The sequence below is a fragment of the Mycobacterium noviomagense genome (assembly GCF_010731635.1).
GTDB classification, from domain to species: Bacteria; Actinomycetota; Actinomycetes; order Mycobacteriales; family Mycobacteriaceae; genus Mycobacterium; species Mycobacterium noviomagense.
Genome location: NZ_AP022583.1, coordinates 4,330,569 through 4,442,001, shown reverse-complemented (window position 1 = coordinate 4,442,001; position 111,433 = coordinate 4,330,569). Strand labels below are relative to the sequence as shown.

The following is a 111,433-nucleotide window of genomic DNA, read 5'->3' as shown; positions in this document are numbered from 1 at the left end:
GCCGCGCCGCGCATTGGAGGACGAATGATGCCGGAAATCAGCCGCCGGGAGCGCTACCGGCCCGATGGGCTCTTGAGCAAGGGTACTTCGATCAAGCCGGTTTCGATCGGGTCGTTCTGCAGCCCTACACCGATGCCAACGACATGTCTCCCCTGCTGGATGGCCAAGCTGACTTCCTCGTGGCCGGATGGTCAACGGCAGCGGAGACCGTACAGCAGAAACGAGTCAAGCTCCTGGCTGTGACAGGGTTCGCGGTCGCCCGCTCGGGCTGGTGCAATTTGCTTGTCCTACCCGACTCAAACTTTAGGGAGCCCAATGATCTCATCGATGTGCGCATCGGTGTGCCCGGTCTGGGGTCAACCGCCCATGAGTTGGTGTGGGACATCCTCGGTCAGCTGAAAGTCGACCGCAGCCGCGTTGAGTTCCTGCCGATACCAATCTTTTCGCTCGGATCGGCATTGGCAAGCAAGCAGGCGGATGCGATTTGCCTTCCCGACCCCTATTGCACGACGTTTCGACTTCAGTTAAACGCGAGGGTGTTGATCAATCTCTTTGACGAGCGTTGGGGCTGGCAGGATCAGCCGCAGAGCGCAGTGTGGACCACGCGCGACTACGCGCAAAAGAACCCCGCTACCGTGTCGGCATTCCGCACGGCCCTAAAACAGGGCACCACGTATGTGAACAGCCACCCAGACGACGCCCAGGCAGCGGTCAGAGCGATGATCACCCGTCTGCCGGGTATCGACCCCGATGGACACTACGTGTTCAACGGCTTCGACATGGTGATTGATGAGCGCTATGTCCAGCGCAAACTTGATATCCACTATGCGTGCTGGGCCGAACATACGGCCGAACAGGACAGAATTACCGCGGCTCAACTCATCGAGTGCTAGCTGTGCGCCCGCCAATCAACCACGGGCGCAATGCAATACGGGAGGAGTCAGTTTGAAGCTGTATGCCAGAATGGTGAAGTCGCGCTGCCCAGTCTACCCGGCGGATATTCGTGACATGCTCGCGATGCTGGAAGAAGAGATGTGCCGTACACCCAGCGCGAGCAAGGTTTTCGGCATATCTGCTTTTTCCACCTCCTCGACCGTGCCGCCACGGGCGGAAAAGTCTTCTCGATCACCATCCACGACATCCAAGAGGATCTCGACACTGCTGGCGTGAATCTGCCCGAGTCGTGCGCGTAAATCGCACTGCCGCCGATCGGCCATGTGACAGAAAGCGAGGGTAACCAGGGTGGCAACCTATGTGCTCGTCCACGGCGGATTTGACAGCGGTCGCAGATGGATTCCCGTCGCGACCCTATTGCGTCAGGTCGGCCATCGCGTCTATACACCCACACTGTTGGGCATCGGCGAGCGGGCTCATCTCGCCAGCTCCGAGACCGGCCTGTACGCACAGGTGCAAGATGTCATCGAGCTATTCCACACCAACGATCTTCGAGACGTCATCCTTGTCGGTCACAGCTACGGCGGCATGGTTATCACCGCCATAGCCGGAGAAATCCCTGACCGGATCGCCCACCTGATCTATCTCGACGCGATGGCGCCGCACGATGGCGAAGCCGTCGCCGATATCATCCCCCGCCTCGTCAACAGGATGCGCAAGCAAGCCGTGGCCCACGGAGACGGATGGTGGTTACCGGCCGGGGCGTGGCTACCCCATCTCGGCAAGATCGTGAGCCGCGTCATCGGCTTTTTTGAAGGCCACCACGAGGATCCGGCCGACCAGAACGTAACTGGAGCACCGTTGAGGATGTTCGAGGAACCCATCCATATGACCCACCCTGACCTGATGAGCAGCATCCCGCGGACCTACATCGTTTGCACCGGCGGGACCTTAGTCGGCCAGCTGCTGATGACCGGCTTCCGCTCCGCATTGCACCCCAGGCTGCGACCGCCTCGCGGCCCAAACTGGCGCCACCGCCGACTACCCACCACGCACCGCGCCATGATCACCATGCCGCACGAGGTCGCGCGGCTTCTGCTGGAACCAGCGACGGGCGAACCGCAACTCCGGTGAGCACGCCCCCAGGCGATACGTAATAGCTCGGACACCGCAACCGTCGACACCAGAAGGGATCACGTATGAACCGTGACGTCTTGCGCCTTGTATATCAGGCGTTGTCCCGCATCGGATCGAACGAGTCGCTGATGGCCTCCGACGTCCCAGACCGATGGCTGGTGGAGCACATCGAAGGCCAACACCGACTCCCACCGGGCCGCGCGCTTGACCTCGGCTGCGGGGCGGGACGCAACACTGTTTACCTTGCCCGCCAAGGCTGGGACGCGTTAGGCATCGACGTGATCGGCCGCGCCATCGACATCGCGCGATCCCGAGCGATCGGCGACGCAGCGAACGCACGATTCCTCCAAGGTGATGTGACCCGACTCGATGACCTGAGCGTCGGCGACGGCTACACGCTGATCAACGACAGCGGCTGCTACTACGGCCTGGCCAAGAACCGGCGAGACGCCTACGCCGAGGGTGTCACCCGCGTCGCGGCCCCCGGGGCACTGCTCCTCATGGCCGGCTGCACCAAAATCCCCGGCATCGTTGCCGGCATCTCCGAGCAGGATCTGCGCCGCCGCCTCCCCGCGTGGGAACTGCAGACCAGTGCCGTGGTGCCCGTCAGCGAGATCCAGCGCCACACCCGCATCCCGCTCCCGCTCAAAGTCGGCCTGCAAAGTGGCCGCCTGCAGATCCGCCGCTTCGAACTATCGCGCCGACGCCCTGGCTTATCTGCTTAAGGAAGGAATTATGTCTCATCGTGCGGTAAATCCGTGGCCCCGCAAGGTGAAAACGACACACGACCGCGCCGGCCACCAACATGCCGCTGTCAACGACCATGTTGCCGGAGCCTCCACCGCTCACCGACCAGCAGCGCTACGCCGATCGGAATGGCGTCGCCAGTGCCTGCACCTGTGGTCATGACCGACCAAACGCGCGTGCTGGTGCGCCCGCCGGGGGTCAACACACGACAGGAGACATTGCGAGCCCCTGGACAGAAGTGCCAGTTACATTGAGACGCTTCACTGTCCGCGCCGCGTCAAATTTCTGGCATAACGCCCGCTCACCAGTGTCAGATTGATTGAGACTGGACACCTGCAATAGCCGCCAACGGCCTGTGAGCAGCCAGTCATTCGAAACGATCGGCACACAAGCGACGACCAGCTGTGCCGGCCTATTCCCCTATCGCTGACGTGGATTCGTAACCGGGCAGACTTCCAGCCTCGGTATTCCCGTGAAGTCGTCTGGATTGCATGTGTATAGCGGCACCTTATGCGCGATCGCACTCGCTGCGATGAGCGCATCGTAGGCGCGCGCAGCCGGCTTACGCCCTGATGCGCGCAACGCTGCGGCGACGCCGCCAAACGACCGCGCGCAATCGTCATCGAATGGAACTACATCGAAGTCGGCTTCAGCCTGCTGTAGATGATGCTGACGGGCACTGCGCTCAGCATCGTCGTGCGCGACATGTGGACCCACAGACAACTCCGCCAGTGTTATCGCGCTTATCACCGCTTCGTCAGGAAGCTCGGTTGGGTCGGCGATCTCGCCGAGAAGGATCACTGTAGAGGTGTCCAGCATTCCCTCGCGCGGCGCCTCCGTCATAGCGACGGATCGATTAGGTTGTCGACATCGCGCCGAAGGGCGTATGGGTTCACCCGCGGAAGATTCTTGCGCCGACGAATCAGTTCAGCCGGGCCGACCCTCGTACGAGGGAGCGGGCGAAGTTCGGCCACGGCGGTGCCATCGCGTGTAATCACTATGCGTTCGCCGTGTTCAACGCGGCGAAGCACCTCTCCGCCCTTATTCCGCAGATCGCGCACGGTAACAGTGCTCATGACCGCCAGTGTATCACCGGTGAGACAGCAGTGGAGATCGTAGCTCAAGAGCCGTTAGGGATCCTCTGCTCGCCGACCAAGCCGCAGACGTCCCCATGAGACGGCCCGGCCCCTACGAGCTCGCCGCAGCAGCACTCTTCCTCGCCTCGGGCGACGCTAGCTTCATTACCGGCATCGAATTGTCCGCGGACTCGGCCGGACAACTCTAAACCAGTAACCAGGCCCGATGACCCGCTAGCGGCGGACGGGTAGCCGCCGCGACTCTGGCCACTAGCAGAATACGCGGGAATCGAATATGCCGACTGACCGGTAACCCACTGCATAGCGCATCTGACGAATCAGCACCCTTGACCCTCCCGACCGCCGACACATCCACCGATTTCGTTTGCCGCCCAAGGCCTTCCGTTGCGGTTCTACGAAAATGACCTTTCGCGAAGACGCTCAAGTACCTGCGTGATCGCGTCGTGCATCAAATCCACGATATTTGCGGTTTGATGAACGCCTGATTCGGGCTACAGCCCGGATGGTACGACCTTGCCGTTTACCGTCACATCGACCTGGCCGGTCTTCGGGTTGTACTCGATCCTGCCGTGCTCGAAATTCGACACGAGCAGATCGCCGACGGTGTTCTCGTCGCTGATGGGCAAGCCCAGAGGGCCTGCCGAACCGTTATTGCCGGTGATCGCAGGCGCGCCGTCCCGGTCGCGCGGGATATTCCAGGCCTCCCGGATCTTGCCCAGGGTGATATATGCGGGCGTGCCAGCCTCGTCGTTCTTGGCGGTGATGACGCCGCCTTGGAACTGCTGGAACACCACGCCGCTCTCGCGTTTTCCCGCGTTGCGGTCACCCGTCAGTGGCTTGCCGAGAGCCGCCCTCTGATTCTCGGTTGCCGACGAGTACTTCGCAGCGATCGGGCCGGTCAGGGTCACCTCGACGTCGCTCTCCCCTATGAGCTTCACCTCGGTGGGCTGCGCTGGGGTTTTAGCCGTGGAGCTGGCGTTCACCCCAACCTGAGGCGGTGCCGACGCTTCGACGCTCTTGCCATTGCTGCAGCCCACGGTGATCAGCGCGACGGCGGCCAGGCCGACGACTCCCGCGTGGCGGTAGGCGATCGTTCTCATCGGCTTCCTCTCGCGTCTTCTTGAGTGGCGCAGGCAGTCGCGGTCTTCGTAGCTCCGAAAAACTTATAACGCGGTCAGAGACGGCAAGTCAGAGCACCCGAATAAGGTCCAGCGGTGCTCGATGAAATCCACCATGGGCTCGGCGGGCGAGTTCCATGAGATCCATTGATGTCTGGCACTGAACAATACGCGGGAGTTGAAGATGCAGAGCTGCCAGTAAAGTCATCCATATTGCCAAATATGCGGCGCTGCACCGTATTTCGACACGATCGTTCTGTAGTTGTATCGTGTTGTTGTGCAATATAAGTCGCTTGTCGGAGCGCTCACCTACCGTTAGCCGGATGCAAAACCCAGACACCGTCGACGACGGCGATGCAGCCGACAAGAACTGCTGGCCAGTGTCGCCGAACACGTCCACGACCCCACCAAGAAAGCGCTCGTTGCCGATTTTCTGCTCACAATGAGGCCACTGGCAGAATGGTCCTCCGCCGACCTCGACATGCTCACCCAAACCTGCGCTACGTGATCATCTGGTTCGGACGAGCCGCGAACTCGACAAGCGCAACGGTGGCGCGCCATGACAAAGATGGGGCCGGCTCAGACGCTCCGCGGGTGTATCTGCCTCCCTGCTTGAGCTCACCCTATTTGTGAGCGACGTCGACGTCGACGAGCCGGGCCATCCGCACATGGTCGACGGCGGGATCGGGCGCAGCGCTGCGTTCCAGCTTTTCTGATATCGAGTTAATCAACGGGCCCCAGGATCGACAAGCGCGCTAGCAAACATCAGGTTTGAAATTCCGCGCTTCGGATAAACCTCACTTGCGAATCAGCTGCCGCTCTTGGACAGCCGGCACATCACGAAGGGAGCCTGACGTGGCATTCTCACACATTGCATCGAAAACAACGGCAGCAACAGCTGTATTGGCGGCGGCCGGAATCTTCGCGGCGACACCCGCATTCGCCGATCCGCAGGTGCTGCAATTCGGCCAGATGGCAGAGATTTCCAGTATGGGCGGCACCATCGACTACACCGTGAGCAACCTGCAGCCCAGCGGCCACAACGACGGCGTGTGGTACTCCGACGTCACGGCCAAAGGTGTGAGCGGTAACGCAACACCGAACATTGCCGACTTCAACGCTCGGGCGGTCAACAGCTCCACGTACGCGGTGATGAAGGGTAACCAGATTGACGGCCTTCCTGAAGGGCCACTCCCCTTAGGCAGCCCTGTTACAGGGCGGCTTTACTTTGACGTTCGCAACGGTACGAACCCCGACAGTGTGGTCTACCGGGACGCCGGAGGCGCGGACAAGGTCGTCTGGAAAGGCTAGCAACTCGACTCGCGTGCCCCCGCCTCATAGGGCAATACGCACAAATCGAATATGCAGCATTACCGGTAAGTCTCCGCATATTGCATCATGTTGTCAGACGCGAACCCGCCTGAGGCCCAAGCGGTTTGGATTTGGTTCCGGTGCTCGATGGCGTTAGAGATCCAACACGATGCGCAGCGCTGCATCTATTCGTCGCATCTCTTCCAGGCTGAGATAACCAACACTCTTGCCTAGTCGGCTAGGGTCGACGGTCGCGGCCTGGTCGGCTCGCACGCGCGTGAGGCGGCCATCGAGTCTGCCCGACCACCGAATAGACGGCCGCAGACTCGAATCCATTAAGGAGCTTGCTACTGGTCTGACCACTTGACGTCTAGCCAGTTTCACGGCATGTTTAGGCCTATGGCTCTGCGGCCGGTGACTCGACGATCGATACCCGAATACGTCTTCGAGCAGATCATGTCTAATGTGCTCAGCGGCGAGATGGCGCCCGGAGAGACGCTGCCCAATGAGCGCAAGCTCGCCGAAGTGCTCGGCGTGTCCCGGCCGACGGTTCGTGAGGCGCTCAAGCGCCTCAGCGCCGCCGGCCTGGTCGAAGTTCGGCACGGGGACGCCACCACCGTGCGGGATTACCGCCGCCACGCAGGCCTGGACCTGCTGCCCCGCTTGTTGCTCCGCGGGGGCGATCGGGCTGATGAGCTGAACGTGGCAGTCGTGCGCAGCATCTTGGAGGCCCGGCTGCACAACGGGCCCAAAGTTGCCGAGCTGGCTGCAGAACGCGGCGGCCCGCAGGCGGCCGGCCTGCTCGCTGGCGCCGTGGATGCACTTGCCGCCGAGAAGGACCCGGTGGAGCATCAGCGCGCCGCGTTGACGTTCTGGGATCACGTCGTCGACGCCGCCGACTCCATCGTCTTCCGGCTGATGTTCAACACCTTGCGTGCTACCTACGAACCCGCACTATCGGCCCTTGCCACAGTGATGGCCGCCGAGGTCAGTCGCACAGAGCTGTATCGGCAGCTGGCACAGGCGATCAGCGCAGGCGACCCGGCGGCCGCCAAACGCGCCGCGACCGAACTGCTCGAGCCGGCCACCCACGACCTGCTCGCCGCTCTTTCTGGCTTGGATGAACGGCGGTGACAACACGCGCACGCAGCAACTTCGCCCTGGCCGAGGCGGGCCGGGAGTTTTGGCGCCACCCTTCCCCCTGGGCTCTCTCACTGACGTTCGCAGGGGCGCTGACGACCCGGATCGTCGTCGGCGACTGGCAGCTCACCGATGCCGTGCTGCCGGCACTGATGGTGGCCACGTTTCCGGTTTTGGAGTGGATCATCCATGTCGGCATCCTGCACTGGCGGCCGCGCAGTGTCGGCCGCTTCGTCGTGGATCCGCTACTGGCACGCAAACATCGCGAGCATCACTGCGACCCGCGGAAAGTCGAGCTCATCTTCATGCCGTGGCAGAGCCTGCTCTGGGTGCTCCCGACGGCGGTCGCCATAGCGTTGGTGGCCTTCCCGAGACTCGGTCTCGGGCTGACGTACCTGGTCTGCTTGACGGCCCTCGGGCTGGCCTACGAGTGGACGCACTACCTAATCCACACCGACTACAAGCCTAAAACCAGTCTGTACCGGTCGATTTGGCGTAACCACCGACGGCACCACTTCAAAAACGAACACTACTGGTTCACCGTCACCACCACCGGAACTGCCGATCGACTGCTCGGCACGTATCCGGATCAATCGACGGTACCGACGTCTGCGACAGCCAAGGATCTTCACGGCGCTACGCGCTGAGGCGCGCTAGAACGGCACCTCGGTCGCGCCCCGCTGGTTCACCTGCCCAGCGCCCAGACAATCTTTTTCGCAGTAGCCTTGGCAGATCCCGGATTCTGGCCTGTTACCAGCCGCCCGTCGACAACGACGTGGGAAGCAAAAGGAATCAGACCCTTTTCGTACCGGGCGCCGCGCTTCTTGATTTCCGCTTCGGCGTTGTAGGGCACCAACTTGTGGACCCGGGCCAGGACCTCCTCGGACCAGGCGAACCCGGTGAGCTTGCGCCCCGCAACCAAGAGCGATCCGTCCGAGAGCCTCGTGTTGAGCAGGCCGCAGTAGCCGTGGCAGACCGAGGACACGACTCCCCCGCGCTCGAAGATCTCGCGCGTGATACGTTGCAGGCCTTCGCTGTCCGGGAAGTCGTACATGACCGCGTGACCGCCGGTGAAGTAAATCGCGTCATAATCCGCCGAGTCAATCTCATCGGGTGAGGCGGTGTTGGCCAGCAACGCCATCTTCGTATCGTCGGCCTTCCACGCCTTGGCGCTCTTGCCGAAATTGGGGAACTTCAACGAACGCGGCTCCAGCGGTGAAGGGCCGCCCTTCGGGCTGACGATCGTCTGCTCGTAACCCGCTTCGGCGAAGACGTCATAGGCGTGGCTCAGCTCCGAGAGCCACAGCCCGGTTGGCTCGGCGGGGTCGTCGTAGTGGGCGACGTTGGAGACGACGTTGAGGATGCGCTTGGTCATCCTCCCAGGATTCCACCGACAGCCCGGGGCGTCACCGGGCTTTCCCCTCGGCCGGCCACAACCCAGCCATCCGCGGATCCCCGATGACTCGGCCTCAGTGTGCAGTCGTCGTTAGGTGCAAGGATATTGCCTGTTGAGCAGACAATTCGACGGTGGCGAGTAGGAACCGGTCAACACGCCCCGGAAACCGCCGGTGGCTGAACCACCGGGTGCAATGACGCGATTCCAATTCGCGGGGGCGAGAACATAGTGCGTGCCAGATTGTGCAATGGTGCTATTCCACGTGTGCGAGACGGATTCTCCGACCGGCAAGTCGAAGTCAATCCTCCAATCGCTTAGCGGCGCTGTGCTCAAGTTGGTGATTGCGAAGCGGGCGATGAAACCGGTCTGCCATGTATGTTCCACCCTCAATGTCGCCGTGGCCGCAGCCGCATGAGCTACGGGGGTGATCGCGAGTCCGAGGATGGCAACTATCAATGCCGAGACGGTTGCATGAAGCGCTGTGCGCCAGCACTTCACGTAATTGCCCGCTCCGGCCATAGCAGCCAACGCTAAAGCCAACCAGGCGATATCGGCCCTTGCATCGCGGGGGGCTGCAGTACCTTTGCGCAACTGAGACCGTCACGAGATTTGAGCCTCGATCCACCGAACTGCATCGGGACGCGGAGTCGTTCGGCCGCCAACAATCCAGCGGCCAGATGGACTACGCGACTATGGCCGCTGTCCAGACCGGATCTGGGTGTTCTGGCGGATCACCGACCGCGTCTTACGCATGTGCTTGGCCGCCCACCGTTGATATGTTCGTCGCGTCCACGACATCCGCTCGTGGGTGCGCTGGGCGTCGCGCATCCGCTCGAGTTTGACCTGCTGGGGTTCCTCTACACCGATTTCGGTGATGCCCTACATCGATGAATTTGAACAACAGTGAATCGGGGTCGAGCAGTTCGCGCTCCCAAGCCGCATGATCGTTGACATCCTCGATGCCGATCGTGTCCGCGGCGTTGCGGATCACCTCGCCGAGTTCCGCGCCTAGCAATTGGCGAAACGCATCGGCGCCCTGCCGCGGATTGGCGATCATCCAGGAGTGGTACGCATCGGGCACCTTGTATAGCGTGCCGTCGCATTCGTCGGCGATTTCGCGTGCGCAGGCAAACGGCACGATCATGTCTTTTTCGCCATGCACCACAATCGTGGGCATCCCCTCGGTGCGCATGGTGCGCAGCATCGGCGTGTAATCACCAGACTCGATGATGGCCTTGATTGTCCGGATGGCTCCCAACGGATTAAGCAAGTTAGGTGTCGCTACCGACGTGAGCAAGCGCAAGTATCCGACCTGCTCGCCGGTTCCTAGCCGCATCGGGTCTTCCAGCGTGTCGCGGATCGCGGTGAAAGCCGCACCCAATGCCCTGTTTGGAGACTTCACCAGGTTCGGGATGGAGTTGTCGAACCGAGCCCCGGCCGCCGGGTCGAACAGCACGGCGGCAAGCACTCGTTCGGGGGCGCGTGCAGCCAGTTGGATGGTCATCCGTCCACCCATTGAGTGGCCGACGAACACCGCTTGCCCGACGCCGAGCGCGTCCAATGTGTGCAGCACTGAGTCGGCGCGATCGCTGAAGCCACAGGCATCTTTCGGCAGTCGCCAGGTGTCGCCGTGACCGGCGGCATCGACGGCGACGACCAGGAATCCCAGACCGGCGATCCGGCTGAGCATGCGTAGATATGCGCGACGACTCAGCAGGATCCCGTGCATGAAGACCAACGGCACTCCCCGGCCGCCGATGGAAAGTCCAACTTGGCGACCGTCGTCGAGATCCACGATGTGATGGGTCAGACGGATCCGGCTTTGTGATGTCTTAGTCATCGCCACATGGCAGCGTCTGTTGATGTCGTGGGTGACCGCTCCGGCGCGTTCGGTGGACAGGTACCGGTGCTCGACGCGCCAGTCCTCCCGTCGTCGACTCGATACCGCTTCCTCGCACCCAAACTGACTACCCCCATACACGCGGGGCACACCCGTAGCTGCGCGGCGATGACCGAATTATCTCCAGTCGTGCGTTGCGCAGAGCCTCCCAGCGTTACTCTTTGCCGATGATCGCCGGGGAGAAGGCGCCCGACTTCACTCTTTTGGATCACACCGGCCGGCCTCGGACACTGTCCGCGTTCCTTTCCAAAGGGCCGGTTGTGCTGTTCTTCTTCCCACTAGCGTCCTCCCCGATCTGTACCGCCCAGGCCTGTCATTTTCGAGACCTGAGCAGCGAATTCGCTGCGGCGGGCGCCCAGCGGGTAGGCATCAGCACCGACACCGTCGACAAACAGGCCCACTTCGCCCAACAGCGCTCGTTCGACTATCCCCTGCTCTCGGACGCGGACGGCGTGGTGTCCGAGCTGTTCGGGGTGCGCCGAGGCAGGCTCGCCAAGCTGCGTAAATCCGTCGTCGCGCGTGAGACGGGCCGGCGTGGCCGGCACGCTCGGCGCCGTGGCCTGCTGGCCGGACTGCTGCCGGTCAGACGGACCACATTCGTCATCGACACCGACCGCACCATCCTCAAAGTCGTCTCCAGCGAGGTGCGCGCATCGGTGCACGCCGATGAGGCCTTGAGGTTCTTGCAGAACCACGACGTCCGAGAGAGGCACACCGACACGCATCAGCAGTCGGACGGTAAGGACAACGCGATCGGTGACTGGTTCACAGAACCGGAAACGGCGGACGAACCGAGCCTGGTCCGGCCATACGCGCTGACGGCAGGCCGTACTGACCCTGATGCCAACCTGGCACCCGAGGCTCCGGTCGAAGCGCTCAGGACAGCTAAGCCGCCGCACTGGCGGAGAAATGATGTGCGGAATCAGATCCTGACGTCGTGCGCGCACAGCCCCTCGGTCGCAGAGATCGCCGCTCGTCTGTCCTTGCCGCTCGGTGCGACGCGGTTTCTGGTCGACGACCTGGCGACACAAGGTTATTTGCGGGTGCACGCACCGCTCGGTGACTCGATGACACTCGACGAACGGCGCGAACTGATACGAAGAACCCTGCGCGGCCTACGCGCACTCTGAGGCGCGGGCGCCGCCGGGGTGCACACTTGCGGTATGCAGGTATGCCATCTCACCGCCATCCCGCCGAGCCCAGCGCCCGCGCCGCGATTCTTGCGCCGGACTCAGGCGCCGACATCAACTCGGCCGGCATGATCGCCAACGCCGGCGGCCCCGAGCCCGAGCCGCGCCGCCAGCTGAACGGACTCTCGGAGGTACGCGCGTTCTTTCACACCAACACCGTGCCGCTGTACTTCATCTCCCCCACCCCGTTCAACCTGCTCGGCGTCGACCGCTGGATACGAAACTTCTTCTACCTGACCTACTTCGACTCGTTCGAGGGCACACACTCGCGCGTATTCGTTCCCCGGCGGCGCGACCGCATTGATTTCGGGTCCATGGGTGATGTGTGCAACCACCTGCTGCGTGACCCGGAGACACTCGAGTTCATCGCAGGTCGAGGCCCCGGTGGTAAGGCCTGCTTCGTGATGATGGAAGAGGAGACGCAGGCCCTCGCGCGCGAAGCGGGTTTGGAGGTCATGCATCCTCCGGTGGAGTTGCGCCATCGCTTGGGCTCCAAGCTCGTCATGACCCGTCTGGCCGACGAGGCGGGCGTGCCGAGCGTGCCTCACGTTATCGGCCGGGCCGGCTCCTACGACGAGCTGCAGGCGCTCGCGCAACAGGCAGGGCTGGGCGATGACCTCGTCGTCGTGGCCGCCTATGGCGACGCCGGCAGCGCGGTGTTCTTTGTGCGCGGCCAGCGTGACTGGGACGATCACGCCGCTGACCTGGCCGGCCAGGAAGTCAAAGTCATGAAGCGCATCCGCAATGTCGAGGTGTGCATCGAGGGCACCGTGACCCGCCACGGCACCGTGATCGGTCCCGCGATGACGAGCCTCGTCGGGTATCCGGAGCTGACTCCGCGCAAAGGCGGCTGGTGCGGCAATGACATCTGGCGCGAGGTGCTGCCGCCGGCACAGACTCACGCCGCGCGAGAAATGGTCGGAAAGCTGGGCGACATCCTCAGCCGCGAGGGATACCGCGGCTACTTCGAGGTGGACCTGTTGCACGACCTGGACTCTCGCGAGCTCTACCTCGGCGAGGTGAACCCGCGCCTGTCCGGCGCCAGCCCGATGACGAACCTGACCACCGAGGCCTACGCCGACATGCCGCTGTTCCTCTTCCATCTGCTCGAGTACATGGACGTGGATTACGAGCTCGACATCGACGAAATCAATGCGCGCTGGGAGCGCGGCTACGGCGAGGACGAGGTCTGGGGTCAGCTGATAATCAGTGAGACCTCCCAAGACGTCGAGATTTTCACCGCGACGCCACGCACCGGTGTGTGGCGTATCGACGACGACGGGCGCGTCTCCTTTGCACGCCCCGCCAACGACTGGGCCACGCTGCTCGACGGGTCCGAAGCCTTCTACATGCGTGTCGCCGCGCCGGGCGATTTACGCTGCGAGGGCGCACAACTCGGAGTGCTCGTCACCCGCGGGCATCTGCAGACCGATGACTACCAGCTCACCGAGCGCTGCCGGCGCTGGATCAAGGGCATCAAGGCGAAGTTCGCCTCAACACCACTGGCGCCGGCAACGCCGATCGTCTCGCGCCTCGTCGCACGCGCGTGAGCAGCGGGGTCCCGGCCGGCATCTCACTGGACAACTGGCTGTTGCCGCCCTATGCGCATTGGTCCTTCCAGCACGTCGAAGAATTCGTGTCGACCGCGATAATCTCGCGCGGGACTGGGCCATCCGTGGCGATTGCCCCGGCCCCAACTGCCCTGGCCGAGATCCCAGTGACCAATACCAACGGCGCGGCCACCACCGTGGGCGCAGTGATGGCCAACACCGCCACCGACGGGTGGGCCGTTTGCCACCGCGGGTCGATGATGGCTGAGGAATATTTCGACGGCCTGCAGGCCCATACCCGTCACCTTCTGTTCTCGGTGAGCAAGTCGATGGTGGCAACCGTCGTCGGGGCGCTGCATGGGGCCGGTGCGATTGAGCTCGACGCGCCGGTCACGACTTTCGTTCCGGTCCTGGCGAACTGCGGCTACGCCGGCGCGACGGTGCGTCACCTGCTGGACATGAGGTCTGGTATTGCCTTCTCCGAGAACTACGACGACCCGGGCGCGGAAATACACCTGCTCGACCAGGCGATGGGATGGGCGCCCAAGAGCAGTCCGGGCGTCCCCTGCACGCTGCAAGACTTCCTGCTGACGTTGCGGCAGAAGTCGGCCCATGGCGGCCCGTTCGAATATCGCTCGTGTGAAACCGATGTGCTCGGCTGGATCTGCGAGGTCGCCGGCGGCCAACGGATGCCGGAACTGATGTCAGAGCTGCTGTGGAGCCGCATCGGCGCGCAGTGCGACGCCACCATCGGTGTCGACGCGGTCGGGACCGGATTCTTCGACGGCGGCATCAACGCCTGTCTTACCGACATGATCCGGTTCGGCTCGCTGCTCTTGCGCGACGGTGTCTCATTGACCGGTGAACAAGTGGTGCCGGCGGCGTGGATCGACGACACCCTCGAAGGCGCCCCCGACTCGCGTCAGGCGTTCGCCGCCAGTCCCGACGACAACCAAATGCCCGGCGGGATGTACCGCAACCAAATGTGGTTCCCCTACCCCGGCAGCAACGTCGTGTTGTGCTTGGGCATGTGCGGCCAGATGATCTACGTCAACCGCGCCGCGCAGATGGTCGCCGCCAAGTTATCCACCCAGCCGCATTCTCATGAGCCGCACATGGAAGACACACTGCGAGTATTCGATGCGGTGGCAGACGAACTTGCTGGAATCACCAGTTAGGCAAAGCCCCGCCTCGACGGTTCCGGGGATCATCGCAGTTTCTGGGCGAACTCGATAACGTTGCCGTCCGGGTCGGCGATGTGCAGCGTTCTTTCACGCCATGGCCGGTCCACCGGCCCGCTGAGGATCTCGACCCCGAGCCCTTTCAACCGCTCGGCTTCCATGGCCACGTCCTCGATGAGGAAGCCGATCTCGCCGCACGGCGGTCGGCCGCCTCCGCGGCCGATGAGCCCCGGCAGCTTCGACCGTTCGAAGAGCGAGAATTTGGTGTTCTCCATCTCGAACTCCACGTAGCCGTCGCCCTCGATCCGCACCTTGAGCCCGATCACGTCGCGGTAGAACGCGACAGACCGCCCGAGCGACTCGACATACTGGATGACGTAATCCACGCGAGGCACGAAATACACCGTATCGGCTCCCGCTGTCATCGCACCCGAACCGTGTCCGACCACGCGGCTGGCGCCAAATAGCGTCAATGTTTCAGCTCGCCGCCTTGTGTGAAACCTGCCCACATGGACACCAGTGCTTTCATCGAACGGCTCAACGAAGATCTAGGTACCGAGTATCAATCGATCGTTCAGTACGTCCAGCACATCGCGACGGTCAAGGGACCCGAATACCACTCGATCACCGAAGAACTGGACAAGCACCTCACCCAAGAGCTGCAGCACGCCAAGATTCTCGCTCAGCAGATCGACTTTCTCGGCGGTACGCCGACTGTGAAAGTCCCTGACGTGCCCGACGCTGCGGACGGCGCGTCGGCCCTGAAGGCCGATGTGGAACTTGAAAGGCGTCAGTTGGATCGCTACCGCCAACGCGTGATGGAAGCCACCGACTTGGGACTTCCGGACGTTGCCGAGGCATTACGGCCGCTGTTGCAGCAAACGCAGGATCATGTGCGGGAACTGGAAGATGCGCTCGAGGGCTGAAAAGCCAAGATAGCCCGTCTACTACCGTCAACGCTATGTCTGACCTATCCGATAACGACCGAATCGACGATGTCGCCCCAGGCGACACAATCGCCGTCGACCGGGGCTCGGGCGAACGGTTTTACAAAGTGGTGTTCAAGGACTCCGCTGACGGCGGCTACGTCGTCACCCTCGAGGACGACGACGGCGAAACCTTCGAGCTCGAACTAGCGGCCGGCACTGTGGTGCGAACGCATCTGGAGTCGAAGTGGGAATCGCCGCAAAGTCCTACACCGCACACCGAGCGTTAGCTCCGTGCTGAGCAGGAATTGACCCAGCGGTCGTTACTGCGAATCGCTAGCATCGCTTGAGTGTTCGCCGGTAAATCGTTTGGAGTTGCCCTAGCGGCGGTCCTGACGGCAGTCGCGCTGCCGTTCGGTTTTGCGGTGGTGCCGTCCGCGACGCCCGCGGCCGCCGCAGCGAATTGTCCTGATGTGGAGGTCGTCTTCGCCCGCGGCCGACTGGAATCACCGGGTCCAGGCGTACTCGGCAACGCGTTCATCAACTCGCTCGAATCCAAGGCCGCCGGTAAGAACATCGGCGTATACGCCGTGAAGTACCCCGCCGACACCGAGGTCGACGTGGGCGCCAACGACATGAGCCGCCACATCCAGTACATGGTCAACAACTGCCCGAACACCCGGCTGGTGTTGGGCGGCTACTCGCTTGGCGCGGCGGTCACCGACGTGGTGCTCGCGGTGCCCATGTCGGCGTTCGGTTTCGACAGCCCCCTGCCGGACGGCACCGACCAGCACATCGCGGCCGTCGCGCTGTTCGGCAACGGCAGCCAGTGGGTGGGCCCCATCACAAACTTCAACCCGATTTACAGCGACAGGACCATCGAGCTGTGCCACGGCGCCGATCCGGTCTGCAACCCAGCCGACCCGAACACCTGGCAAAACAACTGGCCGCAACATCTCGCTAGCGCCTACATCCAGGCCGGGATGGCCGATCAAGCTGCGGACTTCGTCGCAGGCAGGCTTTAGTCGATAACGCCCACATCGCTTGTGACAGCGACGAATCCGGCCACGGTCCGGACGTTGTCTATGGCACACGTTCAAATGCGCCGTCGGTGGGTCAGGCGGAGTGGTAGTCGGGCTCGTTCCCCGGTTTCCACTTGATATTGCAGCCGATGCTGGGAATCTGGTCGCCCGGGACCGGTTGCTTGGCCAGCACAGCCGCAACGGCGCGGTCGAGGTCGTCGCCAGTGACGGGTTGGTTGTTGCCCGGCCGGCTCGCGTCGAACTGGCCCCGGTAGGCGAGCTTGCGGTCGCTGTCGAAGAGGAAGAAATCCGGAGTACAGGCGGCCCGGAACGTGCGAGCGACTTCCTGGGTCTCATCCAGCAGGTACGGGAAGTTCCACCCGTTCTGCTTGGCGAAGGCGGGCATATGGTCGGGGCCGTCTTGGGGATAGGCGTCGATGTCGTTGGCGTTGATCGCCAGTACGGCCAGCCCCTGGTCGATCCACTGGCTGGCCCGCTGCCCCAGCGTCGGTCCGATGTGGATGACGAATGGGCAGTGGTTGCAGACAAACGCCACTAGCAGGCCCGCAGCCCCAGCCGCATCGGCTGGGCCGTGCAGTTTTCCATCAGGATCGGGAAGCCGGAAGTCGGGCACCGGAGTGCCCAGTGGAAGCATCGTCGACGGAACAGCAACCATGGCCCCAGCATGCCATCACCGCCGCATCTTGAAACCCCGGATTGACTGCCTTACTCTCCTGCATGAGAATGCCATTCTCGAAAAAAGTTAGTCCGTTATCAGGTGTCCTATCGAAGGAAGCGATGAACAAGCTGCGCGTCATTCAGTGGACCACCGGCAAAGTCGGCAAGCTCAGCATGCGAGGGATCCTCGACGATCCCCGTCTTGAACTCGTTGGCGTATATGCTTTCTCAGCTGACAAGGCAGGTGTCGACGCTGGACCGCTGTGCGGCAGACCCGATACCGGCGTACGTGCCACCACCGACATCGACGCGCTGCTCGCGTTGGACGCCGACACCGTCATCTACACGCCGTTCATGGCCGATCTCGACCACGCCGTCCGGTTGCTCGAAAGCGGCCTCGACGTCATCAGCACGAACTTGTTCCTCAACGTGGGCGGAATCCAGGGAGAAACAAAGGAGAAGCTCGCAGCCGCATGCGAACGCGGTGACAGCTCGCTCTACATCACCGGTATCAATCCAGGCTGGATCAACACGATGGTGACGGCGATGACCGCCGTCTGCCGTGACGTCCAGCAGGTGTCGATCGTCGAGTCGGCCGATGTCTCCGTCTACGAGTCCGCCGAAACATGGCAGGCACTGGGCATCGGGCTGCCCGAGGCGACGCCCGAAGTCGCCGAACTGGCCAAGTTCGGGTTCGGCACCTTCGCCGATTCCGTTCAACGCATGGCCGAGGCGTTGGTCCTCGAACTCGACGACATGGAATTCGTCATCGACCACCAAACCGCCTCGGAGAGAATCGATCTCGGTTGGCTCTGCATCGAAAAGGACTCAATCGCCGCAATTCGTGGGGGCTGGAACGCCAAGGTGGAGGGAAAAACCGTGATTCAGTCGCGCGTCTCCTGGTATCTCACGAAGAAACTCAACGGAGACTGGGTGTTTGACGACGATCACTACCAGGTCGTCATCACGGGTGAGCCTGACGTGCACACTCGCATCCGCTTCATTCCGGCGAAGCACTGGGGCAACCACGAATGGGACACCATGACCGCCATGCCAGCGGTCAACGCGGTCCTCGACGTCGCCGCGGCACCCGCCGGCATCCTGACCCTCAAGGACGTGGGGCTGCCCTGCGCGCCGGCAGGAATCTGGCTGAGAGAACGGAGCGACTCGCCCTCGGTATGATCCGAGTGCCACCTGGCTAGGGTGCAGCCATGGCTCTCGTCACCTATGACCTCGAAGACCACGTTGCCACCATCACCCTGAACCGTCCGGAGGCTCGCAATGCCATCAACGGCGCCCTCCGCCGCGAGCTGAACGCCGCTTGGGACCGGTTCCGCGACGAGGAGGACGCCTGGGTCGGGGTCCTGACGGCCAACGGCCCCGTGTTCTGCGCCGGGGCCGACCTCAACGACGGCGAGGGAGCGGTCGGCACCTTCGGCGGCACCTTCTGGGAAAAGCCGACCATCAATTCGTTCGAGAGTGGGATGGAGCTCTTCAAACCGACAATCGCCGCTGTGCACGGTCCGTGTATCGGCTACGGGCTAACCGGTCTGCTGTTCTGCGACTTCGTCATCGCCAGTACCGAGGCCGTGTTCTGCTTTCCGGAGGTGTCCATCGGGGTGCCGACCATCGTTGGGGCCATTCGGCTCCCCCAGCGTGTGGGCTGGGCCAACGCCATGGAGTTGCTGCTGACCGGGAAGCCGATGAGCGCCGAGCGGGCCAAGGAAATCGGTCTGGTGTGGAAGCTGGTCAAGCCCGACGAACTGCAGGCGGAGGCTCACGCATGGGCCCGCACGCTCACCCAAGCCGCGCCGCTCGCCCAGCGGGCAACCAAGGAGGTGGCCTGGCGAACCGCGGATATGGGCTGGATTGAGTCTGTCCGCTTCGGCGAGACCATGCGCAAGGTTGCCGGGGCAACCGAGGACGCGGTCGAAGGCGTTCGAGCATGGCGCGAAAAACGCAAGCCCGACTGGCGAGGCCGCTGACGTCGACGATGCGGATACAGTCCCCGTCACAAGGCGAGTAGGGAGCCAGATTCAGCATCGCGGTTGCAGCGATGAATACCGGGCGCGCCACCAGTCATACCTATGAGATCGGACAGCTCGGAAATGGAGGTGGATTCAATGTCCAATGCCTTGCCGCCAATCGTCGACCACCAAACCTGGCGCGCCGCGCTCGACGAATTGCGCAAGCGCGAAAAGGCCGCCACCCGCGAACTGGATGCGATCGCCGCTCAGCGGCGCCGTCTACCGATGGTCGAGCTGCCTGACTACACCCTGATCGGTGCCGAGGGGCCCATCCGCCTGGTCGATGTGTTCGACGGCCGTTCTCAGCTCATCGTTTACCACCACATGTGGACGGATGCTGCTGAATGGCAGTGCGGCGGGTGCACCGGCTTCACATCCCAGTTCACCCGGCTGGAGTTCCTCGACAACTACGACGCCCGCTTCGTCATCATCACGAACGGCCCTATCGACGAGGCGCTCGCCTACAAGCGCAAAGTCGGTAACCGCATGGAGTGGTACTCGTCATCGGCGAGCTCGTTCGGCGCCGACATGGACGCACCGCCCGGCGGGGGCTTCGCGGTCAACGTCTTTCTGCGCGACGGCGAGACCGTGTACCGCACGTGGCATACGAACGGGCGAGGCACCGAGCAGCTCAGCTACACATTCGGGCTGATCGACATCCTGCCGTGGGGCCGGCAGGAGGAATGGCAGGACTCGCCTCCGGGTTGGCCCTCGCACCCGACCTACTCGGGATGGGCGGATTCGCCGGAGATCGCCCGCGCCTACGGAGCCAAGGACAACGCATGACCCTCGAGCGCGCCGCCACGGGCTGATCCCCCATTCGCCGAACACGCCGAGCGTTAGGCTCCTCGATGTCACAGTCTCATCGCGCGTCAGGAGCCCGAGATGAACTCAGAGGCGCAAGGAATCGGGAAAGACGCCGCTCGGCTACGCGAATTCAGCGAATTCGACAAATTCTCTGATGATGAGCTGGAGCGTCTCGTCCGAGCAGCACACCACACTTCGCGGTCAAAGCCGTGGCCGCTGATTCGCGAGCAGACTCCATCGGATGAGTGCTACATCCTGCTCAGCGGTGAGGTAGGAGTCTACGTCGGTGATGACCGCATCGCCGTGTTGGGGCCGGGCGAGGTGATCGGCGAATCCGCGCTGCGTCGTGGGAAACTGCGTTCTGCGACTGTGACGACGATGGGGCCGGCCGAGGTGCTGCGTATCGAGCGCGATGATCTCGCCCGCCTGCTCGACGAGATACCCGCCCTGCGGGAAACCATGGACGCTACGGCCGCCCGACACACACCTGTTGCCCGCCCGCCGAAGCCAAAACCGACACGTTTGAAGCTAAGTGCCTCCGTCCCGACGGACCTCGTCGAGCGGTTCGAGCAGACCGCCGATATCGCCGGTGTGGGTGTAGCGGCCGCGCTCGAAGATGCACTCACCCAGTGGATCGAGCGGAACAGTACGGCCGAGCAGGGCAGGAAATGATTCACGGCGCTGGCCCCATCGATCACAGGAGAAGGTGGCATGAAGGTTGAAGCAGCCGTGCTTTTCGGCACGCATCAGCCGTACAAGGTCGTCGAGATCGAGCTGGACAAGCCCAAAGAACGTGAGGTGCTGGTCGAGCTGACGGCATCGGGACTCTGTCACACCGACGATCACCTCCTTACCGGCGATATGCCCGTGCCACTGCCGATGGTCGCCGGCCACGAAGGCGCGGGTGTCGTGGTCGAGCTCGGACCGGAAGTGACCCGAATCAAGGAAGGCGACCACGTCATCCTGCATGCACCGCCGAACTGTGGCCAATGTCGTTGGTGCGTAACGGGTCGCGCCTATATCTGTGATCGAAGTGCGTTCGCGCTCACCGGATATGGGGCGGACGGCACGTATCGCCGCCATTTCGACGGCGCCGACATAGGCGCGTTTTGTCAACTCGGCACGTTTTCGCCGTACACAACCGTCTCGGAGACTCAAGTTGTGCCCGTCGACTCCGATGTGCCGCTCAACGTAGCGGCACTGATCGGCTGCGGTGTCACCACCGGCTTCGGCGCCGCCACCAAAGTCGGTCAGGTACGCGAAGGCGACGTGGTTGTCGTCATTGGCGCCGGCGGCGTCGGCACCAGCGCGATCCAAGGGGCCCGGGTCGCCGGCGCTGCCACCATCGTCGCGGTCGAGCCGTTGAAGTTCCGACGTCAGCAAGCTACGAAGTTCGGTGCTACCCACACAGCGTCCGATATCGCGGCCGCGGAGGGTCTGGTACGGGATATCACCCGCGGAGTGATGGCAGACGTCGTGATCATCACTGTCGGCGTCATGCACGGTGACTTGCTCGCACCGGCAATGCAACTGGTCTCCAAGGGCGGAGCATGTGTCGTGACCTCAGTAGCCCCGGCATCGGAAATGCAAGTCAACTTTTCGCTGACTGAGTTGGTGTTCTACAACAAGCGCCTGCTTGGCCACGTCTATGGCGAAGCGAACCCGATCGACGATTTCCGTCGGATGGTCAACCTGTACAAATCAGGGGCGTTGCTTCTCGACGAGATGATTACCCGCGAATACACCCTCGCCGAGATCAATGACGGGTACGCAGCAATGCACGACGGCAGCAACATCCGAGGCGTGATCAGATACCGATAACGCGCCAGGATGCTCGTCGCGATGGATGTTCAGTATGCGGCGCCCGCAGTGGTCACCGCTGCCGTGGGCTTCGCCGATTGGTCCGACCTCAGCTCGACGCTCGAATGCGTCCGCCGCGCGGCGGTGACGCCGGCACCATATGAATCGGGGGCGTTCTACAAGCGGGAACTGCCCTTCCTCCTCGAGGCGGTCACCGTGGTGCAGCGGCACCAACCTGTCGAGGTGGTGGTCATCGATGGTCACGTGTGGCTGCGAGAGGGTCAACCTGGTCTGGGGGCGCGACTGCACGAAGCGCTCGGCCGAACGGCGGTCATCGGTGTAGCGAAGGCCGCGTTCGCCGAAGGCAGCGCGGTCTCTGTGCTGCGCGGCTCCAGCAACCGGCCGCTATTCGTCAGTGCGGCAGGAATTAACACGCACGAGGCGGCCGAGCTCATCCGTCGCATGCATGGCCCGCACCGATTGCCCACTCTCCTTAAGCGGGCCGACCGCCTCGCGCGCGAGCATGAGGCGCCGGACCCCGCGAAGGCACTCTCGGACGATGAAGCAAGCTCGAAAAAGTGAGTCAATTCAAGATGATATCGACGCCCTGACCATGACTGCAGACAGATTTGTTGTCGACGACCTGGCCCGGTTTGTGTTGGCCGCTACTCCCGCCGACATGCCCGGCGACGTACCAACGCTGATGCGGCGCAACATCTGTGACAGTGTGGGCTGCGCGATCGCCGCGCTGGATGGTGATGTGCTTCGTGCGGTACGCGATCAGATCGAGGCCATCGCATCAGCGCCGTCGGCGTCGATGATCGGCGGCGGGCAAACCAGCGTCGCGCAGGCTACGTTGTTCAACTCTGTCGCCGTCCGATACGTCGATCAACTGGACACCTACCTGACGCCCGGCGGATTGTGCCACCCGGCGGACCATTTCGGCGCGTTACTGGCAGTAGCCGAAAACGTGGGTGTGACCGGCGCGGAGTTCGTGCTCGCTCTGGCCGTCGCCTACGAGGTGCAGTGCCGCTTCTCTGCGTCCGTACCGGTGATGGCTCACGGCTTGAATCATGCACTGCAGCTTGCTATCTCGGCTGCAGCGGGAGCGGCGAAGCTTATGCGGCTGAGCGCCGAACAGACGGCCAACGCGATGGCTATCGCGGTTGCCGACAACGTGTCGCTGTCCGCGGTCCACTCGGAGCCGGTGTCGAACTGGAAAGGTGTCTCGCCCGGCATCACAGCGCAGCGCGCCGTCTACACCACGGCACTGGCTCAGCGGGGCGTCACCGGCCCACGAGCAATCTTCGAGGGGCCCAACGGACTTGAGCGACTGTTCGGCCAGCAGATTGACCTTCGGCTCGACGACCCGACGCTAGCAGTCGTCCGCGAAACCCACTTGAAGAAGTATTGCGCTCTGATCCATGGGCAGGCGCCAATCGAAACCGCACTCAAGTTGGCGGAAGAACACAATATCGATTACCGCGACATCGAATCGATTGAACTGGAAACCTTTCAGAGCGCATACGACATCGCCGGCGGAGGAAGCTTCGGCACGAAGGACATCCCGCAGACAAAGGAGCAGGCCGACTACAACCTTAAGTACCTACTGGCAGCAGCGTTCATCGATAGACAAGTCGGACCCCAACAACTGCGAACCGAGCGGATCCGACGAGCCGACGTTCACGCACTGCTGCAGAGGGTGGCGGTAAGGCCCAACCCGGCGATGACGTCAACCTACCCCCGGATGACACCCGCGCGGGTTAGCGTGATGCTCCGCGACGGGCGCAGCGTGACCCGTGAGCAACACGACTTCGAGGGCGCACCTAGCCGACCACTGACATGGTCGCGCACCGTGGAGAAATTCCATTGGCTTGCTGAACAATACGCCGACGACCACCTGCGCGACGCGATCGTTGACACTGTCAGTCACCTCGGCGACGAGCCGGTGTCAACGCTTACCGCACTGCTCACCAAGGTCAGCAGATATCCATGGCTGCCAAAGACTCGCCAGGCCATTTGAGCGGAGGATTGTGATCGCCGTCATCTGCGCCATGCCCATGGAGCTTCGTCCGCTGCGACGGTGCGACTCCTGGACGCCGTCGACGTCGAGCGGGTGATTGTCGTCGGCATCGCCGGCGCTATCGACGACGAGACTCCGATCGGGACACTGGTGTTGCCTGAGCTGGTGGTCAACGGCGCCGACCGCTCGCAGTACCTGCCGAAGCCACTCCCGCTCGGCGACGGCCACGGAACGATGTGGACCACCGATGACGTGCTTGTCGATCCGGCGGTACACGCGCGGCTGCGGGCGCGAGGCGTCGTGGCGCTTGACATGGAGACGGCCGCGATCGCGAAGGTGTGCGACGAGCGCGGCATGCCGTGGTCGGTGGTGCGCGCGATCAGCGACCGGGCCACCGACGCGACCGTGGACGCCGACGTTGTCGGCCTGTGCCATCCGGACGGTAGGGTGAACTACTCCGCCGTCGCCCGCTACGTGATCGGCCGCCCGGGCGCGCTGCCCCGCCTGGTCCGCCTCGCCAGAGGGTCCAGGCTGGCCATCGAGCGGGCAACCGACGCCGCGATCAGGGGGCTCGCAACATCGTTGCGCCAGTGACCTATTCGTCGCCGCGGGCTATCGCGCGCTCCGGGTCGGAAATCCACTCCGACCACGAGCCCGGAAACAGCGCTGCCTGATAACCCACGGTGGCGAGCGCGGCGACGGTAACGGTCGCACTGACGCCTGATCCGCAGTAGACGCCCAGCTGACGCCCAGGCTCGAAGTCATGTGCTGAAAGCTGTTCGGCCAGCGCACTATCCGTCCGAAACGTCCCGTCGCTAGTAAGGACGTCGGTACTCGGCAGATTCTTCGCGGTGGGAATGTGACCGGCGACCGGGTCGACGGGCTCGGTGTCGCCACGAAATCGCTCAGGTGTCCTTGCATCAAACAGAGCCACGTCGGCCGAGCCCGCCTGCTGCGCGGTCAAGGTGGGCAGGGCTCCGCCATACAAATCACTGTGCGCCACAGTGACATTCCCAGGCCGCGGAGTGACAGGTCCGGTGTGGACAGCGCCGCCGACCGACCGCCACGCCGCCAGGCCGCCGTCCAAAATCCGCACATCTGGCAACCCAGCCGCGGTCAGCACCCACCATGCCCGTGACGAGCCGACCCGATTCCAATCGTCATACACGACAACCGGCACATCCTGGCGGATGCCCCATCGCCGCGCCGCCGCCTCGAGGCGAGGCCCTGAGGGCAGCGGATGACGTCCCCGCCCAGAGATCGTGTGATCGCTGAGCTCTTCTTCCAGCGAGACATACACCGCCCCTGGCAGATGACCCTGTAAGTAGGCCGCATGCCCATCGGGCTCGTTCAGCCGCCAACGCACGTCAAGAATCGTCAGCGCAGCGTCGGCTTCGATCAGGCGCGCCAACTCGCCGGCAGTGATCAGGACCTGAGCACGCGTGCTCACCGATTCAGAATCCTTACGAGTGAATACTCCCCTCACCTTCAACATATAGCGGACCGGGGGGCTTGCGGCAAGACCGGGGGCATGCCGCAAAATCGCTGCCCAGAGCTAAAACTCAGTGGAGGGGGGTTTCGACGTGGGTCGTTCATGGGCGCCGGCCGAGTCGCCTCGACAGGTCGAATCGGACCATGCCGTGGTGATTGCCGGAGGAGGCCCGACAGGGCTGATGTTGGCAGGTGAGTTGGCGTTGGCCGGAGTCGACGTTGCCATTGTCGAGCGGCGCGCCAGCCAAGACCTGATTGGCGCGCGCGCCGGAGGCCTGCATTCACGTTCCATCGAGGTTCTCGATCAACGGGGACTTGCAGAGCGGTTCATTTCGCAAGGGCAGGTAGCACAGGTCGCGGGGTTCTCCCAGATTTGTCTGGACATCAGCGACTTCCCCACCCGGCACCCCTACGGGCTTGCGCTGTGGCAGAACGAGATCGAGCGCATATTGGCCGGCTGGGTCGATGAGCTGGCCATGCCGATCTATCGCGGACGTGAGGTGACGGGTCTCGCCCAAGACGACACTGGCGTCGACGTCGAGCTATCGAACGGCCATATTATGCGGACGAAATATCTCGTCGGCTGCGACGGCGGCCGCAGTCTGGTTCGTAAAGCGGCCGGCATCGACTTCCCCGGCTGGGATCCGACCACCAGCTATCTGCTCGCCGAGGTCGAAATGGCTTTCGAGAGAGGCCCAGAGCCGGAATGGGGCATCCGCCACGATGCTCTCGGCGTCCATGCACTCTCGAGGCCGGAAGACGCAGGCCCGGTGCGGGTCATGGTGACCGAGCAGCACCTCGGCTCCAGCAGCGAACCCATGTTGCGGGATCTCAGCGAAGCGCTGATCGCCGTATACGGAACCGATTACGGAATCCACAGCCCGGCTTGGATTTCCCGATTCACCGATGCAGCGCGGCAGGCCGCAGCCTATCGCGACAGGCGGATCCTGCTGGCCGGCGATGCCGCACACGTGCATCACCCGGTGGGCGGCCAGGGCCTCAACACCGGTGTCCAGGATGCGGTCAATCTGGGATGGAAGCTGGGCCAGGTGGTCAACCAGACCTCGCCGGAAACCCTTGTGGATACCTACCATGCCGAACGGCACCCGGTGGCTGCGCGCGTCCTGCGCAACGCGATGGCCCAGATGGCGCTTCTTCTCCGTCTGGACGACGACCGCACCAAGGCCTTGCGCGAGACCGTTTCTGAGCTTCTCGGCATGGACGAGCCGCGTAGGCGATTCGGTGCGATGATGTCCGGTCTGGACATTCATTACGACCTCGGTGACGGCCATCCGCTGCTTGGGCGCCGCATGCCCGACATCGACCTGGACACACCCAACGGTCCGATGCGGGTATTCACCCTCCTGCACGAGGCCCGTCCCGTGCTACTCAACGTCGGTGAGCCGGGCTCGTTCGATATCGGACCATGGGCAAGCAGGGTCAAGTCGATCGATGCCAAATATGCTGGCGCATGGGAGCTTCCGGTACTTGGCGCGGTCACTGCTCCTGCTGCCGTGTTGATTCGGCCCGACGGATACGTCGCGTGGGTGGGAGGCGGCACAGCTACCGGATTGCGCGACGCGCTGACTACGTGGTGCGGAAGCGCATGACCGGTACCCGTTGCCCGTTCGGCAATGATCGGCGACCGGCCTGCCCTCACTGACCGCGATATGCGCATAGACTCGGACGGGCCCGGTAGCTCGAGAAAGAATCGCTGGTCTCTTGCTGAGCCGAACCACTGATCACCCACACCGACGTCTCCCGATCGGGACACGCTGATGGACGATACGGACCCCGCGCGACCGGGCCGCGATCGTGCCGTCGACTTCTACCGGGTATCAGGCGTACTCCTGATCGTGCTGGGGCATTGGCTGGCCGCATGTGTGACCTATGACGACGGGCAGTTCGGTCGCCAAAACCCGCTCGTGGACCTGCCCTGGACACAGTGGCTGACGTGGCTTTTTCAGGCGGTCCCGGTGTTCTTTCTGGTAGCCGGATACGCCGGCGCGGTGTCGTGGACGCATTGGCGTGACGGCGGTATGTCACGCCAGGCTTGGCTTCGACGTCGACTGGCCCGAGTACTCGGGCCTACAGCGGTGTACGTCACGCTGGTCTCGGTAGTGGTGGCGGTTTTGGATATCTGCGGCGTGGCTCGTGGCGCGCTGGAGTACGCGGGCTGGGCAGTGGCGATGCACCTGTGGTTCCTCGCCGTGTATCTGTTGGTGGTATCTCTGACGCCTATATCGATTGCTGCACAACAGCATTGGGGTCTGCTAGTGCCGGCGGTGTTGATGGTGGCGGTCGCGTTGGTGGACGCCGTCTCAATCGGTGCCCACGTCCCCTACCTCGGCTGGCTGAATTACCTGCTGTGCTGGGCGACGCTCTACCAGCTCGGAATAGCTTGGCGTCAAGGGCTGTTAGTCGGTCGCAGGGCTGTGCTGCTCGCCACGGGATCGGCGGTTGCGCTGGCATCGCTGATCTGGCTGGCGCACTATCCAGTCAGCATGATCGGGGTGCCGGGGCAAAAGGTGGACAACTCGGCGCCGCCCACGGTGGCGATGCTGGCCTTCGCCTGCGCACAGGCTGGAGTGGCCATAACGGTGGGGCCCTTGCTCAACCGCGTGTTGCGTCCCAGGCGCGTGCAGCGAGTACTCCACACTGCGAACAGCAATGTGATGGCCCTGTACCTGTGGCACATGGTGCCGGTCATCATTGTGGCGCTGGTCGGTTACCCATCCGGATTGTTGCCGCAACCGGTCGAAGGAACTACGGCGTGGTGGCTGGCTCGACTGGAATGGGTGGTCATCCTTTGCCTGGTGACAGCGGCCGAGCTCGCGCTGTTGTGGTGGCAGCGAAGCATTTTCGCGGCCCCGCTCCCTGCGCTCGGAACGCCGCTCAGGAGTCAATGCGCGCTACCAGTCATGCTGGCCGGCACCGCATCGGCGACGTATGGTCTCGCATACTTCGCCTATGCGGGCTTCGCCCCCGCAGGGCACTTTTCGTGGCTCACCGCGACGGTTTTCGCCGCCGGGGTGATCCTGGCGACGTTTCGTCCCGCGGAGGTCAGCTCGCGATCGATTGCCGGATCCGGCTCGCGTTAGCCTCCGGCAGCGCGCCGCTCACTCAGCCAACGCACGACCCACGATCAACGGATCCGGCTCTCCCACAACCTCTCTGTCTTTCTCGTCGTAGTCGGTCTTGGCGAGAACGTGCCGCATGGCGTTGATGCGGGCTCGCTTCTTGTCGTTGCTTTTGACAACGATCCACGGAGCGATGTCGCTGTCGGTGGCGCTGAACATTTCCTCCTTCGCCGCGGTGTAGTCGTCCCACCTGTCCAGCGACTCGAGGTCCATCTCCGAAAACTTCCACTGTTTAACCGGGTCGACCAGCCGGATGGCGAACCTGGTCCGCTGTTCGGCCGGGGAAACGGAGAACCACAGCTTGGTCAGGCTTATCCCGTCGTTGACCAGCATTTCTTCGAATAGCGGTGCCTGTTCGAGGAATTCGGCGTGTTGAGCCGAAGTACAGAATCCCATCACCTTCTCGACGACCGCGCGGTTGTACCACGACCGGTCGAACAACACTATCTCGCCACCGGCAGGCAGGTGGCTCACGTAACGCTGGAAATACCACTGCGTTCGCTCGCGTTCGCCGGGCTTGTCGAGCGCCACCACCCGTGCCGCCCGCGGGTCGAGGTGCTCCATGAATCGCTGAATGGTGCCGCCCTTGCCGGCGGCGTCACGACCCTCGAACAGGATCACGTGCCGGGCGCCAGTGCGTTGGCTGTGCCTTTGCAGCTTCAGCAGCTCGATTTGCAGCCGCCGCTTGGTTCGCTCGTATTCGTCGCGGCGCATCAGTTGGTCGTACGGATATCCCTCGCGCCATGTGTCGACAGGACTGCCATCGCGATTGAGCAGGACAGGATCGTCGGGATCCTCGTCGTCGACGGTGTATCCGTGTTCGGGAGTCGAAAGGTCGTTCAGATCAATCTGTGTCATGGTCAGACGTCGCCGCTCGCAGTAGTGTCCGGGCACTGCGGAAGCCGGTGCAACCTGCCGGGGTCGTTGCCCTCGAGCTTGAGATAGCGTCGCCCGTCCGCAGTTGTGGCAACACTGATCGGCAGCTCCCTGCCGTCGGCGCTATCCAGTTCCACGAAAAGCTGTAGTTCTCCGGATTCGACGTACAACATCGCGTCATCGTTGGACAGCTTCCAGGGCTGACCGTCGCCGGGCCATCGGCCACCGACGAGCCGGATGTTGCCGCCGCCATCCTCGGGGCCATGATCATCGCCAGCATGGTCATCGTCAGCGCTGACGCAGCTGACCCATAGCTTCCCCGGCAGCGGACGAAAGTACACGGCGAGGCGTTGGCGGTTGAGATTCACGTCGACCGGTATTCCGATCGGCGGCAGCGATGTGCCCTCCGGATGGTCGTTCAGTGATTTCTTGACTTGACGTGACCCGATGCCCGTGCCGAACCAGTCAATCGTCAGCACGGTGGTGATGTACTGCGCAATCGCGAGTGACAGCAGACCGCCGGCACCACCAGCACCCACTCCCGCAGCCCCAACCGCCCACGTGACCGGCAGCGCAAGCAGACCGACAATAGCCGCGGCGCCGGCGGCTGCGGCGGTCTTGCCGGCCGTCGACAGTGTGAAGTTTGGATTCACTTCTGGCTCAGGAGGATTCTGTGTCGGCCGCACTCCCACGGTCCTCGGAAGCGCATCGAACCGTTCGCTGACCCGCTTGACTTCTGCCTCGTAGTCCTGGTCGCTGAGCTCACCGGCGCGCTTCTTTTCGCCCGCCATCTTCAACGCCTGTTCGAGACTCTCGATGTTTTCCACGTCGGCTCCCAGGGTCTCCTTGCCCTTCGGGTCGCGCGGGATGTCGTCAAGGCGCATCTCGTAGGTCACCTTGAAGGTGGCGTTGAAGTCGTAGAGCTTGGTTTCGGCGCTCACCGTGCCGTCGATGACCAACCGGCCGTCCCCGGTGCGCGGCAAGATATCGGCGTCCAAAGCGTCCAGACTGCGCTCCTGGCCGCCGACCTTGATGGGCTTCGGCCCCTCCAGCAGGCAGGGCACATCGGCGGCGAAGTCGCTCTCGTCGAGATCAAAGCTTTTCATCACGGTGTCGCGGACCTGCCGCAGGACGCTCCATCCGGTGACCGCCAGTCCGGTTTTCTCGTGCGGATTTTCGGCAAGGATGGACGCGGGCAGCTCCTCGCCGGACGGCAGAGTGCGCAGCGTTTTCAGCTGGACCACCAACGATTCGTGGATGTCCTCCCCCACGTCGAAGCGCTGCACGATGGCGTCGAGGTCCTTGAAAGTGCTGTCGTCCTGTGCTTCCGGGTCGACGTCCACCGGCGACGGCAATAGGTTCAAGATGCCGTCGTCGCCGAACTTGCCCACTTCCGGACGGACCGCGTCGGCAATCTGGGCGGCCAGTGAGTCGAGCACCCGGGTTCTCGCCTCGTCGTCGGAGATGCTGGGATGCCGCAGCTTTTCCAGGTTCACCATCAGTTCCCCGGCGATGCTGTGGGTTATCCAGTAGGCCTCGGCATAGTCGAGTTCCCACGTGATCCGCGGATCTTGTCCGGTAAAAACGGTGTCGCCTTGGGGGCGCCGCTCGATGTGCGGGCCGAACAGCCGCGCGGCGTACTCGTCGCGTAACGAGGTGGCCACCAGCACAGGAGCATCCTGGGCATCGAAGTTCAGCGCGATGGTCTGCTTGCCCGGCTCTGTTTGGTGCGGCTCGAGCTGATCATGAATTGTCAACCGCCCGAACAGCGGAATCTCGTTGTATGGAATCTCGCGTGACTCGCCGGCGCGCGGACCGTCCGGGACGGTGATAGTCAGCGGCGGCAGCGACACCAGCGGAATACAGGTCACCGAATCCAGGACGATTTTCGAATCGAAGATCACCAGGTCGATCGCGAAATGCCGCAAGGGATCATGGGCCTCACCGTCGGTCTCCTCCTGCCACAACCGCTGATGCGAATCGAGGACGAACCAGACGCGATCCAGCGTGAGGTCAAGAGTGGCCGTCGCGGAGTAGCCGGTTCCGTCGACCGACTGGGTGTACTTGTCGCCGCTGAACATGTCGACCGTCTGGTCCTGGACGCGTTGACGGTGAATTTCGATGATCGTGTCTGGACGATCCATGTCAAACTCCAGTGCTCGAGGCGGCGCATCAAGTGAGCGGTTGTGCTTGCCGATGCAGTACCCGCTTTTTGGCGGCGGCCGACAGATAGCCCCTTAACCCGAGTCGAACTTCGACAACGGACGGCGCCGAACCCTGCGTCCAGTGATGACCTTTGCCGTGATCGCACCCAGCTGGATCATCCCCCAATACGTCGACGGGTTCAGCAATGTCGGCCAGGTGGTCCGCGTCAGGTGCTCGGTCAGCGGTCGGCCGGCGAACCGGTCCCGCAGCCACCGCAGTGCCATCGGGGCAGACAACGCATGCAGCGAGAGGTGCTCGCTGAAACAGTCGCGGTGATAGGTGACGGAGGCTCCGCCCGCGCGGTAGGCGGCGGCGAGCGCGTCGATGTCGGCGACGTTGATGATTTTGTCGTTGGCCGCCTGGATGATCAACACCGGAGCCGTCGGTGCGGCGGTGCCCAGCTTGATGGCATCCATGATGTGCTGCACTTCCGGCAGATCCCAGAGTTCGTCCAGCGTCAGGTCCATGTAGTCGTTGATGTCTTTGTTCTTCAGCCCCAGCACCGCGGCCGCCGTGGTCATCTTTTGCAGTTTGGCCAGGATGGCTTTGCCTTCGTCGGTGGCATGTTCCTGGACGAGCCGCTCGACGTCGGGATAGATCTGGGCCAGCGCACCGATCACCATCGCTGGCAGACCGGCCCAAAACGTGGCGTTGAGTCGGCGCCCGACGCTGCCGGGGTCGCCGACTGGCGAACCCAGCACGGCGCCGACAATGTTGAGTTCGGGCGCGTAGCCGGCGCACACTTCGGCTGCCCATGCCGAGGCGAAACCGCCGCCTGAATACCCCCATAGACCTACCGGCGCCGACGGCGAGAGCCCTAAGCGCTGGCAGTTGAGTGCGGCCCGCACGCCGTCGAGAATCCGGTAGCCAGGCTCATACGGCGCCCCCCACATGCCATGACAGCCCTCGTGGTCGGGCACCGACACCGCCCAACCCTCGGCGAGCACCGCCGCGATCAACAAGAATTCGATCTGCGCCAGCGCGCCGACCGCCTTGGAGCCGCGACGTAGCGCATAGGACGGAAAACACCGTTCGGCCACGGCGTCGATCGCACATTGATACGACACCATCGGGCAGACCAATTCGGGATCACGCTTTGCCGGGACTACCACGGTGGTCACCGCGGCCTCCGGTTCGCCGTTCAAGTCCGTACTTCGGTACAGCAGCTGCGTGGCCCTGAATCGCTGCGGTATCAGACCGAGAAACGCCAGCTCGACGCCGCGGGAACGCAGCACCGTGCCTGGTAGGGCCTGCTCGTATCCGCTCGGCGGGGTGTAGAAGGGATCCCTGCTCGGCAGCAGCGGATGTTCACCGCGGCGCGCATCCTGGTGGGGAGCGCGTCCAAGCCATTGAACATCGGCCGTCAGACCGCCAGGGTCCATCGGCGACTCCCCTCCTGCGACAATGCGCATTGTCTCTCAGAAGTCGTGTGACCGTGGGTGTTCTTTCTCAAACGTCCACACCATCCAGCTGGTGCCGCCTGGGTGACCCATGTGCCAGCGCCCGGCGGGGCGGCACCCGATCAGATAGGCCAGGCCTCGCGCCGCCAGGCGGCGTCCCAGAACATCCACTCGTAGCGGGCAGTCGTGGCGAAATGCGCCCGGGCGCGAGCTTCGTCGGCCGCGGAGAGGGTCTGGCCGACATCGTCGCCCAGTGCCAGCACCTCAGCAACGATGGCTTGATACTCGTCGCCGGCATAGGTGTCGATCCAACTCTGATAGCGCGGATCGGGCGAGCCGCGCTCGACCAGCTCGGCGCCCACCTCGGCATAGATCCAGTAGCACGGCAGTACCGCCGCGAACCCGTCGGCGAAGGTGCCGCTGTACGCGGTGGCCAGCAGGTAGCTCGTGTATGCGCGGGTCGTCGGTGCGACCGGCATCGCGTCGGTGTGCTGAATGCCCAGTTGGGTCAGCAGCGAGGCGTGCAGCGCGAGTTCGACGTCGACGATCCCGGCGGCGTGCCGCGCGAACATGCCGACGCCGGCCGGGCTGGGCGCCTTGCTGCCCACGACGGTCAGCGCGCGGCCGAAATCCTGCAGGTAGTACGCGTCTTGGATCAGGTAATGGGCGAAAGTGTCTGGGTCCAGGCTGCCGTCGGCTAGGCCGGTCAGGAACGGGTGCTGCAGGATCGCCCCGTAGATGCCGGCCACCTCGGCCCACAACCGTGCGGTCCAACCGCCTCGCCTCACGCCTGCGATGATCCCAGCCCGATACCAGCTTGTTGTGTCGCCTCGACTGACAAACGCCGACGGCAATGGTTGAGTCGCAGTGTGCGATCCACCGACGTTGGGGTTATCGGCGCCGGGATTGTGGGTTTAGCGACCGCCTACGCCCTAACCGAGCGGGGGGCCTCGGTGACGGTCTATGAGCGCGGCGTGCCCGGGCATGGTCAGTCGGGCGGGGAGTCACGCATCTTTCGGCACGGCCATGACGACCCTCGCATGGTGGAGTTCGCTAAGCGGAGCCGGCTCATCTGGGATGAGTGGGCGCAGCGTCTCGGAATCGAATTGGTCTCTGGCGATGGCGTTGTCGCGCTCGGGGCTTCCGCCGAGCGTCGGCTTAGTGTGCTGCAAGAGGTCGGCGGTATTGCCGCCCGGCGCATCGATGCCGAGGAGCTGCACCAGCGGTTGCCTATTCTCGCCGACTTCGACGGCGTCGCGGTGCTCGACGAACGCGGCGGCTCGATTCGGACCACCGCGGCGATTTCGACGCTCTCCGCCGAGCTTTCTGACCGGCTGGTTGCCGACGAGGTGCTAGTGGTGCGCTCCACGCCCGCAGGCACAGTCGAGGTCCGCGCCGGCGGTGTTACCGCTGAGCACCGCAGCCTGGTGGTGTGCGCCGGCCGCGGCACTGCTGCGCTTGCTCGTGGGATGGGTCTTGCCCTACCGGTCCGCCACGGGGCCCATGTGCGCCTCACCTACCGCGTCTGCGGAGAACCGCCGCAGATCCTGGCATGCCTACAGGACGGCAGTGGCGCATTCGGCGAAACCGGCGTCTATGCCGCGGCTGAACCGGGCAACGGTCGATACGCGGTCGGGCTCAGCGACCATGTCGATGCCCCTGAAGGCGGACTGCTGGATCCCCCGGCCCTCGCCCAGCTCGCTGAGCGGGCCAGCGCCTACGTCTCGCGCGCATTGCCCGGTCTTGATCCCGATCCCGTGGATGTCCGCCACTGCTGGGTCACCGAGCTGCCGTGGGGTTCGGACGGTCTGGGCGTTTGGTCGGTCGACGGTGTGTTTTTTGTCGCGGGCCACAACCTCTTCAAGCACGCGCCGGCGCTTGGCCGGGCGTTGGCAGCCGCAGCTGCTGGTGACGGGCTGGCTGAACAGCTGCGGCCGGGCGCGCAGCTGGGCGCGCCGCCGAGCTAGCGACTGCTGGCGCACGAACGTGCCAGATCCACAGTCTTTCAGGGTATCTCGTTCTGCTACCGACTCTTACGCGTCACGACGACGGTGGCGTCGATAACGCTGGTCCGATGTCTCTGTGCAGCAAGAGGTTTGGTTCACGGCGTGAAGCAGGTAACCCTCGGATTGCCTATTCCTATGTGCGCCCGGGTTCTTCCTTATATCGTGCACCTGTGCCCGAGATGAACCGTCGCAGCATGATCTTGATGCTGGGGATCGGCGCTATGGCAGCCGCAACTCCTTTCCCCAAAGCCGGTGCCCACCCGTCGTCACCACGCGCACCAGGGATGCCGGCGCCCACCGCACCGCCTGGTGCGACGGCCGGCGGCTACCTTTTCCACGACGAGTTCGACGGACCGGCCGGTTCAGCGCCCAATCCGGCGAACTGGACTGTGGCCACACACCGGACTCCGATCAAGAACCCGGTGGGCTGGGACCGACCAGAGTTCTTCTACCAGTACCGGGATGATCGCCGAAACGTCTTCGTCGACGGCAATTCGAACCTCGTTCTGCGCGCCACAAAAGAAGGCGACACCTATTACGGCGGTCTGGTCAGCGCCAACTGGCGCGGACCCATCGGCACTACGTGGGAAGCCCGGATCAAACTCAACTGTTTGACTGCGGGATGCTGGCCGGCGTGGTGGTTGTCCAACGACGATCCGGGCCGCAGTAGCGAAGTCGACCTGCTCGAGTGGTACGGCAACGGGGAGTGGCCCTCGGGAACCACTGTGCACGCCAACCCAGAGGGCACAGCATTCGAGACTCACCCGATCGGGATGGACGGCGGATGGCACACCTGGCGATGCCGATGGGACCAGAACGGGTTTTACTTCTGGGAAGACTACGTCGACGGCGCGGATCCCTACTTCACCGTTCCGGCGACCGGCATCGAACATCTTGAGTTGCCGAACCGCGAGTGGCCCTTCAACGAACCTGGATACACGATGTTTCCCGTGTTGAACCTGGCGGTTGGTGGCTCGGGCGGCGGCGATGCCAGGCAGGGCAGCTATCCCGCCGACATGCTCATCGACTGGGTGCGGGTCTGGTAACGCTACGGGTTATCCACGAGTCGGTCAGAACGGCGGCTCGTGCAGGACCAGGCTGATGAATACGTAGGCCATGCACAACAGCAGATTCAGTGCTGCGAGGATCAGGCCCGCCACCAAGAGACATTGGATGCCGCGACGTCGGGTGCGGTGGAATTTGGCGACGCGCTCCTCGCGCTGTATCTGGCTGGCGGCGAGCGCAAACTGCACGTCCACCAACTCGCTGGACGCGGCGGGGGCACCCGCCGCTATCGCCTGAAGCCGCACTGCGGGGATCCCGACGCCGACGTCGGCGAAGCGTCGGCTCATTTGTCGTGCCCGTCTACGGCTGAGTACTTGATCCCGCCCCGGCAGCCGATGCCGTCTCCTACCCCGTTCGTCAGTCCATAGGTTCGCCGGGATCGTCATAGACGATCACTTTAACGCGACTGAGCCGCAACGGCCCGATAACATCCCCACCACCTTCCGAAAGTCCTTTATTTCGGCCCGACTTCGTCTTGGTACTTCTTGGTCATGTGATCGATGGCCTGCAGTTGGGTCTGCGCGAGGTCTTCGCGTACTTCGCTGGCTCGCGCAGCGGCGTCGAGCGTCGGTTGCGCCTGGCCCTGGAAGTGCGGCATCACCTCGGCGGCGAACAGCTCCGCTGATCGCTTGGTCGCCGCCGGGTTGGCCCATTCGTGGGCCATCTGCAGCATGCAGCCGAATCCGCCCGACTGATCCCACAGCCGCTGCACCTGTGCGCGCGCCCGCTCCGTCGTGCCGATCACACCGGCGCCAGCGTTGTTGATGATGTCGATCATCTCGTCGAGCTGATCCCCTGGCATGGTCATCTGCGGGAATGCGGCCACCTTCTGAAAGTAGTGAAACCACGGCTCGATGCCGAATTTCACGTCGGCGCGGGCCTGCTCGTCGGTTTCAGCGATGTGGAAGGGTCCGACCAGCCGCCAGTCGCTGCGGTCGACCTGCTTGCCGAAGGCCGCCGCACGCTCCTCGACGATGCCCCAGTGGTAGGCCAGGGCGTCGAAACCCTCGATGCTCAGTGTCGCGCCGATGGACAGCAGGCCAATGCCGTGCTTGCCGGCCAGCCTGGCGCCCGTCGGCGAGGCGACCGCCGCCACCGCCAGGGGAATCCCGCCCTCGGAATACGGGCCGAGCTGCAGCCTCGCGCCGAACAGCTCGTGAGTGGCGGTCTTGGCGGTCACGCTCTCACCGGCCAACAGGCGGACCAGAATGTCGAGGTTGGTTTCCAGCAGCTCGCGGGTGTCGGTCGGGTTCAACCCGATCATCGCTGAATCGGTGGGCAGCGAACCCGGTCCTACGCCCCCGATCACCCGACCGTGCGTCAGGTGATCGAGCAGCATCAGCCGATCGGCAACCCACAGCGGGTTGTGGTAGGCGAGCGAGATGACCCCGGTGCCCAAGCGGATCCGCTTGGTTCGTTGCGCAGCCGCGGCGATAAAGATCTCCGGTGAGCTGATGATCTCGCTGCCCGCGGAGTGATGTTCACCGATCCACACTTCGTCGAAGCCCAGCGCGTCGATGTGTTCGACGAAGTCCAGATCCCGCTGCAAGGCCAGTGTCGGATTCGTGCCCGGACGGTGGAACGGTGCCATGAAATATCCGAACCTGAGCTTGCCCATCAGGGTCCCCTTTGACATTGAGTTGCCCGAACCTTAAACCTTGCGGCGCGTCGTAGTACATGAAAGAGGCGCACCGCCGCCGCGGAGATATGGTTGGTTAGTTTCGGATCTTCGACTTGGGGCGGTGACTGCTGATGCGCTACAACCCTCCCCCGAATTGGCCCAAGCCACCTGAAGGTTGGGTGCCGCCACCTGACTGGTCGCCGGACCCGTCATGGCCGCCGCCTCCCCCGGGGTGGAAGCTCTGGGTGGACGACGGGCCTTCCCCGGAGAGGACCAAGTCGGTGCATCGAGTCGAGCGCAGCAGCGACGACGTCGAGTACTTCGGCGACGACGTGGCGTGGTCGGCGGATTCTGGCCGAGTGCCAACCCATGCGCAGATGGATGCCGGGCCGTCGCCGTCGTCCTCGCAGCCGACCGAAGTGGCGCCCGAGGATCTTTCTGCGCACCACCTCGGGCAGCGCGCCACCATCAAGTGGGACGGCGAACAGAGATACGACATCGGCACGATCGTCGCCGTCTCCGCCGATTCATCGGCGATCACCGTCAGGCTCGCCGGATTTGATACACCGGTTTCCTTTCCGCGAGATGCACCGCGGCGCGGTCCGGCCAACCCGCGCTTGTACGTGTGGGTTTGAGGGTGACGGTGGCATCCTCGCCATATGGGCTTACTGTTCCGGCTTGCGGAGCTGCTGCTGGTGCTGGTGCCGCTGGCCGGCGTGATCATCGCCGGAGTCAAGGCATTCTTGGCCGGCCAGCGTCGACGTATGGAGGCCAGCGAGCCTGACCGAGCGAGCCGGGCGGAGTCGGTGGACCTCGGACGTGCCGGCGGTAGCCAAGTCGCCCAGTGGAGCTCGATCAAACGCGTCCTCGAGGAGCACAGCCGGACGGACGCACGGTGGCTGGAATACGAACTCGACGTAGCCAAACTGCTGGACTTTCCGCTCATGACCGACATGCGTGAGCCGCTCACCGTCGCCTTCCACAAGGCCAAGCTCAGAGCAGAGTTCCTGCGCCCGGCAAAGGCTGAAGATCTCGTCGACGATCGCGAGGCTGCAGCGCAGTATCTCGCCGCTGTCGAGGACTATGTAACCGCATTCAAAGCGGCTGAGGCCGAAGCCATCCGGAGACGCTGCAACGACTTCTCCCAAGAAGGACAGCAGCGGATCGCGCGCGCTCGCAATCTGCTGCGCGTGGCATCAGACCCAGCAGCCACCGCACCCGAACGTCAGCGGGCGTACGACCTTGCCCGCAAAGAACTTGACGGTCTGATTGTGTTGCCGCCCGCGACGCAGGCAAGCATCGAGCGTGGGATTTCCGGGGCGATCGACGGATAGCAGCACTCACGCCGACGTGGGTTCGCCGACTTTGACGAGCATCTTGCCGATGTTGGCCCCGGTGAACAGCCCGTTGAGCGCGTCGACGCACGACTCTAAGCCGTCGAAGACGGTCTCGCGGTGCACGAGTTTGCCTTCCTGCTCCCAGCGGCGGAGATCGGCGAAGGCTTCGTCGAAGCGATCCCACATTTCCAGGGCGTTAAACCCTTGCATGAGAGCAGTTTTGGCCAGCAGGTTGACGTAATTCGCCGGCCCCGGATGCTCGCCGGTCAGGTAGCTGGAGATGACGCCGCAGAGTACGACCCGAGCCTTGTGCGCGAGCCGGCCCAGCACCGCGTCGAGGATCGGCCCGCCGACGTTGTCGAAGTACACGTCGACGCCGCGCGGGCAGTGCTGCTTGAGCGCGGCCGCCAGGTTGCCCTGCTTGTAGTCGATGCACGCGTCAAAGCCGAACTCTTCCACCACGACTCGGCACTTCTCCGGTCCGCCCGCGATGCCCACCACTCGGGCGCCGGCGATCTTGGCGATCTGGCCCGCCACCGACCCCGTCGCGCCTGCAGCGGCTGACACCACCACCGTCTCACCAGGCGTCGGCTTGCCGATGTTGGTCATGCCGAAGTAGGCGGTAGCGCCGGTCGGGCCGTACACCGACATCACCGCCAGCTGGTCCTTCGCGTCGGGGATCGGCGTGCTGAACACGTCGTCACGAATGATCACGTACTCCTGAAATCCCGACAGCGTGGTGACGACGTCACCGATCGTGTAGGCGTCACAGCGCGACGCCACCACCTCACCGATCCCCGCCGCCCGGATCACCTCGCCCAGCTGCACCGGCGGCAGGTAGCCGGGCTGGTCGTTGAGCCAGGTGCGCACGGCGGCGTCGATGCCGATATAGGTGTTGCGAAGCAGCGCCTCGCCTTCGGCCGGCTCGGGTGCGGGCGCGGTGATCAGTTCGGTGTCACCGGGCTGGACGAGTCCGCTGGGGCGGCGACGCAGCACGATCTGACGATTCATGAGCTCGGGCACGACGCGAAACTACCGCGCCATCAGACTCGTCAGTGGCGAGCGCGGTCAAATTGGCGGCCGCGGACTGGTGGCCTGCCGAGACCTACTAGCGGGTAGCAAAAAGTCGGCATCAATGGCCAAAGGGATAGACTCGCATCGTATCGTCGGGGAAACCGCGCTGGACAGGAGCGTAAACCCATGGCCACCACCATCGAAGCGGACGCAGAGGCCCGCTCACCGTTCGAACAGCAAGTCGCCGCCACCCAGCGGTACTTCGACAACCCCCGGTTCGACGGAATACTTCGCCTCTACTCGGCCCGCCAGGTCGTAGAGCAACGCGGCACCATCCCCACCGACTACACCGTGGCACGAGAAGCAGCGACGGCGTTTTACGCCCGCCTGCGCGAGCTGTTCGCCCAAGGCAAAAGCATCACGACATTCGGCCCCTACTCCCCTGGCCAGGCCGTAACCATGAAGCGGATGGGCATCGAGGGCATCTACCTCGGCGGTTGGGCGACGTCTGCCAAGGGCTCCACCAGCGAGGATCCCGGGCCCGACCTGGCGAGCTACCCCCTGAGCCAAGTGCCGGATGAGGCCGCCGGGCTGGTCCGCGCGCTGCTGACCGCCGACCGCAATCAGCAGTTCCAGCGCCTTCGCATGAGCGAAGCCGAACGCGCCGCGACACCGGCTATCGACTTCCGTCCGTTCATCATCGCCGACGCCGACACCGGCCACGGCGGTGACCCGCACGTGCGTAACCTGATTCGGCGCTTCGTCGAGGCCGGCGTGCCGGGATACCACATCGAGGACCAACGCCCGGGTACCAAGAAGTGCGGCCATCAGGGCGGCAAGGTTCTGGTGCCATCGGACGAGCAGATCAAGCGACTCAACGCCGCTCGCTTCCAGCTCGACGTCATGGGCGTACCGGGCATCATTGTGGCACGCACGGATGCCGAGGCGGGCAACCTGATCGACAGCCGCGCCGACGAGCGCGACCAGCCCTTCCTGCTCGGCGCCACCAACCTTAAGATCCCGTCGTACAAGTCCTGTTGGCTGGCACTGATGCGACGCTTCTATGACCTGGGAGTCAAAGAGCTCAACGGTCACTTCCTCTACGCCCTTCCCGAAGGCGAGTACGCCGCCGCTGACGCCTGGCTTGAGCGCCAAGGCATCCTGCAGCTGGTCAACGAGGCCGCCACGGGTTGGCAGAAGAACGGGCAGCAGTCGGTTGATGCCTTGTTCGACAAAGTCGAGGCCCGGTTTGTCGAAGCCTGGGAGGACGACGCCGGGCTGGAGACCTACGGCGAAGCCGTCGCGGATCTGCTCGAATTCCGCGAGAGCGAGGGCGAACCGGCCGAGATGAGCGCGGCCGAGTGGCGGGAGTTCGCCAAAACAGCTTCGCTCTACGAAGCACGCGAGAAGGCGCGAGAGCTCGGCGCCGACGCCGGATGGGACTGCGAGCGCGCGAAGACGCCCGAAGGCTACTACCAGGTCCGCGGCGGCATACCGTATGCGATCGCCAAGTCGCTGGCCGCGGCGCCATTCGCCGACCTGCTGTGGATGGAGACCAAGACCGCTGATCTCGCCGACGCCAAGCAATTCGCTGACGCGATCCATGCCCAGTTCCCGGACAAGATGCTGGCCTACAACCTCTCCCCGTCATTCAACTGGGACACCACCGGCATGACCGACGAGCAGATGCGGGCCTTCCCCGAGGAACTCGGCAAGATGGGCTTCGTCTTCAACTTCATCACCTACGGCGGACACCAGATCGACGGACTTGCCGCCGAGGAGTTCGCCACGGCGCTGCGGCAGGACGGCATGCTGGCGTTGGCCCGCCTGCAGCGCCAGCTGCGCCTGGTCGAGTCGCCTTACCGCACACCGCAAACCCTGGCGGGCGGCCCGCGCGCCGACGCTGCGCTGCTGGCCACCTCTGGGCGCACCGCGACCACCAAGGCCATGGGCAAGGGTTCGACCCAGCACCAACACCTCGTGCAGACCGAGGTGCCCAAGAAGTTGCTGGAGGAATGGCTGGCGATGTGGAGCGAGCACTACAAGCTCGACGAGAAGCTCCGCGTACAGCTGCGACCGCACCGCGCTGGTTCAGAGCTGCTCGAGCTCGGTATCTTCGGCGAAGGCGAGGAAGAACTGGCCAACGTCATCTTCGCGCCCTTCCAAGACCGGCGCGCGAGCACGATTCTCACGGTGCGCGACCAGAACACCTTCGAAGAGAAGTTGCGTCAAAAGCGCCTGATGACCTTGATCCACCTTTGGTTGGTGCACCGCTTCAAGGCCACCGCCGTGCACTACGTCACGCCGACCGAGGACAACCTCTATCAGACCGAGAAGATGAAGTCCCACGGCATCTTCCGTGACGTTCACCAAGAGGTTGGCGAGATCATCGTCGCCGACGTGAATCAACCCCGCATCGAGGAGCTGTTGGCGCCCGACCGCAAGGCGCTGTGGCGGTTGATCCGCAAGGAAGGCTAGCGGCGATCACTAATCGTCGGACGCTGTTGGCGGGTGCTGCGATCACGGCGGGTGCCGCCGCGGTCGGAGTCGGTGGTTATGGGTTTTTGCACAAGCCAGGCCGGAGCGATTCGGCCCTAGGTGGGGGTAACAAGCCCAACATCTTGGTGATCGTTGTCGATCAGATGCGTGCGCCCCAGTGGTTTCCGGAGCCTCACAAACTCGACGCGATACTGCCCAATATCGGTCGATTGAGAAGCAGCAGCGTCTCTTTCGAGTCGCACTACACGGCTTCGAATATGTGCACGCCGTCGCGTGGCGTGATGACTACCGGTTTGTATTCGCATCAAACCGGGTGTCTGTTCACCGGAGAAGGGCCTACCGAGTCGAGCCTGGCGCCGAAGTTCCCCACCTGGGGAACGATGCTGCGGCAGCAAGGCTATCACACATGGTGGTGGGGCAAGTGGCATCTCGGCCACTCGGGTGACGTGACGTCGGAAGGCCTTGAGGCACACGGTTTTTCCGGTGGAACCTTTCCGTCACCCAACGGCTCGCCCAATCAGGGGCTGCAGAAGGATCCCAGCATCGTGGACCAATTCTGCGGATGGTTGGACGCAAACGCCGGCAACGGGCCGTGGTGCACCACTGTGTCACTGGTCAATCCGCACGACATTTGCTGGTGGCCGAAAAACCCGTTGCCCGAAAGTGTTCCGCACTGGTTTGACGCCGGCCCGGTCAACTTCGAGACACCTGATGACCTACGTCGGCGCGGTAAGCCGCAGCTGCAGATCGACTTCATGAACTTCATGTCTCCGCTGTTGACGGGCATGCTGACGTATTCGGGACCCGATGTCGCAACCCAGTGGGCCCGCTGCCTGGACATGTATCTGTGGCTACAACAGCAGGTGGACGCCCAAATCGGGCGGGTGCTCGACAAACTCGCCGCACACCCGGCGATTGACCGCAACACCGTCGTCGTGTTCACCTCGGATCACGGTGAGTACGCGGGCTCACACGGTCTGCGCGGCAAGGGGGCGGCGGCTTATGAAGAGGCAATCCGGGTGCCGCTGTTCATTCGGGACCCGCATGGGCATCTCACTCCCAAACCAGGAGAAACGCGTGCCCAGCTCACCTCCAGCGTCGATCTGGCCCCGCTATTGCTGACCATCGCTCACGGCGGCAACGGGTGGCGCGCCGAACCCCGCTACTCTTACCTGGCCGGCCGCGCCGACCTCGCGGGCATCGCCGAAAACCCAGCGGCGCACGGCCGGCCGTGGATCGCGCATGTCACCGACGACATGTCGGTGGAGGAGATGGCCACGTTGTTGAAGTCCCCCAACACCCGTGCCGTGTTCGGGTCAGATTTGCCGACAAAAATCCCCACCTCGTCACCGAGTCACATCGCGGCGGTGCGGACCCGTGATGCCAAGCTCGCCCAGTACTCGTATTGGAAGCCCGGCGGCATGGACATCGACACGTCGCGCCCAATCGAGCGCGAATTTTACGACTATTCAACGTCTTTGGGAGCACAAGAGGTCGACAACCAGGCTGGCCGCAGCGGCAAAGAGGCGGCGCTGCAGGCGCTCCTGGAGCACGAGGTGCTACCCGAAGTGCGAGCACCTCTGCCGAGCTTTCTGGGCGACGCTCAGGAACAGGGCCTCGCCGACATGCGACAGCTTGTCGCGCTGCGCGAGGGCTGACGGGCCCCGCTCAGCCGCCGGGTGGTGACCAGTGCACCACCTTCATCGCGGTCATCTCGTCGAGCAGCTCCGGGCCGAATCCGAATCCGCTCCCGCTGGCCCGCCGCGGTTCTGACGCCCCGCCCGGGGCGCCGCCGAACACCGCGTTGATCTTCACCGTGCCCACCGGTAAGGTCCGCCAGGCGTCCTGCGCATGCGCCATGTCGGGGGTCAGCACGGTAGCGGCAAGGCCGTAGCGGTCGTCGGCGGCTTCTGTCAGGGCGGTATCGAAGTCGGGCACAACTCGCAGTGGGGCAACCGGGCCGAACGTCTCCTCGCAGAACACCAGCATGTCCGGGGTGCAATTGCCCAGCACCGTCGGCGGGTAAAAGCAATCGGGGCCGGGCGATGGCTCACCGCCGGCCAGCACCTTCGCTCCCCGTGCCAGCGCGTCGCTCACGTGTCGGTGGACATGCTCACGGTGCCGCTCGTCCACCAGCGGACCGATTCGGTCGGCCCACGTGCGGGCTTCGGCGATCAGTGCGTCGATGATCGCATCTGCCGCCGACTCCACCACGTAGACGCGTTCCACGGAAACGCAAATCTGCCCGGCGTTGGCGAACGCCCCGAGCGCGGCCTGCTCGGCCGCCCAGCGGGGCTCGACGCCGGCATCGACGATCAACGCGTCATTGCCGCCGTTCTCCAGCAGTGCTTTAGCGCCGCGCTCGGCGCACACGCGGGCGATCGCTCGACCGGTGGCAGTGCTTCCGACGTGGGCCGCGACATCGACCTGCTCGGCTGCGGTCAGCCGCGCACCGACGTCGCCATCGCCGTCGAGAATCTCGAGCACACCATCGGGTAGGTGGGCTGCCAGCAGTTCGGCGAACCGCCGGCCTGTGCGGGGACAGCGTTCACTTGGCTTGTGCACCACGGTGTTTCCGGTGACCACGGCGGCACCCAGAAGCCCGGCGGCCACCGCGACCGGGTCGTTCCAGGGAGTCAGCACCGCCACGACACCGCGCGGCTCGGCAACCATCAGATCTGTTGCCCTCCAGCTGCCCTGCAGGCTACGACCGCGGTGCAACGGCCCAAGCTCGGCGTACTGCGCGAGCGTATCGGCGCCGGCCTGCACGCCGCCCAGCGCGTCCTCCCGGAGCTTGCCGGTTTCGCGTTCGTTCAGCTCGGCGAGCTCGTCGGCCGCTGCCCGGACGTCGGACGCTGCCGCTCTCACCGCGGCAGCCCGCTCGGCGGCCGATGTCTGAGCCCATGCAGCACGCGCCGCGCGGGCCCGCGCGACGGCGTGATCACAGTTAGCGGCACTGGCGACCGGCACCCGGCTCACGGTCTCGCCGGTGCGGGGGTCGAGAACCGTCAACTCCATGGTCTGCAGCACGGATTAGGTGTTACCCGGCTCCCTGTCAATCGACACCAGCAGTGAGCAACAGATAGCAGTGGGTTTCGGAGCAGCCGCACTTGGCTAATGTCGTGCCATGGCTGTCACCGAGTCCCGCGAAGTGGTCATCGAGGCAACACCCGAAGAGATCATGGACGTGCTGTTCGACCTCGAGTCGCTCAGCCAGTGGTCCTCCGTTCATGAACGAGTGGAGATCCTCGAGCGCGACGACCAGGGTCACCCGAGCAAGTCACGGCAGGTTGTCAAGCTGGTGGGTATCAGCGATGAACAGGTGTTGGCCTATTCCGTTCACGATGACGGGGTGAGCTGGACACTGGTGAGCTCGAAACAACAACGGGCACAGGACGGCCGCTACACATTGGTTCCGGAAGGCAATTCCACCCGGGTCCGTTTCGAGCTCACTGTCGACCTCAACGTTCCGGTGCCCGGATTTTTGATCAAGCGAGGAGCCAAAGGCCTGATGGAGACAGCCACGGACGGCCTGCGTAAGCGAGTCCTCGAGGTCAAAAAGGGCGGCAACTAGCCAGTCAGTCAATATGACTGCAGCTGAGCTTGCCCGGCCTGAGAGAAATCAGACCGGGATAAGCCCAACTGATCCTTTTACCTGTGGCCGCAGCGCGCGATCACGGCCACCCGGCGCATCCGACGCCGTTGATGCATCCGCCACCACCGCCGGGGCCGCCGCCGCCACCGCCTACGCCGGGGATCTGACCGCCGCCGCCACCGGGGCCACCGCCGCCGCTGGGACCGCCGGGAACGCCGCCACCCCCACCGCCGGGGCCACCACCACCAGTGGGACCGCCGGGAATGCCGCCGCCTCCGCCGCCCGGTCCACCGCCACCGGTGGGACCTCCTGGAACACCGCCACCGCCGCCGGGCCCGCCGGGCGCCGGCGCTGATGGCGCCGGGCTGACGCTCGTCGTCGTGGTAGTAGTGGTGGTCGTGGTGGTCGTGCTTGTGTGTCCACCCTTACCGCCGCCGCCACATCCGACCGCCAAAGAAAGCACGGCCGCACCGCTGCACAGCGCGATCGCAATTCTCGGCTGCGTTTTCATGAGACCCTCACTCTCATCGGGAGCTCGCACTGTTTCAAGCCCGCTCGTCTGTACCCGGATTGCACCAACATAAAACGTAATGACAGTCGCGGTCAGCGATTACGGCATCACGGCTACGTCAGTGGGTGCGCCGTTGGAGACCGTATCGGCGTACTACATCGTCCAGCCAGTCCGGCACTCCGTAGGTTAGGCCGTATTTCTTTGCCAGTTCAGCGAATTCGGGCAACTCATGCAGCATGGGAGCAGACGGATCATCTGCATGGGACATCAGCAGTTCACTCAGTTCTCGGAAGTAGTTTTCGAACCCGCCGGGAGTGATGACTTCGATAATGCGGCCCGGCTCCCTGCCGGCGTTCCACATCGCATGCATTTGCCCACGCGGTTTGGTGATGTAGCCGCCCGGGCCCAGGACCACCTCGCTGTCGTCGGACCGGAAGCCGATTTCGCCGGCTAGCACGATCGAGTGCTCGTCTTCACGGGTGTGCATATGCGGCGCGGTGATCGATCCGACTTCGAATGGGTGCTCGACTATCGCCACCTCGCCCCCGTTCGTGCGGCTAGACAGCTTGAACACGGCCCCAAAACCCGGGAGCGCCACGGTGTCGCCCTCGCCCGGCTGCACGACCCTGACCTGGGTTGGGTTTGCATCGGTCATCTGACTTACCTCCTTGCTGTCCAACCGGATTGGGTGACCGTGGCATTGCTTCGACGATCATCCCGCCCAGGACGTGCCTACAAGTCGGAACGGAGCAAGTGTCCGTCGCACGATTTAATCGTCGAAGCTGTGCGATTTTCGTGAGTGGTGCAACGCCGCCGTAAGGCCATTCGCGCGCGGCCTTAAACACGCACTGGCGACCGGCCTTTCGGGACGCCGCTCAGCGCCGCCGAGGCAACTGTGCGCCGATGATCGGGGCGATCTTGTCGGCCAGGTATGCGTGTCCCGCGTCGTTTGGGTGCACGCCGTCAGGTCCGATCAGATCAGGCCGGTCAACAAACCAGCGGTCGGCGATCGGGTCGACGAACGATGCGCCAACGCCGTGCGCGGCACCGTTGAGGACGTCACGAATCTGCAGCACGGATCCGGGCACGTCGGCGGTTGGCCACGGCGGCCCAATCACCAGGAGCCTGGCGGACGGCGTGATGCGGCGTGCCAGATCGAAAGCGTTGCGGGCCGTGTCGGCTAGCTGATTCGGATCGACGCCTTGGTCATTGCGGGAGCCGAAAAACACCACCAACACGTCGTCGGGCTTGACAGCCCGCGCTGTGAGATCCTCGAAAATGCTGCCGTGATCGCCGGGAACCGCATAGCCGGCCCGACCCTCGGCTGCCACGTCGGCGACAATTTGCACCCCCTGGTGGGACAGCGTCTGCCAGGCCAGAGCCGTCCATGCTTTCGGCCCCTGGCCGCCTTCGTCTGTGCCGGTGGTATAAGAGTCGCCGATTACCGCGATGTGGTTTGGCGGTGAGCTGCGGCTCACCATCTGGTAGCGCGTCACCGGCGCTGCATGGTCGACGGCAATCACGACCAATACGGTGAGGCAGATGACGAACGTGGCCACCCGACTCACTGTTACCTCCACTGCCAATGCGATCGCGTTGTCACGCACCGCTACTACAGCCACCCTAGGGGCATAGCGAATAACGCGTTAGAACTCTAGCTGAGAGACTGCCTGGCACAGCATAATTGGCGTGCTCAGGCAAGCGTCACACGGCGCGCACCGAAACCGCCGTCGGCTGAGCCGCCAGGACACCGTCGATAGCTTCGAGTTCGGTATTCACCGGGTCCCACAGGTGGTCGATCGACGTCGTCCGCCTCGCATCCTTGACGTCGACCATCCTGCGCATCCACCGACGGGCGGGCTCTTCGACCAAGTGATACAGCAGGATTGACACGGCCAGCGCGATTGCGAGCAGGCCGATCACGTTCCATTTCCATGGGCTGCTTTGCAGCGTGAGCTCGAATTGTTGCACCGCCCAGCCCCATGCGGTGTGCACCAGCTCGTGCACCATGTACAGGCAAAACGAGATTTGGCCCCCGTAAACCATTACCCGGGTTGACAACACCCTCGGCAGGCTGCCGACGCCGATCGCCAGCGTTATCACCAGCGGAACGAACAGCACGTCGACCACCCCGCCGCTGTCGTTCTCCACGACGCCGGATATCGGATGCGCGTCGAACCAGTAGAGGACGCCCACCATGAGAACTAGGAGAAGCAGCGAAAGGTACCCGGACACGCGGCGCGCATGATCGGTGAGCCGCAATCTGCGCACTGCGGCACAGGCCAGCGCACCCGCGGTGAACTGCGTCACGATCCGGGGCAACCAGCTCCATGGCGTGTAGAACTGGCCGCTGGTCAACAACAGAACCACCGGCGGCAGCGACGCGGCGACGGCCAGCCAAATCAGTGTCCGCGCCCGCGTAGCGTGCTTCATCCGGAAGATCACCAGAACCAGCAGACCGAACAGCAGGTAGGCCAGCCATTCGGCGCTGATCGACCAGGCCGGTCCGTCCCAACTCGAGCCGTCGAAGTACGGCTGAAACCACAGCTGCACGAGCAGGATCTGGCGCACATAGCTGACTGCCGTGAGCTGACTTGCATCGGGCGATGGCACATGACCGACATGGAGAGTGAAGATCACCCACAGCGCCGCTAGGTGCAATGTGACCAGATACACCGGCCACACTCTGGCCAGCCGCAGCCACAAAAAGTGTGCGGTGGCGCGCGCCGACCAGCTGCGGCCCATGCGTTCCAGGTAGTTCCAGGTCAATACGAAGCCGCTGAGGATGAAAAAGAGGTCGACGCCCTGCGCACCGCAGTTGAGCACAGGCGCCAGCGCGTCCCGGAAGTCGGGCGACGCATCGCCCAGCATCGGCCGGAAGTGAAACAGCACCACCCATACTGCGGCGACGATGCGCAGTCCGGTAAGAGCTTTGATTTCTCCGCTGCGCACGATGCTCATTCCATGTGGACTCTGCTGTTCGTTCGCCTTCAGTTCGGCTGACCGGGCGCTTCGCCGACCCGCGACGTGGCACCGGCAGCCTAAGCAGAGTAACAGCGCGACCGCGGCATTGCCGTGCAAGGGATCCGGTGTGGCTTATCGGGCAAAGTGGGCCCCGAAAGCGGATCAGTTACTGCTGCCGGCCATTATCCGAGCGGCTGCTTCTCCGGAGCTGGCGTGGATTACTTTGCGCGGGCACGTATTTCGCTGATCTGTCCCGGCTGCGAATTGTGGTGGCGCATACTCGGTCTGCTCTCAGGGCGCTCGGCCGATGCACTTCAGGGTCGACCCGCGGGCCGTCGGCCCTGCATCCCCGCGACCAACCAGACAAAGTCTTGACTGAGTCCAGAAAAGGGGTCATATTTTTCTTGTGCCCTCCTGGCCGGAGTACGCGAAACAGCTGCGTATGGCTGATTTGCGGGTAACGCGCCCCCGAGTTGCGGTGCTCGAGGCCGTCGAGGCGCATCCACATGCGGACACGGAGACGATTTACGAAGCCGTGCGCTCCGGCTTGCCTAGGGTGTCCCGCCAGGCCGTGTACGACGTCCTGCACGCGCTGACCCGGGTGGGCTTGGTGCGGCGCATCCAGCCGTCCGGCTTCGTTGCCCGCTACGAATCGCGCGTCGCCGACAACCACCACCACCTCGTCTGCCGGTCCTGCGGGGCCATCGCAGACGTCGACTGCGCCGTCGGCGAAGCGCCCTGCCTGACCCCGTCTGGCGACAACGGCTTCGACCTCGACGAGGCAGAGGTCATCTACTGGGGCATTTGCCCCGACTGTTCGACGTCCTGATCACCGATTCACCTAACCCCGAAAGGAAGACCCAGTGTCCGAAAGCGAAAACCCAGCCATCGAGGCTCCCACCCCGACGGCGCATCGGCCGATGACGAACCGGGACTGGTGGCCGAACCAGCCGGATCTCTCGGTTCTGAAGAAGCACGCGCCCCAGGCCAGCCCGATGGGCGAGGCGTTCAACTACGCGGAGGAGTTCAAGAAGCTCGACGTCGAGGCGCTCAAGCGCGACATCTTCGACGTGATGACCACGTCGCAGGACTGGTGGCCCGCCGACTACGGCCACTACGGGCCGCTTTTCATCCGGATGAGCTGGCACGCCGCGGGCACATACCGCATCCACGACGGGCGCGGTGGCGGCGGCGAAGGCGCTCAGCGCTTCGCTCCGCTCAACAGTTGGCCCGACAACGCCAGCCTCGACAAGGCGCGCCGGTTGCTCTGGCCGGTCAAAAAGAAGTACGGCAAGAAAATCTCCTGGGCCGACCTGATCATCTTCGCCGGCAACTGTGCCTATGAGTCCATGGGGTTCAAGACATTCGGCTTCGCCTTCGGGCGCGAGGACATCTACGAACCCGAGGAGATGTTCTGGGGCCCCGAGGACACCTGGCTCGGCGACGAGCGTTACAGCGGCGAACGGCAACTTGCAGAGCCGCTGGCCAATGTCCAGATGGGCCTCATCTACGTCAACCCCGAAGGACCCAACGGCAAGCCGGATCCGCTGGCCGCGGCGATCGACATCCGGGAGACCTTCGGCCGGATGGCGATGAACGACGTCGAAACCGCTGCGCTGATCGTCGGCGGCCACACAGTGGGCAAGACCCACGGCGCCGGCGACGCCGACCTCGTCGGTCCCGAACCCGAGGCCGCTCCGATAGAACAGCAAGGCCTGGGCTGGAAGAGCGCCTACGGAACCGGCGTGGGCAAGGACGCGATCACCAGCGGCCTTGAGGTGGTATGGACACCCACGCCGACGAAGTGGGACAACAGCTACCTGGAGACGCTGTACAAGTACGAGTGGGAGCTGACCAAGAGTCCTGCGGGTGCCTGGCAATGGACCGCCAAGGACGCCGAACCGGTTATCCCCGACCCGTTCGACTCGTCGACGAAGCGTAAGCCGACCATGCTGACGACCGACCTGTCGCTTCGGATGGATCCGATCTACGGGAAGATCACCCGTCGCTGGCTCGACCACCCGGAGGAACTCGAGGAGGAGTTCGCCAAGGCCTGGTACAAGCTGCTGCACCGCGACATGGGGCCCGTTACCCGCTACCTGGGTCCCTGGGTTCCGGAGCCGCAGCTGTGGCAAGACCCCGTGCCTGAGGTCGATCACGCACTCATCAACGAGGCGGACATCGCCGCGCTCAAAGGCAAGCTCTTGGAATCGGGACTGTCGATCTCCCAGCTGGTCACCACCGCGTGGGCGTCGGCGGCGAGCTTCCGTGGCACCGACAAGCGAGGCGGGGCCAACGGCGCTCGGATTCGCCTTGCGCCGCAAAAGGATTGGGAGGTCAACAACCCGCCCGAACTCGCCAAGGTGCTGCCCGTGCTTGAGCGGGTGCAGCAGGACTTCAATAGCTCGCTCTCCGGCGGCAAGAAGGTCTCGCTGGCGGATGTCATCGTGCTGGGTGGTTGTGCAGCGGTCGAGCAGGCGGCGAAGAAGGCCGGATTCGACATCACCGTCCCGTTTGCGCCTGGGCGCACCGACGCCTCGCAGGAGCAGACGGACGTGGAGTCGTTCGCGGTACTGGAGCCGAAGGCAGACGGCTTCCGCAATTATGTGCGGGCCGGCGAGAAGGTGTCGCCGGAGCATTTCCTGGTGGACCGGGCTTACATGTTGAACCTGACCGCCCCGGAGATGACGGTGCTGATCGGCGGCATGCGGGCGTTGGGCACGAACCATGGCCAAACCAAGCATGGTGTGTTCACCGACCGGCCCGAGACGTTGACCAACGACTTCTTCGTGAACCTGCTCGACATGGACAAGGAGTGGAAGGTTTCCGAATCGACGGAAAACGTCTACGAGGTTCGCGACCGGGCAACCGGCGAGCTCAGGTGGACCGCGACCGCTGTCGACCTGATTTTCGGCTCTAATTCGGTGCTGCGTGGTTTGTCGGAGGTCTACGGCGCCGACGACGCGCAGGAGAAGTTCGTGCGCGACTTCGTCGCTGCCTGGGACAAGGTGATGAACCTCGACCGATTCGACCTGCACTGATCAATAACCGCTGAACGACACCCCGCGAGTCCTCACGGCTCGCGGGGTGTCGTGCATTCTGCGCGATCAGGGCCGCTCGAAATGCTGGTAGTCGATCGGTGACTTCCAATAACCGCCCCACCGCCAGCCCCGATCGGTGAAGACATGCGTGGCTGGATCGCCATCGTGCAGCATCCCCGGATCGGTGCGGCTGCGGTCCAGGTATGCCACCGCGTTCGTGGGTTCGAATGTGCCGCTGGGGTCGACGGACGGGTTGAGAAGCGGGTTGAGGTCAATGGCTCGCCCGTACGCGTGCAGAGACCAGTCGACGCTGCCCCGGATGCGCCTGCAGTTGAACGCCGACGTGTTGTTGTCCTCCATCGATAGTTCGTCAGCTGCAGCCGGGTAGTGGTCGACGGTACGGATCTTCTCGATGGGAAACCGCTGTTGGTAGAGCTGGTCGAAGACTGCGATGACTTCTGCCACCAGCTCTTCGTTCACGATCAGCTCGCCGCGGTGCGTCTGCCCGTCCATCCCGATGTGGTTCACCGCCACCCGCCGCAACTGTCCCGGTTCGACGGGGCAATCCGGCCGCCAGCTCGCGCCCAGCTCGGCTGCGGTGACGGGGCGAACCGTCGTAGCGGGCGGTGCCGGCGGCGCGGTAGCAGATGTCGCTCGAGAGGTTGGCGGTTGTGCAGGAGGCGACGGTGCTGTCGGGGGTGACGGCGCGGCGGTGCACTGCGGGGCCAGCGCGCCGGCTGCAATCACCATCGCCAGTGCGGCAACTCTCCGCCTCGCCACCATGCGCCAATCGCTACCCTGGATCATTCATGAGCGTATCTGCACCGGCAACCGAGCGACGACCTGCCGTCGAACCATCCCGAATGGTGTCGCCGTGGGTTCGCTGGGGCGGTCCCTTGGTGTTGGCGGTCGCATTACTGCTCTACGCCGTGGTGTACGTGCACTGGCCTCGGCAGGCCGTGCAAGTCGACCTGCAGGTATACCGCTTTGGTGCAATGCGCGTTCGAGACGGGCTGGACCTCTACTCGATCGGATTGACCGGCAATCCGAGAGAGTTGCTCTTCATTTACCCACCGTTTGCCGCGCTCTGCTTTTTCCCACTGGCCCTCATGGTCGAAGTCTCGGCCCAGGCGTTGTGGTTGCTGGTCATGTGCGTCCTGGTGATCTACGTGGTATGGCGCATGCTCAAGTCGCTGGACGTCACCCCGGCGAACGGATTGTGGAGCATCACCGCGCTGTTGGTGGGCCTGGTCGCATGGCTGGAACCGTTTCGGCTTTCGCTGCAGCTCGGACAGATCAATATCGCCATCCTCGCGATCGTCGTCGCCGATCTGCTCGGGCCTGCGCAGCGCAAGTGGGCGGGAATTGGAATCGGGCTGGCGGCCGGGATCAAGTTGACCCCGGCCTTGTTCATCATCTACTTGGCCGCGATCGGGCGGCTGCGTGCTGCAATGGTGGCCACCGCGACATTCGTCGCCACCGTCGTCGTCGGATTCGCTGTGCTGCCAAGGGAATCCAATTATTACTGGCTGCGGCGGGGTTTTCGCGACGTCCGCCGGATTTCACACGATCCGTTTTCCAATACCACTGTTGAGGGCTTGCTGCATCGTCTTCACTGTCCCGCTGTGCTGGCCACTGGGGCATCCGTTGCGCTGGCTGTTATTGCCGTGGCGCTGGCTGCGATCGCATACCGGCGTGGCCATGCCGTACTGGGGATCGCGCTGGTGGGAATGGCTTCGGCAGCCGTTTCGCCATTCAGTTGGAGCCATCACTGGGTGTGGTTCGCACCGCTGATGGTGCACCTGGGGTATCGGGCGTACATCCTGCGCAGCAGGTATGCGGCGTGGACCTTGTGGCTGTTGGCCGCCCTCCTCGCGGGCTGGTTCACCTCTGCGCCGGGCGGCGACATCCGCGAGGCGAGCGTGCTTTCCCTGCGGCCTGGCGGAGTTTGGAACGCTATCGTTCCCGGCACCTACGTCTTCGTCTTCCTCGCGGTGCTGATGTGCACCGCGGCATGGCTGTGGCGCGCGCCGGCTGTTCCCGAGGCGACGCCCGATCGTGAGCCGCAACTTGCGCTGTAGGCGCGAAGCTCGGCCTGGCTCAACGGATTAGCCGACGCCGTCCGTCGACTTCATCGCCCGCTAGAACTTACTGGCCCAACGCACGTGCAGAAGCGGCGGTTTGCGAAACACCAAGCCGCGCGGCGAATTCGGCTGTTCATCGGCGAGGCGCAGGCCGGGAAGGCGATCCAGGAGTCGGGCGACCGCGATGGTGGTTTCGGTTCTGGCGAGCTGAGCGCCTAGGCAGAAGTGCGCTCCCTGAGCGAAAGCCAGATTCAGCCGCGCATTGGCCCGGTAGACGTCGAACCGGTCGGGCTCGGCGAAGACGCTCGGATCGCGGTTGGCCCCGGCAAGCGATACGACCACCAGATCACCGCGCTGAATGTGTGCATCTTCCAGCTCGACGTCGCAGGTGGCGTATCGGTCGACAGAGGCGGCGGCAGGCTCGAGGCGGATCGACTCCTCGATCCCGTTGGGCAAGAGGTCGCTTTGCGCGCGGACGGCAGCCAGCGCCTCGCTGTCAGCAAGTAAATGCCGGACCGCGTTGAGGATCATCCCTTCGGTGGTGTCGACACCGCCGAACATCAGCACCACCGCGTTGGACGCCACCTCGTCGGGACCGAGGCCGTCGGGTGTCCGTGCCGCCTCGGCCAACAGTGACCGCGGGTCGTCAAACGACGTCAGCACGACGGACCGCAGCCGGCCGAACGCTTCCGCGCCTGCCGCATTGACCGGCCGGCCGCCCGTCGCATCCGACACCGCCGCCACGATCGCCGCATACCAGCTCAACACCGCATCAGTGTCGACGCCTGGCAGTCCCAGCGCTTCCGTGACGACTGCAACCGCGAGCGGACCGGCGAACTGCCGGCGCAACTCCGCGCGGCCAGTCGGTTCCATCGCGGCGATCAGCCGGTCCGTCTGCGCCTCGATGAACGGGGTGAACCGCTCGCGGACGCGCGCCGGGTGAAAGGGTCGCGCAAAAGCGTCACGGTGACGTCCGTGGGCGGCGCCGTCGAACGAGAGCATGCTGGGCCCGACCACCCTCGCGGTGGAGAAGCGGGGATCGTCGACGGTGAACGTGGCGGGATCGCGCAATACCCGCACCGCAAGGTCGTACCTCGTGATCAACCATCCGCCCACTGCCTCGAGCCACGTCACGGGCTCGGCTGCCCGCAGCCGTGCCAGCAGCGGGTGCGGATCTTCCTCCAGCTCGCGCAGCGTCGCGGCCAGCCCGATCGGAAACTTCTCGATGGCGATACCCGCGCTCAGTACAGCGGCGACCACGCAGAAGTCCGCAGCAGCCGGCTCTCCCACTGGTCGCGATACTTCAAGGCCTCGAACATGTAGCTGCCCGGCCCGCGCCGTTCGGACGGCAGGTCGGTGGTCAGCAGGTGCACGAGCGCCGCATAGTCGTCAGACGGATCGATTTTCTGCCACAGCATGGCCTCCCGTCGCTTGTAGGTGCCGTGCGCCACCTGGAAGCACGCTTGAATGTCGAGCAACCGCATACCCGGCGGCGCCTGGGACAGCGGCCGGTAGTAGATCTCATCCCAGGAGCGGATGTAGTCGTCCAGCGGGGCGTAGGGCCAGCCGGTGTCCTCCATGAACAAGCTCAGCGGGTGTGTGGCACCGTCGGTGGGGACACTCGCCAGATCGACCTCCTGCAGCGGTGACCACTCGACCGGCAGCAAGATTTTGCCGGTCACCTCGTGGCGCAGGTTGTCCAGCTCGCGCATCCATGGCGCCAGGTCCCCGGAGTCGGTGCGGCGGGCCAGTTTCTCCCACGCCGCGCCGTCGGTGACGGCGGTGATGGTGACGACGTTGTAGGACACCCCGGAGCCGTGGGCGTGGTTGGTGTACCAAAGCAGCCGAGCATCGTCGCCCTTGGCCAACGTGGGCATCCAGCCGTCTCGGTAGGCCGCCTCGAAATCGTCTTCACGCGCGCCGATCACCCGGTGGGTTTCGTGAAGGAACAGCACGACGACTCCTCTTGGCTCAGGCTTTGTCCGCGATCAACGCGGCGAGCTGACGGCGGTTGACCTTGCCGGTTTCGCTGTAGGGAATGTGGTCGACGATCACCAGCCGTTCGGGCAGCTTGAAATAGGCGATCCGCTCACGGCAGTGCGAGCGCAATTCGTTGAGCGTCACGGACGTTCGCACCACCACAGCGGCACCCACCCGCTGGCCCATCTCGTCGTCGGCGATCCCCGCGACGGCCACATCGCGGACCGCGGGGTGGGTGCGGATGGCGTCCTCGACCTCGATCGGCCCGAACTTCTCTCCCCCGCGGTTGATCGTATCGGTCAGCCGGCCGGCGGGATAGATGTAGCCGTCGCGGTCCTGGCGGGCGAGGTCACCGGTATGCAGCCAGCCGCCCGTCACGTTCTGGCTGGTGTTGACCCAGAGTTCGCCGACATTTCCCGGTTCGACGTCCATGCCCGTATCGGGGTCGACCACCCGCACGTCAACCCCGGGCAGTGGCCGGCCTACCGATCCCACCCGATTGGGATCGCGGTGATCGTCGGGCGACAGCGTGGTGTAGGCACCCAGGGTCTCCGTCTGCCCAAAGACGTTGGCAAAAGCCACATTCGGCAACGCCTCCATGGCTCTGTGCACCAGTGCGACGGGCGCAGCAGCCGCCCCGTACGCGATCGCGACGAGTGAGCTGAGGTCGGTGCGGGCGAAGTCGGGATGGTCGAGGATCCGCTGCAGCATCGTTGGCACCAGAAACGCGGTGCTCACCCGATGCTCTTGCACCAGGCGCAACCACTCTCCTGGGTCGAACCGGTCTTGCACCACCGACGTATTGCCCGAGTACAGGCTGCCGAGCATGCCCAGTGCGCCACCGACATGGAAGAACGGCACGCACATGATGCTGACCGCCGCTTCCGCGTCGGGCCGAAAACCCGTACTGAAACCGGTGATCCGTGCACTCAACTGCGCGTGGGTAATGCCGACCGCCTTCGGCAGCCCCGTGGTGCCGCTGGTGAATAACACTAAAGCCTCACGATCGTCGACGTTTTCGGCGGTCAGCCTGCCAATATTGTTGCGAGCCAACAGGTCTGATGCGGTCAGTGCCTTGGCCGCACCCGCTTGGCGCAGCCGATCCGCGTACGCCTCCCCCGCGACACCGACATCGGCGCACCCAGCGTGTTCCAGCAGCGCCCGCAGCTCCGACGGTGTCAGGGCGGGGTTCATCAGCGCAGCGGCAGCGCCGACCCGCGCCGCACCCACCACTGCCGCAATCGACAACAGGCTTCCGGTGTCGACTACCGCAACGCGTTTGCCGGCCAGCCGGCTCGCGGCCAGGCCGGCGGCGCATCGGTCCACTGCGGTTGCCAGCTCGCGGTAGCTGACGATGCGACCGCCGATGATCAGTGCAGCGCGGTCGGGATCGCGGGCTGCGGGGGCGTCGACGATTGTGCCGATGTTCATGCGCTCAGTACAGGGGCGACCATGACGAGGTCCGCAGCAGCCGGCTGGTCCATTGATCGCGAAGGTCGAGTGCGTCGTGCATCCAGGTTCCCGGAGCGCGCCGCTCGGGCGGAATCTCGGTGCGGAGCAGGTGAAACAAAGCCTCGGGTTGGTTGATGCGCTGCATCAGCGTTACCTCTCGGCGCAGCCGGCTCCCCAGCGCCGGCCGGAACGCAGCTTCGATGGTGAGCATGGCAGCCGGTCGGTCGAGACTCTTGGCGTACACCTCACCGCAGCGGTCGATGTATTCGGTGAACTTGTTTGCGAAGGGCCACATGGTGTCTTCCATGTAGAGCGTCAGCTCGTGCTCGCGGCCATCGACCGGAACCTGCTCGAACAGCACGTCTTGCAGCGGCGACCACGGCAGCGACATCAGCAGTTTGGCTTCGACGTCGTAGCGCAGTTCGTCGAGCTCGCGCATCCATTGCCGCAGATCGCCTTTCTGCACCCGCAGTGCCAGGCGTTCCCAGGCCGTTCCGTCGCGAACGGCGGTGACGGTGACGACGGTGTAGGAGGGGCCGCTGCCGTGGGCGTGGTTGGCGTACCACAACAGCCGCGCCTCGTCGCCGGCGCCCAGCAGTGGCATCCAGCCTTCGCGGAAGGTGGCCTCGAAGTCGTCTTCGGCACGGCCACGCACCTTGTGCACCTCGTGCATGAACAGCATGCCGAGACCTCCCAAAGCAGGCTGCGCTGCGCGCCCGCGCTTCCCGCACGTTATTCCGCATGACCTGCCGTGTCCACGGCCGTCGTCGGCATCTAGACAGCTGCGCCCAGAATTTGGTTTGCTCAGGCATGGCGCGGATTGAGGTCCCCGACGGTCCCGGTGGCGAGGCCGCGATGGTCTGGACATTGCGACCAGAGCTCAGCGGCATGGTGCAGCGGATGATCGAAGGCGCCTACCAGCAGAGCATCCTCCCGCCGGAAGAACGCGAACTGGCCCGAATGCGCATCGCGCAGATCAACGACTGCATCGCGTGCTCGGACTTTCGTGCCCCGTCGGTGCTGCAGGCTGGCATCGCGCCAGAGCTGTACGAGAACGTCGCCGCTTACGACACCTACCCCGGCTATACGCCGCGGCAACGACTAGCCATCGAGTACGCCGAGCGCTTTGCCACTGACCATGCGGCGATTGAGGACGCGTTCATCGCGCGGATGCGCGAGCTGTTCACCGACGCAGAAATTCTCGACCTCACGCTGTGCATTGCGGTGTTCCTCGGTCTGGGCCGCACGCTGACGGTGCTCGGCATCGACCAGTCCTGCGCGATCGACGTCTGAGCTTCCGTGGACATTGCCTCGGTCGACGAATTGCTCACCACCACCCGGGCGGTGCGCAAACGCCTCGACATCACCAGGCCGGTCGCGCGTGAGGTGATCCTGGAATGCGTGCGGCTGGCCATGCAGGCGCCGACGGCGAGCAATGCCCAGGACTGGCGTTGGCTGGTGATCACCGACGCCGACAAGCGCGCCGCCATCGCCGACATCTACCGAAGCATCGGCGCCCAGTACCTCGCCCACGCCGCGGCCACCGAAACCGATCCCCAGACCAAACGCGTGTATCGCAGCGCCCATGCCCTCACCGAGACACTGGCCCAAGTGCCTGTCCACGTCATTCCGTGCCTGCAGCGTCGCTTTGACGAAAGCGACCGGCTGGTTGCCGCATCGGCGTGGGCATCGATCATCCCGGCCGCCTGGAGCTTCTTGCTGGCCCTTCGCTCCCGCGGCTTGGGATCCGTTTGGACCACAATGCATTTGGCCAAGGAGCAGCAAGTAGCCGAGCTGCTCGGGATACCCGCGACAGTGACGCAGGCTGCGCTGTTCCCTGTCGCGTACACGATCGGCAGCCACTTTCGACCCGCATCTCGGCCACCCGCGGAGACCGTCACCTTCTGGAATACCTGGGGAGAACACTGATGCGCTCATACACAGTGCGATTCCATGTCGATGCGCCGCCGGGAAAAGTGTGGCGAGTGCTGCACCCACCGGCGCCGCCGAACTCTCCACGGCCACGGGTCCTCAAGTGGCCCACCGGCAGCATGGAGATTCTGCATGAAGGCGACGAAGCCGGTCAGGGTTTGGTCCGCACATGTGTGTTCGCCGTGCCCAAGTACTTAATGTCAGGCGGCAAGGGACGGTCGTTCGAGACCGTGACAGAGGCGAAGCTCAACAAACTTTCGCGCTATGTCGCAATCGGGAAGCCGCTGTGGTCGCGCGCGGAGGGTTACCACGAACTCGAAGAACAACCCGACGGCACCACGGTGCTTACTTTTCATGAGGACTATCACGCCTATAACCCAGTGCTGCGCTTTCTTTTCGAGCGCCCAGTGCACGCCAAAATCTCGCGCGACAACCTCGAAACCTACGAGCACGCACTTAGCTACGCCGGTGCAGTTCGGCGGCTTCCCTAACACCGCGGCGTCGAGACCCGAAAGTTCTTTCTTAGCAAAGTATTAAGCACTGCTGCCGGTGACCTTAGATTCGCCGCATAACGTTCGAATCAGGTTGAGGTCGCACTCAACCGAGCGTTTCAGCAACACCGTTGAGAAGTGAGGTAGTCGCATGACCGTTTCGACTAATGCGGTGGCAGACCTCACGCCTCGCCACCGCAACCCCGTCTTCGACTGCGGTGCGGCCCGGATTCGGACGCAGTGTCGTCATCTGGCCACCGTGGTGACGATCAGCGGTGCCATCGACGCCGGAAACCTCGATCACGTCAGCGAGTACAGCAGGCGCTTCATCCTCCCGGACAATCCCTTTGTCTTCGACCTCAGCGGTGTGGATTGCTTCTCTGCTCAAGCCGTGTCCTTATTGCACCTCGTCGATGACGAATGTTTCCGCGCTGGAGTCGAGTGGGTGCTGGTCCCAAGTCGCGCGGTATTGCAAATCCTGCGGATCACCGACGAGGACGGCGCTTTTCCAGTCGTCGACTCGGTGCACGAGGCGCTCCGGCACTTCGCTGACGTCATCGCGATGCGCCGTCGCGTGCTCCTTCCCCTGCTCACAAGGACCGCATAAGCAGCAGCCTCCGCTACGGCGTACGCTGCTGTTTCATGGTGCTGAAGAAAGCAGCGATCGTCGCCGTCGGCGCTGTCATCCTCGCCTGCGCCGGGTCCGCCGGCGTCGTCAGCGCCGACCCTTCGACGCCGACGCCGGCACCGCATGACCCCTCGGGATCGCCCGCATTACCGGGACCGCCCGCACAGGCAGCGCCGCCCGGACAAGCGGCAACGTCTGGCCCCAAGACGACCATCGACCATGACGGCACCTTCGCGGTGGGAACCGACATCATGCCGGGCGTCTACACGTCAGCCGGACCGGCGCAGGGCCATACCTGCTACTGGAAGCGGACCAACGGCAGCGACATCGTCGACAACGCTATGAGCAAGAAGCCTCAGGTCGTGCAAATCGACCCCACCGACAAGACGTTCAAGACAGACGGCTGCCAGCCGTGGCAAAAGAACGACGCGGCAAGCGTCGACCCCGGCAAGTCCCCGGCAGAAGTCAAAACACAGATGGACATCCTCAACGCGATCGTCGGGTCGCACGGCGCGGCACCACCGCCGAAGCCCTGACTAGGGCTAGACACCGCGGACCGACTTGGGGCATGGAGACCGTCGAGTACGCCCCCGGCCGTTCGGTCGATCTTTTCGGCGATTCGGGACAGACCACCGTCTTGATGTGGCATGGCCAGCAGACCAACGCTCGCGCTGCCATGCGCCCACTTGCTGACCTAGTTGCCGGGCACGACCTTCGCGTGGTGGTCCCCGACTGGAACTCGCACGCCGAAGACGGTGGACGAAGCGATCTGCTGCAGTCGCTGCGGTTCGCCCGAAACTCTGCCGGCGACGCCAACGGCCTCGTGCTCGTCGGCTGGTCAATGGGAGCGGTCGCAGCGGCAGCGTTGACCATTCACGCGCGAGACCTCGGTATGCGGCTGGCGCACACCGTATGCCTTGCCGGCGCCTTCATGGTTCCCGACCCGATCTTCGGTGAAGACCTCGACCCCGCGCTGGCCGGCTCCGACCGTCCGCCGTTCACGCTGCTACACGGTGTTGACGACGCCGTGGTCCCGGTGACGGCGAGCCGAGCCTTCGCCGCGCTGCTCGAGCAACACCAATGGCCGGTCGAGGTGGTCGAGCTCACCGCCGACCATGGGTCGATTGCCGGTGCGACCTACGACCCGACCGCCGATCGCTACTCGGCCGCTCAAGACCCCCGCACCTTGGCCGTCGCAACCGACGTGGCGGACCGGATCGCGACCGCTGCCGGGCGCACGGGCAACTTATAGGAGTGCCGCGATAAATGCCAGGACAGCGACGCCCAACGCGACAATGCCGATCAGCACCAGCAGCGAACCGGAGGCCGCCAACTTCTCAGAGCGTTCTGCCTGCTTATTGATCATGACGTTGACACTGCCGGGAACGCGTCGGAAAAGATCTCCCCACGAGACCCGCGACGCGGCCCGCTTGACTCCGGTGGGATCACCTTGGGTGCGGTTGTGCGGCGCCACTCCAACGCCGTTGGTGAAGAGCACGAACCCGGCGGTGAAGACCACCACGCCGGTGATGAGGAGCGCTACCGCAACCCACAGCATGCTGTCCTCCTCCACGTGGCGGGCGGCTACTCGACTCTGCGTTGCACTGATGCGCACTCTTTAAACGTCCCCTGCGCACCCGGCTTTGGTGCAGCGTCCGCGTACGAAAGTTCGACAGCGGGTACACAGCGCCGAGATCACCGAAAGGCGACTAGCGGATGCGAGTGGTCGTTGTCGGCGCCACCGGCAACATCGGCACCAGCCTCGTGGAGGTGCTTGCGGCCGATGAACAGATCGACACCATCGTCGGCGTCGCCCGTCGCCGGCCGCAATGGCAGCCGCCAAAGACGACCTGGATTCAGGCTGACGTTTGTCACGACGACCTCGAGACACATTTCCGCGGCGCTGACGCCGTCGTGCAACTGGCCTGGATATTCCAGCCAACCCACGACGAGCTGGCGACCTGGCGCAACAACGTCCTGGGCAGCATCCGCGTCTTCGACGCCGTGGCTCGTGCCGGTGTGGGCACGCTGGTCTACGCCTCGTCGGTGGGCGCGTACTCCCCTGGGCCCCAAGATCATCCGGTCGACGAGTCCTGGCCTACGCACGGGCTCCCGACCGCAGCGTACGGGCGCGAGAAGTCATATCTGGAGCGCGTGCTCGACACTTTCGAACGCGAGTATCCGGACATGCGGGTCGTGCGGCTTCGGCCCGGATTCATCTTCAAGCGCGAGTCGGCGTCCGAGCAGCGCCGCCTGTTCGCGGGTCCGCTGTTGCCCACCACGCTGGTGCGGCCGTCGCTGCTGCCGATCGTCCCCGACCTGCCAGGCCTGCGCCTACAGGCTCTGCACTCCGTCGATGCCGCTCATGCCTTCCGTCTGGCAGTGCTCCGTCCGGTACACGGTGCGTTCAACGTCGCGGCCGATCCGGTGCTCGATCCCCATACCCTTGGCGAGCTTCTCGGCGCACGGCCGGTCAAGCTGCCGTTGCGTCCTCTCCGGGCAGTTGTCGCCACCGCGTGGCGGCTGCATCTGCTGCCGGCCAGCCCCACACTCGTCGACCTCGCCTTGAGCCTGCCGATCATGGATACCGCGCGGGCCCGCAGCGAACTGCAGTGGGATCCGTCGCAGACGTCGCTGGATGCCATTCGCGAGTTCCTCGACGGGCTGCGGCATCGCGGCGGGATGAACACGCCGCCACTGGAGCCGTCGGCTGGCGGCAGGATCCGGGAAAAAGAAGTGGCCACCGGCGTGGGTCAGCGCGCGACGCCCTAGCGCTGCACCCGCTGCACCCGAGCTTTGGCTTCCTTAACCAATTTCGCGGCGTCGCGGCTGGCTTGCTTGGCCTTCGTAGGCGTTCTCGGCGGCGCTGAGCTCACGCTCGGCCTCACGGAGTCGGCTGAGGGCGTGATCATGACGCAGCCGCGCCGCGGCCAGCTCGGCTTGCCGCTCGGACAACGCATCGTCGGCTTCAGTCCTGGCCCGCTCTGCTGCGGTGACCGCCGCACGCAGTTTGTCTCGCTCGGCATCGGGGCCCCGGCGGCGCACCTCCTCCGTGGCAGGCGATGCCGACTGCTGCTGTGCTTTCTTGTCGCGCCGGTCGACCGCGACCAGTGGCGCTGCCTCTCCGAAAGCGCCGAAGCCAGACCAGCTTTCCGCCTTGGCCAGCCGGCCCAGTTTCTCCGTCACGTCAGGGTCGGCGACAGCCGCCTGCAGCGTCGCGGTGACGTCGTCGCGCATTGCCGCCGACGGGTTCTTTAGCCCGGCGGCGTCAAAGGCCCTCCGGGCGAGCCCGTCGACGAGCTTGCGCTGCTCCGCCGACAACTCACGGATCAGATCGCCGTCCATCGCGGCATGTGCTGCGCGCAGGCGGTCGCCGAGATCGGCGAGGCGCTCTTTGGCTTCCGGGTGGCGAAGCGCGAGCCGATTGACTACCCACGCCGCCGTTGTCGGTCTGCGAGCATGCGAAAACTGCTTCGCGGCTGTGGTGTCGCCACGCTGCTTGGCCGCCGAGGACAACTTGGTGCGCAAGGCCGTGAACCGATCCGGTTCCACCCAGTAGAGTTGGTCGAGCTCGTCGCGAGCCATAACGCCATGATCCGCTGCCACCAAACCGATTGTTAGAAGGATGCGCCGATCGACGGCGCCCGAGCTCAGGTGGCTGCTGCTTCGGCCTCTTGGTCGGCGCCGTTGATCGCCAGCGATTCGTCCCAGCCGTTTACCTGCGCCTCGCTCGGCTGGGGCTGCTCGAAGTCGTCGGGGCCGGTTATTGCGCGCAGTGTCGCGATAAGTTCCCGAATCTTCTCCGCCTCGGAGTCGGTTGGCGTTGCGCCGGCCTCCAGGGCGTCGGGAAGATCCGCCCGAAGCCCGGCGCCGTTCGCTACCTCCGAAGCGGACAAGTTGGCGCGAAGGCGTGCGGCATAGAGCTGTTGACCCAAACTCGATCCCGGTGCTGCCGCAGCGCGAGCCATCAGGTCGTCGTAGCGTCGCCGGACTTCGCTGAGCGCCACGATAACCGCCGATGTCGACCTGCTGTGGCTTGCTGCGTCGGTTAATGCCGCGCGCAGTTTGCGAAGACCGGACAAAACGATGTCGGCCCGCTTCTGGAACTTCTTGTCCTCCGGGAAGAACAAAGAATCGATTGCGGCCCGGTACATGTGCATCGCCGCTTCGGCGACATCGACAATCACTTGCGCTTCGCCATTGATCGGATCGAATTCACCCATGGATCCTCGATTCTGTGGTGGTGTCGCTCAGCCGCCCGACCCCGAAGTCCCGCTAATCACTGTGATGTTGAGACCTTCGGATAATCGGTGCGATGCAGATTACATCGACGCAGTCGGATCCAGCGCAGCGGTCCTCGCCAGCCCGGGCTACGTGGGTCGGCCGCCTTTCGCTCGTCGAGGCGTTTTCTGCACAAAGTGCGACACAATGGTTCGGTGGCCGATACCGGTGGCACACCTCGCGTCATGGTGATCGTCGTCTTCGATGGTGTGACGCTGTTGGACGTCGCCGGCCCAGCCGAGGTTTTCGTCGAGGCCAACCGGTTCGGTGCCAACTACCGGATCGAGATCGCCTCGGTCGACGGCCATGATGTGACGACGTCTATTGGAACAGGTTTGGTTGTAACACAACGTGTTTCGTCGGTCCAGTCCGCCGACACGGTTTTGGTCGGCGGTGGCGACAATTTGGTCGGCCGGCCGATCGATCCGGAGCTGATCGAAGCGGTCAAGTCCGTGCCGGCCCGAACCCGGCGCCTGGCCTCCATCTGCACGGGCTCATTCATCCTCGCCCAGGCCGGGCTGCTCAGCGGCAAGCGCGCCACCACCACTGGCGAGATGCCCGGTTAATCGCCCGGGCCTTCCCGGATATCGCCGTCGAGCCGGACGCGCTTTTCGTGCGCGACGGCAATGTCTTCACCGATGTGATCGCGGCCAACCCGGGAGCAAACCATAGCGTGAAAAGCCTTGCTGCCCAGGCATCTCTGAGTACGCGGCAGCTGACCCGGCTGTTTCAGGCCGAACTCGGGACCACCCCGGCCCGCTACGTCGAAATGGTATGCATTGACGCTGCGCGGGCCGCACTCGACGCCGGCCGCAGCGTCGCCGACACCGCACGGCTGGCCGGCTTCGGCAGCCCAGGAACGCTCAGGCGGGTATTCATCGCCCACCTGGGTGTCTCACCCAAGACCTACCGCGACAGGTTCCGCACCGCGGCAAGGTGAGCTGCAGCGAAAATTGCCGCCTGCTCTCGCATTTCGCGCTAACCGCGCGTCACGCTGCGTACCTCGACCTGGCCGCCGGCGTCGCGGGCATCCAGCGCAGGCTGGCTGACTGTCGCCGGCCCGCGAAGAAGCGTGCCATCACGAATGTCGAACTGGGAGCCGTGGCACGGGCAGGTGATGACGTGGCCGTCGAGCTCACCGTCGCTCAGCAAGCACCCGCGGTGCCCACAACGGTCGTGGATTGCATAGATACGGCCGTCGTGCCGGGCCAGCATCACCGGTGTGCCGTCCGCGTCGGCGGACCGCACGTCGCCGTCCGCCAGGTCGGCTCCCGTTCCCACGGCGGTCCAGTCCTGCGGCCCGGTGTCGAACGCGGTTTGGTTGACGCCGACACCACGCACGTAGGCCATGTGCCCGCCCAAGTAGCCACTTCCCCCCAGCACGCCGGCGCCGGCCAGAGCAAGCAGCCGACCCCTCGCGCGCGCACCGCGCCGCCGGGCGATGAGCGATGCAGAGTAGAGCAGCAACGCGGAGACGTTCGCTTGGGCGTGTACCAAACCAACGCGGCGCACGCCTTCGTCGGACAGCTCGGTGTCGGCCCAGTCGCTGAACCCGGTAACCGCGGTGGGCACCGCTGCTGCGATGCCCAACATGATCAGTCGCTGCGCGGCGCGGGCTCCGGCGCGCGGCGCGATGATGTCCAAGACCGAGGCGGACAGAAATGAACCGATCACGAGGTCTGTCAGCGGGGGGTGCACGGGGTGGCCGAGCCAGGTTCCGCTGATCGCGTCTTTGAGCTTTTCGGCCGCGAGCAGTTCGCGCACCCTTTTGGCGAGTGACTGTGCTGGTGTATCGAGGACGTCGGCGCGCTCGAGCGCGTCGATCACCGGCCGACCTGGCGTAGAAACGGGCACGCTTGCAGCTGTACCCGTACCGCGCGCCGTCCACACTCGTTGTCTGCTGGGGTTCAGGGATCAGTCGGAGAAGTCGGTGGACCGGCTCAACTCCGCCCATCGTTCCGCTTCGGCGATTTGGTCGCGCGACTTCCGTATCGCCGCGTCGAGCGCATCGGAGCCAAGCAGCAGTCGCCGCGGCGGATTGTCGGTGGTGACCACCTCGATGATCGCCCGCGCAGCTCGGACAGGGTCGCCCGGTGCGCTGCGGTGAAATCCTGCGCGGCGGCGGTTCATTGCTCCGACTGTGGCGTCGTAGTCCGGCCCGACCGCTGCGATTGCCATGGACGATCCGGCCCGATCGGTGCGCAAGGCGCCGGGTTCGACGATGGTCACCTTGATGCCGAGCGGCGCGACCTCAGCGGCAAGTGCCTCCGAGAAGCCGGCCACCGCGAACTTCGATGCCTGGTACGCCGCGATGCCCGGCGACCCGCCGACGCGTCCGCCGACCGGGGAGATCTGCACAATGTGTCCCGTGCGTTGGCAGTGCAGAAGGGGAAGAGCGGCCCTCGTGACGTTCACGACACCGAAGAAGTTTGCCTCTACCTGGGCCCGGAAATCTTCCTCGGAAGTCTCTTCGACCGGTGCGGAATTCGCATATCCGGGATTGTTGACCACAACATCGACTCGCCCGAAAGTGGTGCGCCCGAATTCAACTGCGCTCCGTGCGGCGGCTGCATCTGTGACATCGAGTCGACACGTGGTTACGCGATCGCCGTACTGGTTGACCAGATCGTCGAGCTGCTCGGGCCGGCGGGCGGTCGCGAAACGTCGGGTCGTAGCGTTCCAGCACGTCGGCGTTCATGGTGCCGAATGTGGTTCGCGGGCGATGCTTCATGCCATCGGTGAAGGCCTGCAGGATGCGTCGTTTGAAGTCGGGTCGCGGGTGCGCGGCGGTGACAGCAGCAAGGTCCTCCGGCGAAAGCTCGTCACGGCCGATACCGACCACATCGGTTTCGACACCGGCTGTCACCAAAGCGATTTCGGGCTCGAGGAATTGCGGCACTCCTGGAGCGGTGTGTAGCGCGATAGCGAGCCACACCTTGCGGGCGTCGGCTTCATCGGCACCCTGTGCAAGCAGGAAGTCGCGTGCCGCATTGGCGCCGTCGACCTCGAAGCGCAGCATCGACGTCCGGTAGCGCGGGGTCAAGCCGAGATCGTGGAACATCGCTGCGGTGTAGAGCAGCTCCAAATCGGGCTCGAGCCCCAGGCGCCGGCCCTGCAGTGCGCCGAAAAGAAAAACGCGGCGGGAATGGTCGAACAACAAGTCGTCCTCGGCTTCGCGGATGAAATCGGTGACTTGACGCACCAGCGGGGTGTCGGGAAGCACGACACCGGCGATGTTGTCGGTTGTTGAGATGCTCACGCGTGGCTCCTTCGTTGACCGGGCTCTGTGTCGCCAGTCTGCGCCGGCCCGAGCCTTGTCCGGCTGCGTCCGATGAGCCATCTTCCCCACAAATGCGACACAATGATTCGCGCAACGATCGCGACGGCGGAGCTGAGGGACGCAGTGAGTATCGACTACGCGCGGGACGCCCATATCGTCACCATCACGATCAACCGTCCCGAGACCCGTAACTCGCTCGACATGGAGCATTTCCGGGACCTGGCCCGCGCCTGGGCGGCTTTTCGTGACGACCCCGACGCATGGGTGGCCGTTATCACCGGCGTCGGCCGCGACTTCTGCACCGGAGCCGACCTGAAGAAGTTCATCCCGGAATTGACCGGTGACCTACCGCAACCCGACGGATGGGATAAAACCGACGCGATCCATGCCGTCTTGCACAGGTTCCCGGTGCACAAGCCAATCGTCGCAGCGGTGAACGGGACGTGCGTCGCGGGCGGCTTGGAGATGTTGGGCGGCACGGACATTCGCGTCGCGGTGCCCGATGCACGGTTCGGCGTGCTAGAACCCAAGCGCGGACTGTTCGCCGGCGGCGGCAGCACGGTGCGGCTGCCGCGGCAGATGCCCTATGCATTCGCGATGGAGCTGCTGCTGACCGCTGACATGGTGGACGCCGACCGTGCGCTGGCGATGGGACTGATCAACAAGGTCGTGGCAAACGATCAATTGATGGACACCGCCTACGACTACGCCGGGCGCATCGCGGCCAATGCGCCGCTCGCCGTGTCTGCGACCAAACAGTCCGCCGTCGAGGGGCTGGCGCTCGACTTGGAATCCGCGTACGACAACGAAACTCGGCACAGTGACCGTGTTTTCGCGAGCGAGGACGCCAAGGAAGGTCCGCGCGCCTTCGCGCAGAAGCGACCACCGCAATGGCGGGCACGCTGAGTTCAGTTGAGGCCGTAAAAGCGCTGAGCGTTCAACCCGCCGATTTTTGCGCGCGCATCCTCACTGATGTCGGTGCGGGTACGAAGGTGTTTGGTGCTTTCCGGCCACTCGCCGTCCCAGTGCGGATAGTCGCTGGCGAACATGATGAAGTCCGCACCGAGCACGTCGATGACCCCCGGCAGGATCGGCTCCTCCGGTTCACATGTCACCCAAATATTGCCGGCCTGCACGTATTCCTGCGGATCGCGCTGCCACCCATGCTCGATCCAGTTCCCCCTTTTCTCGTAATGCTCGTGCAGCCGGTCGATGAAGAACGGAACCCAGCCCACGCCGGCCTCCAAAAACGCCACCCGAAGCCGGGGATGGCGATCGAATACGCCTCCGGAAACCAGCGCGGTCATCGCCGTCATCTGATCGAACGGGAAGCTGATGCAGTGCACCTGGATGTAGTTGGTGAAGCGGTCGACGCCGATCTTCGGCAGATGAATGCCGGGTGCGCCGTGAATGCCCAGCGGCATCTCCAGGTCTTCGGCCGCAGCGTAGAACGGGTCGAGGTCGGGATGGTCGAGGTTGCGGGTTTTGAGCGCGGGCGGCACGAGGGTCGCGACCAAGCCGAGCTCCTTCGCCTCCCGCATGACCTCGATCGCCACTTGCCCGTGTTCAATTGGGGTCACGGCGACGCCGCGCAGGCGGCCATTCGACGGCGCGCAGTAGTCGGCGATCCACTGGTTGTACAGTCGCGCGAACCCGGCGGCGAACTCCGGATCTTCCAGGCTCGGCGCGCACAGGCCCAGGCTGGGATACAGCACCATGGTGTCGATGTGATCGCGATCGGCGTCGGTCAACACACCCTTCGTGGACCGGCAGTGGATGCCAGCGGCCTTGCTGATCCCATGCTCGGGTGGGCAGCCGGCGCCAGGACCACGGTCTTCGGGGTATCTGCGGCCTTCGATCACCAACCGCGGCGTCCCGTCGTCGCTGGGATGCACATATTGCGGCCAGCGCTTGATCGCTTCTACCGCAAGGGAGGGATTTTCGGCGACGTGTCCGTCGGCATCGATGATTCGCATCGTGAGCCCCGTCGAGTTTTCAGACATACGAGTATCTGCCAGTCGAAACACTAACGGGGTGATAAGCAGAAATCACCGAGCACGGTGAAATCGGCTAGCGGCGACCCAAAGGACCCAAGGCAGGATGCCGAACCAGCAGCGACCCGGGTCAGGGAACCCGTGAGTTCCCGCGTCCTGGCATTACTGGCGGTTTTGGCCGTGCTGGCCGCGGGCTGCACGGGCGGACCGGGATCGATCGGTGCACCGGCACTGTCGAGCACCGCAGGAAAGAACACGCCGGCGCTTGCGCCGCCGGCAACACCCCATCAACGACCGGCCCAAGCCGACCGGCGCAACGTATACGCCGGCGCGACGCCCGGTACCTTCGCGCCCGGCGTCGCTTCCGATCGCCCGCTGGTGTATGTCCCGCACAACCGCTCCGGCGACGTATGGGAGATCGACCCGGCAACCTACGAAGTAGTGGGCAAATACCCGGTGGGCCGGGAGATCCAGCACGTGGTGCCCGCCCACGACATGCGCACCGTGTATGCCACCGACGACGTCGGGAACCAGATGTTGGCGCTCGACCCGCACACCGGGCAGGCCGGTCGCACCATCCCGATCATCGACCCTTACAACCTGTACTTCACCCCCGACGGCCGCTTCGCGATCTCGGTGGCCGAGCGGCTGCGCTCGCTGGTCTGGTACGACCCGACAACCTGGCAGCTGCTCGACAAGACACCCATCCCCGACTGCGCGGGCATCAACCACGCCGACTTCTCCGTCGACGGACACACCGCGGTGTTCAGCTGCGAATTTGCGGGGCGGGTTGCGGTGGTCGACGTCACTGCGCACAGGATGGTGCGCACGGTGGACATGCCGACCCGCCACACCCACATGGGACCGCAGGACATCCGGCTGGCGCCCGACGCCTCGGTCTACTACATCGCCGACTGCGACGCCGGTGGCGTGTGGGTACTCGACGGCGCTGCCACTCACGTCCTGCGGTTCATACCGACCGGCAAGGGTGCCCACGGGCTGTTTTTCTCCCGCGACGCCACCCGGCTTTTCGTGACCAACCGGTCCGACGGATCGATCTCGGTGCTCGACGCCTACACCGGTGACCCGATCGCGTTGTGGCGCCTGCCCGGCGGCGGCAGCCCCGATATGGGCAACCTCACCGCCGACGGCACCCAGTTCTGGGTGTCCGGGCGCTACAACAACGTCGTCTACGTCGTGTCCACGACTGATGGAACACTGCTGCACACGATCAAGGTCGGCAACGAGCCACACGGGTTGACGGTTTGGCCGCAGCCGGGCCACTATTCGCTCGGGCACACCGGAATTACTCGCTGACAGCCATCCCTGCTGCCACCGACCACAGCAAAGTCGGCTCGAACGGCGCCTCCTGCATGAAAGGCTCTGGTCATGGTTGTCGCAATCGCACGCCCGAAGCTGGAAGGCAATATCGCCGTCGGCGATGACCGTCAACTCGGATTCGCCGAGTTCGGCGACCCGCAGGGACGCGCCGTCTTCTGGCTGCACGGCACGCCGGGCGCGCGCCGTCAGATTCCGACCGAGGCGCGGGTCTACGCCGAGGACAACGGCATCCGGCTGATCGGCGTCGACCGACCCGGAATCGGCTCGTCGACGCCCTACCAGTACGACACCGTCGTCGCCTTCGCCGACGACCTGCGAACGATGGCCGATACGCTCGGGATCGACAAGATGGCGGTTGTCGGGCTGTCCGGCGGTGGACCTTACGCGCTCGGCTGCGGGGCGGCGATGCCGGAGCGTGTCGTCGCCGTCGGTGTGCTCGGTGGTGTCGCGCCGACACGGGGGGTCGACGCGGTCCGCGGCGGAGTGATGACGCTGGGGACGCTGGTCGCACCGCTGCTCGAACGGGTGGGGCTGCCAATCCGGTTGGCCGCCATCGCTTTCATCTATTTGATCCGGCCGGTCGCCGAGCCCGCGCTGTATCTGTATGCGCGGATCTCGCCCGAAGCCGATCGACGCCTACTGGTCCGCCCCGAGTTCAAAGCGATGTTCCTCGACGATCTGCTCAACGGCAGCCGCAAGCAGCTTGCCGCGCCATTCGCCGACGTCGTGGTGTTCGCCCATGATTGGGGATTCCGGCTCGAGCAGGTCAAGGTGCCGGTGCGGTGGTGGCACGGCGACCGCGACCACATCGTCCCGTTCGCGCATGGTCAACACGTCGTCAGCAGCCTGCCCGACGCCGAGTTGTACCACCTGCCCGGCGAAAGCCATCTCGCCGGTTTGGGCCGCGCCGAGGAAATCCTGCGCACGATGATGGAGGTCTGGGACCGTGCCGAACGAAAGTGATTCACGGCGCTCGATCCTGAGTACACGTCGGCTTGCCACCATCGCAGCCGCTGTGCCGATCGCCTTCGCCGTCGGCGGCGGTCTGGCCCAAGCCCAGGCACCCTCGCCGGGCGACCCCTGCCCCACCCTGCACGCGACCACCCAAGACGACAACGGGCGAACCATGTGGTGCAATCCGACGATGACCGGTAACCACAGCTTGGTGTGGCAGTACGGCGGGGCAGCCTAGACCTTGACAGCCTCGTCTCACGTCGGCCGAAGCCAAAGGCTTACCGCCGATCAGCGAAATTCGTTCATCGCCGCCCTGCTGGGCTGGACCATGGACGCTTTCGACTACTTCGTCGTCGTGCTGGTATACGCCGACATCGCCAAGACCTTTCACCACAGCAAGACCGAAGTCGCGTTCATCACCACCGCCACACTGATGATGCGCCCGGTGGGCGCCTTGCTGTTCGGGCTGTGGGCAGATCGGGTGGGCCGGCGAGTGCCGCTGATGGTGGACGTGACGTTGTACTCGGTGATCGGGTTCCTGTGCGCGTTCGCCCCGAATTTCACTGTCCTGGTGATCCTGCGGCTGCTCTACGGCATCGGGATGGGCGGTGAATGGGGGCTGGGCGCCGCGCTGGCGATGGAGAAGATTCCCGCCGAGCGTCGCGGCTTCTTCTCTGGTGTGCTGCAGGAGGGCTACCTCTACGGTTACCTGCTGGCGACTCTGGCGTCGCTGCTGGTGATGAATGTGCTGGGCCTCTCGTGGCGCTGGCTGTTCGGCCTGAGCATCATCCCCGCATTGATCAGCCTCGTCATCCGCTACCGGGTGACCGAATCCGAGGTGTGGGAGACCGCGCAGGATCGAATGAGACTGAGCCAAACGAAGGTTCGCGACGTGCTGCGGGACGTCAAGATGGTTCGGCTGTTCATCTATTTGGTGCTGCTGATGACCGCGTTCAATTGGATGAGCCACGGCACCCAAGACGTCTACCCGACCTTCCTGTCGGCCACGTCCAACGGCGGAGCCGGGCTGGGCAGCGCGACGACCAAGTGGATCGTCGTGATCTACAGCGTCGGCGGCATTCTCGGCGGGATGGCCTTCGGTACGCTCTCCCAGCGGCTCGGCCGCTGCCGCACCATCGTCTGGTGCGCGCTTCTTGGGCTGCCTATCGTGCCGCTGTTCGCCTACTCGCGCACCGCCGCGCTGTTGTGCCTGGGCTCGTTTTTGATGCAAGTCGTCGTACAAGGGGCATGGGGCGTCATTCCCGCGCACCTGACCGAGATGTCGCCGGACGCCATCCGGGGCCTCTATCCCGGTGTGACGTACCAGCTGGGCAATCTGCTGGCCGCGTTCAATCTGCCTATCCAGGAACGCCTGGCCAGCTCCCACGGCTACCCGTTCGCGCTGGCCGTGACGATTGTGCCGGTGCTGAGCGCGGTCGCATTGTTGTCGCTCATCGGCCGGGACGCCACCGGTATCCGTTTCGGGGGTACGCAAACAGCTTGCCCCACAGAGGTTTTCAGATAGCAGTAACGAGCGCTCGGCGCAGCAGATGCAACGCGACCGTAGTCGAGCGCTCGCGGATATCGGCCCGGTTGCCGGGCAGCCGGAGCGTGCGGGTAATTGTCGGGCCGTCGGCCAGCTTCACGCTGAAGCACACCGTCCCGACCGGCTTTTCGTCGGTGCCGCCGCCGGGCCCGGCGATTCCGGTGGTCGCGATCGCGGTGTCAGCGTCGAACTTTCGCAGTGCGCCTTCGGCCATCGCCTCGGCTACCGGCTCGGACACCGCCCCGTGGGCCTCGATCAGGCTCGAATCCACGCCCAGTAGTGCGACTTTCGCCTCATTGGCATAGGCGACAACTCCGCCGGCGACGTACGACGACGAACCGGAACGATCGGTCAATCGCGCCGCCACCAGCCCGGCGGTACACGACTCGGCCGTCGCGATCCGACGCCCGGCCAACAACTGCGCCAGCTGCTCGTCGACAGTCGCGCCGTCCTCGGAGTAGATGTGATGGCCGTGGCGTTCCCGCAGCAACTCGACGAGCTGCTTGTATACGTCTGCTGCATCCGGCTCGTAGCGGGTGACCATTTCGATCTCGCCGCGCCGCAAGCAGGTGGTGATCTCCAGCGACTCGAAACCCGGAACGTCCTTCTCGGCTTCGCGCAGTGTCTCGGCCAACCCCGACTCGGGAAGGCCGAACATCCGCACGGTCTCCTGCCGATACGTCGTCCGGCCGGCGATCGCCTGCTGGACGGCGGGCAGCTGCACCGCGGTCCGCCACATCGGTTGCAGCTCGCGCGGTGGTCCGGGGAGCACGAGCACGGTCGGTGTCCCGGGCACGACGACGCCGGGCGCGGTTCCCACCGGGTCGATCACCTGCGCTCCGGCCGGGACCAGGGCCTGTTTGCGGTTGGCTGCGCGCACCGCGTCGAAGTCGAGGTCGGTGAACGCCGAACTGAGGGATTTGAGGATGGCGGCGATCCGGGCTTCGAGTTCGACGTCGAGCACCAGTTCCCGTCCGCAGAAGCGCGCCACGGTCTCGACGGTCATATCGTCGGCCGTCGGCCCCAACCCGCCGCTGGTGACGATCAGATCCACACCCTGGTCGGCCATGAAGCTCAGCTGCGCCTTGATGTCGCTGCGCCGGTCACCGCAGATCGTGATGTGCGCCAGTTCAACGCCCAACTCCAGAAGCCGATCGGCGATCCAGGGGCCGTTGCGGTCTGGCACCCGACCGGTCAGGACCTCGGTTCCGGTGACCACGATGCCTGCGCGTGCGCTCACCGGTATGACATTACGCAGCCGCTGTGTTGATTAGCCTGTGGCAGTGGCGCAGCTCCCCCGGACCCGCTACGCGAAGTGCGGTGAGATGGACATCGCCTACCAGGTCTTCGGCGATGGGCCGAATGATCTGCTCGTGCTGCCCGGGCCGTCGATACCGATCGACACGATCGACGCAGAGCCGTCGATGTACCGCTTTCATCGGCGGCTGGCGGCGTTCAACCGGGTGATCCGGTTCGACCTGCGCGGCATGGGCCTGTCGTCGCGCGTTCCGTCGCTGGACATGATGGGACCGCGGTTCTGGGCCGAGGATGCGATCGCGGTTATGGACGCGGTCGGCTGCACGCAGGCTGCGGTGTTCGCGCCGAGTTTCAACGCGATGATCGGACTAGTGCTGGCCGCTGACTATCCCGAGCGGGTGCGCAGCTTGGTGATCGTCAACGGTGCCGCACGGGTGCTGCGGGCGCCCAACTATCCGATCGGCGCCGATCCGGACAACGCCGCTCAGTTTGGCACGGTCGGACTAGAACCGGACGCGGTCGACCAAGGATTTGACGTTTTGGGGATCGTGGCGCCTAGCGTCGCCCGGGACGACGCATTCCGCGCGTGGTGGGATATGGCCGGCAACCGTGCCGCGTCGCCAAGCATGGCCCGTGCTGCCACCGAGATCGTTGCGCAGGCCGACGTCCGCGACACACTTGTACGCATCTCGGCACCGACGCTGATCCTGCACCGCGCCGACGTCGAGTTCATCCCCGCCGGCCACGGTCGATACCTCGCCGAGCAGATCGCCGGATCAAAATATGTGGAACTCCCCGGCGCTGATTCCCTGTACTGGGTGGGCGAGACGGCGCCGATGCTCGAGGAAATCGAGGAGTTCATCACCGGCGTGCGAGGCGGCTTCGATGCCGAGCGGATGCTGACCACGATCGTGTTCACCGACATTGTCGCGTCGACAGAGCGCGCCGCTGCACTCGGCGACGACCGGTGGCGAGACCTGCTCGACAACCACGACACCATCATCCGCCACCAGCTCGGCCGGTTCGGTGGTCGCGAAGTAAACACTGCCGGTGATGGATTCGTGGCGACCTTTACCAGCCCGAGTGCCGCCATCGAGTGCGCAGACGCGATCGTCGACGCCGTGCGTGTGCTCGGAATCGAAGTGCGGATTGGGATCCACGCCGGTGAAGTCGAAGCGCGCGGCGCCGACGTCGCCGGCTTGGCCGTGCACATCTGTGCCCGTGTCGCGGCGCTCGCCGGACCCAGCGAGGTGCTGGTGTCGGCCACGGTGCGCGACATCGTCACGGGGTCTCGGCGCAGGTTCAGCGATCGCGGTGAGCACGAACTCAAAGGTGTGCCGGGCCGCTGGCAACTGTGCGCGCTGGCGCGCGACGAGGCGACGGTCGGGCGGTAGTCCGGTGCGTCCGGTAGTTGGGCGAGACCGGCTTGTCCACAGTTGGATCCTGGTCCACAGCTTGGGGTCTTCGGCGGTCCACTTGTCTCCGCCGTCTAGTAGAATCGTACGTATGTTCGATGACTCGCTACCCGATCCGGAGGCGGTGAAGGGTGCCGATGACGCGACGCTGGTAACGGCAATCGCGGGCTGGGCGCGGGTGGAGGCGGCCGCGTCGGCCCGCCGACTGGCCGCCATTGCAGAGCTGGTCGACCGCCGGGTCGAGGGCGGGTCAGCTGAGCGCGGGCGGTGGTCATGCGACAACTGGGACGCAATAGCCGCCGAGGTCGGTGCCGCAGAAGGCATCAGCCACGGCATGGCATCCGGGCAGATGTATCTGGCCGTGGCGTTGCGTGACCGGCTGCCACGGGTGGGCGCATTGTTTATGGACGGCGTCATTAATGCCCGGTTGGCGTCGACGATGGTGTGGCACACCGACCTCATCAAAGACTCCAAGACGCTGCAGCTGGTCGATAAGACCCTGGCCGAGGATGCCGCGCGATTTGGGCCGCTGTCGGTGAACAAGACCGCGCAGGCCATCGAGGCGATTGTGGACCAGTACGATCCCGGTGCGCTGCGGCGTACACGCGCTACCGCGCGTAGCCGTGACGTGGTCATCGACTCGGCGAATCAGCAGGGCGGCACCACAGCTATGTGGGGTCGGCTGTATGCCACCGATGCCGCGGTACTGGATCGGCGGTTGATGCAGATGGCCCATGCCGTGTGCGACGACGACCGTCGCACTATCGCGCAGCGGCGCGCCGACGCGTTGGGTGCACTTGCCGCAGGGGCCGACCATCTTGCGTGTGGCTGTGGCAACGCGCACTGCCCTGCCGCGCATCAAAAGAACGAACGGGCATCTGGTGTAGCAATCCACGTCGTCGCCGACCAATCGGCGGTGAGCGCCGAGCCGGACCAGCACCTGTCGGGTGAGCGAGCGTCGCGGCCGATCATGCCCGACGAACCCTTGGTGCGGCCGCCCGATCCCGAACCCGACGTGCCTACTGTCAATGCGCCGGCGGCGGTGCTGACCAGTGGCGGGGTAATCCCGCCTGCGCTGCTGGCTGAGTTGATCCGCAACGGCGCCAAGCTGCAACCAGTGCACCATCCCGGCGAATTGTCGAAACCCGAAGCTGGATACCGCCCCTCGGCCGCGCTGGAGCGGTTCGTCCGCTGCCGCGACATGACCTGTCGGTTCCCCAATTGCGATCGGCCCGCTGAGTTTTGCGATGTGGACCATACAGTGCCGTATCATGCCGGTGGCTCGACCCACCCATCGAATCTCAAGTGTCTGTGTCGAAAACACCACTTGCTCAAGACATTCTGGACAGCTTGGCGTGATAGACAGTTGCCCGACGGAACTGTGGTGTGGACGTCGCCGACCGGCCAGACCTACACCACTCATCCAGGCAGTCGCTTGTTGTTTCCGACGCTTTGTCTGCCTACCGGCGAATTACCCGCTGCTCCAACGGTGCAACTTCTTGCCCATCGCGGTCTGATGATGCCCGTGCGCCGCCGAACCCGAGAACAAGACCGCGCGCGGCGCATCGATGCTGAACGTGCTCTCAACGACGCCCACATCGCCGAACGCAACCAACCGCCGCCCTTCTAGCGGCAAGATGTGGCAATGATCGAGTTAGAAGTACTGCAAGCTGACGTGACCAAGCTCGACGTCGACGCGATCACCAATGCGGCCAACACCCAGCTCAAGCACGGCGGTGGAGTCGCTGCCGCCATCGCCCGCGCCGGGGGTCCAGCGGTGCAGCGCGAATCCAACGAGAAAGCGCCGATCGGGCTGGGCGAGGCGGTGGAGACCACCGCCGGCGATATGCCGGCGCGCTACGTCATTCATGCCGCCACCATGGAGCTCGGCGGGCCGACGTCAGCGGAGATCATCGCGCGTGCCACTCGCTCGACTCTGACCAAGGCGGACGAACTTGGCTGCCGTTCCCTCGCCCTGGTGGCCTTCGGCACCGGCGTCGGCAGTTTTCCGATCGAGGACGCGGCGCGGCTGATGGTCGACGAGGTGCGACAGCACAAGCCCCGTTCACTGGAGCGGGTGGTGTTCGCCGTCCGCGGTGACGACGCCGAGCGGGCGTTCCGCGCCGCCGCAGAGGCGTGACCCGAGCCCTACCGCTGGGAGAGGTGACGTTCCACCGACTCGACCTTGCGAATCATCATGTCGGTGGCCCCGGGCCGAACATCTGCCTTGATCACCGCACTGACCCTGGGCGCGCGTGCGGCCACGGCTTGCACGGCGCGTTCCACTACGGCCATCACCTCGCCCCACGTGTCGCCCTCGACCTCGGTGAACATCGCGTCGGTCTTGTTCGGTAACCCCGACTCTCGAACCACCCGCACCGCTTCGGCGACGATCTCCCCCACGGCCTCGCCGACGCCCATGGGAGTGACGGAGAATGCGACCAGCACCGACATCTGCCTCACCTTCCGGGGCGCATGCACTACGGCGAGCGTACCCAGCCGCTGGCCGGCGGCGGTCGCGATGGCAGCATCGCGGCCATGCGGGTTCTCGTGCAGCGGGTGTCATCGGCAAAGGTGTCGGTCGACGGCCGGGAGGTCGGGGCGATCCGGCCCGCGAAACAGGGGCTACTGGCATTCGTGGGCGTCACGCACAGCGACGACATCGACACCACTCAGCGGCTCGCCGAAAAGCTTTGGCGCTTGCGCATTCTCGATGAGGAGCAGTCTGCGGCCGACGTCGATGCGCCGATATTGGTGATCAGCCAGTTCACCCTTTATGCCGATACCGCAAAGGGCCGGCGACCATCGTGGAACGCCGCTGCGCCGCGCCCGGTCGCCGAGCCCCTGGTGACGGCGTTCGCCGCTGCACTGGAGCGGCTGGGCGCCCACGTGCAGACAGGGGTGTTCGGCGCGCATATGCAAGTCGAACTGGTCAACGACGGCCCGGTGACCGTGCTGCTGGAGCTCTGACTAACCAAATTGCTTATCGCCGAAGACTAGACAATCGGGTAGCGGCAACGGGTAGCCTTTGCGCGTGGGACCTGGAGCCCAAGCGCAGTGGCCATTCTCGTTGTTTCGTTACCGCGCGGGGTCCCCGGTGACCGGCAAACGCCGAACTGCCATGACGGCCGACAGCACCGTCGGCCCGCAACCGCGCGGGAGCCGCTGACGTGACGACTACTACCACTGTGGACCGCGGCGCCTTCACGCATCCGGCCCTCTTCTACCACTCCAGCCAGGAATACCTGGACTGCCTGGCGCCCTTCATCACCGACGGGTTGCAAGCCGGCCAACCCGTGCTGGTCGCGGTCCCCGGACCCAATCTGGCGCTACTACGCGATGCCGTTGGCGACACCGCTGCCGACGTCACGATGATCGACATGACGACGGCGGGGCGCAACCCCGGATGGATCTTGGGCGGGATACTCAGCCACTTCGCCGAAGAGCACGCACCCCACCGGGTGCGCATGATCGGCGAACAGATCTGGCCCACCCGCTCAAAAGCGGAGTACCCGGCATGCGTCCAGCACGAGGCACTGGTCAACACCGCCTTCGCCGGTCAGGAGATGACCGTCCTGTGCCCCTACGACGCAACGCACCTCGATGCACAGACGCTTGCCGACGCGCGCACCACCCACCCGATGCTCTGGCACACCGGACAGCCCGAGGAAGACAGCCCCGCCTTCGCGCCCGAAGCCGCGTGGCTGCAGTACAACGAACCGCTGCCCAGCAGCCCAACGGCGGTCACCTACACCGTGTCGGTGCTGGCTGACCTCGCCGGCGCTCGAGCGTTTGCGGCCACCTACGCCCAGTGGTTCGGCCTTTCCCCGAACCGCGCTGCCGATCTGCTGTTGATCGCCAACGAATTGGCCGCCAGTTGCCTGCACCATGCCGACGGAGCATGCCAGCTGGAGTTTTGGCGCCACGAAGGTCATCTGGTATGCCAAGCACGTGACGGCGGCTACCTCGACGATCCGCTCACCGGGCGGCGATCATATGAAAGCGACAGCGCGTGCGGACGAGGTCTCGGCGTGGTGAACGCCGTGGCCGACTTGCTGCGCAGCCATACCATGCCCGGCGGAACGACGATCCGCGCTTATCTTCGAGTGGAGGACATCGGCTGATGCGTCAGCATGGTGCGGTGCGGTCGGCGGCCGGCATGGCTCCGTTCGGCCACCTCGGCTGGGGCTACCGTGATAGGGCGGAGTTCCTTTGCCGTGCTTCGGAATACATCACCGTCGGACTGCGACACAAGCAGCGCATCGCCTATGCCGCGGAAGGCACCCGCGAGACGCTCTACTCGGAGTTGGCGACGATGCCGGCGATTCGCGAGCATCTCGATTCCGGCCTCATCGAGGTACTGCCGTCAGACGAGTACTACCCCTATCATCCGGGCACCGATGTCATCGACGCCGATCGGGCGGTGGACAAGTATCTCGCGGCGGCAGAAGATGCAATCAGCAACGGCTACACCGGTTTCCGCGCAGTCTCCGATGTCACACCGGTAGCGCGTACTACCGACCAGCGTGACGCATTGGCAACCCTGGAGTATCTCGTCGATCAGCAGATGGCGGTACTGCCGTTCTCCGCACTCTGTGGATACGACACGACACGAGTCGGTCGGGCCGCGTCCGAACTCATCTGCTTGCACCCATTCGTGGGCCGCGGATCGGTCACGTTCCGGATCTACGCCCAACCCGTGGATGGCATTGACTTCGCTTTGTTCGGCGAAGTCGACGACGCCAGCAACGAGCTGTTCGCCACCACCCTGCAGCGCACCCTGCCGCTGGTGGCCGCCCGCACCGTCAACATCGACGCTCAAGGGCTGGAATTCATTGGCCACGAACAGATGCTCTTGCTGGACGAATGCGCCCGCCAGCACAACCGTAAGGTCCGGCTGTGCACCGATCAGCCCATCGTCACCCGGCTCGCTGGTTTGCTGCACCTCACCAATGTCGAGGTGCATCCGGCGCCCGTGTACCCCTCAGGGGAGGCAGCGGCAGGGCTGCTCCACCGAACACGACATGGTGAGCGGCCAGCCAGCCAAGCCGCCGTCAACCGGGTCAAGCGAATGCTGAAGCGCCACTTCGGGATCGGCAACCAGCAGGTGTTCGTTCTGCTGGCGCGATTGGCGCGGGACACCAACACCACAGTGTGGGAACTCGCGGAGCAGATCAACGCGGAGCTGGCCGGCGAAGACGCCACCGACCTTCCCCGGGCCACTCTCGACGCGCTGGAAGCAGTCCACCACCAGGTGTGGCCGCCCAACCCGGGCTGACCCGGCGGATGTTGCGCGACATCCGGGAACTCGCCGGTGACCCCGAGGCATACGCCGCTGAACTTCGCCGCCGCTGGGGTGGGCTGTTGAGCTACCGCTACATCGGCCGCAGCTACGCGTCGATGGACCTCGGGCCGGTCGACGACACGGTCACGCTGCGCCGCGATATGCGCAATGCCACCGGCGGACTGCTGCTGGCCGTGCTCGGGATCGCTTCCCCAGAAGGCGGCGGCATGTCCGACCTGGAAGCGGTACCCAATCCCGTCATTCACTCCTGCCAAATCCTCGACCTAGGCCGCGACGTGCGTCGCATCGAGATCGTGTCCGAGGTGCTCAAACGCGGCCGCCAGATGGGGTTTAGCCGCTCGCGGATCGTCGACGCCGACCGCCCAGCCCGGGTGCTGGCACTCACCGAAGGTCAGGGCATCAGCATCGGCACGCCGCCCGAGGGACTTCAGCGGATGCCTGTCGAACCCATCGAGGTCGTCGACTCGCCTGATTTGCCGCCGCTGTGGCAGGTCTTCGGCGGACACCGTCGCTCCGACGGCCACTGGACATTGCCTGAACTCGCCGCGGATGTCGCGTCACCCGACGCCGCACTGCATCTGGGACCCCAGTTCGTGCTGCTGGAGACAGCAGCCCTGGAGCGGGCCGCTGCCGTAGCGGGCACCGATCGGCTGCAAGGCGTTTCGTCTCATGTGATGTTCGTTGCGCGTGGCAAATTAGGGCCCTTCCGGATCGAGGCCGAGCCGATCGGCGGTGCAGACGGCGTGCTGGCCGTGCGCACACTCATGCACGACGAAGGAGCCGACGACCGTGTCATCACGGTCGGGTCATACCTGTTTCGGACGGTAAAGAGATGACAGCGCCCGAGGACAAAAAGTGGGTGCGTTCCGACAACGACGAGTGGGACATCCTCAGCAGCGTGGGCTACACCGCGTTACTGGTGGCCGGCTGGCGCGCTGTGCATGCATTGAGCGCAGAGCCACTGGCACGAGATGACTATCCGCAGCATTTCATCGCAGCTTCGGCCGATCCGTACCTGACCGATCTGCTGGCCAATCCGCCGACTTCCAATGATGCGACAGCCTTCCCACGGTTGTATGGCGTGCAGACCCGGTTTTTCGACGAGTTCTTCCTGTCCGCCGCGGCCGAGGGCATACGGCAGGCAGTGATCATTGCTGCCGGGTTGGACGCTCGTGCCTACCGGCTCGAATGGGCACCCGGAACAACGGTTTTCGAGGTCGACCAATCGAAAGTCCTTGAGTTCAAAGAACGTGTGCTCGCCCAGCGCGGCGCGATGCCGACCGCACGTCGGATAAGCGTCGCGGCCGACCTGCGCGACGACTGGACAGTTCCGTTGCAGGCTGCAGGATTAGAACCGCGGCAACCCACTGCATGGTCAGTGGAGGGGGTACTGCCGTACCTGACGGGCGCAGCCCAAGATGCGCTCTTCGAGCGCATCCATCAGCTGTCTGCGCCGGGTAGCCGAGTTGCGGTCGGTGCCCTTGGTTCGCGTCTCGACCAAGCACAACTTTCCGCTTTGGAAGCGACTCACCCCGGCGTCAACATGTCCGGCGACGCCGACTTTTCCGCATTGACCTACCACGACGACAAGACCAACCCGGCGGACTGGCTGGGCGACCACGGCTGGGCTGTCGATCCCGTCCGCACCAACCCTGAGCTGCAGACGGCTTACGGTCGCACACCAGCGGAAGTCGACCTTCGCATCGACAGCATCATGCATTCCCAATACATCACGGCGACACGGTAAAACGATGATGCCGAGACGCCTGGACGATGCCATCGCCGAGATCGAGAAAAGTCCAGCCGGACCCGGCATCGGCGCGTTCTTCGACCTGGACGGGACGCTGGTCGCCGGGTTCACCGCGGCGGCTCATGCCGGTCACCGAATTCGTCGGCGCCAGGCCAGGATCGGGGAGGTCTTGGGAGTCGTCGAGGCCATGATGCGGTATCGGTTCGGCCGCGTGGAATTCGAGCAGCTCGTCGTTCGAGGAGCGGGCTATCTGCGTGGCGAATCGCTCGAAGCGCTTGACGAGCTCGGTGAGCGGCTGTTCGTGAGCCGCATCGCGTCACGCCTCTATCCGGGCATGCATGACATCGTGCGCGCACACCAGCAGCGAGGCCATACCGTGGTGCTGAGTTCGTCGGCGCTGACCATCCACGCTGAACCCGTGGCCCGCTTCCTCGGGATAACGCACGTGCTATGCAACCACTTCGAAGTCGACGACCAGGGATTGTTGACCGGCGGAATCGTCAGGCCCATCGTCTGGGGCGCCAACAAGGCGGCCGCAGTAGAGCGGTTCTGCGGCGCCAATAACGTTGCGCTGCAAGATAGTTACTTCTACGCCGACGGCGACGAAGACCTAGCGCTGATGTCACGTGTCGGTTATCCACGGCCGGTGAACGCCAGGTCGCGGCTTGCTGCCGCTGCCGTCGAGCAGGGCTGGCCGGTGCTTCGGGTCGCCGTGCCACGGCGTCGCGCCCGGGTGGAGCAAGCGCGGCGGGCATAGCGGAGAGCGACAATGCAGTTCTGGTCTGGCGCAGCGTTTATCAGGGCGACGGAGGCTATTGGCGTTGCCCAGATATTCGACGAATGCGGTTATGACGGCGTCGTGTGCGCCGACCATCTGATCTACCCTCGGCAGCTCTCGTCGCCGTACCCGTCACCGACCGGCCGCCCAATGTGGTCACCGGATTCCGCGTGGCCTGACTCGTGGGTTCTGATCGGAGCCATGGCAGCGGTGACGACGCGGTTGCGGTTCTCCAACGCCGTCTACGTCGCACCTGCCCGCCCCCTGCTGGAGGTGGCCAAGCAGGTGGCTACCGCATCCGTCATCTCGGAGGGCCGGGTCTCACTGGGCGTCGGGGCAGGTTGGATGCGTGAGGAATTCGACCTGATGGGCCAAGGGTTCGACAACCGAGGCAAGCGGTTGGACGAGATGATCCCGGCATTGCGCGCGTTGTGGCAGGGCGGCTGGGTGTCGTGGAGTGGGCGCTACTACGAGGTACCCGAGCTGATGCTCGAACCCCATCCGACACACCCGGTGCCGATTTTGTGCGGCGGCGAATCCGATGCCGCGCTGCGCCGTGCTGCAGGCCTGTGCGACGGGTGGGTCGGCACGGCGTACGCCTGGGATGAGGCTGTTCATTATGTGCAAAAGCTAAAAGCTTTCCGGCGCAGCTATGGACGACACAACGAGCCGTTCGAGACCATGCTGGCCCTGCGCGAGACACCGTCGCCGGATCTGTACAAGCGGGCCGAGGACCTCGGGATCACGGCGGTGATGTGTTCGCCCTGGGCTGGGCTGGACGGCCTGCTAGCCGGCGCCTCGTCGACGCACTCTGCTGAGCGGTTCCGGCCGGCGGTCGAGCGCTTCGCCGAAACCGTCATCGAGAAATGCCGCTAACCCCGCACGGCTTACATCTTGTGCGGAACGTCGCTGACCAGGCCGCCGTCCATGACGAACTCCGAACCGGTGGCATACGCCGATTCGTCGCTGGCCAGAAAGACCACGAACGTCGACACCTCGATGGACTCGGCCGGTCGCCCAAGCGGAATGGTGACGAGGTCGTCGGGAATGTGCTTGGTCATCGGAGTGCGGATAAAGCCCGGATGAATCGAGTTGACCCGGATGTTGTGCGACGCCAACTCCAATGCGGCCGACTTGGACAAGCCGCGAACCGCCCACTTGGAGGCCACATATGGGTGCACCATCGGTGCGCCGCGCAGGCCCTCGATCGACGAGACGTTGATGATCGAACCGCCCCCCGCGTCGATCATCGGATCGACCGCCGCCCGCATCCCGAGAAAGGTGCCGGTCAAGTTGACGTCAATAACCTTCTGCCACTTGGCGAGATCGAACTTCTTGAGCTGTCCGAGCGCCACGATGCCGGCGTTGTTGACCAGCACGTTGAGTTTGCCGAACTCCTGCACGGCCTCGGAAACCGCCGCCTCCCACTGATCGGGCTGCGTGACATCCAGGTGCACATACCGCGCCGCCTCCCCCAGCTCGTCGGCCAGCGCCTTTCCTTCCTCGTCGAGGATGTCGCCGATCACGACCTTGGCGCCCTCGGCTACCAGCAGCCGGGCATGCGAAGCACCCATACCGCGCGCACCGCCGCTGATCAGTGCAACTTTTCCGTCCACGCGTCCCATGAGCGGTCAGGCTACCGTAAGCGTTCCGCGGTACTAGAACGTGTTCCACCGGGGGCGTAGACGCCGTTTCCGGTCACCAGCGGCAGGTCCAGTGTGGTCCGGATTCCGGGCGGCGCGGTGACCACCGCGGGGATGGCGTTGACGATGCGCCCGGCCGCGGCGACGATCGCGGCGTGGTTGTGGTCGCCCTTGCGGCTGGACGGGCAGATGTCGACGGTGTAGGAGGGCTCACCGGTGATCTGGACGCGGTACGACCCGCCCGGCTGCGCAGGCTGCGGCCAGTCCGGCCGCAGGTCTTCGCGCAAGCGCGTGACGTGCTCGATGACGATCGCGGGGTGGCCGTCGACCATGCCGCAGATCTGGAAGCGCATCGCGGCCACAGTGCCTTTCTCGACGTGTCCCGCTGCGATGTCGAAGGCTTCCGGCGCCGGTTCGCGTTCGTAGCTTTCGGTGATGTCGTCGATCTCGATGCCCAGTCCCGCGGCCAGCTGCCGGATGGATGTGCCCCAAGCGATGCTGAGCACGCCAGGCTGCAGCAGGATCGGGATGTCGTCCAACGGCTTGCCGAATCCCATCACATCGAACATCACGATCGCGCCGTCGTAGGTGGCGTAGTCGGCGATCTCCATGCAGCGCACCTGCTCGATGCTCTGGCACGTTCCGGCCAGCGCGAACGGGATCAGGTCGTTGGCGAACCCGGGATCGACGCCGGTGATAAAGATGCTCGAATTGCCTTGTTGGGCAGCATCTTCCACCCGTGCGATGTACTTGTCGGGCATGAGTTGCCACGGGTACTGCAGCAGCCCGGGCGCGGAGCCGACCACGTTGATGCCGGCGGCCAGGAGGCGCTGGCAATCCTTGAACGCCTCCGGCGTGCGGTTGTCCCCCATCGCGCAGTAGACCGCACAGTCGGGCCAGCTGGCCAGCAGCGTCTCCCAATCGTTGGTGGCGGTGACTCCGCTCCAGGCATCCACCCCGGCGAGCTCCGCGGCGTCCCTTCCCACCTTCGGTTCCGATGACACCCACACTGCGGTTAGCTCGAAACGCGGGTCGGTGATGAGTTGGGTCAGCGCCAGCCGGCCGACATTCCCGGTACCGATGTGAGCGACGCGGATTGCCATAGCTAGGCAGCGTAGCGCGGCGCGGCGTGGGGCAGGCTGGCCATGGCCGTCAGGCGCGTACTAAACTAGAACACGTTTCAATTCGGCCGAATCGCCCCAGTAAGGAGCAAGGCATGCATACCCCAATCTGCGACGAGCTCGGCATCGAGTTCCCGATCTTCGCCTTTACCCACTGTCGCGACGTCGTCGTGGCGGTGAGCAAAGCCGGCGGCTTTGGTGTCCTGGGTGCGGTCGGTTTCACGCCCGAACAGCTGAAGATCGAGCTGAACTGGATCGACGAGCACATCGGCGACCACCCCTACGGCGTCGACATCGTCATCCCCAATAAATACGAGGGCATGGACGCGCACCTGTCGGCCGAGGAACTCGCCGACAAACTGCGGGCCATGGTTCCCAAGGAGCATCTGGAATTCGCTCGCAAGATCCTGGCCGACCACGGCGTTCCGGTCGAGGACGCCGACGAGGACAGCTTGCAGCTGCTGGGCTGGACAGAGGCCACCGCCACCCCGCAGGTCGAGGTGGCGTTGAAGCACCAGAAGGTCTCGATGATCGCCAATGCGCTCGGCACACCACCGGCGGACATGATCAGGCATATCCACGAATCCGGCCGCAAAGTGGCAGCGCTGTGCGGGTCGCCGTCGCAGGCCCGCAAGCATGCCGACGCGGGCGTCGACGTCATCATCGCCCAGGGTGGCGAGGCCGGCGGACACTGCGGCGAAATCGGCTCGATCGTGTTGTGGCCGCAGGTGGTCAAAGAGGTAGCGCCGGTACCGGTGCTGGCGGCCGGTGGCATCGGCAGCGGTCAGCAGATCGCCGCGGCGTTGGCGCTGGGTGCCCAAGGCGCATGGACCGGCTCGCAGTGGCTGATGGTCGAAGAAGCGTCGAACACACCGGTGCAGCAGGCGACCTACGCCAAGGCGACCAGCCGCGACACCGTGCGTAGTCGCTCGTTCACCGGTAAACCGGCCCGGATGTTGCGCAATGATTGGACCGAAGCCTGGGAGCAGCCGGACAATCCGAAGCCGCTGGGTATGCCGCTGCAATACATGGTCTCCGGCATGGCCGTGCGGGCCACGAACAAGTACCCGAATGAATCCGTCGACGTGGCGTTCAATCCGGTCGGACAGGTCGTCGGACAATTCACCAAGGTCGAGAAGACGTCGGCGGTCATCGAGCGCTGGGTGCAGGAGTACCTCGAAGCGACGAACAGGCTCAACGAGCTCAACGAGGCCGCGGCCGTCTAAACGGCTTCCACGCGGGCCGGCACATGTTTGTGCCACGGCGTCCCCGCGAACGCGTCGCGCAGCTCGAGTGACGTCAGTTCATTGGGTGCCACGCCGACGCGTCCGTGGTCAGGGTGGTCGACGCCCAAGCCGTTGGGCAGCGAAATGTGGCCGGGTTGCATCATGTCGGTGATCTCGACGACGGCCTGGGCCGTGCCGGCGGCGGTCGTGACGCGGGCCAGCCCGCCGTCGTGGAGCCCGAGACGCTGGGCGTCCTCCGGGCTGATACGCAGTGCTCCGGCGGGATCGCGGCGGCGCCAGGTGGGATCGCGGTAAATGGTGTTCGCCGTGAACGCGCGGCGTTCACCGGCCGACAGCACCAGCGGGTACTCACCGTCGCTGAACGGTTCGGCGCTGCGCAGACCGCGCAGTTGTTCGGTCAGTTCCGGAATGTCAACCGTGAACCGCCGGTCGGGCCGCTTGACGTAGGTCCACACGTCTTCCCAGCTGTCGGCGGTGAACGTGACGCCCCACGGCGTATTGATGATGGCGTCGAAAAGGGCATTGCCGTCGGGGTGGCCGGCGCGACGGACGGCGTCCGGGTAGGCCATTGCACACAACTGCGCCAGACCCCATACGGCGGCGGTACCGCGCTGGCGTTCGGGCATCGTGGCGCCGAGGGTTTCGTAAAGCAGATATGGCGCGACCCCCAACAGCGCCGCGTCGGCCCCGACCGCGGCGAAGAACGCGGTGGTGAATTCTTGGCGGCCGGTTTTTGCTGCGGCCGTGAGGTCGGCGATCAGCCGGGGATCGACCGCCCTGAGTGCGCGCAGTAGCCGGGCGTAGATTTCCGGCTCGGGCAGCGTGCCGGGCAACGGATCGAGCACCGGCGGGCGCAGTTGCACGGCGTTGCGGGGGAACTCCGTATTGAAAAACGTCATCTCCCATTTCTCGAACTGGCTGGCGGCCGGCAGCACATAGTCGGCGTGCCGGGCGGTTTCGGTGAAGGCCACGTCGACGACGACCGTCAACTCCAGGGCGCGCATCGCGCGGCGGAAACTCTCCGAGTCGGTCAGCGAATGGGCGGGATTGGCGCTGTCGATCCACATCGCGCGGAAGCGGTCGGCGTGATCGGTGACGATCTCCTCGGCGATGGAGTTGCACGGCACCAGCCCGGAGATGATCCGCGCGCCGGTAACCGGAGTGCACCGCACCCGCGTGCCGTCACTGCGTCCGCTGCCCCCTGCCGAGGCACCGGCGATGGCCGCGAACGTGGAGTGCACGAACATCGCCCCAGGTTTGCCGAAGTTGCCGGTCAAAATCCACAGCAGCTTGTCCAGATAGGACATCAGCGTGCTGTGCGGACCCTGTTGCACACCCAGGTCTTCGTACACCGCGGCGCTGCCGGCGGTCGCGATCCGCCGCGCGGCCGTCTTGATCAGCTCGCCCGAAACACCGCAACGCTGCGCGTAGGTGTCGATCGGCACCTCGGCCAACACCGCCCGCGCCGGCTCGGTTCCGGTGGTGTGCGCGGCCAGAAACCCGTGGTCAACGAGATCTTCCTGGACGATGACCGCGAGCATTGCGGCCAGGCACCAGGCGTCGGTGCCCGGGCGCACCTGCAGGTGGATGTCTGCCATTGCGGCGGTTTCGCTGCGCCGCGGGTCGAGCACGATCATGGTCCGCGCCGCGTCTTTGGCGATCTCGCGCAGTGTGGGCCGGGCCCGCGGGAAGCTGTGCGACTGCCACGGGTTTTTGCCGACGAACACCACGACCTCTGCATGTTCGAAGTCGCCTTTGGTGTGCCCGCCGTAGAGCTTGCCGTCCACCCACATCTCGCCGGTTTTCTCTTGCGCCAACGCATTTGAGAAATACCGCACACCCAACGCCGCTTGCAGCGCGCGGTTGTAGACGGCACCGAGGTGATTGCCCTGACCACCGCCGCCGTAGAAGAAGATCTTGTCGCCGCCGTATGTCGCCCGCACCTGGCTGAGGCGCGCGGCGATCTCGTCGATCGCGGTGTCCCAGTCGATTTCCTCGTATTCGCCATCCGCACGCCGGCGCAGCGGAGTGGTCAGCCGGTGCCGGCCGTTCTGGTAGTGATCCAGCCGCAGAGGTTTTTCGCAGGTGTAGCCGGCCGACGACGGGTGTCGCTTGTCGCCCCGGACACGCGCGAACCGGCGACCGTCGAGCTGAATCTCGATGCCGCAGTTGCATTCACACAAAATGCACGCCGACGGATGCCACTGCTCGCCACTCACCTCGTTGTGCGCACCCATCGCGACCTCCATCAAGATGAGCCCAATAGCTATGGACTATGGCATAGTATTGAGAAAAGCGCAACGGCGGGGAAAGGAACCGATGGGCCGCAAACCGGGCGAGACCCGACAACGCATGGTGATGGCCGCGGTGGAACTACTGCGCGAGCGGGGCGCGTCAGCAGTCACCGTCGACGCGGTGCTTGCCCGCAGTGGCGCCCCGCGCGGCTCGGTCTACCACCACTTCCCCGGCGGCCGAGACGAATTGATCCTGGCCGCCGTCCGGCATGCCGCCGACTACATCACGTCCCGCATCGACCGCACGGTCGAATCGGGCGACCCGGTGCAAGCGCTCGACGGCTTTGTCCGGTTCTGGAAAAAGACCCTGAGCGACACCGACTACTTGGCCGGCTGCCCGGTCGTCGCCGTCGCCGTCGACGCCCACCAGGATCCGCCCGAGGCCGCCGCGCTCGCGCGTGACGTCTTCACACAGTGGCAGGCCAAACTTCAGCAACTGCTCCTGAATCGCGGCACCGACTCGGCCCGCGCCGCACGAGTGGCCACGCTCATGGTGGCGGCCATCGAAGGCGCCGTCATCTTGTGCCGCACCCACCGCGACCACGCCCCGCTTGACGACGTCCTGATCGAACTGACGCCCATGCTCGAGGCGGTCGGCGGCTAGTTACTCGCGGTCGCCGGCTCCCGCGTATTGGCCGGTGAACACCTCTTTCGCCGTGCCGGCCGCGTACGTGGCGATGTCCATCGAGCTCTGGATGATGCCCTGGGTGCCGCCGGCGACGTCTCCTCTGACGATATCGCCAGCGAATTCCACCATGTCCGAAGCCTTTTCGACGGCATTGGCAACGACGTCCCTCGCCGCGTCGAGCGCATCCCTAGGACTGAACCCCATCAGAGACTCCTCTTTGTCGCAGGTCCGTTTGGACCCACTGTAGACACGGGCCGACGCGAACTGAGGACGGGTCCGCGAGCGACAGACCTAGTCTCGGACGCTGGTGTCGGACGGGAACCCTCCCCCGACGATGGGGAAACCGCCTCCGGTCAGCGACCCGACCACCCAGCCCTGCGCCTGGGTGCAGGTCAGCGGAAGCCCGTCGGGCGTCTGCGCCGCCGATCCTCGCGGATCGGCATAGCTGGCGCACGGCTCACCCGGGTTGTGCACACCGTAGAGCGGGTAGGAGATCACCCAGTAGCCGGTCTCTGCTGTCGGAAACTGGTGGGTGATGAAATGACACGCCTCGGCCTGACCGTCGGGGCCCCGTCCGAAAATGAACCGCTCGTAGTTGTCGCACGGGGCCCCCAGCGACGCGTCGTAGTTCATTCCCGGCACGTCCCCGTTGTAACGCTGCTGATCGGCAACCGCGGCCGGCGCCACGGCAAGAGCGGCACCAGAGACGGCCGCGGCGATGACGAGTTCGCGAATCATGCTCCACCTTCGACGTCCATGTCACCGGCTCGATCGACTGCGCCGGCGGCGTGCACCAGAGCATAACCAGCACCGAGTCGTTACAAGATTGTTTTGCTGCGCCTGCCTGCTGACGACCCAAAGAACACGTTTCAATCCGCTGGCCGCGTTCCAACCTGAAGTCCTGTCATCTCGGCTGTCGCGGTGCTTTACTGACCTAGAACGCGTCGCACCCAACCCGTATTCGTAGGAGTGCATCGATGCCGACTCCGACTCTTCCTCGTGGGTTTGATTTCACCGATCCCGACATCTACGCCGAGCGACTACCGATCGAAGAGCTGGCCGAGATGCGTCGGGTCGCGCCGATCTGGTGGAACGAACAGCCACTCGGCGCCGGTGGATTCGACGACGGCGGCTTCTGGGTGGTGACCAAGCACAAGGACGTCAAAGAGATTTCGCTGCGCAGCGACGTCTTCTCCAGCCTGAAAAAGACGGCGCTGCCGCGGTACAAGGACGGCACCGTCGGCGAACAGGTTGAGCGCGGCAAATTTGTTCTGCTCAACATGGACGCGCCTCAGCACACCCGGTTGCGCAAAATCATCTCGCGCGCCTTCACCCCACGAGCCGTGGAGCGCCTGCGCGACGACCTGAACGAACGCGCCCAGCGCATCGTCAAGGCGGCGGCAGCCGAGGGTTCTGGCGACTTCGTCGAGCAGGTGTCCTGCGAGCTGCCGCTCCAAGCCATCGCCGGTCTGATGGGTGTGCCGCAGGAGGACCGCAAGAAGCTCTTTCACTGGTCGAATCAGATGGTCGGCGACATGGATCCGGAATTCGCCAGCAACGACGCCATGACCGCCTCGGTCGAGCTGATCATGTACGGGATGCAGATGGCGGCGGAGAAGGCCAAAAACCCCGGCGACGACCTGGTGACCACATTGATCCAGGCTGACGTCGACGGCCACAAACTCTCCGAAGACGAGTTCGGGTTCTTCGTGATTCTGCTGGCGGTCGCCGGCAACGAGACCACCCGTAACTCGATCACCCAGGGCATGATGGCGTTCACCGACTTCCCGGATCAGTGGGAGCTGTTCAAGAAGGAGCGCCCCGCCACCGCGGCCGACGAGATTGTGCGGTGGGCGACCCCCGTGACGTCATTCCAGCGCACCGCGCTGGAGGACTACGAATTGAGTGGTGTGCAGATCAAGAAGGGCCAGCGAGTGGTCATGTTCTACCGGTCGGCCAACTTCGACGAGGACGTGTTCGACGACCCGTTCACCTTCAACATTCTGCGAGACCCCAACCCGCATCTGGGGTTCGGCGGCACAGGCGCGCATTACTGCATCGGCGCGAACTTGGCCCGCATGACCATCGACCTGATGTTCAACGCTATCGCCGACCAAATGCCGGACCTGAAGCCGATATCCAAGCCGGAGCGGTTGCGCTCGGGATGGCTGAACGGCATCAAGCACTGGCAAGTCGACTACCACGGTGGCTCCGGGGCGAAATGCCCTGTGGCACACTAGGCACGTAGATGGCGACACATCAGGCTGTCCAGATACAGTCCGCGGGCGGGTCGTTGGACCTCACCGACGTCGACACGACCTCGCCCGGCCGCGGCGAGGTGCGACTCGACGTGGCCGCATGCGGAATTTGTGGCACCGACCGGGCTTTCGTCCATGGCGAGTTCCCCGAGATGTCCTGGCCACTGACTCCCGGGCATGAGATCGCCGGCACTATCGCCGAAGTCGGTGCAGGCGTGGACGACTTCTCTGTGGGCGACGGCGTCGCCGTCGGATGGTTCGGGGGTAACTGCAACCACTGCATCCCGTGCCGAAAAGGCATCTTCATCCATTGCGAAAACTTGAAGGTGCCCAGCTGGCAATATCCCGGAGGCTACGCGGAATCGGTGACCGTGCCGGCCAATGCGCTGGCCCGGATTCCGTCGGAGCTGTCCTTCGCCGAAGCCGCGCCGATGGGCTGCGCCGGCGTCACCACCTATAACGCGCTGCGACAGACGAAGGCAGTGGCAGGCGACCGTGTCGCCGTTTTGGGCGTCGGCGGTCTGGGACACCTCGGGGTGCAGTTCAGCCGCGCGATGGGCTTCGAGACGGTCGCGATCAACCGGGGCACCGACAAAGCCGACGACGCGCGCCAGCTCGGCGCCCACCACTACATCGACTCCGCGAAAGACGATGTCGCGGAAGCACTGCGGGCCCTCGGTGGTGTCGCGGTGGTGCTAGCCACCGCAGGGAATTCGGCAGCGATGGCCGCAACGGTGGGTGGGCTGCTCCCCCGCGGTGAACTCGTCGCTATCGGTGTCACGCCTGATCCGCTGCCGATCAGTCCGCTCCAGTTGATCAATCCCGGTGTCAGCATCACCGGTCACCCTTCCGGCACTGCACGCGAAGTTGAGGAAACCATGCATTTCGCCGTGCTGTCGGGGGTGCGGGCCTGGATCGAGGAACGCCCCTTGGCTGAAGCGGCGGACGCCTACGCCGCCATGGAGCAGGGACGGCCGCGCTACCGCATCGTGCTCACCATGTGATACGCGATTAGGGTCGGTCCATGGCCGACACGGTGTGGACTCTGGATGCATCCGATGGTGAGCTCTTGGTTCGCACCGGCGTCACCGGCAGAGCCGCGAGAATGGGTCATCGTCTCACCATCGCGATGAAGCGGTGGACGGCAACGGTGCGATGGGCCGGCGACGCACCCGTCAGCGCTGAGCTGGTGGTCGACGTGGACTCGTTGGACGTGCTGCGCGGCGAAGGCGGTGTCAAGGGGTTGTCGGGGACGGAGAAGACGTTGGTGCGGTCCAACGCGTTGAGAGCGCTGGACGCGGGCCGCTTTCCCGAGATCCGCTTTACCGCTGACACCATCGCCAACACCGATGCCGGGTACCGTCTCACCGGAACACTGCAGATCCACGGAAAGACTCACGACCGTGAGATCGACCTGCGCACAGATGATCTCGGCGACGCCTGGCGCATGTCCAGCCAAGCCACGGTGCGTCAAACCGATTTCGGTGTCAAGCCGTACTCGCTGCTGATGGGCTCGGTGAAGGTTGCGGACGACGTCACCGTGTCATTCAGCGCCCAGCGCACGAAGGAATAGGAGACGGACGTGCGAATCGGAGTCGTGTTCCCGCAAACTGAGATTGGCGCCGATGCCGGCGCGGTGCGCGCCTACGCCGAACACGTCGAAGGGCTCGGCTTCAGCCATTTGCTCGCCTACGACCATGTTGTGGGCGCCGACCCGAGCGTCCACGTCGGCTGGGACGGGCCGTATGACTTGCACAGCACATTCCACGAGCCGCTAGTGATGTTCGGCTACCTGGGCGCTGTGACCACCTCGCTGGAGCTGGTCACCGGTATTGTGATTCTGCCGCAGCGTCAGGCCGTCCTGGTGGCCAAGCAGGCCGCCGAGGTCGATCTGCTCAGCCGCGGGCGGCTACGCCTCGGGGTGGGTTTGGGCTGGAATGCCGTGGAATACGAGGCACTTGGCGAAGATTTCTCGACGCGAGGCCGACGATGCGAGGAGCAGGTCGACCTGATGCGCCGGCTCTGGACCGAGGAGACCGTAACCTACCGCGGCCAGTGGCACCGGGTCACGGGGGCGGGACTGGCTCCGCTGCCGCTGCAGCGGCCAATCCCGGTGTGGTTCGGGGCATCGTCGCCGCGGGCGTATCGCCGCGCGGGTCGGCTTGCCGATGGTTGGTTCCCCATGGTCGGACCCGGACCACAGCTCGACGACGCGCTGCGGCTGTTACGCCAAGCGGCCACTGAAGCTGGCCGAGACCCAGCGGGCATTGCCATGGAGGGCCGGGTCTCCTGGCGGGGTAATCCGGAACGACTCGTCGACGATGTGCGCCGCTGGGCGGCTGCCGGCGCCTCCCATGTCTCCATCAACACCATGGGCGCGGGCCTGGCCTCAGTCGACGATCACCTCGCGGTGCTGGCCACCGCCGCCGACGCCACGAAGACGTTGGCCGATTAGCCGAAATGTTCAACGGACAAATGCTGGATTATCGAGGTGGAAAACGACACAATCAACGTGCTTATCGATCGGGCCGAAGCGCATAAGGAGCCGCCAACCATGCAACCGGAAACCGCCGATTATCCCGTCCGTGTACGAGGCGATCTCGACCCCGCGCTGTCGCGCTGGCAATGGCTGGTCAAATGGATTCTCGCCATCCCCCACTACATTGTGCTGATCTTTTTGCACATCGCCGCCGTAATCGTCTTCGTGATCGCAATCTTCGCAATCCTGATCACCGGGAAATACCCGCGTGCACTCTTCGACTTCAGTGTCGGGGTCATGCGGTGGCGGTGGCGCGTCGCGTTCTATGCCCTGACGGCTTTGGGCACCGACAAATACCCGCCGTTCAGTCTGCAGCCAAAGCCGGAGTATCCAGCGGATTTGGAGGTCGACTATCCCGAGCGGCTCAGCCGAGGGTTGGTGTTGATCAAGTGGTGGCTGCTGGCCATCCCGCACTACGTGATACTCGCCGCTTTCTTCACCGCAGGTTGGCGTTTTCTCATGGTCAACCACAATCAGATGGTCGGCTACGATCTGCCGCCGCTGATAGATATCCTGTTGCTCATTGCGGTGGTTGGCTTGCTGTTCACCGGGCGTTACCCAAAGGGCCTCTTTGACTTTGCGCTCGGCATCAACCGATGGGCCATCCGGGTGCGTGCCTACGGCGGGCTCCTGCGCGACGAGTACCCGCCGTTTCGGCTGGACCTCGGTCCGCACGAACCGCAGCACACAACGCTAACGGAAATTGCCTGAGCGGCTGCGTTTTTGGCTTCACTGCGGCAGTGCGACGCCGCGGACCGTTATTCCGCTGGTGCGACAGTTTGATAACAAGGCACCGACACTCCGGTTCGTTGACCGCGGCGGTCGATTTATCTGGCTAGCATTTTGCGGTCGCAGGTTCGTCGGGAGCTCGCCCGTGGGCTGCCGTCTGCGATAGCACGGCGTCGTTGATGGAGCGTCGCAGATGGCACCTCCGAGATTGGCCCATTTTTTCCCGACATCATCGCGCCAATTGGCTCAAATCCCGCGATACAACGTGCGGTCTGGTACAACAGGCGCACGCGTGTCGAGAAACGTGCACGAGGGGCTGCCGTGAGCAGATTCAGCGACACCATGTACGGCAACGCTCTTAGCAGCCGTCACGGGATGACGACCGGTGAGCCCCACGCTCCGGTCCGGCACAGCTGGGCACAAGTGTACGAACGCGCTCGACGGGTCGCCGGCGGTTTGGCGGCCGCCGGCGTTGGTCATGGTGATGCTGTCGCTGTGCTCGCCGGCGCTCCAGTCGAAATCGCACCGACCGCACAAGGCCTTTGGATGCGGGGCGCAAGCCTGACCATGTTGCACCAACCGACGCCGCGGACAGACCTTCGACTGTGGGCGGCCGAGACCGCTTCGGTTATCGGCGTCATCGAGTCGCGGGTTGTCGTCATCTCCGACCCGTTCATGGCCGCCGCTCCCCTGCTCGACGAACTCGGGCTGCGGGTGGTAACGGTTGAGCAACTGCTCGCCGCTGATCCGGTCGACCCGGTGGATACCGGCGAAGACGACGTGGCTCTGATGCAGCTGACATCGGGTTCCACCGGATCGCCGAAAGCTGTCCGGATCACCCACCGCAACGTGGTTTCCAATGCCGAGGCGATGTTCATCGGCGCCCAGTACGACATTGCCACCGACGTCATTGTGAGCTGGCTGCCGCTGTTCCACGACATGGGGTTGACCGGATTCCTCACAGTGCCAATGTATTTCGGCGCGGAGTTGGTCAAGATCACCCCGATGGACTTCCTTCGCGACACGCTGCTATGGCCCAGGCTGATCGACAAGTATCGCGGCACGATGACCGCCGCGCCCAACTTCGCTTATTCGCTGCTTGCCAAGCGGCTGCGTAAACAAGCGACGCCCGGTCAATTCGATCTGTCCAGCCTGCGGTGGGCACTGTCGGGCGCCGAGCAAGTCGAACCTGCCGACGTCGAGGATCTTTGTGAGGCTGGTGCACCGTTCGGCCTGAAGCGCGAGGCCATCGTGCCGGCATACGGCATGGCCGAAACCACCGTGGCCGTGTCGTTTTCAGAGTGCGGTGCTGGGCTAATCGTCGACGAGGTCGACGCAGACCTGCTGGCGGTCCTTCGCCACGCAGTTCCGGCCAGCAAGGGCAACACCCGCCGGCTGGCTTGTTTGGGTCCGGCACTGCAGGGTCTGGACGTTCGCGTCGTGGACGAGGATGCCAATGTTCTTCCCAGCCGGGGGGTCGGAGTAATTCAGGTGCGCGGTCAACCGGTGGCCGCGGGTTACGCGACAATGGGCGGGTTCATTCCCGGACCGGACCGCTACGGCTGGTATGACACAGGCGATTTGGGTTATCTGACCGAGAACGGCCACATCGTGGTATGTGGTCGGGTCAAGGACGTCATCATCATGGCAGGCCGCAATATCTCCCCGACCGACATCGAGCGGGCGGCGGGCCGGGTCGCCGGCGTTCGGCCCGGCTGTGCGGCCGCGGTGCGTCTGCATGCGGGACATCCGCGCGAGACGTTCGCCGTGGTCGTCGAGTCCAATGCCTGCAAGGACGCGGCCGAGGTGCGGCGAATGGAGCATGAGGTCGCCCACGAGGTGTTCCACGACGTCAATGTCCGGCCGCGAAGGGTGGTCGTCGTGGCTCCCGGCACCATCCCCAAGACGCCGTCGGGCAAGCTGCGTCGCTCGCATGCGCTCTCGCTCGTGGGTTAGCTCGCGTACCTCGGGCGAAAACCCGCCCAAGCACCCTATGGCGGCGGTGTGGCCCCGTTCGGCGGCGGGACCTGCCCTGGTGCCGGCTCGTCCGGCGCCGGGTCGTGGTGGCCGTGGATGTGCTCGAGGACCCGGGTCAGCAAGGGATGGGGATTCGGCGGCGGGGGCGGCGGCTGCTCCGCCGGCGGGCCGGCGGGCGGCGGGGGCGGCGGTAGCGGTGCAGGTAGATCCGCGGGCGGGCCGGTCGGCGCTGGTTCGGGGAGGCTGTGCGGCTCGGCAGTCGGCTGGGCAGTCGGCGACGTGACTGAGGGGTGTGGTGGGGGCGGTGCCGCGTGCACCGTGGGCTGGGCCTGCACAACCGGGGTCACCACCTGGGCCGGTGGCGCAGCCGGTGCTTGCGCGACGTGGGACGTCGACGAGCTGTGGGCGACCCGGTCGACCGGTCGGGCGGCTTTGTCGGGGACCACCCGCAAACCGACCGCCAGTGACACCGAAGTCACGAAGGTCAGCGCGCCTGCAACCAACGCCGTCAACGCCCCGGCATATGACGGTGGTCGAGACCGCAGCTGCTGCGGCGGATCGCTTGGCGGCGGCGACCCGATCGCATGTGCGTCGGTGAACTCGGTGCTCTGCGCAGACGCCAGTGCTGCGCCCCGCGCCAGGGCTAAGTGCGCGGCATTCTGCGCGAAAACCGGTACGGGCAAAGCCTCTTCGAGCTGCCATGAGACAGAGTCCAGCTCCGCATCCGAGCCGACGACGACAACTCCCCGCGGGTGCCACGACCGTCGGTTGAACATAGTGGTCAGCCAATGGATCAGGCCGTCGGCGCCGCCGCCCACTTGTTTGACTGCTGTGCGTGTCTTCTCGCCCGACACGCTGACCATGACGACGGTGGTCGAGTCGCCCTCGATGACACACACCACGGTCTTGTGATAGCCGATTACGGCTGCTAGTCCGCGCGCCAAGTTCTCTGCAGCCTGCGCCGACCTAACCGGTACGACGTTGTCAAAGCCGGCGCCGGTCAACGACTCCAACAGCAGCGCGGCCTCGGCGGCCGCATCGTCGCTCCAGGTGACGCCGATGACGTGTACCCGACGATCGAGAGTGGCCGCCAGGTCCTGTGCCCGAAAAACGGCGGCTGCCACCTTTTCCGCGGTGTCGATTGCGCGCATTCCCCCGCCGGTATGCACCGGGAAATCATCGTGATCCAGGATGGTGCCGTCTGCATCGTGTCCGTCGACCAGGACCCACCCCACGATGGTCGGGGTCATCGACAGCCCAAGTACCGTATCCAAATTCGCACCTCAATCGTGCCCGAAGCCACCGGCCCTGCGCGCGACGGGTCTCAACCCTCGACACGGTGTTTCGCGAGCGCTGCAATGGACCCGGACAACGTGGTCTTCGTCGGCCTATCCCGCGCGAGCCTACGCGAGGCGGTGAAACTTTAGCGGATCGGGTGGCCAAATCCGAGCCGGCCACGGCGCGATCGTCGTGGTGCTTTTCGTCGCAACCGCCAAACGTTATTGGCTCCTCATTGCGCGAGATGTAACCATCCGGCCCTGGTTGCCGATACAGAATCGAAATGTTTTCGCGTCCTGATCGACATACTGGCGGCGCACAAGGTAAGTTTTGCCGAGGTGACCGACGGCACACATTTAAGGGGCACAGGCATGACAGATGTGAGCGAGAAGATGCGCGGCTGGGGACGGCGACTTTTGGTCGCCGCCGTTGCGGCTGCCGCCCTACCCGGCCTGGTCGGCCTTTTCGGTGGCGCAGCGACCGCGCGGGCGTTCTCCCGGCCCGGTCTGCCGGTCGAGTACCTGCAGGTGCCCTCGGCTGCGATGGGCCGCAGCATCAAGGTCCAGTTCCAGAGCGGCGGAGCGAACTCTCCCGCCGTGTATTTGCTGGACGGCCTGCGCGCCCAGGACGACTACAACGGCTGGGACATCAACACTCCGGCCTTCGAGTGGTACTACCAATCCGGTCTGTCGGTAGTGATGCCGGTAGGTGGGCAATCCAGCTTCTACAGCGACTGGTACAACCCCGCCTGCGGTAAAGCCGGCTGCACGACCTACAAGTGGGAGACCTTCCTGACCAGCGAGCTGCCGGGTTACCTGTCCTCGCAGAAGAGCGTCAAACCGACGGGCAGCGCCGCGGTCGGAATCTCGATGTCCGGGTCGTCGTCGTTGATCTTGGCGGTCTACCACCCGCAGCAGTTCATCTACGCCGGCTCGTTGTCGGCCTTGATGGATCCGTCACAGGGCATGGGGCCGTCGTTGGTCAACCTCGCGATGGGCGACGCCGGTGGCTATAAGGCCGCGGACATGTGGGGTCCGTCCAGCGACCCGGCCTGGCAGCGCAACGACCCGTCGCTGCATATCCCGGAGCTGGTCGGCAACAACACCCGGCTCTGGATCTACTGCGGTAACGGCAAGCCGTCCGAACTGGGTGGGGCAAACCTGCCTGCCGAGTTCCTTGAGGGCTTCGTCCGCACCAGCAACCTGAAGTTCCAGGACGCCTACAACGCCGCGGGCGGACACAACGCCGTGTTCAACTTCCCCGACAACGGCACCCACAGCTGGGAGTACTGGGGCGCCCAGCTGAACGCCATGAAGCCTGACCTGCAAGGCGCGTTGGGCGCCAGCGGCGGGGGTGCCTGAGATCCGACATCGACGCACTGCGCGTGACGGCTACTCGCCGTCACGCGCAGTGTTTTTCGGAGCTGCTCGCTAACCGCCGCCGCGGCGAATTTCGTTGCCCGCCTCCCCTTCACGTAGCGGAATGGCGCGCGCACAATCGACGTGGAGCAATGGAGAGGGAGTGTGCGATGAAGGCCCAGGTTGGCGACTGGTTGGTCATCAAGGGTACGACGGTTGCACAGCCAGACCACCGCGGTTTGATCACCGAGGTGCGGTCAGCGGATGGGTCGCCGCCGTACGTCGTGCGGTGGGACGGCACCAGCCAAGAAGCGACTGTCTTTCCCGGTCCGGACGCGATCGTGCTCAGCTCCGCAGAGTTGGAGCACGCTGACGAGCGGGCGCGGTCGCGGGCGGTCAAAACCTAGGCGAGAGCTGGCCTACCGAGCTGGACCGATTTGGTCGCTGATATCGGTCCACGCCGTCGTGTCGGTGCGGTGGTCACTGACATTTCGGCATTGACCGTAGAGGCGCGCCACGCCCAGGGCGGGGTAATCGCTGTCCCGATAGATGATGGCCGTGGCGCCGTTTTTGTAGAGGGTTTTGCCGTACACCCGCTGGGTAGGGTCTAAGCCCTGGTGCCAACCGTGAGCGGACATGGCCGCCGCGATGCTGTGGAAGTAGCTATCGGCGCGGACATCGGCCGGCACCGAGAAGGTCAGATAGATCGCGCCCTGATAAGGCGGGTCGTGCTGGTTTTTGCAGGACATCAACATGTAGCCCGCCGCCGATTTCTGCAGCCCGCCGATCGCGACTATTTCTTTGGCCGGCTCGACGACTTCAGCCTTGCTCTGTTCGTCGGTGACCGGATGGTCGGGATGCTCGAGGTAGTCCGCGGGCGACGAATGAAGTCGCCCGATCGACAAAAACGCTCCGCCGAGCAACAGCGAGATCACGAGCGCGGCGGCAATCAGCGGCCGGGTCGCCGCGGATTGCGACCATTCCGGGCGACCACCGTTGCTGCTCCACCGATCGATGTGTTGCGTCAGCGTCATGAGGGCGATCCGGCATCGTGCGAGAGGCCAATCGCCACCAGGCTAGCCGTTCTTCAGCTAATCCCACCGCCCTGATCGTCGGCTACCCGCCAAGCGCGGCGATAAGTTCCTTGATGCGGGCAGCCTCTTCCTCGGTCGGAGTTTCATCGGCCTCGAGCGCATCGAGCAAATCCGCCCGCAGCCCGGCGCCGTTGGCCGTCTCCTGCGCGGAGAGTTTGGCTCGCCGACGCGTGACGTAGAGCTGTTGTCCCAACGTGGCGCCGGGCGACGCGGCGGCCCTGGCCATCAGATCGTCGTAGCGGGTTCGAACCCCACTTAGCGCCACGATCACCGACGGCGTGGCCCGGCTTCGCGATGCTGCCGTGGTCAATGCGGCCTGAAGCTTTCGCAGCCCGGAAAGGATCACCTTCGCGCGGTCAGAGAATTCCGGATCGTCGGTATCCGGCAGGGCATCGATCGCTGCAGTAAACATTTGCATCGCCGCTTCGACCAAGCTGACGATGACTGGCGCCTCACCGTCGTCCAGCGCGGACCCGTTGGCCTGTGTGTCGATGATGATCACCCCGTCTTGATGGTGGGAGAAGACGTCGAAACGCTAGCGCGTATGGACCCGCTATACAAGGGTTGCAAGCGTCGCCACGGACGCTTCGACCAGGGCAGCGCGATTGCCACGGCCCCAAGGAATTCCGGCACAGACAATCCCACGGCGCAGGGCCGGTACGCAATTGCCGGGCAGGCCGCAATCCTGCTCTTGTGCGCCTGCCTTATAGCGTTCAGAGTGAATATATGGCGGAACAGAAAATGATCGAGCATTGGATTCAAGGTTGTGCGCTACAGCGGATCATGTTTCGCGATGGGCTCGTGTTGAACTTCGAGGATTACAACGAACTCGTCATCTCCGTGCCGCTGCGCTTGACGCTGCCGGCCACCGGCAACGCGCCCATGGAGGTGGTCACGATTAATCCGCACGACACCACGGTCGAAGAGCGCCCGCTGTTCGACTTTTCTGGGGCTACCTGCACGGGCGTGGTCTGGTATGACACGGGCGACCTGCACCTGGAGTTTTCGGACGGTCACCAGATCGACGTGTCTCCGGACCCGCGCCGCACAGCCTGGGAGCTGTACGGCAAGCTGCACGGATACGCCGCTTGCCTGGCGCGCGGCAAGGTGCGGGTGGTACGGCACGACATTCCGGACGAAGGCGACAACGACTAGATGATCGGCGGGTTCCGCCGGGATAGTCGCAGGTAACCAACCGTCTCTTTCTCGCGCTCGCCAGCGCGTCGGACCAGCAGCGCGGTAGCTGCTCCGCTCCGGGGCTCGGACCCTCCGCGAGCGCGATTTTCATATCGGTAACGCTTCGGCCACAAGTTGCGAAACGTTCGATATGAACAATCTGCGCAGGCCATTGGTCAAAGCCGCCGGCACTGGAGTATTGGCAGCCGCGGCAATGGCGCTGTCGACCGGTGTCGCAAATGCCCAGGGCATGAATTGGGATGCCGTCGCGCAATGCGAGTCCGGAGGCAATTGGGCAGCCAATACGGGCAACGGTCATTACGGTGGCCTGCAGATCAGCCAAGCGACATGGAACGCCAATGGGGGCATCGGTTCACCAGCCAATGCCAGCCGCCAGGACCAGATCCGCGTCGCGAACAGAATCCTGGCCACGCAGGGGCCCGGCGCGTGGCCGAAATGCGCTGACGGCAGTGGCGCACCCTCCGCCGTTTTGCCGTCACCGCATAATTTGCTCGCCACGACCAATCGCATTGTCTCGATGTTCATTCCGCATTTGTAAATCTCACCGTTTCCCGCCGCTGGTCCTGGCCGAACGTGCTTGGATCAGCCCATGCAAGGCTCGGTGACCGTTCATATGGCAGCTCCCCCGGACAAGATCTGGAACCTGATTTCGGATGTGCGCAATACAGGGCGATTCTCGCCGGAGACTTTTGAGGCGGAATGGGTCGACGGCGCGACCGGCCCCGCAGTCGGGGCACGTTTCCGCGGCCACGTCCGGCGTAACGAAATTGGGCCGGTGTATTGGACGACGTGCCAGGTGACCGCGTGTGAACCCGGCCGCGAGTTCGGCTTCGACGTGCTGGTCGGCGACCGACCGGTGAACCACTGGCACTACGAGTTGACGCCCCGCGACGGCGGCACTGACGTGACCGAATCATTTCGGCTCAGTTCATCGCCGCTGACCAACCTTTACTACTGGGCTTTCGGTGGTTGGCTGCGTCAACGCCGCAACCTCCGCGACATGAGCAAGACCCTGCACCGCATCAAGGATGTCGTCGAGGCGTGAAATCGGTCTTCATCACCGGGGCTGCCAGCGGGATGGGCCGCGAAGGCGTGAAGTTGTTTCACGCCAAGGGGTGGCGAGTCGGTGCGGTCGACCGCAATCCCGACGGCCTTGCTTTGCTGAGTCAGCAGCTTGGCGACGAGCGCCTCTGGACCCGCCCCGTGGACGTCACCGACAAGGCGGAGTTGGAGCAGGCGCTCGCCGATTTCTGTGCGGGCAATCCGGGTAACGGCCTGGACATGATGTGGAACAACGCCGGCATCGGCGCATCCGGCTGGTTCGAGGATGTGCCCTACGAGGCCGCCATGCGCGTCGTCGAGGTGAACTTCACGGCCGTGCTGACCGGCGCCTACGCGGCGCTGCGCTATCTCAAGAAATCTTCGGGAAGCTTGCTGTTCTCGACGTCGTCGTCGGCGGCCACCTACGGTGTGCCGCAGCTCGCGGTGTACTCGGCGACCAAGCATGCGGTGAAAGGGCTGACCGAAGCGCTGAGCGTGGAATGGCGCCGCCACGGAGTGCGGGTGGCCGACGTGCTACCCGGTCTGATTGACACCGCGATCCTCACGTCGACGCCGAACCATTCCCAGAAGGGTGTGCGGATGCGATCGGCAGAGGAGATTCGCGCCACCGCCCCCAAGAAGGGCATGCTCCGTTTGATGCCTGCCAGCAGCGTGGCTCAGGTGGCGTGGCAGGCCTACCATCATCCGACCCGGTTGCACTGGTATGTGCCGAAAAGCATTCGCTGGGTCGATCGTCTCAAAGGCCTGAGCCCTGAGTTCGTCCGTGGTCGCCTCATAAAGTCGATTTCCGCCGCGATCGCCAACGAGGAGTAGGGCACCCAGCATGCAGATGGAGGTGTGGGTTAGTGCAGCATCGCGCAATCGTGATGTCCGCGGTGGTCATCGCCGCTGCCGTCTGCGGATGCTCGCAGTCGCAAAGTGTGTGTCCCACAAGGCCGCGCGGGTGACGGTGGGGGGCAGTGCGCACACCACCCGCGCCCCGAGGTGCAGTCAACTGCAGTCGTTTTGGACCGTCGACATCGCCGGGCGCCCAGGCAATGTCGAGGCGGTCGTGCTGTTGCGCGGTAACCGGGCCATCCCCAAATGGGTGAAGATCTCCGATTTCGACGGGTTCGCGGACAGCTTCTGGCAAGGCGGGGTAGGTGACGCCGCCGCTCACCTAGCTCACAACACGCTGACTGTCACAGGCATCGCGTACGGCATCAACAGCGCCCATCCCAACAAGGTCATTACCACAGACTTCAAGATCACAGCCGATTGCTGAACAATTGCAATCGTCGCTGAGCCGATAGGCTTGGCCTGGTACCACTCCGTAACCACCAAGCAACGGAGATGCGTTGAGGCAGAGATTGCATTGGCTGGCGCTGCATGGCTTCATCCGCAGCGTCGCATGGCTGGGCGCCAAGCGCGGCGATCCGCAGGGCCGGTTGATCGCCGATCCGGCGGTCAAGGCTGATCCGGTGCCCTTCTATGAAGGGCTTCGGCGGCACGGTCCCGTGGTGCGTGGCCGCATCAGCTACCTCGCGCTAGACCACGCCGTCGCGCATGAAGTGCTGCGGTCGGAGGACTTCCGCGTCCTCTCGATGGGGTCGAATCTGCCGGCGCCGCTGCGCAGGCTGGAGTCCCGCGTCCGCGACGACATGCTGCATCCGCTGCGGCCGCCGTCTCTGCTGTCGGTGGAGCCGCCCGAACACACCCGCTATCGCAAGACGGTGTCGTCGGTGTTCACGCCCAGGGCGGTCGCGGCGCTGCGCGATCGCGTCGAGCAGACAGCGACGGCTCTGCTCGACGAGCTTGCCGGCGAGCGGGGTGTCGTCGACATCGTCGAGCGGTACTGCTCGCAACTTCCGGTCGCGGTCATCAGCGACATCCTCGGCGTGCCGGACAGCGACCGGGGGCACATCCTGCAGTTCGGTGAGCTGGCGGCGCCCAGCCTGGACATCGGATTGCCCTGGCGGCAATACCAGCAGGTGCAGCGCGGCATTGCGGGATTCAACGTCTGGCTGGCCGGCCACCTTCGCGAGTTGCGGCGCGCGCCCGGCGATGACCTGATGAGCCAGCTCATCCGGATGGCCGAAAGCGGAGACGCCGAAACACATTTGACGGAAACGGAGCTGCAAGGGATTGCGGGTCTGGTGCTGGCTGCCGGGTTCGAGACGACAGTTAACCTGCTGGGCAACGGGATTCGGATGCTGCTGGATACCCCCGAACATCTGCGCACGCTGCGTGAGCGCCCGCAGTTGTGGCCGAATGCGGTCGAGGAGATCCTGCGACTGGACTCGCCTGTTCAGCTGACCGCGCGCGTGGCCCGCACCGACACCGAATTGGCGGGTACCGAAATCGAACGCGGCAAGATGGTGGTGGTCTATCTGGCTGCGGCCAATCGCGACCCCGCCGTGTTCGCCGATCCACATCGCTTCGACATCGAACGGCCTAACGCCAACCGGCATCTGGCGTTCTCCGGTGGCCGGCACTTCTGCCTGGGGGCCGCGTTGGCCCGCGCCGAGGGCGAAGTCGGGCTGCAAACATTTTTCGACCGCTTCCCCGAGGTGCGGTCGGCGGGCGCAGGCAGCCGGCGCGATACGCGGGTGCTGCGCGGCTGGTCGACGTTGCCGGTCGCGCTAGGCCCGGCGAGGTCACTGGCCACCGCCGACTGATCAGTGCTCGGCGAGTTCACGCGGCACCACGAAAACATCGACCAGCGCGCCGTTGCGCCACACCGTCATCTCGATGCGGCGCTCGATGGCGTCCTCGACCATGAGCCGCTGAATAGCGGTGGCTGTCACCACATTTCGGCCGTCGACACTGACGACGATGTCGCCGCGGCGCAACCCGGCTTGAGCGGCCGGGCTGCCCGGGGCCACGCTGGCCAGCTGCAGCCCATGCGTTGTTCCCAGTTTGGCGGCCACGGCGGGCGGCACCGGGATGTGTGCGCCCGCGATACCCAGCCACGCGCGCCGCACCCGGCCGGTGTGCATCAGGGCCGCGATGATCTGGTGGGTGGACTCGTTGATCGGCACAGCCAGTCCGAGGCCTACGCCTGCGACGGCCGTGCTGACTCCGACCATCCGTCCCCGCCCGTCGGCGAGTACGCCGCCGCTGTTGCCGGGGTTGAGCGCGGCATCGGTCTGGATCACCTCGTCGACCACGCGGCCCGCGCGGGTAGGCAGCGAGCGTCCCAGCCCCGAGACGATGCCCGCGGTCACACTGCCCGCCAGGCCCAGCGGGTTACCGACCGCTACCACCAGCTGCCCAACCTGAAGATCCTCGGCGCGGCCCATGGCGACCGGCGCCGGAGCGTCACCCCGTGCTTTGAGCACCGCCAAGTCGGAAAGCACGTCGCGGCCCACGACATCCGCGTTCACCGTGGCGCCGTCGGTGAACGTCGCATCGGCGAAGCGGGCACTGCCCACCACGTGGGCGCTGGTCAGCAGGTAGCCGTCGGAGGTGATGACGCTTGCGCTCCCACTGCCCTCGCCCCGCCGTGAGCGCACCGCCAGGCTGGCGACGCTGGGCAACACGATGTGCGCCACCTTCGTCACCACGGTGGAGTACGCGTCGAGGGCGTCGGCGTCAGGGCACTCGCCAGGCATAACCACCTCAGCGCTGCGCCCGCGTGCGGTATGCCTCGGTTCGCCATGGGCATAACACCGGGTGTTTGACACCCCTCCAGCGACCGGGTTCTATGTGGCCCATGCCGAATGACGATGGCGTGACAGATGCTGTTCTAGGGCTGTGGCGGGCGCTGTCGCGGCGGGATTGGGACGCCGTCAAAACATTTCTGTCGGCGGACTGTATCTACGTCGACATGCCGGTCGGTCCGGCTTTGGCCGCGCGCGGTCCCGACGACATCGTCAAGCGGCTCAAGGTCGGCCTCGAGCCGCTGGCCGGATATGAGAACCACGACGGTCTGCTGGTGTGCAACGGCTCCGACGCGATCTACGAGCACTCCGAAACCTGGCGGTGGGACAGCGGCGAAACCGCTGTGCTGCCGTTCGTTTCGGTGCACAAAGTCGTTGACGGCGCGGTGACGTTGTGGAAGGACTACTGGGATTTCAGCGCGATCGCGAACCACGCGCCGCAGTCGTGGATGGAGGACCTGGCCAACGCCGACACGTCATGGGTGTTCGACGCGACCGGGCTGATCTGAGCGGCGGTCAGCGCTCGGACTCGACAAGCTCCTTGAGCCGCTTCAGCGTCTGCGTCAGGTTGCGGCCGACCTGACGCACCGCGACCCGGTCCGCGATGTAGCCCAGGAGTCCGCCGGGCGCCTGATACGACAGCCGGAAGGTGACCTTCGTTCGGTTCTCCCCGCCATCCCGCAGCCGGATGCGGCCGCGCATGCTGATGCCAGTGATGCCGACCCAAGCCAGGTCGCGGGCGTCGTCGAACTCGACCACCTCGATCAGACCGCCGACCGGCACCGAGCCGATCTTCCAGTGCACCATGTAGCGGGCCCCCACGCCCGGGGGCCGCTCGTTGGCAGCCTCCCAGCGTTCGAGGCTGGTCATGAATTCGGGGTAGCGGTCAGGGTCGCCAACCACCTTCCACACCGCGTCTTGGTCGGCGTCGATCACGCAGCGGCGTTCGACGCGCATCAGCCGATCACCGGGAATCGACGTTGGGCGGCCAGCCGGTCGACGCCGGCCTGCAGGCTGCCCAGCACCTTGTCGTGCACCGCGCGGTCATCGCCGTCTACTTCGATGGGTTCCTGCACCTCGATCGCGATCTTGGCGGGCAGCGGAATGTGGCCGGCCAGGTCGCTGATATTGAGCCCCCACGGCAGCGCCAGCGATATCGGAACGCTTTTTAGCCGCAGCGTCTTGTCGGTCATCAGCAGCTTGGCCAGCCACTGTCCGCGGGAGATGAACAGTGCGCTTTCCTGGCCGCCGACGCTGGCGACGGGCACGATCGGCACACCGGCTTCCCGGGCCAGTCGCACATAGCCCATGCGCCCGCCGAAATCGACCTTGTGACGCTCCCACGACGCCCGGAAGACTTCGTAGTCGCCACCGGGATAGACAAGCAGCGCGGCACCGGATTCCAATGCCAGGCGGGCGTTTTCGTGGCTGGCGGCTACCGTGCCGAACTTGCGCAGCCACCCCAACGGCGGGGCTGAGACGACGAGGTTGTGCGCCAATTGGTAGAAGGGCCGCTCGACCCCGAAATACGAGCAGAACGCGAGCGTGAACACAAACGTATCGGGTGGCACGTTGCCGCCGCTGTGGTTGCCGACCAGCAGCACCGGTCCCTCGGCGGGAATGCGATCCAGCCCGCGCACGTCGGCCCTGAAGTACAGCGACGCGAGCAGCCACGTTCCGGGCAGCTGATCGCGGATGTAGTCGGGATCCCGCTGGTCGAGGTCCGCCTTTGGGACCCGCGACGCGACTTGTTTACGGGCCCAGTCCAAGATGCCGCCCACGGTCGCCATAGCCGCCCGTATACCCCGATGCCACCTGGCGTCAAACGCGGTAGATGCGCGCCGCGGTATCGCGGGCGATCAGGTCGACGACTCGGGTGGCGTCGGCCTCGCTCCAGTCTCCAGCGTCGACGAACTCCTGCAGCGTGCGGCCAATGCCCTTGCGCCACAAGGTCGCACCGAGGAAGTGCAGCTCGGCCGGGCCGAAGCCGTCCGAGGAGTACACGATTTTGTCGAAAGGTGCCAGTTCCAGCAGCCGGGCGATGAACGCGGGTCCCCGCGCTCCCAGGAAGTTGATGCTCAACCCACCGTCGAGGTAGACGTTGTTGAAGGCCTGTGCCAGATAGCCGGCTTCGCGCTCGTAGGGGTAGCAGTGCAGCAGCACGATCGGGGTATCCCCGGACTGCCGCAA

General features: G+C 64.6%; 118 protein-coding genes and 4 pseudogenes (2 of these 122 only partly in view). 74 read left to right on the top strand and 48 right to left on the bottom strand.

Features of this window, described 5'->3' with window-relative positions; all coding sequences use genetic code 11:
* Positions 1-893: the 3' portion of an ABC transporter substrate-binding protein gene (locus G6N15_RS21065; RefSeq protein WP_163748188.1), read on the top strand. It extends 25 nt beyond the left edge of the window; the window shows 893 of its 918 coding nt (coding positions 26-918); the start codon falls outside the window, past its left edge; the stop codon is at positions 891-893.
* Between the two features lie 93 nt (positions 894-986).
* Here G6N15_RS21065 and G6N15_RS21060 read toward each other — a convergent pair whose 3' ends face one another.
* A complete protein-coding gene (locus G6N15_RS21060) occupies positions 987-1,217 on the bottom strand; it encodes a hypothetical protein (protein ID WP_139797768.1) in 231 nt (76 codons plus the stop codon).
* Between the two features lie 25 nt (positions 1,218-1,242).
* On the opposite strand from G6N15_RS21060, the gene G6N15_RS21055 reads away from it, so the two are divergent.
* On the top strand, positions 1,243-2,028 hold the full coding sequence (locus G6N15_RS21055; protein ID WP_083086940.1) for an alpha/beta fold hydrolase: 786 nt from the start codon (positions 1,243-1,245) through the stop codon (positions 2,026-2,028).
* A gap of 65 nt (positions 2,029-2,093) precedes the next feature.
* The gene (locus tag G6N15_RS21050; RefSeq protein ID WP_083086941.1) at positions 2,094-2,756 is read left to right on the top strand and encodes a class I SAM-dependent methyltransferase; all 663 of its coding nucleotides are present in this window, start codon (positions 2,094-2,096) and stop codon (positions 2,754-2,756) included.
* 442 nt (positions 2,757-3,198) lie between these two features.
* Here the strand turns inward: G6N15_RS21050 and G6N15_RS21045 are convergent, their stop codons facing one another.
* The 3 genes from G6N15_RS21045 to G6N15_RS21035 all read right to left on the bottom strand — a co-directional run bounded on the left by G6N15_RS21045 (position 3,199) and on the right by G6N15_RS21035 (position 4,975).
* Positions 3,199-3,621, bottom strand: coding sequence for a type II toxin-antitoxin system VapC family toxin (locus G6N15_RS21045; protein WP_083086944.1), 423 nt, complete (start codon positions 3,619-3,621; stop codon positions 3,199-3,201).
* Entirely contained in the window at positions 3,618-3,854 is a 237-nt protein-coding gene (locus tag G6N15_RS21040; RefSeq protein WP_083086945.1) for a type II toxin-antitoxin system Phd/YefM family antitoxin, read from the bottom strand. Before G6N15_RS21040 ends, G6N15_RS21045 begins: the two co-directional genes overlap by 4 nt.
* A 512-nt stretch (positions 3,855-4,366) precedes the next feature.
* Entirely contained in the window at positions 4,367-4,975 is a 609-nt protein-coding gene (locus G6N15_RS21035; RefSeq protein WP_083086947.1) for an LGFP repeat-containing protein, read from the bottom strand.
* Positions 4,976-5,848: 873 nt separating this feature from the next.
* Here G6N15_RS21035 and G6N15_RS21030 point away from each other — a divergent pair.
* Positions 5,849-6,304 (top strand): MPT63 family protein, encoded by a 456-nt coding sequence (locus G6N15_RS21030; protein ID WP_083086948.1) that lies wholly within the window; start codon positions 5,849-5,851, stop codon positions 6,302-6,304.
* 153 nt (positions 6,305-6,457) lie between these two features.
* Here the strand turns inward: G6N15_RS21030 and G6N15_RS21025 are convergent, their stop codons facing one another.
* Entirely contained in the window at positions 6,458-6,640 is a 183-nt protein-coding gene (locus G6N15_RS21025) for a type II toxin-antitoxin system PemK/MazF family toxin (RefSeq protein WP_083086950.1), read from the bottom strand.
* Between the two features lie 63 nt (positions 6,641-6,703).
* Here G6N15_RS21025 and G6N15_RS21020 point away from each other — a divergent pair, with 63 nt between their 5' ends.
* Both G6N15_RS21020 and G6N15_RS21015 read left to right on the top strand, forming a co-directional pair.
* Positions 6,704-7,438: a FadR/GntR family transcriptional regulator gene (locus tag G6N15_RS21020; protein ID WP_083086952.1), complete on the top strand. Its 735-nt coding sequence runs from the start codon at positions 6,704-6,706 to the stop codon at positions 7,436-7,438.
* Complete coding sequence (locus tag G6N15_RS21015) at positions 7,435-8,091, top strand: sterol desaturase family protein (RefSeq protein WP_083086954.1); 657 nt, start codon at positions 7,435-7,437, stop codon at positions 8,089-8,091. Before G6N15_RS21020 ends, G6N15_RS21015 begins: the two co-directional genes overlap by 4 nt.
* Positions 8,092-8,129: 38 nt before the next feature.
* Here G6N15_RS21015 and G6N15_RS21010 read toward each other — a convergent pair whose 3' ends face one another.
* The 3 genes from G6N15_RS21010 to G6N15_RS21000 form a co-directional block, all read right to left on the bottom strand.
* Positions 8,130-8,819 (bottom strand): type 1 glutamine amidotransferase domain-containing protein, encoded by a 690-nt coding sequence (locus G6N15_RS21010; RefSeq protein WP_083086957.1) that lies wholly within the window; start codon positions 8,817-8,819, stop codon positions 8,130-8,132.
* 111 nt (positions 8,820-8,930) lie between these two features.
* Positions 8,931-9,359 (bottom strand): cellulose-binding domain-containing protein, encoded by a 429-nt coding sequence (locus tag G6N15_RS21005; RefSeq protein WP_083086959.1) that lies wholly within the window; start codon positions 9,357-9,359, stop codon positions 8,931-8,933.
* A gap of 226 nt (positions 9,360-9,585) precedes the next feature.
* Positions 9,586-10,680: an alpha/beta fold hydrolase gene (locus G6N15_RS21000; RefSeq protein ID WP_232070296.1), complete on the bottom strand. Its 1,095-nt coding sequence runs from the start codon at positions 10,678-10,680 to the stop codon at positions 9,586-9,588.
* 227 nt (positions 10,681-10,907) lie between these two features.
* Here G6N15_RS21000 and G6N15_RS23630 point away from each other — a divergent pair.
* The 4 genes and pseudogenes from G6N15_RS23630 to G6N15_RS20985 all read left to right on the top strand — a co-directional run.
* Positions 10,908-11,429 (top strand): annotated as a pseudogene (locus tag G6N15_RS23630) (peroxiredoxin); the annotation flags it as partial.
* Complete coding sequence (locus tag G6N15_RS23625; RefSeq protein WP_232070498.1) at positions 11,415-11,870, top strand: DUF742 domain-containing protein; 456 nt, start codon at positions 11,415-11,417, stop codon at positions 11,868-11,870. The pseudogene G6N15_RS23630 and the gene G6N15_RS23625, both read left to right, overlap by 15 nt.
* Before the next feature lie 128 nt (positions 11,871-11,998).
* The gene (locus G6N15_RS20990; RefSeq protein WP_083087036.1) at positions 11,999-13,480 is read left to right on the top strand and encodes a biotin carboxylase; all 1,482 of its coding nucleotides are present in this window, start codon (positions 11,999-12,001) and stop codon (positions 13,478-13,480) included.
* On the top strand, positions 13,477-14,658 hold the full coding sequence (locus G6N15_RS20985; protein ID WP_083086961.1) for a serine hydrolase domain-containing protein: 1,182 nt from the start codon (positions 13,477-13,479) through the stop codon (positions 14,656-14,658). Before G6N15_RS20990 ends, G6N15_RS20985 begins: the two co-directional genes overlap by 4 nt.
* A 29-nt stretch (positions 14,659-14,687) precedes the next feature.
* On the opposite strand, the gene G6N15_RS20980 is transcribed toward G6N15_RS20985, so the two are convergent.
* Positions 14,688-15,056 carry a VOC family protein gene (locus G6N15_RS20980; RefSeq protein WP_083087037.1) on the bottom strand — a complete coding sequence of 123 codons (369 nt, stop codon included), beginning with the start codon at positions 15,054-15,056 and terminating at the stop codon, positions 14,688-14,690.
* A gap of 114 nt (positions 15,057-15,170) precedes the next feature.
* On the opposite strand from G6N15_RS20980, the gene G6N15_RS20975 reads away from it, so the two are divergent.
* Genes G6N15_RS20975 through G6N15_RS20965 form a run of 3 tightly spaced genes read left to right on the top strand, consistent with a single transcriptional unit; the run spans position 15,171 to position 16,612 of the window.
* Positions 15,171-15,587 (top strand): ferritin-like domain-containing protein, encoded by a 417-nt coding sequence (locus tag G6N15_RS20975; protein WP_083086963.1) that lies wholly within the window; start codon positions 15,171-15,173, stop codon positions 15,585-15,587.
* A 35-nt stretch (positions 15,588-15,622) separates the two neighbouring features.
* Positions 15,623-15,877 (top strand): hypothetical protein, encoded by a 255-nt coding sequence (locus G6N15_RS20970; protein ID WP_083086966.1) that lies wholly within the window; start codon positions 15,623-15,625, stop codon positions 15,875-15,877.
* Between the two features lie 60 nt (positions 15,878-15,937).
* Entirely contained in the window at positions 15,938-16,612 is a 675-nt protein-coding gene (locus G6N15_RS20965) for a cutinase family protein (RefSeq protein WP_083086968.1), read from the top strand.
* A gap of 91 nt (positions 16,613-16,703) precedes the next feature.
* On the opposite strand, the gene G6N15_RS20960 is transcribed toward G6N15_RS20965, so the two are convergent.
* Positions 16,704-17,285, bottom strand: a complete 582-nt coding sequence (locus G6N15_RS20960) for a thioredoxin family protein (protein ID WP_083086971.1) — start codon at positions 17,283-17,285, stop codon at positions 16,704-16,706.
* Between the two features lie 122 nt (positions 17,286-17,407).
* Between G6N15_RS20960 and G6N15_RS20955 the strand changes: the two genes are divergently transcribed.
* The 8 genes from G6N15_RS20955 (at position 17,408) to G6N15_RS20920 (ending at position 24,538) form a co-directional block, all read left to right on the top strand.
* Entirely contained in the window at positions 17,408-18,469 is a 1,062-nt protein-coding gene (locus tag G6N15_RS20955) for an NAD(P)H-dependent amine dehydrogenase family protein (protein ID WP_083086973.1), read from the top strand.
* Between the two features lie 29 nt (positions 18,470-18,498).
* Positions 18,499-19,272: an enoyl-CoA hydratase/isomerase family protein gene (locus tag G6N15_RS20950; RefSeq protein ID WP_083086974.1), complete on the top strand. Its 774-nt coding sequence runs from the start codon at positions 18,499-18,501 to the stop codon at positions 19,270-19,272.
* Between the two features lie 138 nt (positions 19,273-19,410).
* Positions 19,411-20,100: a DUF899 domain-containing protein gene (locus G6N15_RS20945; RefSeq protein WP_083087038.1), complete on the top strand. Its 690-nt coding sequence runs from the start codon at positions 19,411-19,413 to the stop codon at positions 20,098-20,100.
* A gap of 99 nt (positions 20,101-20,199) precedes the next feature.
* Entirely contained in the window at positions 20,200-20,793 is a 594-nt protein-coding gene (locus tag G6N15_RS20940; RefSeq protein WP_083086975.1) for a cyclic nucleotide-binding domain-containing protein, read from the top strand.
* A gap of 39 nt (positions 20,794-20,832) precedes the next feature.
* Positions 20,833-21,942: an NDMA-dependent alcohol dehydrogenase gene (locus G6N15_RS20935; RefSeq protein WP_083086976.1), complete on the top strand. Its 1,110-nt coding sequence runs from the start codon at positions 20,833-20,835 to the stop codon at positions 21,940-21,942.
* 9 nt (positions 21,943-21,951) lie between these two features.
* Positions 21,952-22,503: an endonuclease V gene (locus tag G6N15_RS20930; protein ID WP_083086977.1), complete on the top strand. Its 552-nt coding sequence runs from the start codon at positions 21,952-21,954 to the stop codon at positions 22,501-22,503.
* A gap of 31 nt (positions 22,504-22,534) precedes the next feature.
* The gene (locus tag G6N15_RS20925) at positions 22,535-23,944 is read left to right on the top strand and encodes an MmgE/PrpD family protein (RefSeq protein WP_083086978.1); all 1,410 of its coding nucleotides are present in this window, start codon (positions 22,535-22,537) and stop codon (positions 23,942-23,944) included.
* A 24-nt stretch (positions 23,945-23,968) separates the two neighbouring features.
* The gene (locus G6N15_RS20920; RefSeq protein ID WP_264018525.1) at positions 23,969-24,538 is read left to right on the top strand and encodes a 5'-methylthioadenosine/S-adenosylhomocysteine nucleosidase family protein; all 570 of its coding nucleotides are present in this window, start codon (positions 23,969-23,971) and stop codon (positions 24,536-24,538) included.
* Between the two features lies 1 nt (position 24,539).
* Here the strand turns inward: G6N15_RS20920 and G6N15_RS20915 are convergent, their stop codons facing one another.
* Positions 24,540-25,394, bottom strand: coding sequence for a sulfurtransferase (locus tag G6N15_RS20915; RefSeq protein ID WP_139797769.1), 855 nt, complete (start codon positions 25,392-25,394; stop codon positions 24,540-24,542).
* A 133-nt stretch (positions 25,395-25,527) separates the two neighbouring features.
* On the opposite strand from G6N15_RS20915, the gene G6N15_RS20910 reads away from it, so the two are divergent.
* Positions 25,528-27,045, top strand: a complete 1,518-nt coding sequence (locus G6N15_RS20910) for an FAD-dependent monooxygenase (protein ID WP_269473708.1) — start codon at positions 25,528-25,530, stop codon at positions 27,043-27,045.
* A gap of 168 nt (positions 27,046-27,213) precedes the next feature.
* A complete protein-coding gene (locus G6N15_RS20905) occupies positions 27,214-28,536 on the top strand; it encodes an acyltransferase family protein (protein ID WP_083086981.1) in 1,323 nt (440 codons plus the stop codon).
* Between the two features lie 18 nt (positions 28,537-28,554).
* On the opposite strand, the gene ppk2 is transcribed toward G6N15_RS20905, so the two are convergent.
* From ppk2 to tenA, 4 genes are all read right to left on the bottom strand, one after another.
* Positions 28,555-29,433: a polyphosphate kinase 2 gene (gene ppk2, locus G6N15_RS20900; protein WP_083086982.1), complete on the bottom strand. Its 879-nt coding sequence runs from the start codon at positions 29,431-29,433 to the stop codon at positions 28,555-28,557.
* Positions 29,434-29,435: 2 nt separating this feature from the next.
* Positions 29,436-31,595, bottom strand: a complete 2,160-nt coding sequence (locus G6N15_RS20895; protein WP_083086983.1) for a hypothetical protein — start codon at positions 31,593-31,595, stop codon at positions 29,436-29,438.
* Between the two features lie 93 nt (positions 31,596-31,688).
* On the bottom strand, positions 31,689-33,038 hold the full coding sequence (locus tag G6N15_RS20890) for a lipase family protein (protein WP_083086984.1): 1,350 nt from the start codon (positions 33,036-33,038) through the stop codon (positions 31,689-31,691).
* Between the two features lie 140 nt (positions 33,039-33,178).
* On the bottom strand, positions 33,179-33,844 hold the full coding sequence (gene tenA, locus G6N15_RS20885; protein WP_232070295.1) for a thiaminase II: 666 nt from the start codon (positions 33,842-33,844) through the stop codon (positions 33,179-33,181).
* 81 nt (positions 33,845-33,925) lie between these two features.
* On the opposite strand from tenA, the gene G6N15_RS20880 reads away from it, so the two are divergent.
* Together G6N15_RS20880 and G6N15_RS20875 are read left to right on the top strand one after the other, a co-directional pair.
* Entirely contained in the window at positions 33,926-35,023 is a 1,098-nt protein-coding gene (locus tag G6N15_RS20880; RefSeq protein ID WP_083086985.1) for an NAD(P)/FAD-dependent oxidoreductase, read from the top strand.
* A 218-nt stretch (positions 35,024-35,241) separates the two neighbouring features.
* Positions 35,242-36,108 (top strand): glycoside hydrolase family 16 protein, encoded by an 867-nt coding sequence (locus tag G6N15_RS20875; protein WP_139797776.1) that lies wholly within the window; start codon positions 35,242-35,244, stop codon positions 36,106-36,108.
* 24 nt (positions 36,109-36,132) lie between these two features.
* Here the strand turns inward: G6N15_RS20875 and G6N15_RS20870 are convergent, their stop codons facing one another.
* On the bottom strand, positions 36,133-36,414 hold the full coding sequence (locus G6N15_RS20870; RefSeq protein WP_232070294.1) for a hypothetical protein: 282 nt from the start codon (positions 36,412-36,414) through the stop codon (positions 36,133-36,135).
* 167 nt (positions 36,415-36,581) lie between these two features.
* Entirely contained in the window at positions 36,582-37,745 is a 1,164-nt protein-coding gene (locus G6N15_RS20865) for an LLM class flavin-dependent oxidoreductase (RefSeq protein WP_083086987.1), read from the bottom strand.
* A gap of 134 nt (positions 37,746-37,879) precedes the next feature.
* On the opposite strand from G6N15_RS20865, the gene G6N15_RS23380 reads away from it, so the two are divergent.
* Together G6N15_RS23380 and G6N15_RS20855 are read left to right on the top strand one after the other, a co-directional pair.
* The gene (locus G6N15_RS23380) at positions 37,880-38,383 is read left to right on the top strand and encodes a hypothetical protein (protein WP_083086988.1); all 504 of its coding nucleotides are present in this window, start codon (positions 37,880-37,882) and stop codon (positions 38,381-38,383) included.
* A gap of 24 nt (positions 38,384-38,407) precedes the next feature.
* Positions 38,408-39,082: a hypothetical protein gene (locus tag G6N15_RS20855; protein WP_083086989.1), complete on the top strand. Its 675-nt coding sequence runs from the start codon at positions 38,408-38,410 to the stop codon at positions 39,080-39,082.
* 6 nt (positions 39,083-39,088) lie between these two features.
* On the opposite strand, the gene G6N15_RS20850 is transcribed toward G6N15_RS20855, so the two are convergent.
* Positions 39,089-40,108, bottom strand: a complete 1,020-nt coding sequence (locus tag G6N15_RS20850; RefSeq protein ID WP_083086990.1) for an NADP-dependent oxidoreductase — start codon at positions 40,106-40,108, stop codon at positions 39,089-39,091.
* A gap of 177 nt (positions 40,109-40,285) precedes the next feature.
* Between G6N15_RS20850 and aceA the strand changes: the two genes are divergently transcribed.
* Both aceA and G6N15_RS20840 read left to right on the top strand, forming a co-directional pair.
* The gene (aceA, locus tag G6N15_RS20845) at positions 40,286-42,577 is read left to right on the top strand and encodes an isocitrate lyase ICL2 (RefSeq protein ID WP_083086991.1); all 2,292 of its coding nucleotides are present in this window, start codon (positions 40,286-40,288) and stop codon (positions 42,575-42,577) included.
* 5 nt (positions 42,578-42,582) lie between these two features.
* Positions 42,583-44,256, top strand: a complete 1,674-nt coding sequence (locus G6N15_RS20840) for a sulfatase-like hydrolase/transferase (RefSeq protein WP_083087042.1) — start codon at positions 42,583-42,585, stop codon at positions 44,254-44,256.
* Positions 44,257-44,266: 10 nt separating this feature from the next.
* On the opposite strand, the gene G6N15_RS20835 is transcribed toward G6N15_RS20840, so the two are convergent.
* On the bottom strand, positions 44,267-45,616 hold the full coding sequence (locus tag G6N15_RS20835; RefSeq protein WP_179961843.1) for an aldehyde dehydrogenase family protein: 1,350 nt from the start codon (positions 45,614-45,616) through the stop codon (positions 44,267-44,269).
* Positions 45,617-45,725: 109 nt separating this feature from the next.
* Between G6N15_RS20835 and G6N15_RS20830 the strand changes: the two genes are divergently transcribed.
* Both G6N15_RS20830 and G6N15_RS20825 read left to right on the top strand, forming a co-directional pair.
* Positions 45,726-46,172 (top strand): SRPBCC family protein, encoded by a 447-nt coding sequence (locus tag G6N15_RS20830; protein ID WP_083086992.1) that lies wholly within the window; start codon positions 45,726-45,728, stop codon positions 46,170-46,172.
* Between the two features lie 13 nt (positions 46,173-46,185).
* Positions 46,186-46,548, top strand: coding sequence for a hypothetical protein (locus tag G6N15_RS20825; protein WP_163747865.1), 363 nt, complete (start codon positions 46,186-46,188; stop codon positions 46,546-46,548).
* Between the two features lie 274 nt (positions 46,549-46,822).
* Here G6N15_RS20825 and G6N15_RS20820 read toward each other — a convergent pair whose 3' ends face one another.
* The 3 genes from G6N15_RS20820 to G6N15_RS20810 all read right to left on the bottom strand — a co-directional run bounded on the left by G6N15_RS20820 (position 46,823) and on the right by G6N15_RS20810 (position 49,665).
* Positions 46,823-47,359, bottom strand: coding sequence for a cupin domain-containing protein (locus G6N15_RS20820; protein ID WP_083086993.1), 537 nt, complete (start codon positions 47,357-47,359; stop codon positions 46,823-46,825).
* Between the two features lie 220 nt (positions 47,360-47,579).
* Entirely contained in the window at positions 47,580-48,272 is a 693-nt protein-coding gene (locus G6N15_RS20815; protein WP_083087044.1) for an Rv0518 family GDSL lipase, read from the bottom strand.
* A gap of 136 nt (positions 48,273-48,408) precedes the next feature.
* Positions 48,409-49,665 carry an acyltransferase family protein gene (locus tag G6N15_RS20810; protein WP_083086994.1) on the bottom strand — a complete coding sequence of 419 codons (1,257 nt, stop codon included), beginning with the start codon at positions 49,663-49,665 and terminating at the stop codon, positions 48,409-48,411.
* A gap of 409 nt (positions 49,666-50,074) precedes the next feature.
* Between G6N15_RS20810 and G6N15_RS20805 the strand changes: the two genes are divergently transcribed.
* Positions 50,075-50,497, top strand: a complete 423-nt coding sequence (locus G6N15_RS20805) for a Fur family transcriptional regulator (RefSeq protein ID WP_083086995.1) — start codon at positions 50,075-50,077, stop codon at positions 50,495-50,497.
* 91 nt (positions 50,498-50,588) lie between these two features.
* The gene (gene katG / locus G6N15_RS20800; protein WP_232070495.1) at positions 50,589-52,709 is read left to right on the top strand and encodes a catalase/peroxidase HPI; all 2,121 of its coding nucleotides are present in this window, start codon (positions 50,589-50,591) and stop codon (positions 52,707-52,709) included.
* Positions 52,710-52,775: 66 nt separating this feature from the next.
* Here katG and G6N15_RS20795 read toward each other — a convergent pair whose 3' ends face one another.
* Positions 52,776-53,516 (bottom strand): M15 family metallopeptidase, encoded by a 741-nt coding sequence (locus G6N15_RS20795; protein ID WP_408632412.1) that lies wholly within the window; start codon positions 53,514-53,516, stop codon positions 52,776-52,778.
* Between the two features lie 2 nt (positions 53,517-53,518).
* Here G6N15_RS20795 and G6N15_RS20790 point away from each other — a divergent pair, with 2 nt between their 5' ends.
* Entirely contained in the window at positions 53,519-54,790 is a 1,272-nt protein-coding gene (locus G6N15_RS20790; RefSeq protein ID WP_232070292.1) for a glycosyltransferase 87 family protein, read from the top strand.
* Between the two features lie 60 nt (positions 54,791-54,850).
* On the opposite strand, the gene G6N15_RS20785 is transcribed toward G6N15_RS20790, so the two are convergent.
* The 4 genes from G6N15_RS20785 to G6N15_RS20770 are packed head-to-tail and all read right to left on the bottom strand — an operon-like array spanning position 54,851 to position 58,907.
* Positions 54,851-56,083 (bottom strand): cytochrome P450, encoded by a 1,233-nt coding sequence (locus G6N15_RS20785; protein ID WP_232070291.1) that lies wholly within the window; start codon positions 56,081-56,083, stop codon positions 54,851-54,853.
* Positions 56,035-56,748 carry a hypothetical protein gene (locus tag G6N15_RS20780; protein ID WP_083086998.1) on the bottom strand — a complete coding sequence of 238 codons (714 nt, stop codon included), beginning with the start codon at positions 56,746-56,748 and terminating at the stop codon, positions 56,035-56,037. The genes G6N15_RS20785 and G6N15_RS20780 overlap by 49 nt, the downstream gene beginning before the upstream one ends.
* Positions 56,749-56,764: 16 nt before the next feature.
* Positions 56,765-58,204, bottom strand: coding sequence for a class I adenylate-forming enzyme family protein (locus tag G6N15_RS20775; RefSeq protein ID WP_083086999.1), 1,440 nt, complete (start codon positions 58,202-58,204; stop codon positions 56,765-56,767).
* 4 nt (positions 58,205-58,208) lie between these two features.
* The gene (locus tag G6N15_RS20770) at positions 58,209-58,907 is read right to left on the bottom strand and encodes a P-loop NTPase family protein (protein WP_083087000.1); all 699 of its coding nucleotides are present in this window, start codon (positions 58,905-58,907) and stop codon (positions 58,209-58,211) included.
* A gap of 128 nt (positions 58,908-59,035) precedes the next feature.
* On the opposite strand from G6N15_RS20770, the gene G6N15_RS20765 reads away from it, so the two are divergent.
* From G6N15_RS20765 to G6N15_RS20740, 6 genes are all read left to right on the top strand, one after another.
* Positions 59,036-59,518: a carboxymuconolactone decarboxylase family protein gene (locus G6N15_RS20765; RefSeq protein ID WP_083087001.1), complete on the top strand. Its 483-nt coding sequence runs from the start codon at positions 59,036-59,038 to the stop codon at positions 59,516-59,518.
* A 6-nt stretch (positions 59,519-59,524) separates the two neighbouring features.
* The gene (locus G6N15_RS20760; protein WP_083087002.1) at positions 59,525-60,154 is read left to right on the top strand and encodes a nitroreductase family protein; all 630 of its coding nucleotides are present in this window, start codon (positions 59,525-59,527) and stop codon (positions 60,152-60,154) included.
* Entirely contained in the window at positions 60,154-60,648 is a 495-nt protein-coding gene (locus G6N15_RS20755; RefSeq protein WP_083087003.1) for an SRPBCC family protein, read from the top strand. The genes G6N15_RS20760 and G6N15_RS20755 overlap by 1 nt, the downstream gene beginning before the upstream one ends.
* 151 nt (positions 60,649-60,799) lie before the next feature.
* Complete coding sequence (locus G6N15_RS20750) at positions 60,800-61,255, top strand: STAS domain-containing protein (RefSeq protein ID WP_083087004.1); 456 nt, start codon at positions 60,800-60,802, stop codon at positions 61,253-61,255.
* A gap of 35 nt (positions 61,256-61,290) precedes the next feature.
* On the top strand, positions 61,291-61,812 hold the full coding sequence (locus tag G6N15_RS23375; RefSeq protein ID WP_083087005.1) for a hypothetical protein: 522 nt from the start codon (positions 61,291-61,293) through the stop codon (positions 61,810-61,812).
* A gap of 32 nt (positions 61,813-61,844) precedes the next feature.
* Positions 61,845-62,528, top strand: coding sequence for an alpha/beta hydrolase (locus G6N15_RS20740; protein WP_083087006.1), 684 nt, complete (start codon positions 61,845-61,847; stop codon positions 62,526-62,528).
* Here G6N15_RS20740 and G6N15_RS20735 read toward each other — a convergent pair.
* Complete coding sequence (locus tag G6N15_RS20735; RefSeq protein ID WP_139797770.1) at positions 62,523-62,891, bottom strand: hypothetical protein; 369 nt, start codon at positions 62,889-62,891, stop codon at positions 62,523-62,525. The two genes, G6N15_RS20740 and G6N15_RS20735, sit on opposite strands and share 6 nt — an antisense overlap.
* A 101-nt stretch (positions 62,892-62,992) precedes the next feature.
* Here G6N15_RS20735 and G6N15_RS20730 point away from each other — a divergent pair, with 101 nt between their 5' ends.
* Entirely contained in the window at positions 62,993-64,048 is a 1,056-nt protein-coding gene (locus G6N15_RS20730; RefSeq protein WP_083087008.1) for an NAD-dependent epimerase/dehydratase family protein, read from the top strand.
* Here the strand turns inward: G6N15_RS20730 and G6N15_RS20725 are convergent.
* Positions 64,045-64,861, bottom strand: a pseudogene (locus tag G6N15_RS20725) (hypothetical protein). The gene G6N15_RS20730 and the pseudogene G6N15_RS20725 sit on opposite strands and share 4 nt — an antisense overlap.
* Positions 64,862-64,926: 65 nt before the next feature.
* Entirely contained in the window at positions 64,927-65,499 is a 573-nt protein-coding gene (locus G6N15_RS20720; RefSeq protein ID WP_083087009.1) for a helix-turn-helix domain-containing protein, read from the bottom strand.
* Between the two features lie 243 nt (positions 65,500-65,742).
* Here G6N15_RS20720 and G6N15_RS20715 point away from each other — a divergent pair.
* Positions 65,743-66,497 (top strand): annotated as a pseudogene (locus G6N15_RS20715) (GlxA family transcriptional regulator).
* Between the two features lie 38 nt (positions 66,498-66,535).
* Here the strand turns inward: G6N15_RS20715 and G6N15_RS20710 are convergent.
* The 3 genes and pseudogenes from G6N15_RS20710 to G6N15_RS20700 form a co-directional block, all read right to left on the bottom strand.
* Positions 66,536-67,411 carry a Rieske 2Fe-2S domain-containing protein gene (locus G6N15_RS20710; RefSeq protein ID WP_139797771.1) on the bottom strand — a complete coding sequence of 292 codons (876 nt, stop codon included), beginning with the start codon at positions 67,409-67,411 and terminating at the stop codon, positions 66,536-66,538.
* A gap of 60 nt (positions 67,412-67,471) precedes the next feature.
* On the bottom strand, positions 67,472-68,182 hold the full coding sequence (locus tag G6N15_RS20705) for an SDR family NAD(P)-dependent oxidoreductase (RefSeq protein WP_083087011.1): 711 nt from the start codon (positions 68,180-68,182) through the stop codon (positions 67,472-67,474).
* 34 nt (positions 68,183-68,216) lie between these two features.
* Positions 68,217-68,816 (bottom strand): annotated as a pseudogene (locus G6N15_RS20700) (HD domain-containing protein); the annotation flags it as partial.
* A gap of 144 nt (positions 68,817-68,960) precedes the next feature.
* On the opposite strand from G6N15_RS20700, the gene G6N15_RS20695 reads away from it, so the two are divergent.
* Positions 68,961-69,743 carry an enoyl-CoA hydratase/isomerase family protein gene (locus G6N15_RS20695; protein ID WP_083087047.1) on the top strand — a complete coding sequence of 261 codons (783 nt, stop codon included), beginning with the start codon at positions 68,961-68,963 and terminating at the stop codon, positions 69,741-69,743.
* A 2-nt stretch (positions 69,744-69,745) separates the two neighbouring features.
* On the opposite strand, the gene G6N15_RS20690 is transcribed toward G6N15_RS20695, so the two are convergent.
* Entirely contained in the window at positions 69,746-70,813 is a 1,068-nt protein-coding gene (locus G6N15_RS20690) for an amidohydrolase family protein (protein ID WP_083087048.1), read from the bottom strand.
* Between the two features lie 159 nt (positions 70,814-70,972).
* Between G6N15_RS20690 and G6N15_RS20685 the strand changes: the two genes are divergently transcribed.
* The 4 genes from G6N15_RS20685 to G6N15_RS20670 all read left to right on the top strand — a co-directional run bounded on the left by G6N15_RS20685 (position 70,973) and on the right by G6N15_RS20670 (position 74,651).
* Complete coding sequence (locus tag G6N15_RS20685) at positions 70,973-72,148, top strand: YVTN family beta-propeller repeat protein (RefSeq protein ID WP_083087013.1); 1,176 nt, start codon at positions 70,973-70,975, stop codon at positions 72,146-72,148.
* A gap of 72 nt (positions 72,149-72,220) precedes the next feature.
* On the top strand, positions 72,221-73,135 hold the full coding sequence (locus G6N15_RS20680; protein ID WP_083087014.1) for an alpha/beta fold hydrolase: 915 nt from the start codon (positions 72,221-72,223) through the stop codon (positions 73,133-73,135).
* Entirely contained in the window at positions 73,119-73,364 is a 246-nt protein-coding gene (locus tag G6N15_RS20675) for a hypothetical protein (protein WP_139797772.1), read from the top strand. Before G6N15_RS20680 ends, G6N15_RS20675 begins: the two co-directional genes overlap by 17 nt.
* Positions 73,365-73,367: 3 nt before the next feature.
* On the top strand, positions 73,368-74,651 hold the full coding sequence (locus G6N15_RS20670; protein WP_083087015.1) for an MFS transporter: 1,284 nt from the start codon (positions 73,368-73,370) through the stop codon (positions 74,649-74,651).
* On the opposite strand, the gene G6N15_RS20665 is transcribed toward G6N15_RS20670, so the two are convergent.
* Positions 74,644-75,912: a competence/damage-inducible protein A gene (locus G6N15_RS20665; RefSeq protein WP_456299204.1), complete on the bottom strand. Its 1,269-nt coding sequence runs from the start codon at positions 75,910-75,912 to the stop codon at positions 74,644-74,646. The two genes, G6N15_RS20670 and G6N15_RS20665, sit on opposite strands and share 8 nt — an antisense overlap.
* 43 nt (positions 75,913-75,955) lie before the next feature.
* Between G6N15_RS20665 and G6N15_RS20660 the strand changes: the two genes are divergently transcribed.
* From G6N15_RS20660 to G6N15_RS20650, 3 genes are all read left to right on the top strand, one after another.
* Positions 75,956-77,323, top strand: coding sequence for an adenylate/guanylate cyclase domain-containing protein (locus tag G6N15_RS20660; RefSeq protein ID WP_139797773.1), 1,368 nt, complete (start codon positions 75,956-75,958; stop codon positions 77,321-77,323).
* Between the two features lie 112 nt (positions 77,324-77,435).
* On the top strand, positions 77,436-78,974 hold the full coding sequence (locus G6N15_RS20655; protein WP_083087017.1) for an HNH endonuclease signature motif containing protein: 1,539 nt from the start codon (positions 77,436-77,438) through the stop codon (positions 78,972-78,974).
* A 15-nt stretch (positions 78,975-78,989) separates the two neighbouring features.
* Entirely contained in the window at positions 78,990-79,484 is a 495-nt protein-coding gene (locus G6N15_RS20650; protein ID WP_083087018.1) for a macro domain-containing protein, read from the top strand.
* An 8-nt stretch (positions 79,485-79,492) separates the two neighbouring features.
* Here the strand turns inward: G6N15_RS20650 and G6N15_RS20645 are convergent, their stop codons facing one another.
* Entirely contained in the window at positions 79,493-79,798 is a 306-nt protein-coding gene (locus G6N15_RS20645; RefSeq protein WP_083087019.1) for an MTH1187 family thiamine-binding protein, read from the bottom strand.
* 84 nt (positions 79,799-79,882) lie between these two features.
* Here G6N15_RS20645 and dtd point away from each other — a divergent pair, with 84 nt between their 5' ends.
* The 7 genes from dtd (at position 79,883) to G6N15_RS20610 (ending at position 86,053) form a co-directional block, all read left to right on the top strand.
* Entirely contained in the window at positions 79,883-80,314 is a 432-nt protein-coding gene (gene dtd, locus G6N15_RS20640; RefSeq protein WP_083087051.1) for a D-aminoacyl-tRNA deacylase, read from the top strand.
* A 200-nt stretch (positions 80,315-80,514) separates the two neighbouring features.
* On the top strand, positions 80,515-81,468 hold the full coding sequence (locus G6N15_RS20635) for a sensor histidine kinase (protein ID WP_083087020.1): 954 nt from the start codon (positions 80,515-80,517) through the stop codon (positions 81,466-81,468).
* Complete coding sequence (locus tag G6N15_RS20630) at positions 81,468-82,622, top strand: MEDS domain-containing protein (protein WP_083087021.1); 1,155 nt, start codon at positions 81,468-81,470, stop codon at positions 82,620-82,622. Before G6N15_RS20635 ends, G6N15_RS20630 begins: the two co-directional genes overlap by 1 nt.
* Positions 82,623-82,630: 8 nt before the next feature.
* On the top strand, positions 82,631-83,485 hold the full coding sequence (locus G6N15_RS20625; RefSeq protein WP_083087052.1) for a hypothetical protein: 855 nt from the start codon (positions 82,631-82,633) through the stop codon (positions 83,483-83,485).
* Positions 83,482-84,396: a class I SAM-dependent methyltransferase gene (locus tag G6N15_RS20620; protein WP_083087022.1), complete on the top strand. Its 915-nt coding sequence runs from the start codon at positions 83,482-83,484 to the stop codon at positions 84,394-84,396. The genes G6N15_RS20625 and G6N15_RS20620 overlap by 4 nt, the downstream gene beginning before the upstream one ends.
* 4 nt (positions 84,397-84,400) lie before the next feature.
* A complete protein-coding gene (locus G6N15_RS20615; protein ID WP_083087023.1) occupies positions 84,401-85,156 on the top strand; it encodes an HAD family hydrolase in 756 nt (251 codons plus the stop codon).
* Positions 85,157-85,168: 12 nt separating this feature from the next.
* Positions 85,169-86,053, top strand: coding sequence for a TIGR03619 family F420-dependent LLM class oxidoreductase (locus G6N15_RS20610; protein ID WP_083087024.1), 885 nt, complete (start codon positions 85,169-85,171; stop codon positions 86,051-86,053).
* Positions 86,054-86,064: 11 nt separating this feature from the next.
* Here G6N15_RS20610 and G6N15_RS20605 read toward each other — a convergent pair whose 3' ends face one another.
* Together G6N15_RS20605 and G6N15_RS20600 are read right to left on the bottom strand one after the other, a co-directional pair.
* Entirely contained in the window at positions 86,065-86,802 is a 738-nt protein-coding gene (locus G6N15_RS20605) for a glucose 1-dehydrogenase (protein WP_083087025.1), read from the bottom strand.
* Positions 86,803-86,813: 11 nt separating this feature from the next.
* Positions 86,814-87,923, bottom strand: coding sequence for an NAD(P)H-dependent amine dehydrogenase family protein (locus tag G6N15_RS20600; protein WP_083087026.1), 1,110 nt, complete (start codon positions 87,921-87,923; stop codon positions 86,814-86,816).
* Between the two features lie 113 nt (positions 87,924-88,036).
* Here G6N15_RS20600 and G6N15_RS20595 point away from each other — a divergent pair, with 113 nt between their 5' ends.
* A complete protein-coding gene (locus G6N15_RS20595; RefSeq protein WP_083087027.1) occupies positions 88,037-89,167 on the top strand; it encodes a nitronate monooxygenase in 1,131 nt (376 codons plus the stop codon).
* On the opposite strand, the gene G6N15_RS20590 is transcribed toward G6N15_RS20595, so the two are convergent.
* A complete protein-coding gene (locus G6N15_RS20590) occupies positions 89,164-91,425 on the bottom strand; it encodes a molybdopterin-dependent oxidoreductase (RefSeq protein WP_083087053.1) in 2,262 nt (753 codons plus the stop codon). The two genes, G6N15_RS20595 and G6N15_RS20590, sit on opposite strands and share 4 nt — an antisense overlap.
* An 82-nt stretch (positions 91,426-91,507) precedes the next feature.
* On the opposite strand from G6N15_RS20590, the gene G6N15_RS20585 reads away from it, so the two are divergent.
* Complete coding sequence (locus G6N15_RS20585) at positions 91,508-92,086, top strand: TetR/AcrR family transcriptional regulator (protein ID WP_232070289.1); 579 nt, start codon at positions 91,508-91,510, stop codon at positions 92,084-92,086.
* Here the strand turns inward: G6N15_RS20585 and G6N15_RS20580 are convergent, their stop codons facing one another.
* Both G6N15_RS20580 and G6N15_RS20575 read right to left on the bottom strand, forming a co-directional pair.
* Entirely contained in the window at positions 92,087-92,314 is a 228-nt protein-coding gene (locus tag G6N15_RS20580) for an Rv1893 family protein (protein WP_083087028.1), read from the bottom strand.
* An 87-nt stretch (positions 92,315-92,401) separates the two neighbouring features.
* Positions 92,402-92,848, bottom strand: coding sequence for a hypothetical protein (locus G6N15_RS20575; protein ID WP_083087029.1), 447 nt, complete (start codon positions 92,846-92,848; stop codon positions 92,402-92,404).
* A 239-nt stretch (positions 92,849-93,087) separates the two neighbouring features.
* On the opposite strand from G6N15_RS20575, the gene G6N15_RS20570 reads away from it, so the two are divergent.
* The 6 genes from G6N15_RS20570 to G6N15_RS20545 all read left to right on the top strand — a co-directional run bounded on the left by G6N15_RS20570 (position 93,088) and on the right by G6N15_RS20545 (position 99,592).
* Entirely contained in the window at positions 93,088-94,350 is a 1,263-nt protein-coding gene (locus G6N15_RS20570; RefSeq protein WP_083087030.1) for a cytochrome P450, read from the top strand.
* 8 nt (positions 94,351-94,358) lie between these two features.
* Complete coding sequence (locus G6N15_RS20565) at positions 94,359-95,372, top strand: alcohol dehydrogenase catalytic domain-containing protein (protein ID WP_083087031.1); 1,014 nt, start codon at positions 94,359-94,361, stop codon at positions 95,370-95,372.
* A 20-nt stretch (positions 95,373-95,392) separates the two neighbouring features.
* Positions 95,393-95,941: a YceI family protein gene (locus G6N15_RS20560; RefSeq protein WP_083087032.1), complete on the top strand. Its 549-nt coding sequence runs from the start codon at positions 95,393-95,395 to the stop codon at positions 95,939-95,941.
* 9 nt (positions 95,942-95,950) lie between these two features.
* Complete coding sequence (locus G6N15_RS20555; RefSeq protein WP_083087033.1) at positions 95,951-96,823, top strand: LLM class F420-dependent oxidoreductase; 873 nt, start codon at positions 95,951-95,953, stop codon at positions 96,821-96,823.
* A 99-nt stretch (positions 96,824-96,922) separates the two neighbouring features.
* A complete protein-coding gene (locus G6N15_RS20550; protein WP_083087055.1) occupies positions 96,923-97,618 on the top strand; it encodes a DUF4389 domain-containing protein in 696 nt (231 codons plus the stop codon).
* Positions 97,619-97,957: 339 nt separating this feature from the next.
* Positions 97,958-99,592, top strand: coding sequence for a fatty acyl-AMP ligase (locus G6N15_RS20545; protein ID WP_083087034.1), 1,635 nt, complete (start codon positions 97,958-97,960; stop codon positions 99,590-99,592).
* A 35-nt stretch (positions 99,593-99,627) separates the two neighbouring features.
* On the opposite strand, the gene G6N15_RS20540 is transcribed toward G6N15_RS20545, so the two are convergent.
* Positions 99,628-100,887, bottom strand: coding sequence for a DUF7159 family protein (locus tag G6N15_RS20540; RefSeq protein WP_163748183.1), 1,260 nt, complete (start codon positions 100,885-100,887; stop codon positions 99,628-99,630).
* Positions 100,888-101,262: 375 nt separating this feature from the next.
* Here G6N15_RS20540 and ag85B point away from each other — a divergent pair, with 375 nt between their 5' ends.
* Both ag85B and G6N15_RS20530 read left to right on the top strand, forming a co-directional pair.
* On the top strand, positions 101,263-102,252 hold the full coding sequence (gene ag85B, locus G6N15_RS20535) for a diacylglycerol acyltransferase/mycolyltransferase Ag85B (protein WP_083087255.1): 990 nt from the start codon (positions 101,263-101,265) through the stop codon (positions 102,250-102,252).
* A gap of 167 nt (positions 102,253-102,419) precedes the next feature.
* The gene (locus G6N15_RS20530; protein ID WP_083087256.1) at positions 102,420-102,656 is read left to right on the top strand and encodes a DUF1918 domain-containing protein; all 237 of its coding nucleotides are present in this window, start codon (positions 102,420-102,422) and stop codon (positions 102,654-102,656) included.
* Between the two features lie 12 nt (positions 102,657-102,668).
* On the opposite strand, the gene G6N15_RS20525 is transcribed toward G6N15_RS20530, so the two are convergent.
* Together G6N15_RS20525 and G6N15_RS20520 are read right to left on the bottom strand one after the other, a co-directional pair.
* A complete protein-coding gene (locus tag G6N15_RS20525) occupies positions 102,669-103,283 on the bottom strand; it encodes a hypothetical protein (RefSeq protein WP_179961759.1) in 615 nt (204 codons plus the stop codon).
* An 82-nt stretch (positions 103,284-103,365) separates the two neighbouring features.
* Positions 103,366-103,761 carry a hypothetical protein gene (locus tag G6N15_RS20520; RefSeq protein WP_275998259.1) on the bottom strand — a complete coding sequence of 132 codons (396 nt, stop codon included), beginning with the start codon at positions 103,759-103,761 and terminating at the stop codon, positions 103,366-103,368.
* 308 nt (positions 103,762-104,069) lie between these two features.
* Here G6N15_RS20520 and G6N15_RS20515 point away from each other — a divergent pair, with 308 nt between their 5' ends.
* The 6 genes from G6N15_RS20515 (at position 104,070) to G6N15_RS20490 (ending at position 108,259) form a co-directional block, all read left to right on the top strand.
* Entirely contained in the window at positions 104,070-104,498 is a 429-nt protein-coding gene (locus G6N15_RS20515) for a DUF6188 family protein (protein ID WP_083087258.1), read from the top strand.
* A 172-nt stretch (positions 104,499-104,670) separates the two neighbouring features.
* On the top strand, positions 104,671-105,078 hold the full coding sequence (locus G6N15_RS20510) for a transglycosylase family protein (protein ID WP_083087259.1): 408 nt from the start codon (positions 104,671-104,673) through the stop codon (positions 105,076-105,078).
* Between the two features lie 51 nt (positions 105,079-105,129).
* A complete protein-coding gene (locus tag G6N15_RS20505) occupies positions 105,130-105,585 on the top strand; it encodes an SRPBCC family protein (RefSeq protein WP_139797797.1) in 456 nt (151 codons plus the stop codon).
* Positions 105,582-106,415 carry an SDR family oxidoreductase gene (locus tag G6N15_RS20500; RefSeq protein ID WP_083087260.1) on the top strand — a complete coding sequence of 278 codons (834 nt, stop codon included), beginning with the start codon at positions 105,582-105,584 and terminating at the stop codon, positions 106,413-106,415. Before G6N15_RS20505 ends, G6N15_RS20500 begins: the two co-directional genes overlap by 4 nt.
* 88 nt (positions 106,416-106,503) lie before the next feature.
* Positions 106,504-106,866 carry a lipoprotein LpqH gene (locus tag G6N15_RS20495; RefSeq protein ID WP_169922503.1) on the top strand — a complete coding sequence of 121 codons (363 nt, stop codon included), beginning with the start codon at positions 106,504-106,506 and terminating at the stop codon, positions 106,864-106,866.
* A gap of 73 nt (positions 106,867-106,939) precedes the next feature.
* Entirely contained in the window at positions 106,940-108,259 is a 1,320-nt protein-coding gene (locus G6N15_RS20490) for a cytochrome P450 (protein WP_083087261.1), read from the top strand.
* Here G6N15_RS20490 and G6N15_RS20485 read toward each other — a convergent pair whose 3' ends face one another.
* Positions 108,260-109,195, bottom strand: a complete 936-nt coding sequence (locus G6N15_RS20485) for a S1C family serine protease (RefSeq protein ID WP_083087262.1) — start codon at positions 109,193-109,195, stop codon at positions 108,260-108,262.
* A gap of 119 nt (positions 109,196-109,314) precedes the next feature.
* On the opposite strand from G6N15_RS20485, the gene G6N15_RS20480 reads away from it, so the two are divergent.
* Positions 109,315-109,752 (top strand): nuclear transport factor 2 family protein, encoded by a 438-nt coding sequence (locus G6N15_RS20480; protein WP_232070288.1) that lies wholly within the window; start codon positions 109,315-109,317, stop codon positions 109,750-109,752.
* A gap of 7 nt (positions 109,753-109,759) precedes the next feature.
* On the opposite strand, the gene G6N15_RS20475 is transcribed toward G6N15_RS20480, so the two are convergent.
* The 3 genes in view from G6N15_RS20475 to G6N15_RS20465 are tightly spaced (at most 31 nt apart) and all read right to left on the bottom strand, a layout consistent with a single transcriptional unit that may run on beyond the window.
* Entirely contained in the window at positions 109,760-110,200 is a 441-nt protein-coding gene (locus G6N15_RS20475) for an SRPBCC family protein (RefSeq protein ID WP_083087264.1), read from the bottom strand.
* Positions 110,200-111,033 carry a lysophospholipid acyltransferase family protein gene (locus tag G6N15_RS20470; RefSeq protein WP_083087265.1) on the bottom strand — a complete coding sequence of 278 codons (834 nt, stop codon included), beginning with the start codon at positions 111,031-111,033 and terminating at the stop codon, positions 110,200-110,202. The genes G6N15_RS20475 and G6N15_RS20470 overlap by 1 nt, the downstream gene beginning before the upstream one ends.
* 31 nt (positions 111,034-111,064) lie before the next feature.
* Positions 111,065-111,433 carry the final stretch of an amidohydrolase family protein gene (locus tag G6N15_RS20465; RefSeq protein ID WP_083087266.1) on the bottom strand. The gene runs 744 nt beyond the window's last position, so 369 of the gene's 1,113 nt are visible here — the last part of the coding sequence; its start codon lies off the right edge, out of view — the gene reads right to left on this strand; the stop codon is at positions 111,065-111,067.

What these genes read in the sequence shown, in the direction of transcription:
- G6N15_RS21060 (WP_139797768.1), bottom strand. Translation starts at nt 1,217, where the DNA reads ATGGCCGATCGGCGGCAGTGCGATTTACGCGCACGACTCGGGCAGATT.
- G6N15_RS21050 (WP_083086941.1), top strand. Translation starts at nt 2,094, where the DNA reads ATGAACCGTGACGTCTTGCGCCTTGTATATCAGGCGTTGTCCCGCATC.
- G6N15_RS21045 (WP_083086944.1), bottom strand. Translation starts at nt 3,621, where the DNA reads ATGACGGAGGCGCCGCGCGAGGGAATGCTGGACACCTCTACAGTGATC.
- G6N15_RS21040 (WP_083086945.1), bottom strand. Translation starts at nt 3,854, where the DNA reads ATGAGCACTGTTACCGTGCGCGATCTGCGGAATAAGGGCGGAGAGGTG.
- G6N15_RS21035 (WP_083086947.1), bottom strand. Translation starts at nt 4,975, where the DNA reads ATGAGAACGATCGCCTACCGCCACGCGGGAGTCGTCGGCCTGGCCGCC.
- G6N15_RS21025 (WP_083086950.1), bottom strand. Translation starts at nt 6,640, where the DNA reads ATGGATTCGAGTCTGCGGCCGTCTATTCGGTGGTCGGGCAGACTCGAT.
- G6N15_RS21020 (WP_083086952.1), top strand. Translation starts at nt 6,704, where the DNA reads ATGGCTCTGCGGCCGGTGACTCGACGATCGATACCCGAATACGTCTTC.
- G6N15_RS21010 (WP_083086957.1), bottom strand. Translation starts at nt 8,819, where the DNA reads ATGACCAAGCGCATCCTCAACGTCGTCTCCAACGTCGCCCACTACGAC.
- G6N15_RS21005 (WP_083086959.1), bottom strand. Translation starts at nt 9,359, where the DNA reads ATGGCCGGAGCGGGCAATTACGTGAAGTGCTGGCGCACAGCGCTTCAT.
- G6N15_RS21000 (WP_232070296.1), bottom strand. Translation starts at nt 10,680, where the DNA reads ATGACTAAGACATCACAAAGCCGGATCCGTCTGACCCATCACATCGTG.
- G6N15_RS20990 (WP_083087036.1), top strand. Translation starts at nt 11,999, where the DNA reads ATGATCGCCAACGCCGGCGGCCCCGAGCCCGAGCCGCGCCGCCAGCTG.
- G6N15_RS20975 (WP_083086963.1), top strand. Translation starts at nt 15,171, where the DNA reads ATGGACACCAGTGCTTTCATCGAACGGCTCAACGAAGATCTAGGTACC.
- G6N15_RS20970 (WP_083086966.1), top strand. Translation starts at nt 15,623, where the DNA reads ATGTCTGACCTATCCGATAACGACCGAATCGACGATGTCGCCCCAGGC.
- G6N15_RS20960 (WP_083086971.1), bottom strand. Translation starts at nt 17,285, where the DNA reads ATGGTTGCTGTTCCGTCGACGATGCTTCCACTGGGCACTCCGGTGCCC.
- G6N15_RS20955 (WP_083086973.1), top strand. Translation starts at nt 17,408, where the DNA reads ATGAACAAGCTGCGCGTCATTCAGTGGACCACCGGCAAAGTCGGCAAG.
- G6N15_RS20950 (WP_083086974.1), top strand. Translation starts at nt 18,499, where the DNA reads ATGGCTCTCGTCACCTATGACCTCGAAGACCACGTTGCCACCATCACC.
- G6N15_RS20945 (WP_083087038.1), top strand. Translation starts at nt 19,411, where the DNA reads ATGTCCAATGCCTTGCCGCCAATCGTCGACCACCAAACCTGGCGCGCC.
- G6N15_RS20940 (WP_083086975.1), top strand. Translation starts at nt 20,200, where the DNA reads ATGAACTCAGAGGCGCAAGGAATCGGGAAAGACGCCGCTCGGCTACGC.
- G6N15_RS20935 (WP_083086976.1), top strand. Translation starts at nt 20,833, where the DNA reads ATGAAGGTTGAAGCAGCCGTGCTTTTCGGCACGCATCAGCCGTACAAG.
- G6N15_RS20930 (WP_083086977.1), top strand. Translation starts at nt 21,952, where the DNA reads ATGCTCGTCGCGATGGATGTTCAGTATGCGGCGCCCGCAGTGGTCACC.
- G6N15_RS20925 (WP_083086978.1), top strand. Translation starts at nt 22,535, where the DNA reads ATGACTGCAGACAGATTTGTTGTCGACGACCTGGCCCGGTTTGTGTTG.
- G6N15_RS20905 (WP_083086981.1), top strand. Translation starts at nt 27,214, where the DNA reads ATGGACGATACGGACCCCGCGCGACCGGGCCGCGATCGTGCCGTCGAC.
- ppk2 (WP_083086982.1), bottom strand. Translation starts at nt 29,433, where the DNA reads ATGACACAGATTGATCTGAACGACCTTTCGACTCCCGAACACGGATAC.
- G6N15_RS20895 (WP_083086983.1), bottom strand. Translation starts at nt 31,595, where the DNA reads ATGGATCGTCCAGACACGATCATCGAAATTCACCGTCAACGCGTCCAG.
- G6N15_RS20890 (WP_083086984.1), bottom strand. Translation starts at nt 33,038, where the DNA reads ATGGACCCTGGCGGTCTGACGGCCGATGTTCAATGGCTTGGACGCGCT.
- G6N15_RS20875 (WP_139797776.1), top strand. Translation starts at nt 35,242, where the DNA reads ATGAACCGTCGCAGCATGATCTTGATGCTGGGGATCGGCGCTATGGCA.
- G6N15_RS20870 (WP_232070294.1), bottom strand. Translation starts at nt 36,414, where the DNA reads ATGAGCCGACGCTTCGCCGACGTCGGCGTCGGGATCCCCGCAGTGCGG.
- G6N15_RS20865 (WP_083086987.1), bottom strand. Translation starts at nt 37,745, where the DNA reads ATGGGCAAGCTCAGGTTCGGATATTTCATGGCACCGTTCCACCGTCCG.
- G6N15_RS23380 (WP_083086988.1), top strand. Translation starts at nt 37,880, where the DNA reads ATGCGCTACAACCCTCCCCCGAATTGGCCCAAGCCACCTGAAGGTTGG.
- G6N15_RS20855 (WP_083086989.1), top strand. Translation starts at nt 38,408, where the DNA reads ATGGGCTTACTGTTCCGGCTTGCGGAGCTGCTGCTGGTGCTGGTGCCG.
- aceA (WP_083086991.1), top strand. Translation starts at nt 40,286, where the DNA reads ATGGCCACCACCATCGAAGCGGACGCAGAGGCCCGCTCACCGTTCGAA.
- G6N15_RS20835 (WP_179961843.1), bottom strand. Translation starts at nt 45,616, where the DNA reads ATGGAGTTGACGGTTCTCGACCCCCGCACCGGCGAGACCGTGAGCCGG.
- G6N15_RS20830 (WP_083086992.1), top strand. Translation starts at nt 45,726, where the DNA reads ATGGCTGTCACCGAGTCCCGCGAAGTGGTCATCGAGGCAACACCCGAA.
- G6N15_RS20825 (WP_163747865.1), top strand. Translation starts at nt 46,186, where the DNA reads ATGACTGCAGCTGAGCTTGCCCGGCCTGAGAGAAATCAGACCGGGATA.
- G6N15_RS20820 (WP_083086993.1), bottom strand. Translation starts at nt 47,359, where the DNA reads ATGACCGATGCAAACCCAACCCAGGTCAGGGTCGTGCAGCCGGGCGAG.
- G6N15_RS20810 (WP_083086994.1), bottom strand. Translation starts at nt 49,665, where the DNA reads ATGAGCATCGTGCGCAGCGGAGAAATCAAAGCTCTTACCGGACTGCGC.
- katG (WP_232070495.1), top strand. Translation starts at nt 50,589, where the DNA reads ATGACGAACCGGGACTGGTGGCCGAACCAGCCGGATCTCTCGGTTCTG.
- G6N15_RS20795 (WP_408632412.1), bottom strand. Translation starts at nt 53,516, where the DNA reads ATGATCCAGGGTAGCGATTGGCGCATGGTGGCGAGGCGGAGAGTTGCC.
- G6N15_RS20790 (WP_232070292.1), top strand. Translation starts at nt 53,519, where the DNA reads ATGAGCGTATCTGCACCGGCAACCGAGCGACGACCTGCCGTCGAACCA.
- G6N15_RS20775 (WP_083086999.1), bottom strand. Translation starts at nt 58,204, where the DNA reads ATGAACATCGGCACAATCGTCGACGCCCCCGCAGCCCGCGATCCCGAC.
- G6N15_RS20770 (WP_083087000.1), bottom strand. Translation starts at nt 58,907, where the DNA reads ATGCTGTTCATGCACGAGGTGCACAAGGTGCGTGGCCGTGCCGAAGAC.
- G6N15_RS20765 (WP_083087001.1), top strand. Translation starts at nt 59,036, where the DNA reads ATGGCGCGGATTGAGGTCCCCGACGGTCCCGGTGGCGAGGCCGCGATG.
- G6N15_RS20755 (WP_083087003.1), top strand. Translation starts at nt 60,154, where the DNA reads ATGCGCTCATACACAGTGCGATTCCATGTCGATGCGCCGCCGGGAAAA.
- G6N15_RS20750 (WP_083087004.1), top strand. Translation starts at nt 60,800, where the DNA reads ATGACCGTTTCGACTAATGCGGTGGCAGACCTCACGCCTCGCCACCGC.
- G6N15_RS23375 (WP_083087005.1), top strand. Translation starts at nt 61,291, where the DNA reads ATGGTGCTGAAGAAAGCAGCGATCGTCGCCGTCGGCGCTGTCATCCTC.
- G6N15_RS20740 (WP_083087006.1), top strand. Translation starts at nt 61,845, where the DNA reads ATGGAGACCGTCGAGTACGCCCCCGGCCGTTCGGTCGATCTTTTCGGC.
- G6N15_RS20730 (WP_083087008.1), top strand. Translation starts at nt 62,993, where the DNA reads ATGCGAGTGGTCGTTGTCGGCGCCACCGGCAACATCGGCACCAGCCTC.
- G6N15_RS20720 (WP_083087009.1), bottom strand. Translation starts at nt 65,499, where the DNA reads ATGGGTGAATTCGATCCGATCAATGGCGAAGCGCAAGTGATTGTCGAT.
- G6N15_RS20690 (WP_083087048.1), bottom strand. Translation starts at nt 70,813, where the DNA reads ATGCGAATCATCGATGCCGACGGACACGTCGCCGAAAATCCCTCCCTT.
- G6N15_RS20680 (WP_083087014.1), top strand. Translation starts at nt 72,221, where the DNA reads ATGGTTGTCGCAATCGCACGCCCGAAGCTGGAAGGCAATATCGCCGTC.
- G6N15_RS20655 (WP_083087017.1), top strand. Translation starts at nt 77,436, where the DNA reads ATGTTCGATGACTCGCTACCCGATCCGGAGGCGGTGAAGGGTGCCGAT.
- G6N15_RS20650 (WP_083087018.1), top strand. Translation starts at nt 78,990, where the DNA reads ATGATCGAGTTAGAAGTACTGCAAGCTGACGTGACCAAGCTCGACGTC.
- G6N15_RS20645 (WP_083087019.1), bottom strand. Translation starts at nt 79,798, where the DNA reads ATGTCGGTGCTGGTCGCATTCTCCGTCACTCCCATGGGCGTCGGCGAG.
- dtd (WP_083087051.1), top strand. Translation starts at nt 79,883, where the DNA reads ATGCGGGTTCTCGTGCAGCGGGTGTCATCGGCAAAGGTGTCGGTCGAC.
- G6N15_RS20630 (WP_083087021.1), top strand. Translation starts at nt 81,468, where the DNA reads ATGCGTCAGCATGGTGCGGTGCGGTCGGCGGCCGGCATGGCTCCGTTC.
- G6N15_RS20625 (WP_083087052.1), top strand. Translation starts at nt 82,631, where the DNA reads ATGTTGCGCGACATCCGGGAACTCGCCGGTGACCCCGAGGCATACGCC.
- G6N15_RS20620 (WP_083087022.1), top strand. Translation starts at nt 83,482, where the DNA reads ATGACAGCGCCCGAGGACAAAAAGTGGGTGCGTTCCGACAACGACGAG.
- G6N15_RS20615 (WP_083087023.1), top strand. Translation starts at nt 84,401, where the DNA reads ATGATGCCGAGACGCCTGGACGATGCCATCGCCGAGATCGAGAAAAGT.
- G6N15_RS20610 (WP_083087024.1), top strand. Translation starts at nt 85,169, where the DNA reads ATGCAGTTCTGGTCTGGCGCAGCGTTTATCAGGGCGACGGAGGCTATT.
- G6N15_RS20605 (WP_083087025.1), bottom strand. Translation starts at nt 86,802, where the DNA reads ATGGGACGCGTGGACGGAAAAGTTGCACTGATCAGCGGCGGTGCGCGC.
- G6N15_RS20600 (WP_083087026.1), bottom strand. Translation starts at nt 87,923, where the DNA reads ATGGCAATCCGCGTCGCTCACATCGGTACCGGGAATGTCGGCCGGCTG.
- G6N15_RS20595 (WP_083087027.1), top strand. Translation starts at nt 88,037, where the DNA reads ATGCATACCCCAATCTGCGACGAGCTCGGCATCGAGTTCCCGATCTTC.
- G6N15_RS20590 (WP_083087053.1), bottom strand. Translation starts at nt 91,425, where the DNA reads ATGGGTGCGCACAACGAGGTGAGTGGCGAGCAGTGGCATCCGTCGGCG.
- G6N15_RS20585 (WP_232070289.1), top strand. Translation starts at nt 91,508, where the DNA reads ATGGGCCGCAAACCGGGCGAGACCCGACAACGCATGGTGATGGCCGCG.
- G6N15_RS20580 (WP_083087028.1), bottom strand. Translation starts at nt 92,314, where the DNA reads ATGGGGTTCAGTCCTAGGGATGCGCTCGACGCGGCGAGGGACGTCGTT.
- G6N15_RS20575 (WP_083087029.1), bottom strand. Translation starts at nt 92,848, where the DNA reads ATGATTCGCGAACTCGTCATCGCCGCGGCCGTCTCTGGTGCCGCTCTT.
- G6N15_RS20570 (WP_083087030.1), top strand. Translation starts at nt 93,088, where the DNA reads ATGCCGACTCCGACTCTTCCTCGTGGGTTTGATTTCACCGATCCCGAC.
- G6N15_RS20565 (WP_083087031.1), top strand. Translation starts at nt 94,359, where the DNA reads ATGGCGACACATCAGGCTGTCCAGATACAGTCCGCGGGCGGGTCGTTG.
- G6N15_RS20560 (WP_083087032.1), top strand. Translation starts at nt 95,393, where the DNA reads ATGGCCGACACGGTGTGGACTCTGGATGCATCCGATGGTGAGCTCTTG.
- G6N15_RS20550 (WP_083087055.1), top strand. Translation starts at nt 96,923, where the DNA reads ATGCAACCGGAAACCGCCGATTATCCCGTCCGTGTACGAGGCGATCTC.
- ag85B (WP_083087255.1), top strand. Translation starts at nt 101,263, where the DNA reads ATGACAGATGTGAGCGAGAAGATGCGCGGCTGGGGACGGCGACTTTTG.
- G6N15_RS20530 (WP_083087256.1), top strand. Translation starts at nt 102,420, where the DNA reads ATGAAGGCCCAGGTTGGCGACTGGTTGGTCATCAAGGGTACGACGGTT.
- G6N15_RS20525 (WP_179961759.1), bottom strand. Translation starts at nt 103,283, where the DNA reads ATGACGCTGACGCAACACATCGATCGGTGGAGCAGCAACGGTGGTCGC.
- G6N15_RS20520 (WP_275998259.1), bottom strand. Translation starts at nt 103,761, where the DNA reads ATGCAAATGTTTACTGCAGCGATCGATGCCCTGCCGGATACCGACGAT.
- G6N15_RS20515 (WP_083087258.1), top strand. Translation starts at nt 104,070, where the DNA reads ATGGCGGAACAGAAAATGATCGAGCATTGGATTCAAGGTTGTGCGCTA.
- G6N15_RS20510 (WP_083087259.1), top strand. Translation starts at nt 104,671, where the DNA reads ATGAACAATCTGCGCAGGCCATTGGTCAAAGCCGCCGGCACTGGAGTA.
- G6N15_RS20505 (WP_139797797.1), top strand. Translation starts at nt 105,130, where the DNA reads ATGCAAGGCTCGGTGACCGTTCATATGGCAGCTCCCCCGGACAAGATC.
- G6N15_RS20495 (WP_169922503.1), top strand. Translation starts at nt 106,504, where the DNA reads ATGCTCGCAGTCGCAAAGTGTGTGTCCCACAAGGCCGCGCGGGTGACG.
- G6N15_RS20485 (WP_083087262.1), bottom strand. Translation starts at nt 109,195, where the DNA reads ATGCCTGGCGAGTGCCCTGACGCCGACGCCCTCGACGCGTACTCCACC.
- G6N15_RS20475 (WP_083087264.1), bottom strand. Translation starts at nt 110,200, where the DNA reads ATGCGCGTCGAACGCCGCTGCGTGATCGACGCCGACCAAGACGCGGTG.
- G6N15_RS20470 (WP_083087265.1), bottom strand. Translation starts at nt 111,033, where the DNA reads ATGGCGACCGTGGGCGGCATCTTGGACTGGGCCCGTAAACAAGTCGCG.